Origin of the sequence: Levilactobacillus fujinensis (assembly GCF_003946335.1) — a bacterium.
Classification (GTDB): Bacteria; Bacillota; Bacilli; order Lactobacillales; family Lactobacillaceae; genus Levilactobacillus; species Levilactobacillus fujinensis.
The window spans coordinates 1-115343 of the sequence record NZ_RHNX01000006.1 but is presented as its reverse complement, the minus strand read 5'-3'; the positions used below and the strand labels follow the sequence as shown (position 1 = coordinate 115343).

The following is a 115343-nucleotide window of genomic DNA, read 5'->3' as shown; positions in this document are numbered from 1 at the left end:
GTTAGTTCGTCAATTGCACTATCCAGACAAGAGTTATCCTGTGCATGGTCCTAACGGTAAATGGTAAGCTACCCTTATCAGTAAAACACTTGCGACTACTAAGGGGGAGTACTAATGACTAAAGGATTAATTTTTGCGTTTCATGGGGGACCAACGTCATTTATTAATCGCGTCAATGATGTTGTTGACCAGCTTGATGATGTTGATCTGAGCTTACTGGAGCGGCTTTGCGAATGGTCTAAGGATAATGGATTCGTTATTCCAATGGGGAGTCTTGAACTGACAGTGGCGGATATTCAATTTCGACTAAAAAAGCTGGAGAGGCTAGAGTTAATCGATTTTGGTGTTCGCGTGTAGGCTAAGCAAAAGGGACCACCATTACAGGTGATCCCTTTATTTTTATCTAGGATTCACGTTCAACGTCTTCGGCTAACTCTAGCCAAATTGTCAGCGGTGAGGGGATGTAGTCGGGCCAGACTTCCATTTTTTTTGCGCACCGATCGAGCAGATGGCTCTGACCATCTTCCGCCAAGTCCGTGAAGATACTCAGTGCCTGCACATTGTCCTCCAAGTCGGTCATAAGTGTAGGCACATTGTGTTTCCATTCTTCAACCAAATCTTGGTAAATGACAATACGGCGGGCCTGCAGAATCGTGTAGTCAACGCCCTCGACGTGTAGTCGCTTGACGAAACGGTCGTATTCATTGAATACCGCCGTCTGGGCACGTTGCCAGTCTGTCTTCGTAAATTCCGCTTGTTTATCCTTCATGATGTTCGACCTCTTTATCTCGTACTTAATCTCTAAAAGTTTAATGAAAACTTTCCCTATTCTTTGAGAAATCGTATTCTTTATACCTTCATCAGTATAGCATTTTAAAGAATAATAGTAAGGTATCTTTACATGTTGTCCAGTTGGCTAGTCGTAACGGCGCAAATTGCTGGATGCAAAAAAACGGGGAACTGATTTGCTCCCCGTGGTTGATACTATTTTTCCCAACCGCATAGCTTGTAGTGGGTGTGTTTGGCCCATTTCAGCGTGACGTGCTTAAGCTTGCCGGCATTATTCAAGCCGCGGCAGTGCTTATCATAGTGGTACTTCTTCCCGTGGTTCGGCGCAATCCAAACTTTGGTAGCCTTTGCTTCAGCGGTCGGAGTTGGGACAGTCAGTGGTTCAACCATGCCCCCAAGTGTAAATGAGACTGCAACAAGCGCCATGGCACGGCGTATTTTTTTCATCAGTATCCTCCCTGGATATGTAGTGGTGTCAGCTTTTTTCGTCGTCAGCAATTGGACGATGGTTTAACTTGCTTGGCTGTAACCGGTAGTGTAGTCAATGGTGTAACCTGGTTCGACGTTAAAAATATAAACATTAAACCGGATTGCATTAGAACCAACGGATTGTGCGCGCATCTGAACGCCGCGGGCAACCAACTCGTGACCCTTAAAAATTGGCGTGACGGTATAGCGAACGTAGTGGCTCGAACTGGACCGCAGATAAGTGGCAACGTCCATTTCGTTGTGGAGCATACTGGGGTTATTTAAGGTCCGCGTCCCAGTCATCAAGTTCTTGGGATTGTTATTCTGGCCGGTGAATTGATAACCAATTAAGTGGCTACGATTGTACAGCCATCCGTGGTGTGTACGCTTGTTGTGCCAGCCAGTAGGGTCAAACGTCAAGGCTTCTCGTTTGGCACTAGGCATTAATGAACGATTAAGTAAAGCGGCTGCGCCAGTGACCCGGTTATTCCCGTCTAGATTGTAGTAGGTTTGCCATGGCCCCTTTTTTGTTGAAAGCTGGGCTTTGCTGAAATGGGGATTGTTGTGGTCAATGGTGACTTCTTGCTGCCCACTGTAGGTTAACGTGGCTAAATTCGTCTTAGCCTTAGAGGTAGTTGCGGATTTCTTCACGACCTTTTTAGCCTTTGTTTTGGCTGTCGCCCGCTTGTGGTCAAATGAGACTTGTTGTTGAGAAATATCCGCTTTTTGACTGGACAACCGTTTCTTTTCTGCAGCATTATCTTTTTCCAGCTTAGCGGCCTTTTTTTCCGGTGAGTGATCATAGACGATTTTAGTACTCGTGGTGGCCTTAGCCGATGACTTGGTGGGGGTACAACCACTGACGCCAATAGCGAAGGTACTAAACAATGTCAGCGTCAAAATTGTTATTTTTTTCATTAGCGTAGTGCCTTTCTATAGCCGGCAGCTTTGGCCTGCGCTTCCGTTTGGAAGTAGACCACATTACTACTATTCATGTGATAGCCTGCTTGGTCCGGCGTATGATAAATTTTGGAGTTTCGATTACCGATAATCTTACCGGCCTGCCGAGTATTGAGATCCCCCTTAGCGTGAGAAGATGCCTCATGATGACTGCTGCTGGTTGCTGCAGCGCGACTTGTTGATGTTGCCGCAGCGCGACTTGCTGCCATGGCGCGCTCCGATTCAACGCGACGACTGGAACGACGACTTGCTTGCTGACTGGACTGGACAGAGCTTGCCTTGGATGACGTAGCGGACGATGAACTTATTTTGTCGGCTAGGGCCATGCTGGCGGCATCTTGGCGACTGGCAATGGTCACTAACCGGTTAGATTCCGCCTTGGCCTTTGCTAAGCGTTGATTGCCAACGTGAACCGTTTTGGTGATCACAATGGTCTGCGGCTTAGTATTGGCAGCTCCAATTGCATAGAAACCGCCGGATAGAACTAAAATAATGCTAATAATGCCCAAAAGTAGATGACGTTTCTGATGCTGATGTGGTCGACGAAAGGCCCAGTAAGCAACGCCAGCCCAGACCAGTATCCACAGAATGCTCCAAATAATAAGATGACCCCCTTAATCAATAGTTTTTCAGCTTTAGCTGTGAATAATGAATGAAAAGTAATATATGCCCAACACTAATTTTATGGGGATTGTCGCGACTTTGCAATGCTTACTTGTTCTTTTTTGGTAAAGAATGGCTGATTTAAAAAAATTCGCATCATTTTTACGCACGGCTAACTTTGGCGGTAAATAAAAAGGTCGCCCGCCAGTCTGGATGACCAGTGGGCGACCTGCGAACGGCCGGTTTATTTTTTCTCTTTCAGTAGTTCTACAATTTCTTTGAGATATACTTCTTCTTGTGAGGGCGTGTCGTCCGCCTCTGGTTCTTCCGGTGTTTTCGGCACTAACTTATTGATAAATTTAATCAACAGGAAGACAACAAAGGCAATAATCAAAAAGTTAATGACGGAGTTGATGAAGGCGCCGTATTTAAAATGGGCGCTTCCAATCGTCAAGACGAGATTGGAAAAATCAATGTTTCCAATGAAGATACCTAGTAATGGATTGATCAGATTGTCAACCAGCGATTTGACGATGGCAGTGAAGGCCGCCCCAACGATTACACCAACGGCCAAGTCCATGACGTTACCACGAGCAATAAATTCCTTAAACTCTTTTAACACGTGTCGTTCCTCCTTTAACTATCGATAACGGTTATCTTCTATTTTTAACGATTACGTTATAAAAAGCAACCAAAACGCTGGCGAGAATTTCGCGAGAATCTTGGTTTTTTACTCAGAAACTGAAGGGGAGTGTGCTATAATTGTAAGTGGTTTCAAAGTAGTTAGGGATGTCTGAAATTCGTTACATTGGGGTTTAAAAAGTAAGCCTCGGCAAACGTTTTGCTTGCATTCCATTTCAAAATAAACTATTATCAATTATTGATACATTTTAACCCGTTTGGGACAACCGAAGTGGTTTTAAAATGTTTTGGGAACCGAGTAGATTGTCATTATAGGAGGTGATTACCATGCTGAGTCGAACCAAGGAGTTCCTGCGACAACATAACTATCGTTACGAAAAGTCGTATATTCGACCATTGATGGCGCCAGAGAGCGTTTATGTATTTAAATTCGGTCAGGATTCGCTCAATAATCGGGTAATCATTCGTTATGGTCATACGTGGACGGGCCGTCAGCGAATTAACGAGATTGATTTGCGACTGCACAAGCAAAAGCACCCACGAGTATTTCAAAACGAAGCGGATATGCTAGATTATTTAGAATCGCACATTTCCCGCGGGCAACGAGACACTGACCACACGACCGATGCCGAAAAAGTTTAAGGCCGTTCTATCAATTTTTTAATTTAGCGAAGAGCTAGTGACAATTTGGGTTGTCATTAGCTCTTTTTCTATAGAAAGAGTGTGTCAAAAGGTTAAAGCTAAAGGCTGAGGTTGGTGATTACCAAACACCACGGATGACTGTTGTCACAGCGTTGTCTAATTTTAGTCCCAGTATCGTTGTGACAACAATCATAATGAGTATTTTGGAACTTTCAACCTCAGCTTTCAACCTTTGCTAAAAACATAAACGGGGTGTGTTAGTTCTTTTTCTAGCGAAGCAGTTAAATCGGGCTGTGACTGTTGCACTCCCTGCGGTCGACCTTTAAACTGATAATTAAAGGTTGAGATTGGTGTAAGGTGGCTGAACCGTGGGTGCCAGAATCTCGCCAGATATGAGTTCAGATGCGTCGTTTTGCCCAGTTAGCGAGAATCGTTCACCGGCTTAGCAATGGAGACTCAGTGTTTTCAAGGCTTCAACTTATAGCGGCACTTTTTCCAGCCCATAGTTGCCAACTGGTAAAGTGGGAAAAATGAACCTATTTTCGTGTTGATTTAGTAAGTTAATTAAAAGAACAACATCTATAAGGAGGAAACAAGTCACATGCAATGGACAGAGATTAGCGTCATTACCACGAATGAAGCGGTAGAAGCTGTTAGCAATATCTTACAAGAAGCCGGAGCCAGCGGGGTTAAAATTGATGATGCCGCCGATTACGAGCATCTCAAGGCCGGTAAGTACGGTGAAATCGTTGATTTGAAGACTATTCCGCACCGGACTAGTGGGGCCGAGATCAGCGCCTACTATCCCGAAACTATTTTTGTTCCCGAAATTTTGCCGACCATCAAACAGCGGGTCAGTGATTTGACTAAATTTGGGTTAGATCCAACACCTGGAACCGTCACAACTCAGGCTGTCGACGATGTTAGTTGGGCGACTGCTTGGCAAAAGTATTACCATCCTGTTCGCGTCACGCGTTACCTGACCGTCAGCCCAAGTTGGGAAGACTATCACCCCGTTCAACCCGACGAGCACGTGATTCGCTTGGATCCGGGAATGGCATTCGGAACCGGAACACATCCCACCACACGGCTCTCAATGACGGCGTTAGAGATGGTTGTCCGCGGTGGCGAAACGATGTACGATGTCGGTACTGGCTCTGGCGTTTTGAGTATTGCCGCAAAATATTTAGGCGTAAAACAGATTACTGCCTTTGATCTAGACGACGTTGCCGTTCGTTCGGCTAAGACCAACTTGGACTTGAACCCCATAGCCAAGGACATTGTTGCGGAACCCAATGACTTGCTTAAAGGCATTCATCAGCCAGTTGACTTGGTTGTTGCCAATATTCTGGCCGAAATCATTTTGCCACTGATTCCCCAAGCCTGGGAGAATTTGAACGTTGGGGGGTACTTCCTGACGTCGGGCATTATTTCTGACAAATTGGCTGAGATTGTGGCAGCACAGGAAAAACAAGGCTTTGTTATTGATAATATTTTACAAATGAAAGATTGGCGGGGTGTGATTGCACACAAGCCAACGGAGGATGAATAGTCTATGCAACGGTATTTTCTAGAAACGGCGCATCAAACGGGTGATCGTGTGGCTTTGCCCGCATCGATTGCCCATCACTGGGTGACCGTCTTACGAGCCGAAACGGGCGCTGTAGCGGAGTTTGTGGATAGTACGGCCCACCTCTTTCGTGGGCAGCTCGAGGCGATAGAACCAGCAGTTGTTAGTCTAACGGCAGTGAACACGCCAACCGTAGAACTTCCCGTTGTGGTAACGATTGCATGTGGCCTGCCGAAACAAGAAAAGGCAGAATGGATCACCCAAAAGGCGACCGAGTTGGGTGTCGACCACATCATTTTTTACGCTGCGGATTGGTCCGTGGCCAAGTGGCAGCCTAATAAAGTTGTTAAAAAGTTAGCGCGCCTAACTAAGATCGCCTATGGTGCTGCTGAACAAGCACATCGGTTGCGGCGGCCCGAAGTCAGTTACGCAAAGAGTTTCGCAGAAGTCGTGCAACAGTCGGCCGATGTAAAGGTATTGGCGTACGAAGAATCGGCCAAACAGGGCGAGCAAAGTGCCTTAAACCAGCAACTTCAGGCCATTCAGTCGGGACAAAGTCTTCTAGCCATTTTTGGCCCTGAAGGTGGCATTAGTCCTGCTGAGGTGCAAGCGGCACAGGCTGCTCAAGCCGTTTTAGTGGGGTTAGGACCTCGCATCTTACGGACAGAAACAGCTCCGTTATTTCTCTTGTCAGCGGTTTCAACGGTCTTAGAACTACAACAACCGAGATAACAGGGTGAAATCTCACCTGAAACATGCTAAAATAATTGCAATATAAAGAGAGATAGGTGAGAGATAGATGGCAGTTTTAAATAAATTGGGGTGGCGGTATTGGATTGTTGGTATCGTTATGGGCCTATTACTCCCGGCAGTCGCAACTTGGTTGAATATTAGCCCAGTTATGCGGTTTGGTGGTCTGCTTCTGTTAGTGAATGGTGGTTTAGCCATTTGGTTGGGGAAACTCATCTATCGGCATACGCAGCCCGGCTGGTGGCTCTTGATTTGGCCACTGGTCTATTTGATAGGCTCCTACTGGTTCTTACCAAAATACACGCGGTACTTTGCCGTGGTTTACCTGTGCCTGTCTTACTTAGGCTATGGCTTAACGCAAACGAAAGTTGAAGTAAAATCATAATATAAATCTAAGGGTGGTGGCGTCCAATATGACCAAAGAACGTGTCTGGACGGCTGAAGAAGTAATTGCCAGAGTCGGTAAATATATGAATGCGCAACACGTCGAAATGGTGGTCAAAGCCTGTCATTTCGCAACGGTTGCGCACAAAGACCAAACGCGACAATCTGGTGAACCCTACATCATGCATCCCATTCAGGTGGCAGGAATTTTAGCTGACTTGAACATGGATCCCGAAACGGTTTCGGCTGGATTCTTACATGATATTGTGGAGGATACCGGCGTAACGTTAAGCGACGTGCAGGAGCTGTTTGGTGACGATGTGGCACTGATTGTGGACGGTGTGACCAAGTTAGGAAAAATTAAATATAAGTCCAACCGGGAACAATTGGCGGAAAATCACCGTAAACTTTTGTTAGCCATGTCCAAGGACATTCGGGTCATGATCGTCAAATTGGCCGATCGACTGCACAATATGCGGACGCTGGAGCACCTACGGCCGGATAAGCAGCGGCGAATTGCGAACGAAACACTCGAGATTTACGCACCGTTGGCCGACCGGTTGGGGATCAGTACCATCAAGTGGGAGTTGGAAGATATTTCCTTACGCTACTTGAATCCACAACAGTATTATCGAATCGTCCATTTGATGAATTCTCGGCGTGATCAACGGGAGCAGTACATTGCGGGCGCCATCAAGGATATTCAGGCGTCCATTCAAGATCTTAAGCTAACGCCTGATATTTATGGTCGGCCGAAGCACATCTACTCTGTTTACCGAAAAATGAAGGATCAACACAAGCAATTTAGTCAAATCTACGATCTACTCGCAATCCGAGTGATTGTTGATACCATTAAGGACTGTTACGCTGTTCTCGGGGCCATTCACTCACAGTGGAAGCCCATGCCTGGGCGCTTCAAAGATTACATTGCGATGCCGAAGGCCAACATGTATCAGTCGTTGCATACCACGGTCATCGGGCCAGAAGGTAAGCCACTCGAAGTCCAGATTCGGACCAAAGAGATGCATGCCGTGGCTGAATATGGGGTTGCTGCGCACTGGGCTTACAAGGAAGGTGTCAAGGACAAGGTTCAAGAGACTAACTCTGGTGACAAACTGAACTTGTTTAAGCACATCATTGAACTCCAAGAGGACACGGATGATGCATCAGATTTCATGGATAGTGTTAAAGGCGAACTCTTCGGCGATCACGTTTATGCGTTTACGCCTAAGGGGGATGTTTTGGAGTTGCCGAAAGGCGCTGGGCCATTGGATATGGCCTACGCTATTCACACAGAGGTCGGGCATCATACGACCGGGGCAACGATCAATGGTAAAATCGTACCGCTGAACTATGAGATTAAGAACGGGGATATCGTGGATATTCGGACGTCTTCTAGCTCCGCTGGGCCGAGTCGTGATTGGTTAAAATTAGTTTCAACGCGGCGGGCACGGAATAAGATCAAGCAATTCTTTCGGCAAACAGATCGGGAACAAAACATCGTTGCTGGGCAGGAATCTGTAGAACGAACGATTCGTGACTTGGGATATGATCCGAAACTGTTGATGACCAAGGAAAACTTGGATAAGGTCACGGCGAAGATGCACTATCAACACGCCGATGACCTCATGGCCGCCATTGGATTTGGTGATATGCAGCCGCGTGGTGTTGCTAATCGGTTGACGGAAGGCGTCCGGCAAGCTGCCGAGGATGAGCGTCGTCGCCGTGAAGAACGGGAGCTGTTGGAAGAACACCAGACCATCAAAAACGACAACGACAGCGATAAGAAGGATCGTAAGAACAAGGATTCCGATGGCGTGGTCATCGAAGGCGTTGACAACCTATTGATTCGACTGAGTCACTGTTGTTCACCGGTTCCTGGCGATGATATCGTCGGGTACATCACTAAGGGGCGCGGGGTCTCTGTTCACCGTAAAGATTGCCCGAATGTGCGGAACGCCGAAAACAATGGCGAACGAATCGTGGCGGTCCGTTGGGGCAACATGGCAGGCGATAAGACCAACTATAATGCCGATATCGAGGTGCAGGGCTACAATCGGAATGGCTTGCTCAACGATGTGTTGCGGACTATCAACAACAATACCAAGTACCTCACGTCCATTAATGGGAAGGTCGACCACAACAAGATGGCCACTATTTCTATCAGCCTGGGGACACGTAATCAATTAGAACTACAAAGAATCTTGGATAATATTAAGAACATTGCGGACGTCTATGTCGTTAAGCGGGCGTTCCATTAACTAGTCAGAAGGGTGAGTTTAGCATGCGAGTCTTGCTTCAACGAGTCAGTCGGGCCAGTGTGGCCATCGACAGTCAAGTGCACGGCGCCATCGACCAAGGTTTTCTCTTGTTGGTGGCTGCCGAGGATAGCGATACCAGTGAACAGGTCGACTATCTGGTGCATAAGATCAGTAAGCTACGGGTCTTTCAAGATGCTGCGGATAAGATGAATCTGAGCCTAGCCGACGTTCACGGTAGTGTGCTATCAGTCTCCCAATTCACGCTGTACGCCAACACAAAAAAGGGCAACCGACCGAGCTTCGTGGCGGCCGGTGAACCTACGCACGCCAAAGCTCTTTATGAAGAGTTCAATGAAAAATTAGCGGCAACTGGACTCACGGTCGCCACGGGTGTCTTCGGGGCCGATATGCAGGTCGACTTGGTCAATGACGGGCCAGTGACGATTTGGTTCGATACGGATGCCAAATAAGATTAAAAATAGCGGGTAGCTTCTGTGAAGGAAACTAGCCGCTTTTTAGGAGGGAAACTATGCGTTATCAGCAATATTTTTGGGATTTTGACGGGACGCTAGTGAATACGTATCCGGGAATGGTGGCGGCTTTTGGCGAGGCGCTCGTGGCCTCTGGGGTCAATGACTTGGAAATCGACAGTGAAGAAATTTACAAAACGATGCGGCAACACAGCCTGGGCACGGCCTTGCAGCGATTTTCGGCGGAGTACCAACTTGACCGGGAGCGTTTGGAAAAAATTTACCGGCAACAAGCGGCGCCTAGATTAAAGGATGCGCAGGCTTTTCAAGGCATCGGCGACCTGTTGACACAGATTACGGGGGTCGGTGGGCGGAACTTTTTGCTGACGCATAAGGATCATCGGGCAATGGATCGTTTGACACAGTTGGGATTAGCGCAGGCCTTTACCGGTGCCGTAACGGCGGATGATAATTACCCTCGTAAGCCCGATCCAACGAGTTTGTTAGCATTGTGCCGACAATATCAGGTTGCTCCCCAAACGGCGATTATGATCGGTGACCGGAATTTGGACATCACAGCCGGGCATAGAGCGGGGATGGCTGGAGCGTTGTTCGATCCCGAACGGCTAATCGTTGACGAAAGCCAACCGGAGATTCGTGTGATTGATTACACTGAACTACGGGATTGGTTGCTGATGGATTAACAAAAAAGTCTCATGACAAGTCACCCACACGTTAGGGCAGCTTGTCATGAGACTTTTAATATTAGCCACGGGATAAGATTTCATCAACGGCGCCACCATAAGTTTCGCCGAAAAGGTTGAGGTGGGCTAATAAATAATAAAGTTGATACTGTGGCAGTCGTTCGGCATAGCCCATGTCAAAGGGATAGCTGTCCTGATAACCTTTGTAGAAGTCGGCGCTAAAGCCACCAAAGATAGTGGTCATGGCAATGTCGAATTCGCGGTCGCCATAGAGTACATCAGGATCAATCAGGGTCGGCGTACCATCGTCAGTGAATAGGTAGTTGCCGGACCAGAGATCGCCGTGGAGTAGCGACGGGACGATGTGCCGGCCATCATTTTCGTTCAAAATATTTTGCCGAACACGGTCGTAAGCAGTTTGACGTTGCTCATTCCACAAGCTGTGTTGACGGGCCCGTTGAACCAGCGGGTCGAGTCGTTGCTGCAAATAAAAGGTCGACCAATCATCCTGCCAGTCGTTATGCTTAGGCAGCTTGCCAACCAGGTTGTCCTGATCAAAGCCAAACTGTGGGGCCGTGATGCGGTGGACTCGGGCAACTGCTTGGCCGAGGTCGTATTGGCTGCCATGGCCGGTTTCTAGAAATTCCAAAACCAGGTAAGCATCGCCATCGATATTGCCAGTCCCAAGGACCTCGGGAACGTTGACTGCCTGACCTAAGGCCTTGAGCCCGGCGACCTCGTGACTGTAAAAATTGGCTGGCGTCTGTGGTTGGACCAGCAAGAAAGCCGGCCCTTCCGCAGTCGTTAAACGAAAGGCTAAGTTGATGTCGCCACCGGACACGGGGGTTGCCGCCGTCACCTGTGGGAGCGGGAGTTGTGCTAACCATGCCGCTTTGAGTTCCATATATTGTCGCACTTCTTTCTAAAAATTAAGATGCTGACTTGAAGTATTGGCTGAGACCGGCAACGACGCGAGTAGCCACGTGTTGCTGGTAGGTGCTGTTGCGAATTTCAGTGAAATCCTTCTTGGTATTGATGTAGCCCATTTCCAGCAGCAATGATGGCCGACTGTTGTCGCGAATGACCTCAAAGTTGCCAAATTCAACGCCCCGGTTGGTGAGCGGGAGATCGTTCATTTGGGAATTGACGTCCTTGGCCAATTCGTAGGATGTTTTACGGTGATAGTAGTAGGTCGTGGTTCCAGAGCCTAAGTTGTCACTAGGAGCCGAGTCAAAGTGAAAACTGATAAAAGCACTGGCCTGATTGGTGTTGGCGAGTGCCGGTCGGTCTGCCAGACTGACGGTTTTGTCGCTTGAACGGGTCATGATGACGTGTGCACCGCGAGCCCGTAAGAGTTTTTCCACCTTGGTTGCTAATTGCAGTGTGTAGGTCTTCTCGTCGTGTTTCTGGTCGATCGACAGGGCGCCTGAGTCGCTGCCCCCATGGCCGGGATCCAAGACAATTGTGGCTTCTGATAGGTTCGTAGCCCGTTTGAGATTGCCCGGGTGATCAACTAACCAACTGGCGACCCAGCCAAAATGGTTATGGCTATCGCGCACATGATACCAATTATTCTTTTCGCTTAAAATGGTTAAGCGGCTATTCTTTTTAACTTTATGGGTCACTTGATAGGTCAGTCCTGGGCCATCACGCAAGTTCAAATTGCTAACGGTGGCGGTGACGGCGTTGTGCTGAGTAAAGGCAAAGAGCAGACCGCCAGCTACTAAGAGAATGGCGAGGCTGGTGACCAAGCCCACCCAGTTTTGAGGTTTAAAGTGCATACTGTGTCTCCTTCGTCAAATTAGAATCAATTATACCACGAAAGAAATTGCGACTTGGTTAAATTATGGTGGTAAGGCAGGTTAAAATAATTGTAGTGTGGGCAGTGGTAACTGTGACTAAAATGCTTATAGAGATATTTTAGACAGCAAGGATGTTAATTTTTGCTAGGGGGGGTTCCATGAGCAAAACTGATTATGCAGTAACACTTTAATCTCAGTAGTTAAGGTGGTCGAACGTTCTAAAATAGTGATTATGGCCGTTGTAACGACGATTATGAGACCAAGATTAACGACGTGATTCCAGCTGGCAGATATGAGCTAGAAAAACAGTGCGAGCACAGCTTGAAACCTTAAAATTTTCGAGTCGTACCCTTGGAGTTTCTCCTAAACTAGTGGGAAATGTGCTAGTTGGCTATCTCAGATGAGTGGCGTGCGAGTGTTCAAGATCTATCTCACAGCCGACATATCTTTAAACAGTCCCGCATATTTTTTAGGACGCCTTGACTTTTCAAGCCATTTTCAGTATTCTTAGGAAGAATAAAATAGATTGCCGATGAGAGAGAACAGTAAAAGAAAGCCCGCTTTTAGAGAGGTCGCGTAGCTGAGAGCGACTAACGGTGTGACTTTGAAGACACTTTTGAGGCTAATGGCGCTTGTCGTCATTCGTTTGCAACGTTATCCTGCAGAGAACTTTATTAAAGGTGGTACCGTGCATACCTGCGCCCTTGTCAATTGACAGGGGCGTTTTTTGTTTTCTGCAAACGAAGAGAGGAAGAATGCTCATGCGTTATCAACGACCAAAGGGAACGGCTGACATTTTACCAGGGACTTCCGAGACCTGGCAATTCGTTGAAGCCACCGCCCGTCAGTTGTTCGCTAACTACCGCTTTAAAGAGATTCGGACGCCAATGTTTGAAAACTTTGAAGTCTTTTCACGGACCTCGGGGGATACCTCCGACATCGTGACCAAGGAAATGTATGACTTTAAGGACAAGGGGGATCGACACTTATCCCTTCGCCCTGAAGGGACTGCCGGGGTCGTCCGGGCCTTCGTCGAAAATAAGCTATATGGTCCAGAAACCACTAAGCCTTATAAGGTCTACTACATGGGGCCCATGTTTCGTTACGAACGGCCACAATCCGGTCGGCAACGGGAGTTCCACCAAATTGGGGTCGAAGCCTTCGGGAGTGACGCGCCTGAATTAGACGTGGAAGTCATTGCCTTAGGGATGAACCTATTGCGTCAATTGGGCTTGAAACACTTGCGCTTAGCGTTGAACACGTTAGGTGATCAAGACACGCGGGCGGCTTACCGTCAGGCTCTAATCGACTTCTTGGAACCCCACTTCGATGAGTTGAGTGATGACTCTAAGGTCCGGCTACACAAGAACCCATTGCGGGTCTTGGATAGCAAGGATAAGCATGACCAAGAACTGGTTGCTGATGCCCCATCGATTCTGGATTTCTTGACGCCAGAAGCCACGGTGCACTTTGACCGGGTTAAGGCTAGCCTGGATACACTAGGCATTGACTATGACGTTGATGCCACCATGGTTCGGGGATTGGACTACTACAATCACACGATTTTTGAAATCATGGCGGATTCACCAGCATTGGGTGAAGGCTACACGACCGTTCTGGCCGGTGGTCGTTACAACGGCTTGGTTGAAGAACTGGGTGGTCCCGAAATGTCCGGTGTTGGTTTTGGTTTAGGGGTTGAACGTCTGGTCTTACTGATGGAAGCTGAAAAGGTTGTCGTTCCCAATGACCATCCGTTGGATGTTTACGTTGTGGGAATCGGCGATGACACCTCACTGGAAACGTTAAAACTTGTCCAAGCCATTCGGACGGCCGGGTTAACGGCTGACCGGGATTACCTGGGTCGCAAGCCTAAGGCCCAGTTCAAGACGGCTAATCGGTTAGACGCCGCTTACACTTTGACCATTGGGGACCAAGAATTGGCCAACCAAACGGCTAATTTGAAGTCAATGGCCAGTGGTGAAGAGGTCAGCGTGCCATTGGCTGACATTTATCAAGATTTCCAAAACGTCGTGGCAACCAAGTTTACGGCAAAATAAGAGGGGAAAATAAATGGAAAAGAATTTGAAACGGACCACTTACGCTGGTTTGGTTGACGAACACTATCTTGACCAAACTATCGTCTTAAAGGGTTGGGTGCAAAAGCGCCGGAACCTGGGTGGCTTGATCTTTATCGACTTACGTGACCGCGAAGGCATCGTTCAATTAGTCTTCAGTGAAGAATATGGTAAGACAGCTTTAGACGTCGCTGAACATTTACGTAGCGAATACGTCATCGAAGTGCAAGGACAAGTCGTTGCACGGGCACCCAAAGAAGTTAATCCAGATATGAAGACTGGAAAGGTTGAAGTCCGGGTCTCTGGAATCAATCTACTGAACAAGGCGAAGGAATTACCATTTGAAATTAAAGATGGCGTGAACGCTTCTGATGACTTGCGGCTCCAGTACCGGTACCTAGATTTACGCCGGCCAGAAATGCAAAAGTCACTGTTATTGCGGAATCGGATCGTCCAATCCGTCCACAGTTACTTTGATAAGAACGGCTTTATCGACATCGAAACTCCAGACTTAACGAAATCAACGCCTGAAGGGGCTAGAGATTACCTGGTCCCTTCTCGGATCTACAAGGGACACTTCTATGCGTTGCCACAATCGCCACAGCTGTTCAAACAACTGTTGATGGGTGCTGGTTTTGACCGGTATTACCAAATTGCCCGTTGCTTCCGTGACGAGGACTTGCGTGGTGACCGTCAACCTGAATTTACACAGATCGACTTGGAAACATCCTTCTTAACGGCTGAAGAAATTCAGGACCTGACTGAAGGCTTGATTGCTAAGGTCATGAAGGATACCTTGAACGTTGATGTTAAGTTGCCATTCGACCGAATGGATTGGGATGATTCCATGGCCCGCTTTGGGACCGACCAACCCGACGTGCGTTTCGGAATGGAATTGAAGGATTTGTCGGCTGTCATGGCACATACTGACTTTAAGGTCTTCTCTGGTGCGGTTGCTGACGGCGGCCAAGTTAAAGCTATCGCTGTTCCTGGAGGTGCTGACAAGTACAGCCGCAAGGACATTGATAAGTATGGCCAATACATCGAACGTTTCGGTGCTAAGGGCTTAGCCTGGATGAAGATTACCGACGATGGCTTCAGCGGTCCTATTGCGAAGTTCTTCAAGGAAGGCGATTGGTTCAAACAGATCACCGAAGTTACTGGTGCCAAGAGTGGTGACTTGTTGCTGTTTGCTGCCGATTCCAAACGGGTCGTTGCCCAAACGTTAGGTTATCTGCGGGTTGCCATTGCCAAGGAGCAAGACATGATCGACCAAAACAAGTGGGCTTTTCTATGGATCATCAACTGGCCGCTATTCGATTACGATGTCGACCTGAAGCGGTGGGTTCCTGCCCATCACCCATTCACGATGCCAGCCGAAGGGGATGCCCATTTCTTAAACGATGGCGAAGACCCACACAAGGCGTACGCGCAAAGCTACGACATCATCTTGAACGGTTTGGAATTAGGTGGGGGATCTATTCGGATTCATACCCGCGAACTCCAAATGAAGATGTTGAAGGCCTTAGGATTTACACCTGAACGGGCTGAAAAGCAGTTTGGGTTCCTCTTAAAGGCTTTGGATTACGGGTTCCCGCCTCATGGTGGTCTGGCTATTGGACTGGATCGGTTTGCCCGCTTGTTAGCTAAGCGCGACAACATTCGCGATGTGATTGCCTTCCCTAAGAACTCGAAGGCTACGGAACCAATGACTGAAGCCCCATCGACAGTTGCCGACAAGCAGTTGCTTGATCTCGACCTACTAATTGCGGACGAAGACAAGCCTGAGGCTTAATTAAACGAATTTGAAAGATAATTGGAGGTAGTCGTAGTCGGTCAATTTTGACTGATTGTGGCTATCTCTTTTTATTAAAAGAATCTGAAAGATCGCCAACACCACCTAGTCTAGTTATCGCTTTATGGGCTGGCAGATATGGGCCAAAACGGGGTGAGTTCAACTTGAAGTCTTGAAAATGCTGAATCTACGAGCTAAGTTTTCTACTAAGTCAGTGGGGACTTGACGGTCACCTTAAAAAGTCGTGTAATGAATACATTAGAAAATGGAGTGATTATATGGATGAGATTGAAACTGCAACGTTTGCTGGCGGTTGCTTTTGGTGTATGGTGCGACCGTTTGATGAATTTCCCGGCATTAAAAAAGTGTTGTCCGGTTATACGGGTGGTTTTGTCACGAATCCGACCTACGAGCAGGTTAAAGCGCAGTGGACGGGACACACGGAAGCCGTCAAAATTTGGTTTGATCCGCAGCGAGTTAGTTATAAGCAGCTTGTTGATCTCTATTGGCAGCAAACGGATCCGACCGACGATGCTGGTCAGTTTCAGGACCGTGGGAGCAACTACCGGCCAATTATCTTCGTGAACAGTCTGGTACAGGCCCAAATGGCGCTGGCATCTAAGGCCGCTTTACAGGAACGCGAACAGTTTGACCAGCCCATCGTAACTAAGGTTCAGATTGTTCAGCCGTTTTTTCCAGCCGAGGAACGGCATCAACAATTTTACAAGAAGAATCCGGAACGGTTTGCGACTGAGGAAGCCGGCGGCCGCGAAGACTTTGTCAAAAGTCACTGGCAGAAAGGTTAGAAGTCGTTAAAACCCGGTATTTGTCGTGGCCGTGACGGCGATTAAATGCTATACTAAGCCGAGCATAGTATAAAGGATAATTAACGATATAAGCGAGGTCGGTATTTAAATCATGGATGATGTGCAGCAGTTGTTAAAACGGCATACCTATACGGCGAAATTCTCCGTTGCCTTTTTCTACGGAGTCCTAGTGTCAATTGCGGTGAACTTTTTCTGGACGCCTGGTCATATTTATTCTTCCGGAGTTACTGGGTTAGCCCAATTGGTTAATAGTTTGACGGCTGGGTTGGGGACGTTTCATATTACAACGGCCCTGGGTCTGTTTTTGATCAACATTCCTATGTTCTTCCTAGCCTGGAAGCAGATTGGAAAGTCTTTCACGGTCTTCACCTTTATTTGTGTTCTGTTTGCGTCGGTGATGATTCGTGTGATTCAACCGGTTCACTTAACCAGTGACCCTATTATCTGTGCGATTTTTGGGGGTGCGGTCAATGGATTTGGGACGGGATTTGCGTTGAAAAATGGAATCTCGACCGGTGGGTTGGATATCATTGGTATCGTGTTGCGGCGAAAAACGGGTCGGAGCATGGGGACCATTAACATTGCCTTTAACAGTTTGATCGTCATTAGTGCCGGATTTGTTTACGGCTGGCCATACGCCCTATATTCTGCACTGGGTTTGTTTGTCAACGCCAAGGTAATCGATATGACCTTTACGCGACAACAGCGGATGCAGGTCATGGTCATCACCGATCGGCCCAAGACGGTGATTGATAGCATTCAAAACCACATGCGGCGGGGAATTACCATTGTCCACGGGGCAGAAGGGGCTTATCGGCATGACGAAAAGACGATTCTATTTACCGTGATTACGCGTTACGAAATGGATGCTTTAGAGACAGCTATGGAAGAAGCTGATCCAAAAGCCTTTGTCAGCATTTCTGATACGGTTAAGGTTCTCGGTCACTTTTATGAGCCAAAATGGTAGTTACAATGGGTTAGTACGCAACGAGAGTGGGACAAAAGGCGATTAGCTGGCGAGTATTAAGACTGATAACCGAATAATCTCGGGCTTGGATTGTTTGGTTATCAGTTTTAAGCGGAGTCAGCTGCCTTTTGTCCCACGTTTCAGCAATATAAATTCGGAGATATCAAAGGAGTCTGGGTTTTTTCCCAGACTCGTTTCTTTTCGAGAGCATTTCGAGTGTGTTTCTTAAAGCTTCTTAAAAATCTCTAGGTTCTTTAAGGAGATGTGGTATAATTCTCGGTGTTATGGACAGCGAAAAATAAGTGATATTGGTGATTAACGTGAAAGAGATTTATTTATGGTTAGTACGACTAATGTCGCTACTGTGTGCGGGTCGTCGCCAGCGTAACGTGGTCTACCTGATGAGTTTTGGAGACAATTTGCCCTTCATTAAGGCTTTAGCTGCGGCGATACCAGCCGATCGATCGTTGGTGGTTTTCTATCGGCCAGCATACGAAGTGGCCGCTAAACAGCTAGCCGCGGCCGGAATTAGCGTTCATCCGTTTCGAGATGATCTTCAATTTGTCTTTAAAGGCATCCCGACCATTATGCGGGCGCGCGTGTTATTTTGCGATAACTACTATGCTTTCTTGGGCGGATTGCACCATCCAAAACGAATGCGTATCGTGCAAATGTGGCATGCGGCGGGCGCAATCAAACGTTTCGGCTGGGACGATCCCACAACGGGGCAACGCTCACAGAGTGATCAGCGGCGTTTTCAAGCTGTGTATGATCAGTTTGATGATTACGTTGTGGGAGCTGCGGCGATGGGAGCGGTTTTTTCGAAGAGTTATCGCGTCCCTGCAGACCGGATGTACGTGTTGGGGTATCCGCGGTCAGATCGACTAAACGATACCGATTGGGTGGCACAAGCCCAGGCTAAAGTTGCCCGGCTCGCTCCGGAATTAACGGGACACCGGGTTATCTTGTATGCGCCTACTTATCGTGATGGTGCGATGTTTACACCACCGACCGGACTGGCCCAAGCATTACGCGCGGATTCTGAGGCACGGGTGGTCGTCAAGTTACATCCTGTGTTAGCGGACCAAGCGACAAACTTACAGTCACAGCTGGGTGAACAGGTTGTAGTGGCTCAGCAATTAAGCACGGCCGAATTATTGACGGTGGCGGAGACCGTGGTGACGGACTATTCTTCCGTTGCCTTCGATTACAGTCTCTTGCCAAATGCGCACAGCTTACTGTTTTATCTGTTCGACCTGCCGACGTACTCGCAAGATCCTGGGGTGCAGGACGATTTATACGATTGGCTGCCGAGTCGGGCACTAGTCGACAGTCAGCACTTGGCGGCAGCAATCGCTGCGGATGCGCCAACTGACTTTACACAATTCAATCAACATTGGAATAGTGCCAACGACGGCCAAGCTACGACCCGTGTCGTAGCGCGGTACGTGGCGCTATTAACTGATTAATTAAAGGAGTGCAGTGCCTTGAAAGAGGTCATGACCTTATTCAAAGAACAAATTTCGAGTATCGGCATTATTTTTCGGATTTCCCGGTATGAGGATCAAGCAAGTTATCAGAGTCATTACTTAGGATTGGCGTGGGAATATTTATATCCGCTGATTCAAATCGCAATTTACTGGTTAGTCTTCGGTGTTGGGTTAAAACATGGTCAACCCTTAAATGGTGTCGGTTACCTGCCATGGATGGTTATCGGAATTACGCCTTGGTTCTTCATGAACCGAGCAACGTTGGATGCATCTAAGAGTATTTACCAACGGGTCAACATGGTTGCCAAAATGAAGTTCCCAGTATCGGCATTACCAACGATTAAAGTGGTCAGCAATTTGAGCTCTTTTTGGACGATGATGGTCTTCTCCATTTTTATTGGTCTGCTGAACGGCGTATATCCTAAGGTGTCTTGGTTTCAGTGGATCTACTACTTCTTTGCGATGATCTGTTTATTGGTGGCCCTAGGCGTCTTAAACTCATGTATCAGTGTCTTGGTTCGGGATTACCACATTTTGTTGCAGTCCGTGATGCGGATGTTATTTTATGTGTCTGGCGTGCTGTTTAACTTTGTCACCACGTCGTTCCCAGCACCATTTGTCCATTTGCTCGAATTGAATCCTTACTATTACATCGTTAATGGATTCCGGGAGTCCTTCATTGGGACTGGTTGGTTCTGGCAACACCCAATGCTAACGTTGGAGTTCTGGATGTTCGTGTTCTTCGTGTTGCTGATTGGTTCACATCTACATTACAAGTTCCGGTCACGCTTCGTTGATTTAATCTAATTGAAAGGAGCAACCTCAAATGGCGAATGGTTCAAGTCACATTATTCAGTCATTGAAGCTCGTTGCTCGCTATGGGCTCATCGTGTTGAACGATGGGCTTATTTGTTTACCCATAAAGCGACGGCTCGTGATATTTGAAAGTTTTAACGGTAAGGATGTCAATGACAATCCGGCAGCCATCTACCGTGAATTGGTGGCAGCTCACCCGGAGTATGCGCAGACGGCGTACTTTAGCGTAAAACCCAGGGAGTATTCGGCGTTACAGATAAAATACCCGCAGATCAAATTGGTCAAGCGCTTCACGCCGCGGTGGGTCGGCCTGATGGCCCGTGCCGAGTTCTGGGTCTTAAACTCGCGACTCCCCAATTGGTGGCGCAAGAACCGGCGGACACAAATAATTCAGACTTGGCATGGCACACCACTTAAAAAGTTAGGTGCTGATATCGAACATGTTGCGATTCCGGGAACCACAACGGCCGACTATCACCAGCAGTTCGTCACAGCCGCTAATCGCTGGAACTACTTGATTGCACCGAACCAGTATTCACAGGATATTTTTAAGTCGGCGTTTGGCTTTCGTAATCGGTTCTTATCGGTTGGATATCCCCGCAACGATGTGTTGTATACGACTAGTAACGATCAGATTCAGCAGCTGAAACAGAAGCTGTTGGGTTCGGTGGCGGGACCAGTCGTGACGTATGCCCCAACCTGGCGAGACGACATGGCGGTTCGGCCGGGAGTTTATCGGTTTGACCTGCCATTTGACCTCGGTGAGTTCTTCAAGCACGTGCCAGCTAAGACACGGTTGATTATTCGGCCACACTACTTGGTCAAAGATGCCATTGATATTCATGGCTTTGAGGACCGGGTCACAGTGTTGGCCGATACAGATATTGCTGAACTCTATCTGATTTCAGATCTGCTGATTACGGACTATTCTTCAGTCATGTTTGACTTTGCTAATCTAAAACGACCAGAGCTATTTTTTGCCTATGATTTGGCCCACTACCGCGATCAACTGCGCGGGTTTTACTTCGACTACGAACGGGAGATTCCAGGACCACTGGTGACGACGGCTACGGCCTTTTACCAGCAGCTTGACGTTTGGCAAACTGTTGGTGAATTTATCGACTATCGTGACCAGCAAGCGGCGTTCTACCACAAATTTTGTGAGTGGGAAGACGGGACGGCGAGTCACCAAGTTGTCCAAGTGATTCTTAGTGGAAAGGAAGATTAAGATGGCAGAATTTTTAATCGGCTCACACGTTAGTATGAAGGGGAAGGACATGCTGCTGGGTTCGGCGCAAGAAGCTGCCGGCTTTGGCGAAAATGTTTTTATGATCTATACTGGGGCGCCACAAAATACACGCCGTAAACCCATTGAAGAGTTGAACATTGAAGCGGGTAAGGCCTTCATGGCCGCTCACGACCAACGTGCCGTCGTGGTTCATGCCCCGTACGTGGTTAATTTAGGGAATACAGTAAAACCGCAAAATTATGGGTTTGCGGTTGGATTTTTAACGGCTGAGGTTCAGCGTGCAGCGGCCTTGGGAGCGACACAAATTGTTCTCCATCCGGGAGCACATGTTGGTGCTGGCGCACCGGCGGCCATTGCACAAATTGCGAAGGGCCTTGACGAAATTTTGAGTGCGGGCCAGGAGCCGGTTCAGATTGCCCTAGAGACGATGGCAGGCAAGGGAACCGAGGTTGGACGGACGTTTGAAGAATTGGCCGCGATTATGGCTGCCACGGCGACTAATGACCGCTTGTCCGTTTGTTTCGACACCTGTCATACGAGTGATGCAGGGTATGCAATTGCTGATGACTTTGATGGGGTGCTCAATGAGTTCGATCATGTCATTGGGATTGATAAACTGAAAGTTATTCACCTGAACGATTCGAAAAATCCCCAGGGTAGTCATAAAGATCGGCACACCAATATTGGTCTGGGGACGTTGGGTTTTGACGTTTTGAACGCCGTAGCGCATCATCCCCAACTCACTGCGGTGCCTAAAATTATGGAGACACCTGTGATGGGGCCCGACCGGAAACATGGGGTCAACCCACATGGCTATGAAGTGGCCATGCTGAAGGCCCAGCGGTTTAATCCAGATTTAGAGGCCGATGTATTGGCCGAGAAACCGGTCGATGAATTTTTAACACGCTAATTAAAGACAAGAAAGTTGAAAGGCCTAAAATGCCATCATGACTGTTGTCACAACGATATTGAGACTAAAATTGGGCAACTTAGTCCAGACATCGCCTTACTGGCTGGCAGATATGGGCTGACGTAATTGGTCTGAGGCAACATGGACCATGCCGCCAGAAACGCTGTTGAATTATGTTTAAACTTTAGCAACCACTTGGGGTTCAGTGATCGGAATTGACGGGCACAATCAGAGCCGGAGTGCGACCAGTACCACTAATTTAGTGGTGATAATTCATACGGCCGCAAGAGTAAGGGAAACGTTTTGACTTTCTTTAGACGATAGCTAAAAAGGAGATGAGCATGTGACCAAATTTAGTCACATGCTCATCTCCTTTTTAGTTTGGTGGTTAATCAGCTAAAGGATGGGGAATCAAATCATAATCCACGCTTTCCATAATCAATGTTGCCGTTTCTTCAATTGACTTGTTGGAAACATCGATGACTAAACAACCAATTTTTTTATAAAGTTTTGTCGCATAGTCGAGTTCTTCCGTAATTTTTTGTGTGTCGGAATAAGCACTGTCGGCGGGCAATCCGTAAGAAATCATCCGCTCTTGCCGTATCTTACGTAAAATCTCTGGCCGGTTGGTCAAGCCAAAGATTCGCTTGGGGTCAACCTGCCAAAGCTCCTGGGGTAATTGTGTCTGCGGTGACAGCGGTAGGTTGGCGACTCGGAGATTCCGGTTGGCCAAGAACAAGGATAAGGGGGTCTTAGAGGTCCGTGAGACGCCTAAAATGACGATGTCAGCCTTTAGAAGGCCGGCGGGGTCCTTGCCATCATCATATGTCACAGCGAACTCCATGGCGGCGATACGGTCAAAATACGTGTCATTTAAGTTGTGGACCAGTCCAGGCACGCCCACGGGGTCTAATCCCGTTGCATTGTGGAGAACGGCCATAGCTGGTTGGATACAGTCAAATTGCTGTAATTGATTAGCGGTAGCAAATTCGCGAACGTGTTGACTTAATTTTGCATTAACTAAAGTATGAAAAATCATAGCTCGTTGCTTCTTGGCTAGATTTAAGATTCCTTCTAGGATGGAATCGGTTTGAATGAAAGGAAACCGTTGATAACTTGCCTTGACGCTAGGAAACTGGGAAACAGCAGTCTGGGCAACGGTTAGCGCAGTCTCACCAGATGAATCAGATATGACGAAAATATTGATTTGCGGCATGTGGGCAACTCCTCTGACGTTTTCTTCTAGTTTAACCCGTAGACGAAAACGGTTCAAATTTTATTTGCTGGCATTATTGACGTACTTTGGGTGTTTATGTATAATAGTTAAGAACCGTTACGCCGGTGGACAAATTCCAACCGACGTTATTACTTGTGCTCGGAGGGAGGGAATTTTATATGGCAAAGACAGTCGTTCGCAAAAACGAGTCTTTTGACGACGCTCTTCGGCGCTTCAAACGTACGGTTTCCCGTAGCGGTACTTTACAAGAATACCGTAAACGTGAATTTTACGAAAAACCAAGTGTGAAGAAAAAGTTAAAATCAGAAGCTGCGCGTAAGCGTAAAGCTAAGAAGAAGCGTTTCTAAGCTCTTTTTGCAATTTAACTAAAAAAACTCAGGACATTTACGTGTCCTGAGTTTTTTTATACGCTATTTTTCATTGGTTATGACGACTTTTCCAATCATCCGGTTGGATTCGACCAACGCGTGGGCTGCACGAAGATTGTCAGGACTAATGGGCGTAAAAGTTTTGGTCAACGTCGACTTTAATTTATCAGCGTCCAATAACTCACGAATCCGTTCAAGAATTTGGTGTTGCGTTATCATGTCAGGTGTCTCGAAGAAGGACTTGGTATACATCCACTCCCAGGAGAAAGTTGCCCGCTTTTGTTTCAGAGCACGTAAGTCAATGGGGGTATCATTACCGGTGACGGAGACGATGGTTCCGCTGGGCGCAATCAACGAGACAATCTCGTTCCAGTGCTGGTTGAGATTGCTGAGCTCTAAAATATAATCGATTGTGGGATAGCCGAGTGCCTTGACCTGGGAAACCAGGTCCTCGCGGTGATTAACAACGGCATCTGCACCGTGGTCCCTTGTCCAGGCGATGGTCTCTGGTCGGGAAGCCGTGGCAATGACCGTCAATCCAGCGAGATGAGCCAACTGGGTTGCCATGGACCCGACACCGCCAGCACCGTTGATGACTAGGAGGGTCTTGCCGGCATTAGCAGCGGAATCGTCAATCGACAGATGCATTTGCTCAAATAGGGCTTCCCACGCCGTCAAAGAAGTTAGCGGCACTGCAGCAATTTGAGCGGCCGTTAAGCTAGTAGGCGCGTGGCCTACAATCCGTTCGTCGACCAGATGATACTCGCTGTCCGTTCCTGGGCGTTTAAAGGAGCCGGCGTAAAAGACTCGGTCGCCGGGATGAAATAGTGTCACAGCATCTCCTACGGCCTCTATCGAGCCATAAGCATCCCAGCCAATTACTTTGGGTGTCTTTAGTGGGGGTTGTGTGCCTCGTCGTACTCCTGTGTCAACGGGATTAACCGAGGTGGCAATTACCTTGACTAAAATATCGTGACCCGTTGGCGTAGGCTTGGGTTCAAAGAATTCAATGAAACTTTTTTCGTCTGTAAGTGGTAAATTCTGAGTAAAGCCGATGGCCCGCATATCGGTCATAACAAGACTTCCTTTCTTGATTAGGGCTAGCGTAACCGATTCGCACGAAAATAACAATTATGTCCTATTTGTGAGCTATTATCCTAACTGATTTGTTAATGTTAGTTAATAAGTGAAGGGTTAAGTGAAACTGTTGCTTTATCGCCGTGGTACAGGCACAAACGACACGTCTGAGGGGACCCCTTTAAGGTAACTTTACCTGACGAGTGGCAAGATAAGGTGTAGACTTAGTAATAACTATAGATTTTAGGAGGAAATGAAATGAGTTTAGAAACCCAACTCAATACTGATTTAAAGACGGCCATGAAGGCGCACGACAAGTTATCACTGAACGTCATCCGGATGATGAAGGCAGCTTTGACTAACGAAAAGGTCAAGCAAGGTCATGAATTGACCCCTGACGAAGAGTTAACGGTGGTTTCTCGTGAAATGAAACAACGTAAGGAATCCATGGAAGAATTTGCGAAGGGTAACCGCGATGATTTGGTTGAAGGCGTTAAGGCTGAAATTGCCATCGTTGAAAAATATGCGCCTAAGCAAATGAGCGAAGATGAAGTTGCTAAAATCGTTGCGGACAGCATTGCTAAGGTCTCCGCAAGTGGCATGGGTGACTTCGGTAAGGTCATGGGCGTTGTGATGCCTCAGGTTAAGGGCAAGGCCGATGGTGCCATTGTCAACAAGACCGTTAAGGCTCAGTTGAACAAGTAAGCCGAAAGTCGCTGCGAATTTATCGTGGCGATTTTTTTGGTGAAATGGAGGAACGACTATATGGTATTGACCTATCTAAAGGTGACGACACCAACTATCGAATAAAATCAGCTCTTACTGTTAGCGGATTCCAACCAGCAAATGATTGCGACGTATTTACCACTCAACACGATTTACGCGTGGCCGGTATTGTGTTCCCAGTCTAAGGTCATGAACATTGCGGTCGTTCCAGAAAAGCAACGGCATGGCTACGGCCACCAGCTGCTGGAGTTTTCTCGGCAGTGGGCGGTCGATCATGGTTATCGGACCATTCGGATTGTGACGGGAACGACTAGTCTGAGGCAGCTTTGTTTGCATCAGCAAGCCGGATTCCGCGTGGTCGCAGTCGAACCAGATTACTTTACGAAAAACTATCAGCAAATCATCATTGAAAAGGACCTGACGTTGCGTGACCGACTCGTTTTGGAGTTACCGATTAGGTTGACTAACTGACCTGGCAACTAAGCGCTGACTGCCAGTCGTGGGAGAAAAAGGTGGCATAGAGTGGCTTTTCGCGTCGAATCCTTTTACAATCCGCGGCAGTATGCTAAAATTTGACTATCAGTATACCTAAATAAAAATAAAGGAGCCACCGTATTTGACTGAAAACACAACGATTGAAAAAGAATATATCTTGGAACGACCAGAAGATGAAATTGGTCTGCTGGGCGCACAGGATCAATTTGTGACCATCCTCGAAGAGGGACAACAGGTGACCATTAAGCCTTTCGGCAATTCAATCAAAGTCTCTGGGGCCGCAGATGCGGTTGACCACACGTTGGCCATTTTACGGAACATGAGCGACTTACTTGCTAAGGGGATCAAACTGAACAGCGCCGACGTCATCAGTGCCATGAAAATGGCCGATAAGGGGACGTTGACGTATTTTAAAGACTTCTACACGGAAACTTTGATCAAGGATGCCAAGGGCCGTGCTGTACGGGTTAAAAACTTTGGTCAACGCCAATACATCGATGCTATCAAACATAACGACATTACTTTTGGGATTGGCCCGGCCGGTACCGGGAAAACGTATTTGGCGGTTGTTATGGCGGTTGCGGCGCTGAAGCACGGGGACGTTGAAAAGCTGATTATTACCCGACCAGCCGTTGAAGCCGGTGAAAGTCTCGGGTTCTTGCCCGGGGACTTGAAGGAAAAGGTTGATCCTTACCTGCGGCCGATCTATGATGCGTTATACGCCATTTTAGGGGCGGAACACACGACGCGGTTGATGGACCGGGGAGTCATTGAAATTGCACCGTTAGCCTACATGCGTGGTCGGACATTAGAGTCTGCCTTTGTCATTTTGGATGAGGCGCAGAACACGACGAATATGCAGATGAAGATGTTCCTGACGCGTTTGGGCTTTGGCTCAAAGATGATTGTTAACGGGGATATCTCCCAAATTGACTTGCCGCACAACGCCAAGTCTGGGTTGATTCAGGCCCAACACATTTTGCAAAATGTCCAGCACATCAGCTTTGTAACCTTCAATTCAGACGATGTGGTCCGGCATCCAGTTGTGGCCAGCATCATCAATGCCTACGAAGCCAACGATACTAAACCAAATGGAGCTAAAAAATAATGGATTTAGAGATCTACGATAAGACAAAAGATGGCGTGCCAACGAAGCATGTTGACATGATCAAAGATGTTTTAGAATATGCCGGCAAGTATCTAGAGTTGGCTGAGAACACGGAAATGTCCGTGACCTTAATGAATAATGAGGACATTCACCAAATCAACAAGCAATATCGTGGTGTCGACCGGGCGACCGATGTTATCAGTTTTGCCATCGAAGATGATGAAGATGCCGACGATGACTTTCCATTGGTAATGGACGAAGAAATGACTGCCGAGATTCCCGAAAATATCGGTGACATCTTTGTTTCCATGGATAAGGTTGAAGAACAAGCGGAATACTTGGGCCATTCCTACGAACGGGAATTAGGTTTTCTCGTGGTCCACGGCTTTCTGCATCTAAACGGCTATGACCATATGAAGCCTGAGGACGAAAAAGTCATGTTCAAACTTCAGGCCGACATTTTGGATGCCTATGGCCTTAAGCGATAAGTCGAAACAAACCGGGAAGAATCGCGCCTTTCGTCAGTCATTAGGTCACGCGTGGGATGGCCTGCGGGCGCTATTTCGTTATGAACGTAATTTCCGTAAGCACTTAGTCGTGGGAACTGTGGCGGTAATTGCTGGAGCCATCTTGCGACTAACATTAAATGAATGGCTGTGGCTAGTGCTGGCTATTTTCTTAGTACTGATTGCTGAAACGTTGAATACCATCGTGGAGGCAGTCGTGGACCTGATTGTGGGGGAAACCTATCATGATCTAGCGAAACGAGCTAAGGATATCGCGGCTGGTGGTGTCTTAATGGCGGCGATTTTTGCCGTAATCGTCGGGGCGTTGGTGATGTTGCCAGCCCTCGGTCGTTGGTTCTAGGAGGAAAAAATGGATAATCCAAATTATAAATCAGGGTTCGTGGCCATCGTTGGTCGCCCTAACGTTGGAAAATCAACGTTTTTAAACCGGGTGATTGGTCAAAAAATTGCCATCATGTCGGATACGGCACAGACGACTCGAAACAAGATTCAGGGAATTTACACGACGGATGAAGCCCAAATTGTGTTTATTGACACACCGGGAGTCCACAAACCAAAGAGTAAGTTGGGCGACTACATGGTGCAGTCGGCCATGTCCGCGTTAAACGAAGTCGACGCGGTCTTATTCATGATCAATGCAGCTGAAAAGCGTGGGGCCGGTGATAACTTTATCATCGACCGATTGAAGGGAATCAAGGCACCGGTTTACTTACTGATCAATAAGATCGATCAAGTTAAGCCGGATGACATGTTGCCAATCATGGAGCAGTACAAAACGGCATTGCCATGGAAGGCCGTTTATCCAATTTCTGCATTGGAAGGTAATAACGTCGATGAACTGCTCTCGGGGTTGATCGCTGAAATGCCGCATGGACCACAGTATTATCCGGAAGATCAAGTGACCGATCATCCAGAGCGTTTCGTAGTCAGTGAACTGATTCGAGAAAAAATCTTCATGTTGACGCGGGAGGAAGTTCCCCATTCTGTTGCCGTTGAGATTGAAAGCATGAAACAAAAGGATGAAGATCATGTCCACATTGAAGCGACGATCATTGTGGAACGACCGACACAAAAAGGCATTATGATCGGTAAGGGCGGAAGCATGCTCAAGAAGATTGGAACGATGGCTCGCCGCGACATTGAACACCTGCTTGGTAGCAAAGTCTACTTGCAATTGTGGGTCAAGGTCCAACCAAACTGGCGTGACAAGTCAACCTTGTTGAAATCTTATGGCTACCGAAAAGACGACTTATAAACAACAAGAGAGGGTAGGGATGAGCCGTGGCACGTAATGTGACTGATTTTCACGGCATCCTCCTTTTTCGTCGGGACTATGCCGAACGCGATTTCTTGATTAAGTTTTTAACGGCGGAGTTCGGGAAAAAAATGTTTCTGGTACGGGGCGCTAAGAAGCGCGGGTTTAAAATGGTGGCGGACATTTTGCCGTTTACCATGGGAAGCTACGTGGGCGACATTGCGGATGACGGCTTATCTTACATTCGAACAGCGCGTGAGACGAGTCAATTTCAAAATATCAGTACGGATATCTTTAAGAACGCCTACGCGACGTATATTATGAGCCTCGTTGATCAGGCATTTCCGGATAGTCAACCGTTGCCAGACTGGTATCATCGGGTGGAACGGGCACTGACATTGATCGATGATGCGGTCAATCCGGCCATCGTGACGAATATCATGGAGATTCAGCTGATGCCGGCCTTTGGGGTGGCGCCCCAGCTGCAAGGGTGTGCCGTATGTGGTCGAACAGACTTACCGTTTGATTATTCGGAAAGTTATGGTGGCCTGTTGTGCCAGCAGCATTGGCAGTTAGATCCCCGGCGGTTACATGTGAATCAACGGACGATTTATTATTTGCGGCAGTTCTCCGTGCTGGATTTAGATCGGTTACACACGATCAACGTCAAACCACAAACGGAGCACGCTTTGCGCCAGTTGATGGATGAAATCTATAGCAGTCAGATTGGTGTGCATCCTAAGAGTAAACGTTTTTTGGATCAGATGCAGTCCTGGTCGGCGCGGTTGATGACGCCACCAACTGATGACTCGCCAGAATAATAGTGACATTGAAAAAATGCAGTTCAGACTGACTCGTTGTGAGTCGTCTGAACTGCATTTTTTGGGCAAGAAATATGCTGAGTCCTTGTCCGAAAGAAAAAATTGGGTAGTGTTAAAGACGTCCGGTGGTTAGTTTGTTTTGATGTCGCCCCACCAGTTCGGAAGGAGTGACCCAAGTGCGACTGTTTGACGCGTGTCGTAATCGACCATGATTTCTGTATGACGATTGCTGGTGGAAAACTGTAGGAGTGTTTCACGACAGACGCCACAGGGCATACCGCTGATACCCGTTGGTGGTGCGTCGCGAAAGGCGATGAGGCGTTTGACTTCGGTTTCACCGCTAGTCGTGTACATGTTAAGCAGGGCGACCCGTTCGGCGCAGAGGTTGATCGTGCCGGATAGACCTTCAATGCAAAATCCCGTGTAGATTTTTCCAGACTTACTTTGCAATGCACAGACGACGTTGTGTGCGTAAAGAAAATCGTTAACGGCTTCTGGGTGATAGAGCGGCTTAGCTGCTTGGTAGAGCTGTTCCCAAATATCCAAAAAGGTCACCTCCAAGTAAAGTTAAAGCTAAGTCTAGCACACAACTGCTCAGTGTGGTGGAATAGTTCAAATTTAAAAATAGACGGCGTTACTAAATCTGGACTATAACGGGGGAGCACTAGTGTAGTGAAAACAATATAGGCAGTTAGAGCATGATTCTGCTGGATGGGGAGTCATTTTTTTGAAAAATTAGAAAATGAAAAGTCCAGTCTGTCACCAGTTATTGCATCTGCTTTCAAACGATGATCAAAACAGAAAATCAGTCAGAAACTTTTAAATCTACACAGCTAGCTGTATAATTAGGCTTAGAGGTGAGAAAGATGAACAGTGATCAACTGGTTTCCTGGAAACTTGTTTTGCTGGGACGACAGATTCGTCATCAACGAAATCTATTCGTGCGGCACTTGGACTTAACTAGTGAACAAGCCGATGCGTTACGGTACTTCGCAGATCATCCGCAAAGTACCATTACGGATTTTAAGGCACGCCAACAGATTACCCATCAAACGGCTCGTTTAATTGTTAAGCGGCTAGTCGACCGACAGCTGTTGGAACTAACTTCCAATCCAAATGATGGGCGATCGAAGTTCGTGGGATTTACGCCTGCGGGATTAGAAAAGTGCCAACAGCTAGACACACACATTAAGCATACCAGTCAGAAGCTATTTACCGGCTTCACGCTCACCGAGCAGCAACAATTATTAGCGATGCTCGCACGAATTGGTCAGAATTTGGAAAGGAACTGAGGTTGTGTGAAGACACGCTTATATACAAAGGACGTTAAGTTGGTTTTAGCCGCTAGCTTTTTCTTCTTGATGAGTCCCATGTTGGTCAACCCAATTATTGCAGGATTCTCAAATAATGTTGGGGCAAACAGTGTTTTAGCGGGAATCGTTGCTGGAATGATGAATCTAACGTCGTTAATTTTACGACCGTTGGCAGGAAATTTAACCGATCGTTTTTCGAAGTATCGGTTGAGTTCGATCGGTTGGGTGGCGACCGGATTTATTATCCTTCTGTTGATCACGATTCAGTTTGTAGGAGATAAAAGTGTGCCCCATCCCGATTATCGAAAAAATAGGACAGTGCACCCTAAGATGCGGTTAGTGCAGCCTAAAGTTGTCCCAGTCGCGGCCATTCTGCTCCTCTTTTCGTTGCCCTACTTCGCGACACAAACCTACATCGTCAACTACGTCTTTCATCGCGGGTTTGCGATTCCGGCAGGGGCGTTTTTCCCGGTTTACGCGTTGGTTTTGCTAGCGATGCGGTTGATCTTGCGTGATGCCTTTGACCGAGTACCGTTTAAAAGATTTTTTTGGATCTGCCTTGGCTGTAATCTGATTGGAATCATCGGTTTAACTGACATGGACAACTGGGTGATGCTGATTGTCGGTGCGGTTGGACTCGCCGCCGGATATGGTCTGATGTTTTCTATTTGCCAGGCCAAGTCATTAACCTTGGTGCCTAAGGCCGACCGGGGCCTGGCAAATAGTACCTTCTATATTGGTATTGATCTGGGAATGACCTTGGGCCCCATGCTAGCAGGGGTGATTACGACGTATCTGCCATGGGCGTGGTTGTATCCGGTTATGGCAGTCACGCTTCCGGTAATTGTTGTGGTCTACTGGGAGAATCACCGTGGCCTTGCTTAAAAAAACTTGAAAAGAGTCCGTACAATCAAAGAAGACCCGGTTTGACTGAATAATTGGCCCAACGATACTAGTCGTGGTAAACTAACTTCATATCATTTTCTAATTGAATTCTTATTGTTTTACAATGAATAGGGGCGACTACATATGAAGTATCGACAGTTAGGCCGGTCAGGGTTAAGGGTTAGCGAATTAGCATTAGGTAGCTGGTTAACGGATGTCAGTGATACCACTAAACAGGAGCTAGCAGCGCAGAGCGTCCAGCTAGCCTATGAGAATGGCATTAACTATTTCGACTGCGCGGACGTTTACAGTGGCGGCGGTGCCGAACGGTTCTTGGGTAATGCCCTACAACAATTTTCGCGTAAAGAGCTGGTCATCTCAAGCAAAGTCTATTTTCCGTCTGGCAAAGGTGTTAATGACCGCGGATTATCGCGGAAACACATCACGGAATCCATTGACCAATCGTTGATCAATTTACAAGTAGATTATTTGGACCTGTACTTTTGTCATCGATTCGACACCCAGACGCCATTAGCGGAAACACTAACGACATTGAGTGGCCTGGTCGATCAAGGAAAAATCTTGTATTACGGGGTCAGTGAGTGGACGCCGGTGCAGATTTTGAAGGCGGAATTGATTATTCAGGAACGGGGACTCCATCCAATCACGGTCGTTCAACCAGAGTACAACATGTTTGACCGCTACATTGAACACGAACTGATTGATTTGTGTGGTGAAATGGGCTTGGGAATCGTGCCATTTTCACCGTTGGCACAAGGCCTATTGACCGGAAAATATCGGCAAGGGCAACCCGCGCCGGCTGGATCCCGGGGAACGTTCCAACCCGATTTGCAAGCACAATTGGTTCCGGAAAACTTTGCAAAGATTGCGGAATTAACCAAAATGGCTGCAGAACTGGACACAGATTTGGCGACCTTTGCTTTGGCGTGGGACAAGCGGGATCCGCGTATCTCCAGTTTGATCGTTGGGGCCAGCAAGCCGGCGCAGCTCAAGAACAATTTGAAGGCGGTTGATTTGAAGATTCCCACAGCGTATGAAGAACGTATCAACAAGTTGTTTGGGTTTAAGAAATTTTTCCGTGAAATTTAACTGTTGATAAAGTACATTTGGCCGCTCAGATTGAGCCGTTGGATGTGCTTTTTTATAAATTGCGAAGGAAGATTTACCGGAGCTAATCGGTCCTGACGTCAGATAATTACCGGACCTTGCGTGAGTCAAATCGACCGTGCTAAGTAATAAGTTAATTGAACTTAAACCGCTTTCCAAAGAAGTTCGAGCAATAGAGTAAATAGTGAAAAGCTGCATTCAAACATTTAGGTTGGGACGCTTGAATGTATTTATCTTCTGGTGTAGAAAAGGATTTGTAAAGTCTTCGAAAAACTTATGTATCAAGATTGTAAATCCCATTGACCGGGGTCTGGTCTACTGTTACCTTTGAAATTACGTAAGAGGAGGCTGGGATAATGGCCGGATTAGATTTTTCACTGATAATTGGCAAAGCTCAGGATATGGTAAAAATGGCTGATCCGGGATGTCTAGTAACTATTCCGGCTCCAACGGGAACGGGGAAAACGTATGGCATTATTCACTATATCAGTCAACAAGTTGTGAATACCATCGATGCACGTTTTTTCTTCGTCACCATGAAGAAAAACAATTTAAACATTAATGATTTTAGAAATACAATTGCCTGTGAATATGAACAGCAGAACGGAAAATTTAAGACTAGTGGGGCTCGTGAAGCGTATCTCCATCGGACAATTGCCGTATTACGTTCGCTGGATGAAGCGACGGGCGAAGTCATTGCAAGTCAATTACCACCAGAGCTGTCCGCAGCAGAAGATATCAATCGTGCGGTAGCCGAATTAAGAATTTACCAAGAGCGTTATCGTCAACAACCAGAGAAACAGTCAGTGACGGGACGCAATGATTTTCAAAATCTAAATCGGGCATATACGAAGTTTAAACAGGCGTTAATCAAGGTGATGGCACAAGTGTTAAACCTGAGTAGCCCCCTGACCAAGGAGAACCAGGTTGCACTAGAAAATTATGTTACTACGGACAAAAGCGAATTGGCACACTATCTTAATCGGTACTTTCCGGAAATCAATTTGAAGAAGTATCGATTAGTCCTAACGACGTGGGCGAAGTTCATGCGGACCGTACCATCATTTTACGATCAGAGGCCGATTTTAGTGACTGGAGCCAGATGTTTGGGAAATGCGACATTGATCTTAGATGAAGTAGATGAAATGAAGACGCAAATGGTTGAAAAAATTATTGACGACGCGATGAAAGTACCAGTTGACTTTCTATCATTGTTTCGTGAAATCAGTAGTGGGGTCAACAACGTACAGAAGAAACGTCCAGAAAGTGTGATGTCCGTTTTACGGCAGAACCATAAGTTTAGTCGCTTAAAGCAGCAGGTTAATCGTCTGGCTGCACAGTATGAATTGATAGAAGACTATAAGACAACCGATGCCGTATCGGCAACTAATTTTATATTTAACTTGGATAGTCTAACGGTTAGTAGTAGCCACCCTTGGTGGAGCCGACGGGATGTACAAGGTAAGCGGGTTGTTTTGTCACAGAAATATGTTGCGGAAGATGATTTGAAATTTTACCACATGATTCAAAGTATGAGCCAGTTTTTTAGCAGCTTTATTCAGCTGCTAGTTGAATGGGCAGATACATATAGCCAGCGGGTGAACCAACAACGAGTGGATATTGAAAATCAGTTAGAACTAGAAGATGCCGTTTACACAATTTGTGATTGCTTATGGTTGTCCGCCGATTCGAAGAGATTGGTTATTGGATTGTACCGTCAGGCAACTCTGGGTTTTCGTAAAACAGTGAAGCTCACCACAGATGGTCAGAGCGGTCATTACCTACAGCAGAATGGTCTCCAGTTGATTTCATTAACGGATAGTGATGCCCATTTGAATCGAACGCAGATAAGTGCGGCTTTGGTGCAGGAAACCCCTGAAAAATTTCTTATTCGGTTGGCTCGCCGCGGAATCGTTGTTGGCATGTCGGCGACCGTTAAGATTGATACGGTTATTAAAAACTTTGATTTTAAATTTATTCGAGAACAGCTAGGCCCCCGGCTTATAGATGGCTTGGATGAGCTACCCATGAGTGTTCAAAATCAATTTGATATAAGCCGTCGTTGTCGAGAAAAAGGCGTTAAAGTGGCAGTTGTTGAGGTTCCTCAAAAGAGCCCAGCCTACGAGAACGGCGACTGCATGTGTAAGTTGATTCAAGAATGTTGGCCGACATTTAAAATTGGACCTAAGCAAAGTCAAACGCTATGGATGCTTGAAAGACTGGTTAAACAGGAAATGGCGGATATTCGGTCAACATATCCTGATCGCAATGATCGTGGCTTAGTGGCCTTCGTTCAGAAGCGTTACTTGGATCTGTTTATGAGCTTCGTCCTTTTCCTGGGTGATTCAGAGAAGACAACCTTTTTAGGCCTGCAGGGTGTCTTGACCAAATCAGCGGGGGAAAAGGACGAAATTCAAATGTCACAGGAATTCGTAACCCAGGTCTTTACTCTGTTATCACAATTGCTGTGTGCTAATGAAAAGAATCAACCGCAATTATGTCTAATTGCGAAGAAACTGTCAGTAGAAAAGTTATCTGTTCCTAACCAGATTTCAGCTGCACTAAATTTGCCGGCCGAAGAAGAAACACGAATCTACCTGCTGAGCGCCTACGCCACTTTAGGCGTCGGTCAAAATCTACAACACAAGATTGGTACCCTCGAAATCGGAAAAACCATCGACGTGGCGTCGAATGATGCTGATCCGAATGATCCTCGCTGTCAGACTGTCGACCTTGCGGGAATTTATTTGGGACAGGTCACAAATGTTTTTACGCAATTTCCTCAAACGACAACTGAGAAGAATAAGTCGCAGTGGATTCGTGCTTTTTATGAATTGCTAAGTTTGGTGGATAATCGGGAAGTTTCGCTATTGGACATCGATCAATACGCCAACAAACAAAGCCGGGGTATCCCGGCAAAGCAATTCCGGCAGACGATTAGTTATGTGGGTGCACACACGCAAATTATTTTGCAGGCGCTGGGTCGTATGGATCGTTCATTTAATAAGTTATCAGAAATCACAGTCATTTTAGGCACAGATGTGCGCAACTATTTTAACGTCTCAACGATGGCAGATTATCAGTTAGGACCCGAAGCACAGGCTATCCGCAATCTGCAACGCGCTGAGGCTGATCCTGTGCTAACGTCTGAGAGAATTCGGCGTGAACGATGGCACAATCGAACCTGTGAAACGCAGCACGAAGTTAATAAAATGATTGGTAAACTACAAACTGATAGCGTGGTCGCCAAAAAGTTTCAGACGTATAGACAGAGTGTATTGAGGTATCCCACACCAACTTTTCAACAATACCATCGCCTGGAGAAGAAGCCAGAGGGGGCTTACTTAGACTGTGTGACAACAGCGTATCGGGTTAATCGTTCTGGTGAGACATTCACTTTTTATGGGGATGATCGCGACACACAGGAAATATCTGCAGAGGTAGCCGGTTTATTGATCTTACTCAAGTATCCGGGGATGCAGGCGTATTTTGAAAAAAATGGTTGGGCAATGACTTGGGTGCAAACGGGGTATGTGGTAAACCCGGTGCAATTTGACAGTTATTTAGGCATCCTGGGTGAGGTTGCAGGTCAGTTTATTCTTGAAAATCGTTGGTCAGTTAAGTTAAGTGCGCTCGTGGCGAGGGAAAATGAACTCTTCGATTTTCAAACGGCCAATCATGTTTATGTTGACTTTAAAAATTGGCGTCATCCGCATAGCGGAAACGCATTAGCGGAACGCAGACACGTGCAAGGTAAGCTTGACTGCATTGCTGATTCTGAGAGGGATGGCAGGAAAAGAGTTCTAATTGTGAACTTAATTGAATCAGCAGGTGACCAAGATTTTGTACCGCGGCAGACCCGTAATGGTCAAATTATGGAAATTCCATGGCTGTTAGACGAGCAGGGAAAATTCGCTTTAACACTGGAACAAGAAAGAAATGTGGGGGAGTTTTTAAATGGCAGATAGAGCACCGATTACATTTACGAACACAGTCGACTACGCATTCGATGAGGTTGGGTTTGACCAGCGGCTGCGGTTGATTTTAGTCGAGACAAAAATTCCTAACAAGTTGACAGCCTGGTTTGATGCATGCCCGGTCTTAGCCATTCATCAACTGGCACGGCAGTCTGATTCTCAACCGCATAGATCAATTAGACCCTGGCGTTATTTGGCATTAATGACTCAGAGTCAACCGATTCCGCAAGATGATCCGGACATTCACCAAACGGTTATTAATTTTCAACAAGCGGAGAAACAGGAAATTTCGACGGACACACTGGTTTTACTCATGATCAAAGCTTTGAAGCAGGGGCGTTTGGATTCCGAGAGGGTGTTCAGAAATTGGCACGCAACGGATCGGTTACTTTTAGTTAGCAGTCAAATGAAGAATACGGTGATTGCGGTCGAGGTCGACTTGAAAGAAAACATTTTAACATTGAAAACGCGGACCTTTAAGGCGGTACAGCCTTCACAAGAAAATGGCTTTGTTATCAATAACGATTGCCTAAAGAGGACCACTTCGTCTAAAGAAAAGCTTTGGAATCAATACAATCTTCACGGCGAGAAGAACTCTATTGCATTCTTCGCATTGAATACGTTGGATGACTTCATGAAAACGAGATTGGGACTTCAGAACGACCTGTTAAGAGAGCTTAAACAAGTGTATGGGGACTGTTTTCGTCAGCAACCACATTTTCGTGCGAGTGAAGTGATTGATTACCTGCCCAAAGCCAAGGTCACAGTAATTGAGCAAGCTATCGCGCTACTGAAAGGTCAGCAATTGCACTTTGTTAGCGACCCAGATGAACCCAATGTTAGTGCGTTAGTCGCGTATCTGACCACTAAGATGCGAACCAGTCCACGATTATTACAGGCCGGGGTAACCGTCTCGGTCAGTGATAAGGCTATTCCTGGCTTTAATATCCAGGTGGTCCTGAATCAGCGGGATCCGCACTATCAAGTAAGCAATAATGAGCAGATTATTCAACATTTAACCTTTGAGAGGTTCGGTGTCTTTGACGATGCTACTCAACAGTATCAGTGGCAGGGCGAAAAGCAGGCTGATTTAATGAATGACACGCAATTTTTCATGACGGTGGTGCAATTGCTAATTAAGCGTGACGTTCTTACTGGGAAATTGTGTCTACCAACAGCGATTGAAGCTGAGTTTGCGAGTCATTTTAGGTATCTTTACTTTGAAAAACAAAGTAAGAATTCAGAGTCCCTGCAACTCAGCGTGACCCGGTTAACGATTGCGTCGGATGGCGGCTTGCAATTTGAAGATACTTGTATTCAAGGTATTCCCTCTACCTCTGAAGCAAGTGAGTTTCAACGAGTGGCTAGACGTGTCTGGGAAGCATCGGGGAAAAGTCAAAGTCAGTTATTAGGTGCTATTCAAAGCGAGGAGGGAGTCTTTGCAATCTACCGGTCAGATTTGACCACGGTTCCGGACGCAGAAAAAATTAAAACTCAGATGATTGCGGCCAATGAAGATAATCGGGTTAGCCGCCAGAAATTATTGACGGTGGCTAATGGGTTGACCCTCAACGGGAAATATCTAGGACAACAGCAGCAATTGGTTGAAGAACTCACACAGTTGAATATGACTGATTTGACAGTTCGAGACCTTCGGAAGCAGTTCAAAATGTCCTGGAGAAACAAAGTGATGACAACGCTTAACGATGATTTTTACAAATCACAGAATCAGTGGCTACATTTGCCCATTCGTCAGAATTTGTATGCGTCATATTGGACGGGAACATACGGAATGGGACTGCTCGAATTGAATGGGGACTTTTACTACTTTATTGGTCGAAACAGTTCACTGGAACTCCAGCAGAAACGGGCAGTTCCTTTGAAGAGGCTTGTGGCAATTGACAGTGAACAGCCCAACGAAGATATTCGCCCGATTTTTCACGAGTTAGAATCGCTGATGCAGGTCGGTTTTGTCAGACTGAATCAATCCACGGTGATACCATTTCCTTTTAAGTACTTACGAGAGTACAAGGAGTTGCAGCAGCATCGCGAGAAGCAAGCTAAGGCGGAAGTGGCTAGTGAATCGGGTGAGCATTCCCCTAAATCCAGTTGACAACCCCACCCCAGACGACTATCATAAAACACAGTTAAATAAGTCGATTATGATGAATGAAAAACGCAGTGACCATTGACAGCGAGTCCGGAAGAGTGTGAGCCGGGTAATGGGTGTTGTGAGTTGGCACATTCGGAGTCGTTTCCAAGTAAGCTGCTAGTCCATTGTGACTAGAAGTAGGGTGGAACCGCGAAATTAAAACTTCGTCCCTACGTGAATTTACCTCGGTGAATTCTCGTAGGGATTTTTTTGCGCGCTTATTTGTTTAATCGGTCGATTAGCTGGTGAATTAGCCACTAACGACCATACAAGGAGGAAACAGCACCCATGACAGAAAAACTGTCCATGCAAGCAATCATTTTAAAGTTACAACAGTACTGGTCCGCACAGGGCTGCATGCTGATGCAAGCTTACGATACGGAAAAAGGGGCCGGGACCATGAGTCCTTACACCTTCTTACGGGCGATCGGACCAGAACCTTGGAACGCCGCTTATGTTGAACCTTCCCGCCGACCAGCTGATGGCCGTTACGGGGAGAACCCTAACCGGTTGTACCAACATCATCAATTCCAAGTCATCATGAAGCCCTCACCCGACAACATTCAGGAACTTTATCTGAACAGCTTGAAGGAACTCGGCATCAATCCTCTGGAACATGATATTCGGTTCGTCGAAGATAACTGGGAAAACCCATCCATGGGTTGTGCCGGTGTTGGTTGGGAAGTTTGGTTGGACGGGATGGAAATCACCCAGTTCACTTACTTCCAAGTCGTTGGGGGGATGGAAGTTGATCCCGTCACTTCTGAAGTGACCTATGGTTTGGAACGGTTGGCTTCCTACGTGCAAGACGTCAACTCCGTCTTCGACCTGGAATGGGCCGACGGTGTCAAGTATGGCGATATCTTCAAGGAACCTGAATACGAACACTCCAAGTACAGCTTCGAAGAAAGCAATCAAGACATGTTGCTTCGCCACTTCGACGAATACGAAGACGAAGCCAAGAAGCAGATTGCTAACGGCCTGGTTCACCCAGCTTACGATTACATCTTGAAGTGTAGCCACACCTTTAACTTGCTCGATGCGCGTGGTGCCGTTTCCGTTACCGAACGGGCTGGCTATCTGTCTCGCATCCGGAACATGGCACGGGCCGTCGCGCGGGCCTTCGTTGCTGAACGGAAGAAGCGTGGGTTCCCATTGATCAAGGACGAGACCTTACGTGCAAAACTATTAGCAGACGATGAGGAGGCCAAAAAATAATGGCACACACATTTTTACTTGAAATTGGACTAGAAGAAATGCCAGCCCACGTGGTGACGCCAGCTATCAAGCAACTGGTCAAGCGTACGGCTGATTACTTGAAAGAACAACGGGTCGATTATGACGTGATCAAGCCATTTTCAACCCCGCGTCGGTTGGCCATCTTAATCAGTGGCTTGGCCGACAAACAAGAAGACGTGAGTGAATCCGTCAAAGGCCCAGCCAAGAAGATTGCCCAGGACGCCGATGGCAACTGGAGCAAGGCCGCCATTGGATTTACCCGTGGTCAAGGCCTGACACCCGATGACATTACCTTCAAAGAAATCAAGGGGACCGAATACGTCTACGTCGACAAGTTTATTGCTGGTGAACCCGTAGCGACCGTCTTGGCTGGCTTGAAGGACATTATCACCGCCATGACTTTCCCGACCATGATGAAGTGGGGTACCCATCACTTTGAATACGTCCGGCCGATTCGCTGGATGGTGGCTTTGTTAGATGCTGACGTGATTCCATTTAGTATCTTAAACGTGACGACGGGTCGCAATACTCGCGGTCACCGGTTCCTCGGTTCAGATGTGGATATTGCCACAGCAGCCGACTATGAAGCCGACCTGACTGCTCAATGTGTCATTGCAGATGCCGACAAGCGGAAGGCTTTGATTAAGCAGCAGATTGAAAAAATCGCTGCCGATCACAGCTGGACGGTCAACATTGACGCTGGCTTGCTGGAAGAAGTCAATAACCTGGTTGAATGGCCAACTGCCTTTGAAGGCAGCTTTGATGAAAAATACCTGACCATCCCCGAAGAAGTCCTGATCACCTCCATGCGTGATCACCAACGTTTCTTCTACGCACGGGATGCCAGCGGCAAGCTCTTGCCTAACTTCATCTCCGTTCGTAACGGGAACGACCATGACTTACAAAACGTGGTTGCTGGGAACGAAAAAGTTCTGACGGCCCGTTTGGAAGACGCCATGTTCTTCTACACGGAAGACCAAAAGAAGACCATTGCTGATTACGTAGAACGGCTCAAGTCCGTAAGTTTCCACGATAAGATCAGTACAATGGCTGAAAAAATGGCCCGCGTAACTGCCATCGTGAGTGTCCTGGCTAAGCATTTTGACTTAAACGATGCTCAAACTAAGGCAGCCTTACGTGCTAGCGAAATCTACAAGTTTGACCTGGTGACCGGAATGGTCGGTGAATTCGCAGAACTCCAAGGCGTCATGGGTGAGAAATACGCCTTACTGCAAGGCGAAGACCCAGCCGTTGCCCAAGCCGTTCGCGAACACTACGAACCAATTTCGGCCGACGGTGCCTTACCAGAATCCGTACCAGGTGCCGTCTTGGCCTTAGCTGACAAGTTTGACAGTATCTTGACGTTCTTCGCTGCTGGCATGATTCCTAGCGGTTCCAATGACCCTTACGCTTTGCGGCGTCAGGCAACCGGAATCGTGCGAATTGCGCGTGACCAACAATGGTCCTTACCAGTTGCCGAATTGGCGAGTGATTTTATCACCGCTGAAGGCGCTGCTAATGTGGCACCAAATCTTGATCAAACAAGTCAAATCGACGCCATGGTGACCTTCATCAAGGATCGGATCCGTAAAATCTTGCGTTCTGCTAAGCAACGGCATGACATCATCGATGCCGTGACCGCTGGTTCCAGTAGTGACGTTCTGCGGATCTTCACGGCCGCTGATATCTTGGCTAGCCATGCTGATGACGATAACTTCAAGGCCGTCATCGAATCCCTAACGCGAGTGATTCGGCTGGCCCAAAAGGCCCCAGCCGAATTGGCAACGGCCACGGTTGACGCCAAGCTGTTTGAAAATGACAGTGAAGGCGAACTGGATAAGGGTGTCGCCGAAGTTGCTGCCGCAGCCGGCAAGGGCTTAGACGCTTTGTATGCTAGTCTGGCTGATATCCAGCCTGCCATTGCAGCTTACTTTGAAGCTACGATGGTCATGGATAAAAATGATGCCGTTCGGAACAACCGGTTGACGGAACTAAGCCACTTGGCAGCCTTAGCGTTGACATTGGGTGACTTGGATCAATTGATTGTTAAATAGGTAAAGCGTTGTGCTACTGACGGTGCAATGTGAAGGAATCGCTCTACGGAGGGGTTCCTTTTTTTACGTTACTTGCTTTATTCTTGATGCTAATAACGGTACTATTGAGATAGACAAAATGGTGGTAGCGAGGGAATTTCTTACGGGGCCTGAATATTATGTTCGAGATGCTCATCGTTTGCTGGCCATCTCCCAGACATTAGGGACGGCTTTGATTAATCTAGTCGGATCTGCTGACTGCCCCCACCCACGGCTTGTCTGCTGGTAGCGTACATGTGCCACCAGCCCTACAGAAAAACTATAAGCTATTGGGGCCATTTTTTTGCTGAGCACCAGTGGCGGACGTCTCTTGTTAGAATTGGTTTACTAGCGAGGTATAAAAGTTGACACCCGTCGTAATAGGAGTAATATGTATAGTGTATTTTTGCGCACGAATTCCAATTAAAGAGTCGCACTTTTCGGGTTTCCGGGGTGCGACTTTTCAAGGCTACGGGCGCGCAGGTGAGGGAGTGATGGCTTGGCAAAGATACCCGAAGAAGTAATTGAAACTGTTCGGACAGCGACTAACATTGCAGATGTGGTTGGTCAGTACGTACAACTCAAAAAATCCGGGAAAAATTTGTTTGGCCTATGTCCTTTCCATGAGGAAAAGACCCCGTCATTTTCCGTGACGGAAGACAAACAGATTTTCCATTGCTTCAGTTGTGGCCGCGGGGGTAACGTGTTCAAGTTTTTAATGGAGCTGGAGCATATTAGCTTTCCTGAGGCTGTGGTGAAGGTGGCTGATTTTAGTCACGTTGATTTGGCCAGCGAATATCGGCAGGATGCGTCGGCACCGGCCGTGGATTCCAAGACGGGTCAGTTGATTGCGCTTCATGAACAAGCGGCGAAGCTTTATCACCACATTTTGGTCAACACCGAGGTGGGACAACCTGCCTTGGATTACCTGCATGACCGGGGGCTCACGGACGACACAATTGAAACTTATCAATTGGGGTTTGCGCCGGGTCAACGCCTGTTGAAGCCATTCTTCGACCAGCGTCAGAGTGATTACCAACTGTTACGGCAGTCGGGGTTGTTCATTGAAAATGCGGATGGGGAATTACGTGATCGGTTTACTGAACGGGTCATGTTTCCCCTGCGTAATGCCAGCGGTCACGTGGCGGCGTTTTCTGGGCGGTTATTAAAGAAGGCGGACGACCAACCGAAATACCTGAACAGTCCGGAAACAGCGCTGTTTACCAAGAGTCGGTTGTTGTTTAACTTTGACTTAGCACGTCCCGCAATTCGCCAAGCTGGTGAGGTCACCTTGTTTGAAGGCTATATGGATGTTATTTCGGCGACCCAAGCAGGGGTGCTGAACGGGATTGCCTCCATGGGAACCAGTTTGACGACCGAGCAAATTTATGCGATCGAACGCACGACGGATAAGCTCAACGTGTGTTACGATGGTGATGAACCCGGTCAACGCGCGATTGAGCGGGCCTTGTCGTTATTGGGGCAACACAGCCACCTGCAACTTAGTGTGATCCAATTGCCGGAGGGACAAGATCCTGATGAATATCGCAAGGCCCATGGCAACGATGCCTTCAAGCAAATGCTGACGACGGCAAAGGAAACGCCAATCAGATTTCACCTGCGGTATTTGCGGCGTAATCGTGCTTTAGACACGGATAGTGAGCGGCTAGACTACTTAAATCAAGCCATGCCACTCCTAGCCCAAGTTCAAGAACCCGTGGAACTTGACATGTATCTCAACCAGCTGGCTGCAGAGTTTCAGCTTGATAAGGATGCGTTGACGGCTCAATTGAAGCAGGTGCAGCGCGACACGGCGGCCCAACAGGAACGTCAACGGCCTCGTCAACAGCAGGCCACACCGGTTTCTACTGCGAGTCCAACAGTCACCATGCATCAGCAGCAGCGACCCCTTACCCGTTTGGAACGGGCTGAGCAAGGGTTATTGTACCGGTTGTTGCACGACCGCAACGTCTGGGCACAAGTCACGGCCATGCCAGACTTTAGTTTTGTTCACGACGATTATCAAATTATTTATACCTTGGCCCAAGGTTATTTCCAAACGCATCAAACGTATCAGACGGCTCAGTTCACGGACTTTATTCAAGAAGATCGGCTACAACAGCTTGTCATTACGCTAGAGACCAAGTCTTACGCGGCGGTTACCCCGCGAGAGATCGATGACTATTTAGCAGTCATTATGGATGAAGCTCCAATCGAGGAACAACTCCGATTAAAGAAAAATCAATTGACGGAGGCTTCTCGGTTGGGGGATGCCGATCAACAGCGGCAACTCGTCGTTGAGATTGTTCAACTAGAACGTCAGCGACAAGCGAACAAGCAAGTTTAATAGGGGGTATTTTAATGGCAAAAAAGACCACAGATCAACCAATGTTTGACCAAAAAGCATACAACAAAACGGTGCGTGCCTTAATTAAAGATAACAAAAAGGCCGGTAGCATCACCTACGATGACCTGTCTGATAAGGTTGCAACCCCTTACACGTTGGATGCCAAGCAAATGGATAAGTTACTGGAAACAATCTCCGATGCCGGAATCAGCGTGGTTGATGCGAAGGGTGAGCCAGACCCACGGGCCGTTAAAGCCCAAAAGGCCGTTTCGAAGAAGGAGTTAAAGGATGCTTCGACCACAAGTGGCGTAAAGATTAATGATCCTGTCCGGATGTACCTGAAGGAAATTGGACGGGTCAATCTGTTAACGGCGGACGAAGAAGTTGCCTTGGCTTTACGGATTGAAAAAGGTGAAGAAGCAGCAAAACAAGAATTAGCCGAAGCCAACTTACGGCTGGTTGTTTCCATTGCTAAGCGTTATGTGGGTCGGGGGATGCAATTCCTGGACTTGATTCAAGAAGGGAACATGGGGCTCATGAAGGCTGTCGAAAAGTTCGACTACCGGAAGGGGTTCAAGTTCTCCACGTATGCCACTTGGTGGATTCGGCAAGCCATTACACGGGCCATCGCTGACCAAGCACGGACGATTCGGATTCCCGTGCACATGGTAGAAACCATTAATAAATTAATCCGGATTCAACGGCAACTCCTCCAAGACTTAGGGCGAGAACCAACGCCTGAAGAAATTGGGGCTGAAATGGACATGCCAACGGAAAAGGTTCGTGAGATCTTGAAGATTGCGCAAGAACCAGTTTCTTTGGAAACACCAATTGGTGAAGAGGATGACTCGCACTTAGGTGACTTCATTGAAGACCAAGACGCCACAAGTCCTGCCGATCACGCCGCTTACGAATTACTGAAGGAACAGTTGGAGAGTGTCTTGGACACCTTGACTGATCGTGAAGAAAACGTGTTGCGGTTGCGGTTTGGCTTGGACGATGGTCGAACGCGGACTTTGGAAGAAGTTGGTAAGGTCTTTGGTGTAACTCGTGAACGGATTCGTCAAATCGAAGCCAAGGCGCTGCGGAAACTACGGCACCCATCACGGAGCAAGCAATTAAAAGACTTCTTGGAATAATAGCAAATTAAAAAAATCCTCGTTGCCACTAGATGTTAGTCTGGTGGTTGCGGGGATTTTTTATTTAGAGCTTAAATTGTGGTTTAGTCGAGAAAGGTACGGCTTCAAAAATGATCGCAAATTGTATAGTCTTGAGAAGCGTGGCTGCTGAAAAAGTCAGAAATTCAAGATTTTTAAAAATCAATTCCCAGAATATGTAGTTAAATAGCCAGTAAATGTGGAAGAGCTTATCCGCTTTGCTGGCTATTTTGAAGCTTGAGTGGGGTATTTTTAAATGGCAATTTAGTTTTTCAGCGGTCCTACTTTTTGGCATAGCCTGTCATTTGACGAGGCGTGAAGGGATACTTGGCATGTTTATTACGAAGCAGTCGAACGGGCCCCAACCATAAAATAAAGACGGATGCCCAAGCTCCAATAAAACCAATAATCAAATCTGGTGTGGTGGTAAGGTGGTTCGTGATGACGACGTAAATGTAGTAAATACCAAGTGGCCAATGTAAAAATAAGACGGATGCCTCGCCGGGATTGTACCAGCTTTTGAGCTTATAATTATTATAAAATCCATGGTTGACGAGTTGCACCATTCCCTGACCGACTTGAATGAGACCATACCAAATTGCCCCGGGAAAAAGGATTGCTAAAATGTAAAAGGGATAGGCCATGAAGACGTTGTTAATCATTACCTGATTAGCATTCAACGGATAGCGGTCCGGAACTGTCTTTTCATTGGAGACTGCAATGTTAAAAATGCTAGGGAAACCACCAGGAATACCATATTCTTCAAATTGGTGAACTAGTAAAGCCATGAAGCTATAAATCATAATCACCCGCAAACGGTCAATATGTTGCCCCCAAAAAGCCATGTAATAGGCTAACGCGACGAAGAGAACGGCGCCAATAAAGTACCAATTTTATCGATAGAATTTCATCTAAACCGACTCCTTTCAAAAAAACAATTAGGCAACACGTGTTGTATAATTAAATCCTAACAGCGTGATGAGTGACCATCAACCAACAATCAGCACATGTGTGTTGGAAAGTAGAGGTACCTAATGAAAAAGAATGCTGTACTAACGGCGGTGACTCGGCAGAATTTGATTGATGCTTTCTGTCAATTGTGTCCAGCCAAGCCCGTCGCACAAATAACTGTGCGTGAATTGACAAAGTGTGCAGGCTACAATCGAAGTACGTTCTATCAGTATTTTCAAGATATCTACGATCTTTTGCGAACCATTGAGGATAGTGTGATCAATCAAATTATGGCAAATTTGACAAGTAACCTGCAGCAGGCAGCTCTGACTGAAAGTTTCATCACTGCCTTTGTTCACCTACACGAACACATGACAGCTTATTATAATGTGGTATTCGATGCTGGTAATAATGCTGAGTTTACGCAACGGTTAAAGATGGCAATTGCGTCTAAGTTGCGTGAGCTGTATCAAGTGTCTCCAGATACGCAATATGTGGATTATGTGACAGATTTTTATTTGTCCGGCGTGCTCTCAGTTCTTTATCGGTGGATTGCAAATGACAGAGACTTGCCTGTGGCAGAGCTGGCAGACTTGATTCGGCAAATGATCAATACTGGTGTGACGCCCCAGTTAAGCGGAAAATTTTCGAAAAAATGACTTAAGAAATGGCTGGTTGAAGCAATGAATCGTTTTTTGGTGTCAAGAGTCATAGCGTAAAAATTCCAAGAACTGAGGATCAAAAATTAGGAGTAATCGTGGCTTTGTGGTTTTAACTGGGAACTGGTTTCATGAGAACCTGGGTTCCAACGGTTACCAACTGTGTACGTTACGTAACCGTTTATATAAGAGAATGGTCGAATCAGTTTTGATTTATTGGGTTAAAAGTCTTGAAATACGAGTCAAAGGAGATATAATGTATCTCGTTTAATAATTAAGCTTTTTCAAAGCATTTAGCTTAAAGGAGATGTCGCATGAAAACAAAGCCTAGCCTAGAACAGGCGCTGTGTATCGTTGCCTTATTAGGAATTCAGGATCGGAACGTCCCATTACATAGCCGCTTAGTTGCGGAACATCTGGGAATTTCCACAAGTTATCTGAAAAAAATTGTTCAAAAATTAGCCGGTGCCAAAATCGTTAAGACCATTTCCGGTCGTGATGGGGGAATCGTTTTGACTAAGGACCCCAATCAAATCACACTACTCGATGTTTTTGATGCAATTGAGGGAACCGTGCCATTTGTCAAGAATACCGGGATCGTCAAAAAAATCTTTGGTTTTGATCAGAAATTAAAGTTCATGAAGATGTATGATTTACCCGACCTGCATGACCAACAACCGATTGCCAATGCACTAGCCGTCTTTGGTGACGCAGAACAACGCTATCGCCAGGAGTTAGCCACCCTCTCTATCGGTCAGATTTCACCACTTTCAGCCGGTCAACCGCTCCAACTCGATTGGACCGCATGGATTAAGCAGCACGCAGCAGAATAGAAAATTAAAACAATCTGAAGGTTGAAAGTGCCAAACCACACATTATGACTGTTGCCACAACGATACTGGGTCTAAAATTAGGCAACGTTGTCCAACCATCGCCTTACCGGCCGGCAGATATGGGTTGGAACGGTGCGAACACAACTTGAAGCCTCGAAAGTACCGAGTCTCCAAGCTTGGTTTTCTACTAAGTCAGTGGGAAAAGTCACCCACTGACTTAGTAGAACGACGCGCCTGAGCCCATATCTGCCGACCTCTCGGCTGACGTAGTTGATCTGAGGTAACATAGATCATACCGCTTGAAACGCTATTGAATTATGTTTAAACTTTAGCAGCCACTTGGGGTTCAGTGTTTGGAATTGACGCGCGCAATCAAAGCCGGAGGCGGCCAGGGATCGAGCTAGCCGTGTCGACGATGTTAGTCGGTGTTTTTTCTGGCTTACATCGTGGGACAACCTGGAAGCCCGTCCTTTGTCTGAAGGCGTTCCCCACAGCAAGCGGAATCCCTGGCGGCCGGAGTGCGGCTGTTTTCACTAATTTAGCCGTGACAATTCCTACTGTCGCAAGAGTAATGCAAACATTTTGGCTTTCAACCTTTAGAACAATAAATAATCCGGAGGAGGACTTCACCGTGCGTTGGATGAATAAACATTATATTTGGAACGTCTTAGGATGGCTAGTAATTGTTATGCTAGCCGTCCTAACGATACCTAACATGAGCAAACTGGTAGCTGATAAGGGGCAGATTACTGTGCCTAGTAGCTATCAAAGTACGCGGGCAACTAACATGCAAAAACAGTGGGGTCGTTCGCAGCGGGGAACCACTGCAGTCGTCGTGGTCTTTAATAATGGCGATTCGGCTCTGACCTCGAGTCAAAATGATCAGATTGATAAAACCATTAATCGAATCAAAAATCACGAGGACCAATATGAGATCCGATCAATTACGGCAGCCAGTGATAGTTCAACGGCTGCTTCACAGCTGATTTCCAAGGACAAGAGTACCCAGCTGTTACAGCTGAACGTGCATAAGAGTTCCAGCCATTCCATTTCGTCGATTCGCTCACAGATTACAAAGCTCGCGAAGACTAGTGGTGTGAAGACTTACGTGACCGGCGCCGATGTGTTGAACCAAGACTTTTCGGATGCCACGCAAGCTGGGGTGCAGAAGACCGAAATTATCGCGGCCATCTTTATTTTCTTGGTTCTCTGGCTAGTCTTCCGTTCACCAGTGACCCCGCTTTTCTCCCTGTTGACCGTTGGGGTGTCCGTTATCACGTCGATTTCTGTGGTGGCAAACCTGGTCGACCGTTTCAACTTTCCGTTCTCTAACTTTACCCAGGTCTTCATCGTTATCGTCCTGTTTGGGATTGGGACCGACTATAATATTTTGCTCTATAACGAGTTTCGAGAGCGGCTTGCTAGGGGAAAAGACCGATACACGGCGACTAAGGAGGCCATTAAAATTGGTGGTCGAACGGTTCTTTATTCCGGCCTGTCCGTTTTAATTGGGATGAGTGTCCTAGGTTTTGCCAACTTCTCCTTGTATCGTTCGGCTGTCGGCATTGCCGTGGGAGTCGTGGTCTTACTAGCCGTTCTCTTGACACTAAATCCATTCTTCATGGCGATCTGTGGACCGCACATGTTTTGGCCTATCAAGAAGTTCCAAGGGGAAGGCGACAGTCATCTCTGGCATGGTATGGCCAAACACGCGATGATTCGTCCAGTGATCACGTTGATCGTTACCGGTATTGTATTCGTTCCGCTGGCTCTTTCGTCACACGGAACCTTGGACTACGATAACTTAGTTGAAATTGGCGACAGCGTGCCAGCTAAGCAAGGATTTAAGATCGTTCAGAGTCACTTCTCCAAGGGGACTGCTGAACCAACGACCATTTACATTCAGAGTAATCACAAGTTAGACAACGAGAAATCATTACTATTGATTGATCGGTTAACTAAGCAATTGCAAGGGTCAACTGGTGTTAAGACAGTGGCTTCCGCGACCCAGCCCGGGGGTAAGGCCATTAAGGCACTCTACGTCCGGAATCAAATGAGTACGGTCACGAGTGGCTTAGTTAAGGCTCAAAAAGGTGTTAACAAGGTCAATAAGGGTCTAAAGTCGGCCAATAGCCAATTGAGTAAGCAAAATGTTGCTAGTTCCGTGAAGTCTGCCAAGACGCTGGCTTCTGGTGCACAACAGGTCAGCACCGGGACGAGTCAATTACAATCGGCCATCGCGCAAGTTTCTACCGGGGTCAACTCATTAAACAGTCAGGTCTCCTCGGCATCTGGTGGCAAACAGGCCGCCCAACTAGCTGAGCTTGAGGCCGCCTTGCCACAACTGAACGCGGCAATTCAACAGTTGAATACGCAAGTTTCCTCTAGCTCTACGAGTACCAGTGGTGTTACGAGCTCATTAACGACCATTGGGACACAGACCAAGGATATTGCCACCCAACTGCAGAATATCAAGAGCAGTGTGGGTAATTTGCCAAGTGTCAGTGCCAGCACGGTCGCTGCGGCCTTTAGTGCCAAGGGTGTCCCACTGTCCGCTGCACAGAAACAGGTCTTAGCGGGTGTCTTGGAACAGCAGACTGCCGCACAAAACCAATTAAAGGCTTCATTGAGCAGTTCCTTGACAAAAATCGGTAGTGACGCAAGTGCCATCGGTGCTGCTGATCAGAGCGTCGCTAGTCAATTACAATCCTTACAAAGCGCAACGGCAACGCTGCAAAGTGCTGTGGCAACGTTGGCGCAAAAGTCGAACATCGTTTTACCGGGAGCAGCGACTGCCTTGCAGACGGCTAGTTCACAAAGTAGTCAGTTGGCCAGCGCCACGAGCCAGTTGTCGAGTGCCATGTTTACCATTAATGGCAAGATGCCAAGTCTGGTCTCTGGGGCGAGCCAAGTTGCTGCCGGTAATCAGACCATGGCGGAAAAGCTAGCCGCAATGAGTAAGCAATTGACGGCTCTGCGTAAGGGCCTGACGTCGGCATCAAGTGGCTTAACACAAGTTTCCAGTGGGGTCGGTACGGCCAATAGTTACTTGAAGGGCCTACAAAAGTCTGCGGCTGCCGAGACCTTCTACATTCCAAGCAAGCAATTGCACGGGAGTACGTTTAAGGAGTCTTTGAACACGTATATGTCGCCAAGTCGTAAGATTACGAAGTTGACGGTCGTCTTAAAGGATGATCCAAGCTCGGCCGCTGCGATGGCTCGACTACCGAAACTAGAGAAGGTCGTCACGGGGTCACTCAAGGGAACCAGTCTCAGCGGTGCCAAGGTCGCCTTTGGTGGGAATACCTCGCAGACCAATGACATCAACGAAATGGCCTCTGGTGACTTTACACGGACTGTCATTATCATGTTGGCCGGGATCTTTATCGCCCTGATGGTGGTGACCCGATCTCTAGTTCAACCGATCGTGATCGAAGGAATTTTAGTTGTCGCGTACTCAGGGGCGTTAACCATCGTACACTGGTTGGTCAAACCAGTCTTGGGCGCAGATATGCTGACATGGAACACACCATTCTTTACGTTTGTCATGCTGATTTCCTTAGGGGTCGACTACTCGATTTTCCTGATGCGGAAGTACCGTGAATTCTTACACGAGCCGGGCGCAACGAGCGATAAGATGCTTCGTGCCGCGACCGTGATTGGGACGGTCGTCATCTCCGCCGGAATCATTTTAAGTGGGACATTTGCCGCACTGATTCCATCCGGGGTCATGACGTTGATTCAAATTGCGTTAGCCGTCATCATTGGGATTGTCTTATTGATTATCCTGTTGCCAATCGTGATGCCAGCCGTCATGAAGATTACGTACCCGTATCCCTATTCTAAAATGGGTGAGGCACCGGTCAATGACGAAGATGGTGATCAACCACAAACACGGCGGAATCGAAAAGATTAGCGTTTATGTGAAATAGGTGCGGCTAAATGACCGTACAACGGTTCTGATTGTGTGTTGTATAAACGTTGCATTTTAAATAATCATCAGATTTAGTAAAAATAGGTGTTAGGCCCGTTCACATTGTGAGGTGAACGGGTCTAACACCTATTTGTTGTGAAAAATTTGTTGCTATCCAATTCTGCTGTGGTAGCTTATACTTGGAGTTGGTAAGTACAGCCGGGGCAGAAATCAGTTAAGCAGTCGTTGGGTCTCTTTGAAGAAGTCCGTTAAGCACAGAGCATGGCTATTTAACGGATTAACTTTTGGTTCTCACAACGTTTAATGAAATCATGCGGTAGATCTTATACGATTGTGTAGAGTTATCCGCAGCTAGAGGCATTTACAGAGGACGAAATTCCTCCCTATGGTGCGCAGTTACGCCCACCATAGGGAGGCAACAATCCTTACTAGCACAAGAGTAACGTGAATAATTTAGCTTACAAATTTTAGCGCATTAAACAAAATCTCAAAAACGAGTTTCAGAAAGGAAGATTTATTCATGGATGCAGACCATCTTTCACAACGCTTGGCCGCTGTCGCGGATTATGTGCCACAGGGGGCACGGTTGGCCGATATTGGAACCGATCATGCCTATTTACCCGTGAATTTAGCGAAGAATGGCGTCATTGTCAGCGGTATTGCTGGCGAAGTCGTTTCTGGCCCATTCAAGAATGCCGAGCACGAAATTAAACGCGAGGGGGTAAGTGATCAGGTTACCGCACGTTTAGCCAACGGGCTCCAAGCCATCGCGCCTGACGACCGTATTGACACGGTTGCTATCGCTGGGATGGGCGGTGCGCTCATTACCCAGATTTTAACGCAGGACTTTGACCGCTTGGCGGGGGTGTCTCGGTTAGTTTTACAGCCAAATGTGGGTGAAATGACCGTGCGACGCTTCCTCATGACTCACGGTTTTCAGCTAGTGGCGGAGCGGATTGTGGCTGAAGATGGCCACACCTACGAAATTTTGGTGGCTGACCGCAAATCTGATCCCGAACAGTATGACGAAGAGACATTGCGATTTGGCCCGTACCTGTTAGCCGAGCACAATGAAATTTTTATCGCAAAGTGGCAGCGAGAATTGGCACGGACGGGCGCCGTTCTTCAACAGGTCGAGTCGGCACATGAGGTACCGGCGGCAAAGGTCACAGAGTTACAGACAAAGATGCAGCAGATCAAGGAGGTCTTGCAACGTGTTGGTGCGTGAGTTAGTTGATCGATTTGAATATTTTGCCCCAAAGACTTGGGCAGAACCTGGCGATCCAGTAGGACTGCAGCTGGGCAGTTTGGACGCTGAGGTCCACAAGGTCTTGGTCACGTTGGATGTTCGACCAGAGGTGGTTGCAGAAGCCATTGCAGTCGGCGCAGATTTTATTTTCGCCCATCACCCAATGATGTTTCACCCGGCGAAGAACCTTGACTTGGCGGTTCCCCAGAATCAAATGTACGCCACGCTTTTGCGGCATGGCATCACCGTTTATGGGGCGCATACGAATCTAGACAGCGCGCCTGGTGGCATGAATGACTGGTTGGCCGCTGCACTGGACTTACATGATGTGATTGGTTTAGTTCCCAGTAATGGGACGACAGCAACACCGGAAATCACGATGGGCCGAATCGGCACGCTGGCACAGGCGACGACCGTTATGACATTTGCCCAACGGTGTAAGACCATCTTCAATGTTAAGGGTCTACGATTGATCAGTCATACGCCGGATGCCGTAGTCAAGCGTGTTGCCGTCCTGGGGGGCTCCGGTGGATCATTTTACCAAACGGCCTTGTCTAAGGGGGCCGATGTTTACGTGACGGGTGATATTTCCTATCATCCCGGTCACGACATGATTGCGGCTGGTCTCAGCGTGATTGATCCCGGTCACCACATTGAGAGCATCTGCAAGCCCCACTTAACGCAACTTTTCCGGCAGTGGGCACAGGAAAATGACTGGTCAATTACCGTGGTGGCTTCCACGTTGAATACTGACCCGTTTACTTTTCTTTAATCGCGAAAACGCGTACACTAAATTTGTAAGTTAATTTAATTGAGGAGTGATTTGTTTTGGCAAAGTATGAAAATTTGATTCCCCGGTTTTTAAAATACGTGAAGGTCAATACCCGTTCGACACCAAATTCAACGACCGTTCCATCTAACGAACGGTTGACGAAATTCGCTGCGGGCTTGGTCGAGGACTTGAAGGCCATTGGTCTGGATAATGTCCACATCAACGCGCAGTCAAGTTACGTTTATGCGACTCTGCCGGCTAATACGACGAAGCAGGTCCAAAAGATCGGATTCATTTCCCACTTTGACACGGCTGATTTTAACAGCGAGAATATTACCCCGAAGTTTGTTGAAAACTATGACGGTCAATCCGTCATCAAGCTCGACGCTGCTGGTAAGTACACGCTGGATCCAGCCATTTTCCCTAATTTAAAAAATTACAAGGGTGATACCTTGATCACCACGGATGGTAGCACGCTATTAGGTGCCGATGACAAGTCTGGGGTAGCTGAAATCATGGCGGCTAGCGAATACTTATTGGCTCATCCAGAAATCAAGCATGGCGAAATCGAAATTGGACTGGGCCCCGATGAAGAGATTGGAACTGGTGCCGACCATTTTGACGTCAAGGATTTTGGCGCCGACATTGCCTACACGGTCGATGGTGGTCCACTGGGCCAGTTGGAATACGAAACCTTTAATGCCGCTGACGCTCAGGTCGAGGTGACGGGGACTAACGTTCACCCCGCAGAAGCCAAGGGAGTCATGGTCAACGCATCGCAAGTTGCTATGGACTTCCACGCCGCTTTGCCGGAACATGACCGTCCAGAAAATACTGAAGGGCGGGAAGGTTTCTTCCACCTGTATAGCATGGCCGGCACGGTCGACTCGGCTCACCTGAGCTACATTATTCGGGATCACGATCGTCAGATTTTTGAAGACCGCAAGAAGTTGTTTCAAGGTGTCGCTGACCAATTGAACAAGCAATACGGTTCTGAACGGGTCCAAGTTACCATCAAGGACCAGTATTACAACATGCGTGAAGTCATCGAGAAGGACATGACGGTCGTTGACTTGGCTAAACAAGCTCTAGAAGAACTCGACATCAAACCATTGATTTTCCCTGTTCGTGGGGGAACTGATGGGTCCAAAATTTCCTTCATGGGCTTACCAACGCCGAACTTATTTGCCGGTGGGGAAAACATGCATGGCCGGTTCGAATACGTGTCCGAACAGACTATGGAGAAGGCGACCGATGTCGTCATTAAGATTGCTCAACTTGCCGAACAACAGGCATAAATTAATTGGTCAAAATAGGTCAAATTATTTTGACTTTGGCCTAAAATCAGTTAGAATATGAGTGAAAAATGGAGGTTAACCTAAGGGTTGCCTCTTTTTTTGAAGCGTGTGATCAAAGGTGATTAGCTAGTGATCATTAAAAGTGATGACCGAATAATCCGGGAGCTTGAATGGTTTGATCATCAGGTCTAAGCAGAGCCAGCCGTCTTTAGTCACACGTTTCAGCAATCTAATCTCGGCGATATGACTTGAGCTAGTAACAGTACGTAAAGCCTGTCTTTAAAACGAGACTAAGTAACCAATTAGTTTAAGGGGGACACAACATGAATCCAGAAAAAATGACCCAGGCGTTGACCGACGCCTTAACCGAAGCACAACACATTGCAATGACCAGAAAGCACCAAGCCGTCACAGTCGCCCATCTCTTTAAGTTCTTAATCCAGCCCGGTGAGTTGGGCAGAGAGATTTTGGCCGACGCGGGGGCTAACATTTCCGACCTCGATAGCGAACTTGACCGGGAACTGGATGCCATCAGTACCGTTTCCGGTAGTGGTGTTCAGTATGGCCAAGAATTTTCCCGTAACTTAACGGAACTACTGCAAAAGGCGGATGCCGTTAAGGATGGCTATCGCGACGAGTTTATGGCCGTGGACACGGTCCTGATCGCCGTTATGCAACTTAATGGGGAGAATCTGACGGATTATCTGAAGAGTCAGGGAATGACGGAACAACTGGTCCGTAACGCCGTTGACAAGGTTCGGGGTGGTGAGCGCGTTACCTCGAAGAATCAAGAGGACCAATACAAGGCGCTGGAAAAGTACGGGATCGATCTGGTCAAGGCCATGCGTAGTGGGAAAATTGATCCCATTATTGGTCGGGATGACGAGATCTTGTCGGTAATCCGTATTCTGTCGCGGAAGACTAAGAACAATCCCGTCTTGATTGGAGAAGCCGGTGTGGGGAAGACCGCCATTGTTGAAGGGCTTGCCCAACGGATTGTACGTGGGGATGTTCCGGATAATTTGAAAGATAAGACCATTTTCTCACTGGACATGGGGTCCTTGATTGCCGGTGCCAAGTACCGCGGTGAATTTGAAGAGCGGTTAAAGGCCGTCTTGAAGGAAGTCACCAAGAGCGACGGGCAGATCATCATGTTCATCGATGAAATCCACAACATTGTCGGCGCTGGTAAGGCAGAGGGCAGTATGGATGCTGGTAACCTACTCAAGCCGATGTTGGCTCGAGGCGAGCTCCACTTGATAGGAGCCACCACACTCGACGAATACCGGGAATACTTGGAAAAAGACAAGGCCTTAGCGCGGCGGTTCCAACGGGTACTGGTTAACGAGCCCAGCATCGAGGATACCGTTACCATTTTACGGGGGTTGCGCGAACGGTTTGAAATCCATCACGGGGTCAAGATTCATGACAACGCGCTGATTGCGGCGGCAAAATTGTCTGATCGCTATTTAACCGACCGTTTCCTACCTGACAAGGCCATTGACCTTGTCGATGAGGCATCGGCTTCCATCAGAGTTGAAATGAACTCGGCACCAACCGAACTGGATCAGGCCCGGCGGCAGATGATGCGGATGCAGGTTGAACAAACGGCGCTCAAACAAGAGACCGACGAAGCCTCGCAAAAGCGGCTGACGGAGTTAAACAAGGAGCTCGCCGACATCAAGGAAAAGGTCGACAAGTTAAGCGCGCAGTGGAACCAAGAAAAGTCGGCCATCAAGAGCGTTGGTGACAAGAAGACCGAACTCGACAAGGCTAAGCGCGACTTGGAAAATGCCGAATCTGTCTACGATCTGAATAAGGCGGCTGAACTCCAACACGGTACAATTCCGCGGTTGCAACGTGAATTGGCCGAGTTGGAGAAGCAGGATCAGAATCAAAATTGGTTGGTCTCCGAATCGGTCACCGAAAACGAAATTGCGGCGGTCGTCAGTCGTATGACCGGTATTCCCGTGACTAAGCTGGTTCAGGGTGAACGTGAAAAATTATTGAAGCTTGCCGACCGATTACATGACCGTGTCATTGGGCAAGACCAAGCTGTCTCGGCGGTTGCTGATGCGGTACTCCGTTCGCGAGCGGGTCTTCAAGACCCCACAAAACCCTTAGGTTCATTTCTGTTCTTAGGACCAACCGGGGTCGGGAAGACGGAATTGGCCAAGGCGTTGGCTGAGAACCTCTTTGATAGTGAAGACCACATGGTTCGCATCGACATGTCCGAGTACATGGAAAAAGAATCTGTGTCACGGCTAGTTGGGGCGGCGCCGGGATACGTGGGCTACGAAGAAGGTGGCCAGCTGACCGAAGCTGTACGGCGGAATCCGTATACCATCGTATTATTTGATGAAGTTGAAAAGGCCCATCCGGACGTTTTTAATCTATTGTTACAAGTCCTAGACGACGGGCGGTTAACGGATAGTCAGGGACGAACGGTCGACTTTAAGAACACCATTTTGATCATGACATCGAACCTGGGGTCGGAACTCCTACTGCAGGGAACGGATGATCAGGGCCATATCAGTGCAGACGCACAAAAGCAAGTCGCTCAACTACTTCAGACGCATTTTCGGCCAGAGTTCTTGAACCGAATCGACGAAACGATCATGTTCACGCCGCTGTCCTTGGATGACGTTCAACAAATCGTGGTTAAATTAGTGGCCCATTTGGCCGTCCGGTTACACGAACAGCAGTTAGACCTGACGATTACGCCGGCAGCTCAGGCGTGGATCGCGAAGTCCGGTTACTTACCGGCATACGGTGCGCGGCCATTACAACGGTTCATTACGACCCACGTAGAAACGCCGCTGGCTAAGCAATTGATTGCGGGCGAGATTCCAGCCAACAGTCTGATTACGATCGACGTGGCCGATGACCAGTTACAATTTACCCATGCTCCGATGGCAGTTAAGGATTAGTGTCAGGGTGTATACGAGGAGGCTCCTGGTTGTGATGGCTGGGGGCTTTTTTTCTGGCTTGAGATGCGGATTCGTCAATCGCTTGATTGTTATGCGTTTGGCAGAGGCCAGTTGCCAAGTTAAGTCGTTTCAGAACGCTTGTTCGTAGTCTGAGCCTTACAGCATATTTTCTGGTATACTAATGACAAACTAACTGAGAGAAAGGAGTGCTGACCATGTTTGTCCCGTTACAGGTCACGAGTACGTATAGTTTGCTACAGAGTAATAGTCGAATCGATGACCTCGTGCAAACGGCCAAGGAACGAGGATATCAGGTCTTGGCCCTTACGGATAAGAATGTCATGTATGGCATCGTGGCATTTTATAATGCCTGTCAAAAAGCTGGTATTAAGCCGTTACTAGGACTAACTCTGTCGACTCAGGGGCTGATCGATGCGACCCAAGAACAGGAATGGCTCTTTATCGCGAGTGACTTTACGGGTTACCAGCAGCTCATGCAACTATCAACGGCCTATCAGGTGGCCGCCGCCCCTGTCAATTTACAGGAACAAGCCGCACACCTGAGCCATTTAAAGATGATTGCACCGTTAAATAGTGAGATTCACCAAATGCTAGCCATCGGGGATGTCCCGGCGGCGGGGCGCGCGTTGACTCAAGCGCGGGCGTTGCTCGGTACAGATAGTCTGTTCGTTGGCACGAGCCCAGAGCTTACAACCGAGACACAACAGCAAGTTCAAGTGGTTGCGGATCAAACTCAGGCGACGGTGGTAGCATTGGCACCGATCGACTATCTTAACCGTGAGGATCACTTTGCCGTGACAGTCCTACGAGCAATTGGAGCCGGGACGACCTTAACCGATACGGCCGCCGCACAGCAAACGTTGGGAACTCACTGGTTGCGTCCCGCGGCCGAGCAAGCGGAGCTATTCAATGCAGCGGGGTTGTCGGTGGCAGTATCTGCCGGCGAGCAACTTGCAGCTAGCACGGCGGTCACCTTGAAATTTCAGCAACCGCAATTGCCCCAATTTCCAACGCCTGATCAGCAGGACTCACGGAGCTACTTAAAAGAGCTGTGCCAGCGTGGCCTACAAGCGCGGCTACAACAGAATCAGGTGACTGATGATGCGCCGTATCGGCAACGCTTAGAACGGGAACTAGGGGTTATTCACCGGATGGGATTTGACGATTACTTTTTGATCGTCTGGGATGTCATGAACTACGCCCACCGCGCGCACATTCAGACGGGACCGGGCCGGGGATCGGCCGCCGGTTCACTGGTCGCCTACGTTTTGGCGATTACGGAAGTGGATCCGTTAGCTTATGATTTGTTGTTTGAACGGTTTTTGAACGAAGAACGTGCGCAGATGCCCGATATCGACTTGGATATTCCGGACGATAAACGCGAGCAAGTCTTGCAGTACGTTCACGATAAATATGGACATGCCCGAGTCGCCCAGATCATTACGTTTGGAACTTTAGCAGCCAAAGCGGCGTTACGTGACGTAGGTCGGGTGCTGGGGATGGCCCCGTACGAAATGAGCGAGTGGCGTGCAGCGATTCCAAGTCAATTGCATATCACATTGCAAGCGGCATATGATCAGTCACAAAAATTACGAAATTTAGTGGCCGACGGTGATCAGAACAAATTACTCTTTGATACAGCACAACGTTTGGAGGGTTTACCACGGAATTATTCCACTCATGCGGCCGGAATCGTCTTGAGTCAAGGGCCACTGCTTGACTTGGTGCCCTTACAACCAGGGGGAACAGACCTGCTGATGACCCAGTACCCTAAGGATACCGTCGAAGCGGTCGGTCTGCTGAAGATGGATTTTTTGGGACTCCGGAATTTAAGCATTTTGGCAAACACGTTGGCATTGGTAAAGAAACAGACGGGGCGGGCCTTAGACTTGAATCGAATCGACCTCAATGATACGGCGACCCTGAAGCTATTTGCACAGGGTGAGACGAACGGGGTCTTTCAATTTGAATCAACCGGTATCAAACGGGTCTTGCGTCAGCTACAACCGGATAGCTTTGAGTTGGTCGCTGCCGTCAATGCCCTATACCGACCGGGGCCCATGGAAAACATTGACACTTTCATTCGGCGAAAACACGGTCAAGAACAGGTCGATTTCGCGGCACCGGCTTTGAAACCAATCTTAGGGCCCACGTATGGCGTGCTGGTCTATCAGGAACAAGTCATGCAGGTGGCCGCCGTCATGGGAGGCTTTACGTTAGGGCAAGCCGATCTGTTACGACGGGCCATGAGTAAGAAAAAGAAGCAGACGATGGATGCCATGCAAAAGCAATTCGTAAGTGGTGCTCAAAAATTAGGTTATGCGCCAGCAGTGGCTGAACAGGTCTTTGCCTATATGGACAGATTTGCTAATTACGGGTTCAACCGGTCTCACGCGGTCGCCTATAGTAAGCTGGCTTTTCAGCTGGCTTATTTGAAGGCTCACTACCCGGGACCCTTTTACGCGGCGCTACTGAACTCGGTGATCAATGTGCCGGTCAAGACTAAGATGTATTTGACGGAGGCCAAGCGACATGGCGTTGCCGTCTTACCTCCGGACATTAATCAGTCCAGTGCTTACTTTAATCTGCGCGACAACGCGGTTATCTTTGGTCTAAGCTCGATCAAGGGGGTTCGGCGTGACTTCCTTAGGGAACTCTTGGCCGACCGCCATGCCAACGGACCGTTTCGTGATTTGCATCAATTCTTGCAGCGCATCGACGCTAAGTACCGGAAGGCCGATCTTTTAAATGCACTGGTCTATGCTGGTGCGTTTGACCACTTTGGTTATAATCGAGCGGAGTTGATTGCGGCGCTTCCCGAGTTTTTGAGTACGGTCGAATTGTCTGGAGACAACGTGGAACTTTTCGCGGCGTTGGCGCCGAAAGTCACCCCCAAACCAGATTTGGACTTGATGACGAAGCTGACCCAAGAAGAAGCGGTTTTAGGTGCATATTTATCGGGACACCCAGTCGAACAGTACCGGTCACTTGCCAAGAAGATTCACGCTCAGCCAGTCAGTGACCTCACTGTCGATACCCGTGTCAGCGTCATTGTCTATGTGACCAAGATTCGAACAATTCGGACGAAGCGTGGGGAACCCATGGCGTTTGTGACTGGGAGCGATGAGACGGCCGAAATTAGCCTCACGATTTTTCCAAACCAATATCGGCAGGCCAGCGCGTGGCTAGCGACGGACCAAGTTATCGTGGCGCAGGGGAAGGTCGAACAGCAACGGGGGCTTCAGATCGTGGTTGATCGCGTGACACTAGCAACTCAGATGCAACCTAGCGCTAGTGCGTCACAGACATTGCCGCAGGGCGCCCGTTGGTTTATTCGGGTCGATGCAACGCATGATGAGCGAGAAATTGCGGCTAAATTAGCGCATTTTCTGGCGGACCACAGCGGCCCCGTTCCCGTTATCGTGTATCAACCCCAGACCGATCAGAAACGGGTCCTGCCAAAGTCTCAGTGGTTACGGGGGGATGCGCAACTACTGACAGCTCTGGAGAACCTAATGGGGAGCAGCAATATTGTTTTCCAAAATGGATAGACCAATTTAATTAAAAATACTTCTAGACTATTTATACTGGCATTGTTATGATTATACCAATGCTTAAATATAACGACTTTGGAGGTATTTTTTAATGCAATTAACTGTGAAGATTTATTCCGATGGTGCGGAATTATCCGCCATGAAAGATGTTGCGGCAAAGGGATTGGTCGAAGGGTTTACCACTAATCCCAGCCTGATGAAGGCGGCCGGGATCACCGATTACTTAGCCTTTGCTAAGGAGGCTGTTGCTACGTTCCCTGACCGGTCGATCAGTTTTGAGGTCTTTGGCAATACGCCCGCCCGAATGCTAGCCGAAGCAAAGGTTTTAGCAGCCTTGGGTCCTAACGTTGCCGTTAAGGTTCCCGTTATTCGGGCCAACGGTGAAGACAATGCAGAAGTGATCCATCAGCTCTCAATGGCCGGGGTCAGGGTCAACGTGACGGCCATCACGACGCTGACGCAGGTCAAGCTCGCCGTAGACGCTTTAAATCCTAAAGTAGGGGGCATCGTGTCAGTCTTTGCGGGCCGCATTGCGGATACCGGGGTCAATCCATTACCTGTGATGACGCAGGCAGCGACTCTGTGTCACACTAAGCCCAACGTTGAATTACTCTGGGCCAGCACTCGGGAGGTCTTCAACATCGTTCAAGCCGACCAAACGGGTTGTGATATTATTACCGTGCCGCCGAAGATCCTAGGAAAATTAAGCAAATTCGATACGCCAGCGCTTCAAGTATCGGTGGATACGGTCAAGACGTTTGATCATGATATTGCCGAACTAGGATTTACAATTCCAGTCGATCCGGTTGCAACCAAGTAGAATATTTTTATTCTAAACATAACCTGCTAGTTATCAAACTAGTAGGTTTTGACTTCCCACGAGCCCCCGTGCGTGTAAGAAAACGCTTACTTTGATAATTTGTCCACAAAGTAACGAAAAAGAGGGAAACATAGCAGACATAAATTTTTAAAAGTGATAGAATAATTCTGGAATCAAATTTGTGCCGAAACTTTTCGCTTGTCAATTTTTAGTTAAATTGATGAACAGTTCGTGCCAATTCTAAAGGAGAGATTTTTCTAATGAAGAAAACCAAGATCGTAAGTACCCTTGGTCCTGCAAGTACTGACGTTGATACGATTGTTAAGCTGATCGAATCTGGCGCCAACATCTTCCGGTTCAACTTTTCACATGGTGACCATGAAGAACACTTAGGCCGGTTGGAAAATGTCCACAAGGCTGAAAAGATTACTGGTAAGACCGTTGGTATCATGTTGGATACTAAGGGTGCCGAAATTCGGACCACTGTTGAACAGGGCGGTAAGCTCAACTTCAAGACTGGTGACGTTTTCCGGATTTCCATGGACGACTCACTCGAAGGAACCAAGGAAAAGATTGCTGTTACTTACCCTGGCTTGTTTGATGACGTTCACGAAGGCGGCCACGTCTTATTCGATGATGGTTTGTTAGATACTGTTGTTGAAAGCAAAGATGACGCAGCTAAGGAATTAGTTGTTACTGTTCAAAACGACGGTGTATTGGGTTCTCGTAAGGGTGTTAACGCACCTGGTGTTTCCATCAACTTACCTGGGATCACTGAAAAGGACTCCGATGACATTCGCTTTGGTTTGGACCACGAAATCAACTTCATCGCTGCCTCATTCGTTCGGAAGCCACAAGATGTCATGGACATCCGTGAACTCCTTGAAGAAAAGCACATGGAACACGTTCAAATCTTCCCTAAGATCGAATCTCAAGAAGGTATCAACAACTTTGATGACATCATCAAAGTTTCCGATGGTTTAATGGTTGCTCGTGGCGACATGGGTGTCGAAATTCCAACAGAAAACGTACCTTTGGTTCAAAAGGCTTTGATCAAGAAGTGTAACTTCTTAGGCAAGCCAGTTATCACGGCTACTCAAATGTTGGACTCCATGCAAGAAAACCCACGTCCTACTCGTGCCGAAGCATCTGACGTTGCCAACGCTGTCTTTGACGGTACTGACGCAACCATGCTTTCTGGTGAAAGTGCTAACGGTGAATACCCAGTAGAATCCGTTGCTACGATGAACCGGATCGACATCAAGGCTGAAAATGCTTTGAAGGACTTTGGTCGTGACAACTTAAACTTTGATAACGGTGACGTTACGGAATCTATCGGTGCTTCCGTTGCCCGTGTTGCCAACGAATTGGGCGTTAAGACCATCGTTGCCGCAACGGAAAGTGGCTACACCGCTAAGATGATTTCTAAGTACCGGCCAGATGCTGATATCTTAGCTGTTACCTTTGACGACCGGACCCGTCGTGGTTTGATGGTCAACTGGGGTGTTTACCCAATCGTTACCGAAAAGCCTTCAAACACTGATGAAATGTTTGATTTAGCAGCTGCTAAGGCTGTTGAAACTGGTTTAGCCAAGGAAGGCGATCTGATCTTGATCACCGCTGGTGTGCCAGTTGGCGAACGTGGGACGACTAACTTGATGAAGATCCAGTTAATCGGCTCAAAGTTAGTTCAAGGCCAAGGCGTCGGTGACGACACCGTTATCGGAAAGGCAATTATTGCCAACACCGCTGCCGAAGCTAACGCTAAAGTCGTTGAAGGTGGCATCTTGATTGCCAAGAACACCGACAAAGACTACTTGCCAGCTATCGAAAAGTCTAGCGCCGTTATCGTTGAAAACGGTGGGTTGACTTCTCATGCTGCTGTTGTTGGGATTTCCATGGGGATTCCTGTTATCGTTGGTGCCGTTGGCGCTAGCGATAAGATCTCCGATGGCGAACTGATTACTGTTGACTCACGTCGTGGTATCGTTTACCACGGTGCTTCCAACGCGCTTTAATAAGAGATAAACCTGTTATGAAAAACGGACCCTCTGTCGGGGGTCCGTTTTTTGCTGTATCTTGGTTGTATTGGCGTTACGGGGTGCTGTGGAGTTGGACTCGTCACCCTTGGTGTGTGGAAGAAACTAAACTACAATGTTAACGGCTAGTCCGAAGAACGGAAATGGGGGGTAGAAGTAAGTGACAAATAACGTGAGCACGTTGATGATAAACGAAAGGTTTTCCGTGTGAACCAGGTTGGTTATGTTGGCAATGCGGTTGACCTTAATAACTTGACGCCTCAGAATTGCCGTAACAATGTTAAAACAAATAACGTTGATGACGTAGAGCATGGAAGATAGGCGAGCGTTAATGTCGGATCCAAGCCAGGCGGTTGTTGCTGGTAATGCGGGGCCGTTTCCGTCAGGGCGGACCAGGAGTGATCGTTGTCCGGCAAGCGAATTTCTAAAACTAGAATTGTTAAAATGATGGCAATGACAGCATCGGTAAATGCCTCAAAGCGCTCTTTTTTCATCATAAGCTTATGCTCTCTGGAGTTGTTAAAAGATAAAGCAAGTATAGCATTGTGGGACTAAAATAAATTGAATTATTGAGACTGCCAGCTTGTTGTGTTGATGTAGGCCAGACCTTAACCTTTAAACGGTTATTAAATTCACACTGAGCGACGTTCGAGAGCTTGCCACCATAAGAAATCTGCGACTTAGGCTAGAACATGGCAATTTAACTGGGCTTGCCAATGACTTTAACCAATGGGGCCGACCAAAATCTTTTTTATCTTTCAAACTTTACGCGGATTTAAGCTCGCTAGTTGGGACATTTCCGTGTAAAATACAAACTAGACACTTTTGGACGGTAAACTGGGAGACCAGTAGAATTGAGGAGATTATGGAAGAACTATTAGGCCGCATCATCGCGGGAAAAGTTACCGATGAAAATGAACAGGATTACTTCGTACAAGTTGACGGGACGACCTTTCGATTAGATAAAGCTGAAATTGAAAAGCCACTGAAACTGGGTTCGGTGTTTAAAGGATTTGCGTATGAAAATGAAGGCCATGATTTGCAGATGACGCGGAATGCGCCACAGGTTCAGGTCGACCATTACGGTTTTGGGACCGTTGTTCGTACGCAACGGACGCTGGGGGTCTTTGTGAACATTGGTCTACCTAACAAGGATGTCGTGGTGTCACTTGACGATTTACCTGACATGATGGAACTCTGGCCCCAACAAGGAGACCGGCTCTTGATTGCCTTACGTGAAGACGCCAAACAACGGTTGTGGGGGGTTCTAGCCGATGGTGAGGTCTATCAGGCCATCGCCCAACCCGCGAAGAAGCATATGCAAAATGCCAACGTCATTGCAACGGCTTACCAATTGAAGTTAGTCGGCACACGAGTTATGACGGATCATTACGAACTCGGCTTCATTCACCCGTCCGAACGGGAAACGGAGCCACGTTTGGGCGAAGAGCTACATGCGCGGGTAATCGGTGTACGGGAAGACGGCACACTGAACCTGTCTTTGCGTCCCCGGACTTACGAGGCTATTGACGACGATGCCGCTATGTTATATGCGGCGTTACAACACTCTGAAGACGGTCATTTGGACTTTAGTGATAAATCCGATCCAGAAGCTATCAAAGCTTACTTCGGCATTAGCAAGGGACAATTCAAACGGGCCATTGGTCACTTATTGAAGGACCGGCAGATTACCCAACATGATGGTCAACTCTGGTTGGTCAGTGCTGAAGCCAAGACAGATACACCGTCGACCGAAGACTAGGAGGCCTGATCTTGACCGTTTTAGAAGATCAAACGGCGGACTTTGCTCACTACCTGACCGTGGAGCAGGGATTAGCTACTAATTCGGTCACGAGCTATACCCAAGAGCTACACAACTTTATCCAGTATCTGACGGGTAAGGGCGTCACGGATTTTAAGCAGGTGGACCGACTTCAGCTGATGGCTTACCTAAGTGAGCTGACCGCGGTGGGAAAGTCGCGCAATTCGGTGATTCATGCCGTTTCTGCTCTACGGAAGTTTTATCGTTACTTGGTACAGACACATCAGCTAACAGTCAATCCCATGGCAAACATTGCGGCACCTAAGCATGCAGAACACCTCCCTGCTGTTTTGACGGTTGCGGAAGTGGATCGCTTACTCGCAACACCGGATACGACCAACAAGTATGGTCTCAGAGATCGCGCCATTTTAGAAGTGATGTACGCAACGGGATTACGGGTCAGTGAACTGGTCCACCTTAAACTAGCAGACCTGCACTTGGAGATGGGCTTGATCCAGACGCTGGGTAAGGGTGATAAAGAACGTATCATTCCAATTGGTGACGTCGCTACCGACTGGATCAACCAGTATCTGCAGACGAGTCGGCCAGTTTTATTGAAACAACGGACGAGCCCGTATCTATTCCTGAATGGTCATGGCGGTGGATTGAGTCGCCAAGCGATTTGGCAAAAAATCAAAAAGTACGTGGCATTGACCGGCATTCAAAAGGATGTGACGCCGCATACGCTGCGACACTCATTTGCGACCCACATTTTAGAGAATGGGGCCGACTTGCGGGTGGTGCAGGAACTCTTGGGACACGCCGATATTACCACAACACAAATTTACACGCATATTTCAAAGAAACGCTTAAAAAATGTTTATGATCAGTACCATCCTCGTGCCTAGAGTGGGTTAAGGGGATGGTGAACGGAGGCAGACGCATGTTATTAAAATACCGATCAGATTATCAAAAGATCGCGATGGGCTTGTTGAGCCTACTTCCGAGCTTCAAAGACTGGGATCGGCTTCAACGTGAGCTGGCCTGGTATCAGGGCGGGGAAGATCGGACCCTGTACCTATGGAAGGATGAACACGATGATTTCGCTGGTGCAGTAGGGACTGAGACCCAGGGTGATTACTTAATCGTTCGGTTGATTACGTTGATGCCAGACAAGCAGTCGCCCTTGAACAATTGGCGGATGCTGGACCAACTGGCCACGGCGGCGTCTAAGAAACGGTTGATGGGCACCTTAAATACGGCGAAAACGATTGCGGACTGGGAGTATCATCATGGACAAGAACAAAACAACGACTGATGGCCAACCGCTGATTCAGGTCAGTGATTTTGAAGGTCCTTTGGATCTGTTGCTACACTTGATTAAAACAAATGAAATGGATATCTATGACATTCGGATCACGACGATCACGAGCCAGTACCTGACGTATCTGCATCAGATGCAGACGTTACGGCTGGATGTTGCCGGCGAATATTTCGTGATGGCGGCAACGCTCATGGCGATCAAGGCAAAACTGCTATTACCTAAACCCCAGACGGTTGAACCACAAGACGATACTGAAATGGGTGATCCCCGAGAAGAACTTGTCAATCAACTTTTGGAATACCAACGTTATAAGCAGGCTGCTCAGGCCTTAAAGGCGTTGGCGGTTGCGCGCCAGCATCACTTTACGCGTCCGGCTATGGCGGTTCCAGAGGACGCAACGCTGACTGTGGCTCCGGGCCTGCAGACCAGTGACTTGCAGGCGGCGCTGGTCCGGCTAATGCAACAAACGACCCGGGCAAAACCCGTGACACAGAGTATTCAGGAAGAGCATTTTACGATCAAAGATCAGATGGCGACGGTGCTAGTTCGTTTGGAACATACCCACGGGCCAATCGCCTTTGATCATTTATTGGGACATGTTCCTGTTATGGAGGAAGTCGTCACGACCTTTCTCGCTGTCCTAGAGCTTGCTCGTCAACGACAGGTAGCTTTGACTCAAGTGAGCCGCTTGTTACCGTTACAGGTCAATTTTTTAAAGTTGAAAGGAAGGTATGCCACCGATGTCACCTCTAGCACAGATTGAAAGTTTATTGTTCGTGAGTGGAGATGAGGGCATCACCGTGGCAGATCTAGCTGCAGCGACGGGGTTACTGCGACCGGCGATCCTGGCGACGCTGGAACGGTTGGCACAAAAGTACGCAACCGATTCCGACTCGGCTCTCGAACTGATGGTCAACGATACGACTTACCGGCTAGTCACCAAGGCGGCGGCGGGGGAAGTAATCAAGCATTATTTTGAGAACCCGCTGAGTACCAGTCTATCGCCAGCATCCTTAGAAGTGCTGGCAATCATTGCTTATCGGCAGCCCATCACCCGAATTGAAGTTGATGAGATTCGCGGTGTTCAGAGTTCATCGACAGTCCAAAAGCTTGTTTTGCGGCGGTTGATCGAAGCCACGGGACGTTTAGATGAGCCTGGTCGGCCAAAAGTTTATCGAACCAGCGATTATTTTTTAGATTACTTTGGTTTAAAACAGCTCAGTAATTTGCCACCCTTGCCTGCCGCCGCAACAACTAGTGAGGCGTCCAGTGATGGGGGCGACTTGTTCTTACAGGCGTTCAACCAGCAACTTAACCAATCAGAATCAGGAGATGAATCTTAAAAATGGAACGTTTACAAAAAGTTTTAGCCCACGATGGGGTCGCTTCACGGCGACAATCAGAAAAGCTGATCATGAGTGGCCGTGTGAAGGTCAATGGCACTGTCGTCACTGAATTAGGGACCAAGGTGGGCGTGCACGACCAAATCATGGTCGATGGTGTTCAGGTGACCAGTGAAGCACCAACCTACGTGTTACTGTATAAGCCGCGGGGGGTTATTTCTACGGCCAATGATGAGAAGGGTCGAAAGACGGTAGTTGATCTGGTCGCTGAAGTGAGCCAACGCATCTATCCAGTTGGTCGTTTGGACTATGACACGTCGGGCCTACTCTTACTGACAAATGATGGCGAACTGGCTAACCGCTTGACCCATCCTAAATATGAAGTGGAAAAGACTTATGTGGCGCGGGTCAAAGGAATTCCTAACAATGATGCCATGCGGAAATTACGGCAAGGAATTACTGTTGATGGGGAAACTTACGCACCGGCTAAGTCTAAAGTGCTAAGTCACGATGACAAACGTAAGACGGCAATCATCGAGGTCATTATTCACGAAGGTAAGAATCATCAGGTCAAGAAGATGCTAGAGGCCGTGGGGTATCCGGTTGAGAAGCTTAAGCGTGAGCAGTACGGCTTCTTAACTTTGAAGGGATTAAACGCTGGTGAAGCGCGAAACTTAAAGCCTGAAGAAGTTAAGGAACTTAAACGTCTGACGGGGTTGGCCTAAGCTAAGCGGTTGACACGGTTCGGGAATGTTAGTATATTTAACATGTAATAAAATTTAGGTCCATCTTCAAGGCAGGGTGTAATTCCCGACCGGCGGTAAAGTCCGCAACCCGTGAGAACGGTTGATTCGGTGAAACTCCGAAACCGACAGTATAGTCTGGTATGCAGAAGATGAGATGTTGCTTTTTGCGTAGGTGTTCTTTTAAAGTGCGTAAATTCCAAGGTCTTGCCCTTCTGTGGCGAGGCCTTTTTTCATGGGGCCGCGCTACGTGAGATGGCCGCAAGGAGGAACAGTGTTATGGAAAATAGTCGACGTGGGTTAAGTGTACGAGCAATGGTCGAGATGGCGTTATTTGCGGGGGTGGCATACGTCTTAATGTTTGTCTCGCTGCCCATTATTCCGATTGTGCCCTATATGAAGCTCGATCTGAGTGATTTGGTAGTCTTACTGGGGATGAGTTTGTTTGGCCCAGCGGGGGCGGTCTTGATTGCGGCCGTAAAAGAGTTGCTGTACTTTGTTACGACCGGTTTAGACATTGTCAACTTCATTGGGGTCTTAACGGCGTTTATTGCCGACCTTGCGTTGGTCTTGCCAATCAGTGCGGTTTTGAAACATCGGCACACCCCAACACTGAAACGGCAGATTATCGCTGTTATTGTGGGGACGTTGACGTTGACCTTAGTCCTGTCCCTAGCCAACTGGTGGGTGATTACTCCCTTATACTTAAAGGTATGGGGGATGTCCCTAGGCTTACCCGTTAATAAGCTTATCTTGTTGGGGGTGATTCCATTTAACCTAATCAAGGGCATCGTGTTGGGCATTCTATTTATTCTGTTGAGTCGGCGGATGGCACCATGGCTGTCTAAGCATACGCTGTCATAAGGCAGAAAATTTTTAAATGCTAAAAGGTGGGGCTGACGAGTCGTTGGCCCCTTTTGTGTATGGTAAACTAGGAACAGACTTTACAAGGAGGGGTGTAGATGGAGGCAATGGATCTTTTGCAGGTGTTGGATCACCAGCAACCCCGGCGACTACGGGTCATTGAAAATCTCCTACGGGGACGGCGAACCGTTTCGACATTGTATTGGGGTCAACGTTACCATCTCTTGCCCCTGCTGGATGCGGATAAACACCTAGACCGAGGTGCGTTAACGGTACCGGCACAGCAATTGGTCGCCGCCAATCTCGTGACCCTGGATAGTGAAGAAGACCAGCTGTTACTCACACCAGCCGGTCAGCAGCGTCAGAGTCAGGTAGCGACTTACTATCGCCCACAGACGAGTGGGGATTGGCTCAGCCTAGATTTGGGGGCGGTACGACAACGCACCCTACTGGCAGTTCAGGTCACGTCACAATACGCACATTCAACCAGTCGCTATTACCCCTTGACGACGGATCTGGCGACACGGCGGATCATTCGGCAATGGTTTCATCGATTAAAGGGTCCACAACTGGCGGAAACACTGTCAGTAGCCTTGATTCAAAGCCTACAACAGTTACCGGTGCAGACGGCGGAGGCCATGACGGACCTGCTGACGGGATATCAACATCCCGGTTTGACCGTTGATCAAGTGGCTAGTAAACAACAGCAGACGGCTTGGGAAATTCGTTTGCGGCAACGAGACGGCCTTACCCAAATTGCCCGGGATGCACGGCGGGCTGACCATCCATTTCATAGCTTGTTGCAGTCCCTGTGGCGCTCGCCAGTGACGCGCAGTGCGCAGGCAACCTTGTATGCGGTGGAACAAGGTGGTAGCTTAGAGCAGGTTGCAGCGCAACGACATGTGAAGACCAATACGGTGAAGGAACATCTTCTAGAGGCGGCCATTCTGTCACCAGTGGCGGTCTTTCCTTATGATCAGTTATTACCTGAATCTGTTCGGGCAGACTTTGCGACCGTTTTGAACGCAGATATCGATTCTTGGCAGTTTGCGCAGTTGCCGGAAGCCTTACGGGCGCGGTATGATTTCTTTTATTTTCGACTTTATGCGATTTGGCGAGGACGGGGGATGATGGCTGATGGAACCACTCACAACTAGCTTGCAGCATGTGTTTGGGTTCAATACCTTTCGAACGGGTCAGGCTGCGGCGTTGACAGCGTTGGAACAAGGGAAAGATACCCTCGCCATTCTACCGACGGGGGCTGGGAAAACATTGATCTATCAGTTGTACGGTTACCGCCATCCCGGCTGTGTCCTAGTGATTTCACCGCTACTTTCCTTGATGAATGATCAGGTCGATCGGATGCGAATCAATGGTTTCCGGCGTTCAGCTGCCATTACGTCGCTGACGAGCTACGCAGAACGGCAGGAGATTCTACGTCACTTAGGGGATTACCAATTTTTGTTCTTGTCGCCAGAGATGCTGGCACAACCGCAGATGCTGGCACAGATTCAACGGTTACAACTCAGCTTGTTGGTAATTGATGAGGCGCACTGTATCGTGCAGTGGGGACCGGATTTTCGGCCAGAGTATCTGTTGCTGGGGGCGATTCGGACAAAGCTGCAACAGCCACTAACACTGATGCTGACGGCGACTGCGGGAGAAACGACACGACAGGAAATAGCGAAACAGCTCCGAACAAGACCGGAGATCGTTTCCGAGTCGGTGAATCGGCCCAATATTTTTTTAGATGTAGAAAATGTGGCTGACGAGCTGGAGAAACAGGCCCGGCTAAAACGCTTGATCAATCAGTTACAGCGACCAGGAGTCGTGTATTTTTCTAGCAAGCAGCAGGCAACGGATACGGCATTATGGTTGCATCAGGAGACGGGCATACGAGCGGCGGCCTATCATGCCGGTCTGGCTAGTGAAGATCGCTTTAAGATTCAGCAGCAATTTATGATGGGACAGTTGGATGTCATTTGTGCGACCAGTGCATTTGGAATGGGGATTGACAAAAACAATGTGCGTTACGTGATTCACTATCATCTACCCGCTGACCTAGAGAGCTATGCACAAGAAATTGGTCGAGCGGGTAGAGATGGTAAGCCCAGTGTGGCGATATTACTCTATGCACCTGGAGATGAACAATTACCATTGGCTTTAGGACAGTCTAATCGGCCGGATGATGAGACGATTCAACGCTACTATGCGCGTCCACAACAATTTTCTGAGGATGATCCGGTGATTCAGTTATTGGCATTTTATCGGCAACACGGTATCAGTCAAGTTGCAGTGACACAGATGTTTACAGGCCGTGAACGGGAACGTAACCGAGCTTTGGCCCAAATGATGGCGTATGCCCGCGAAAATCATTGCTTGCGGGAACGTTGGCTAGCTGCCTTTGATGAGCAGAGTCCGGAACACGTGGCGACGTGTTGCTCACCGGGGAATACACCTTTAGATTTAAGTGCATTGGGACTGATACGCCAGCAGTCAGCAGTGACCGTGGCTCCTGAGCGTGAGGACTGGGTCGTACGACTACGACGCTTATTTTAAACAGCTTATTAGGTTGAAACATTAATTTAGTTGGCTAGCAACTCAAAAAAGCCTTTCATAGCCATATCTTAAAGAAATATGGGTATCGCAAAATCTGTAATAATGATACAATTACAGTCGAAGATTTTTCAGGGAGGTTAGATGATGAGTCAAAAGCGTGACGATCAAACGTCGAAGGAGCAAGAATCCCATCCTTGGGATCAATCGTTTGCCGATGATCGAGACGATCAGGGAAACCTGTCGCGAACGAAAATGCGGCGACAAAATCATAGCAATACTATGGTGACGGTTATTTTAGTTGCCATTATCGTTGTGATTGCGGCGGCCTCGTTGGTCTACGGTCTGGCACGCCAGAGCGCAGTTAACCGGCCTCAAAACACAGAAAATGTGGCGGCAGGTTCATCGAGTTCTTCAGACAAGGATAAGGCAGCTAAGAGTTCTAAAAGTAGTAAAGCGGCCAAGACGTCGACAAAGTCCAGTAGCAAAAAGAAATCAACAACATCAACCACAACTGCTAGTTCGGCTTCGAGCGCTAGCAGTTCTTCTGCTACCACCGATGAGTCAACAACGTCTCAGTCAAGTAGCTCAAGCAGTTCTGTATCAGGTGCTAAGTACGCAACGGTTGAATCGGGCCAGGGCGTCTATCGGGTCGCAACTAATGCGGGTATCTCTGTGCAGAAGTTATTGGAATTAAACGGGCTTTCTTCCGGGTCATCACTACAACCAGGACAGAGATTACGAGTTCGTTAAACTTTATTTGATAAGGGGTTTGGCTTTATGGAGAAACAAGGGTTACAAGTCGCGATTGACGGCCCCGCATCGGCCGGCAAGAGTACAGTCGCTAAGATCGTTGCACAACGGTTCCACTATATTTATTGTGACACCGGTGCCATGTACCGAGCAATTACCTGGAAAGTCTTACAGGCCGGTGTGGCCTTGGATGACGAACCAGCTGTTAAGCAACTGCTGGATCAGATCACGATTCGTTTTGAACCGGGAACACCGGTACAGAAGGTATTTGTTGATGATACAGAAGTGACCTTAGCGATTCGGCAACCAGATGTGACAAATTCGGTGTCAGCCGTTTCAGCATTACCGTCGATTCGACAGGAACTGACCGAACGGCAACGACAAATTGCCGAGGCCGGTGGAATCGTGATGGATGGTCGTGATATTGGCTCGACCGTGTTACCACGTGCCCAAGTCAAAATCTTCTTGGTTGCCAGTGTAGACGAGCGGGCGCAACGTCGTTTGAAGGACAATGCCGCTAAGGGCATCGACACGCCGTTGGCAACGTTGAAGCACGAAATTGAGGAACGTGATCGAAAAGATTCGACCCGAAAGGTTTCTCCATTGACGCAAGCGGCCGATGCGATTCGCTTAGATACAACGTCTATGAGCATCGAACAGGTGGCTGATAAAATCGCTGAAACCATTCAGGAAAAAGAATCCCTATAGAAATGGGCTTTTTACTAGCTTTTACGGACACAATCGGCTAGAATAGTATATAGAGTTGTCGCAAGGAGGAAAAATTCGCATGAGTGAAAATGGCACGAGTCAAAACAATGAAAATAACGATCTGTTAGATGCTTTAAACAGCATCGACACCGTTAAGGTTGGTGACGTTGTTAAGGGTGAAGTCTTAGCAATCGATGATGACCAACAAGCAATCGTTGGTATTGCTGATACTGGCGTTGAAGGGGTTGTTCCAAAGAAGGAACTTTCCACGAAACCAGTAGATGATATTAATTCCGTAATTAAAGTCGGGGACGTTATGGACCTCGTCGTAATTTCTCGCATTGGTACCGATAAGGAAGGTGGCAGTTACTTACTGTCACAACGTCGTTTGGAAGCCCGTAAGGTTTGGGACGACATCCAAAAGGAATTCGAAGCAGGTCATACGTTAACTGCCCCTGTTACCCAAGTGGTTAAGGGTGGGTTAGTCGTTGATGCCGGTGTGCGTGGATTCGTTCCTGCATCCATGGTATCTGACCACTTCGTTGAAGATCTTTCTCAATTCAAGGGTCAGACGCTTGAATTCAAGATCGTTGAAATCGAACCTAGCGAAAACCGTCTGATTTTGTCTCACCGTGCCCTCGTTGAAAAAGAACGTGCTGCACAAAAGGCTGAAATCATGGCTAAGTTAACTGCTGGCGATATTGTCGAAGGTAAAGTTGCTCGTTTGACTAACTTTGGTGCCTTCGTTGATCTTGGTGGTGTTGATGGTTTGGTCCACGTTTCAGAAATCGCCTTCGAACGGGTTGAAAAGCCTAGTGATGTCTTGAAGGTGGGTCAAGAAGTTAAGGTTAAGGTCTTGTCTGTAGACCCAGACCGTGACCGAATCTCTCTTTCCATCAAGCAAACCTTACCAGAACCTTGGGACGGTATTGAAGACAAAGCTCCTCAAGGCAGTGTCTTAGATGGGACAGTTAAGCGTCTGACTAGCTTCGGTGCCTTTGTGGAAGTCTTCCCTGGTGTTGAAGGTTTAGTTCACATTTCCCAGATTTCTCATCAACACATTGCAACGCCTGCTGACGTTTTGAAGGTTGGTCAAGAAATCAAGGTTAAGGTCTTGGATGTTCGTCCTGACGACCACCGGTTAGCATTGTCCATCAAGGCCTTGGAAGAAAAGCCACAATCTGGTGACGAAGCTTCTGAAAGCCACAGTAACAGTAATAACAACCGGAGCCGGAGCAACAATGGCGGTAACAACAACCGTCGTCGTAACAACCGGAATTCTGCTGAAACTTCAACGGCTAACGCCCCAGAAGAAAGTACCGGTTTCTCTTTAGGTGACCTCATTGGAGACAGCTTGAAGAAAGATATGGAAGATAACGAAAACAACTAATACGTTTGGTTGAAGAGGGTTTAGAGCGGAACTTTGTTGGTTTCGTTCTGAACCCTTTTGATGTCAACAGACGTTTTGCTTAAAAGTTAAAGGAGGGATTTGTAGTGGCATTTCCAGTAGTTGCCATTGTCGGCCGACCTAACGTTGGGAAATCGACCCTGTTCAACCGGATCGCCGGCGAACGGATCTCCATCGTGGAAGATACCCCGGGAGTTACCCGGGACCGAATTTATACCCGTGCCGAATGGTTGGGAACTGAATTTCGGATGATTGATACCGGGGGAATTGACCTCGGTGACGAACCATTTTTGACGCAAATTACGCAACAGGCCGAAATTGCGATTGAAGAGGCCGACGTTATTGTCTTCATCGTTAGTGCGCCCGAGGGTGTTACCGATGCCGACGAAAAGGTTGCCAAGATTTTATACCGTGCTGACAAGCCAGTCTTACTGGCCGTGAACAAGGCCGACAATCCAGACGTCAGAGAGTCTATCTATGACTTCTATTCGCTCGGTTTTGGTGATCCCTATCCAGTTTCTGGGGTTCATGGCTTAGGCTTAGGTGACTTATTAGACGCCGTCGTCAAGGAATTTCCTGACGATGATGGTGCCCCTAAAGATGACACGATTCGTTTCAGTCTGATTGGTCGCCCAAATGTTGGGAAGTCTTCGTTGGTTAATGCCATTCTTGGTGAAGACCGCGTGATTGTTTCCAATATTGCCGGTACTACCCGTGATGCTGTCGATACTAAATTCACAGCAGACGATACGAAGTTTACGATGGTTGATACGGCCGGAATTCGTAAACGGGGTAAGGTCTACGAAAATACGGAACGTTATAGTGTTATGCGTGCGATGCGAGCCATTGATGACTCGGACGTCGTCTTGGTTGTCTTGAATGCCGAAGAAGGAATTCGGGAACAAGATAAACGAGTCGCTGGCTATGCCCACGAGGCTGGTCGGGGAATCATTATCTTGGTGAACAAGTGGGATACCTTGAAGAAGGATAACCACACGTTGACGGACTTCCAAAATCTGATTCGACTGGAGTTCCAATACCTGAGTTACGCGCCAATCATCTTCGTGTCGGCGAAAACGGGCCAACGGTTGGAACAATTGCCTGAGATGATCAAGCGGGTATCTGAGAACCATAACAAGCGGGTACAATCTGCAACCTTAAACGACGTCATCATGGACGCGATTGCACTGAACCCAACGCCATCCGATAATGGAAAACGGCTGCGTGTTTACTACGCGACTCAAGTGGCCGTGGCACCACCAACCTTCGTCGTTTTTGTCAACGATCCGAAGATGATGCACTTCTCTTACGAACGTTTCTTGGAGAACCAAATTCGAGAACACTTTGATTTTGAGGGAACACCAATTCATTTGATTGAGCGTGCACGAAAGTAATTTAGGTGCGTGAGACCAGCTTTGAGACCGATTTTAGGTGTTTTTTCGCTAAAATTGACGATTCTTTCAGGATAATTGCTAAAAAGTACCGTTATCCCTTGTCATATAAGGCTTCCTGTGCTATCTTTGATAAAGAAATGATGCGGTTGACCGTATTTGTTTCATCATTTTTGGACCACTCAAAAATGATCACTAGATGGCATTCATCTAATCTTCTGTTCAGGAGGTGAATTCAAACATGGCAAACAAAGCACAATTGGTTAGCGACGTTGCAACTGCAACTGGTTTAACTAAAAAGGACGCAACGGCTGCAGTTGATGCAGTCTTCGATTCTGTCCAAGCAACGTTAGCTAAAGGCGAAAAGGTTCAACTGATCGGCTTTGGTAACTTTGAAGTACGTGAACGTGCAGCTCGTAAGGGCCGTAACCCACAAACTGGACAAGAAATCCAAATTCCTGCAAGCAAAGTACCTGCATTCAAGCCAGGTAAAGCTTTAAAGGATGCTGTTAAATAAGCAATTATTTAACGCGAAAAGAGCCAGTACGGTATAATGCCGGGCTGGCTTTTTGTTACCTTCTTAACTGATGTCTGAAGGTTGAAAGTCAAAATGCTTATTCTACTCTTGCAACCGTAGGAATTGTCACCGCTAAATTAGTGGTACTGGTCGCACTCCGGCTGCCAGGGATTCCGCCGGCTGTGGGGAACGCTTCCAGCCAAAGGACGGGCTTCCGGCTCGCCTGAAAGCCGCCAAGTTCGGTCGTCTCCCAGGTCGTCCCACGATGTAAGCCGGAAAGACGCCGACTAACATCGTCGACACGGCTAGCTGCATCCCTGGCCTCCTCCGGTTTTGATTGTGCGCGTCAAGTCCAATCACTGAATCCCAAGTGGCTGGTAAAGTCTAAGCATAATTCAGCAGTGGTCCTAGCGGCATGATCCATGTTGCCTCAGACCAACTACGTCGGCCGAGAGGTCGGCAGATATGGGCTCAGGCGCGCACCGATCCAGCCCATATCTGCCGGCCGGTAAGGCGATGGTTGGACAACGTTGCCTAATTTTAGTCCCGTATCGTTGCAACAACAGTCATGATTGGCATTTCAGATCTTTCAACCCTTAGCTGATGTCTAAAGACATGTCCCCACGACGGCTGTCGTGCCACCGGTTCACACTACCCGTCTTTGAATTCAAGTGGGACAATTCATGATGAGTAGTTAAAAATAAGTCAAAATAGCAGTATTTAGACTAAAAATCTTGTAAACTGGAATGGTTGCGCAATAAGTCGTAATTAAAAATTGACCGTAAGTAGCATGTAGTGGCCAGTTGTACTCGGAAAATTATAATTGGAGGCGGGTTATGAGTTACGCAGAAACGGCATTGGACCTATTAGAGAAAGGCCAACTTGAAGAATTTAAGAAGCAGTACGCCTTGTCTTTACGGCACGACGACGATGATACTTTGTTTAGTTTGGCCGAAGAACTGTACTCATTAGGTTTTTTGAATCAATCCCGGCGAATTTATGAAAAATTACTGAAGAAGTATCCAACTGAAGATGAATTAAGAACGAATTTAGCTGATATTGCCATTGACGAAGATAAAAATGATGAAGCACTGGAATATCTGAATGAGGTCAGTCCTGATTCGTCGGCATATGTCCAGGCACTGATGGTAGCGGCGGATCTCTATCAAACACAGGAGCTCTTTGAAGTCAGTGAACAGAAATTGCTGACGGCCAAGAAATTGGCCCCTGACGAGTCGGTCATCACGTTTGCCTTGGCTGAGCTCTACTTCACCATGCGTGAGTTTAGAAAGGCTATTCCGTTGTATTTAGAGCTGATTACGGCCGGTACTACAGAACTCTCACGGGTCAACTTGGTCGAACGCCTGGGTGTCGCTTATGCTAACGCGGGTCGCTTCGAACAGGCCATCGGTTATCTGAAACAGATTCATACTGGTGACATGACTCCGGATGTGAAGTTTGAAACGGCTTTTACCTACCTTCAGCTGAAGGATCGGCCGACGGCTATTCGCTTATTTGGCGAATTGAAGGACAGCGATGCCCATTATACATCCCTTTATCCTTATCTGGGTCAGGCTTTAGAAGAAGAAAATCGGTTAGCCGAGGCTCTGACGACCTTACAAGAAGGATTAGGCGTCGATCAGTACAATGAGAAGCTTTGGTTACAGGCAGCTCACGTGGCCACTAAGCTCGATGATGAGGATTTAGCAGAGAAGTACCTGAAGAAGGGACATGAGCTCGACAGCGACGATCTAGGGGCCGTTATTCAGCTCAGTAACTTATACGTCAAGCAGGAGCGTTGGGACGAAAACGAGGACTTAGTGAAGCCATACGTGAAGGCTGAGGACGCAGATCCACAACTCTACTGGAATCTGGCAGTGACCGCTGAGCATCAGGAAGCGTACGATTTAGCACGCAAGTATTACGACGCTGCTCAGCCATTCTTTATGGATCAGGCGGACTTTTTGAAGCCAGCCATTTACTTTTACCGTGAAGAAGGAGCGAGTGAGACCGTCGTAAAATTATTACAGGCCTATTTACAAGTAGTTCCTGACGATGCAGAAATGGCTTTAATGTTGGAAGGGTACCAGGACTAATAAAGGGCAGGAGCGACTCTCTATGGAGTGGCTCTTTTTATATAGTTTCAACACAAAAATTACTTTAACTTATGCCTACCAAAAAAAGCAACCGCCAACCCCGCGGTTGCAAACCCAGTCACTAACGCTTAAACTTTCCCCGCCATCCTTTTTTAGGAACAGCAAACGTAAATCCTTCACCAAGTGCTTCATTTACATTGATCACCGAGACAAATGCACGTGGATCATTGCGTTGAATAATCTGCCGTAAACGGTGAAGTTCACTTGGTGCTACAACCACATAGATCATTTTACGCTGCTGATGAGAGTAGCCGCCTTCACCGTCGATCAGGCTCACACCACGGCCTAATTCGTCCATGATACTGTCCGTAATTTCTTGATGGTGATCCGACACAACAATGATTCCCCGTGCAGCGTAGGCACCTTCCTGCGTAAAGTTGACAATTCGGGCGAAGATGTAGGAGTAGATCAGCGTATAGGCCATGTGTTGAATATCAATGTAGACCAGTGAGAATAGAAGAACGACCACGTCCAAATAGAGGAGTGTTCGACCCATTGGTACGCCACGGAAGCGTTCAAAAATTCGGGCGATAATATCCGTCCCACCGGTTGTGCCACCATACCGGTAGAGTAATCCAGAGCCGAATCCACCGATAACCCCGGCGCCCAACGCAGAAAGCAAAAGGTCGCGATGCAGCTGAATAACGATGGGCACTCGTTGCCAGATCCATAGGAATAGGGATAGCATAATCGTCCCATAAATCGTATAGATCAACGATTGCCGACCCAGAAAACGCCACCCAATTAGAATTAGGGGAACGTTGATCAAAATCGTTGAATAGGCGGGGTCAATACCAAATAAAGCCCGTAGAATCAACGTTACCCCTGAAATACCGCCATCCGCTAAATGATTGGCAATGTTAAAAAAAACCAGTCCAAAAGCAAACATGGCGCATCCAATTCCAATCATAACTAAATCTAGCACATGAATTGACTCATCCTTTTGTGTCATCTGCATCTCTCCCAACAAAAATACTCATTTTATGATAGCACAGCCAATGTAGAAACTGCTGAGAAACTGATTAGCGAATCGTGGTTTGAATTCAATTCTTGTGGGGAATCTGTTAGACTGGCATATAGAACCTTGTGTCCACTCATTAGTTGAGCGTGACTCGAGCACTGACAGAATTTAGCTGGCAGAAGGGTGAAGGATAATGAAGTTAGAACACTTACCAAATGAATTTGAGGCTGCACGACCGGTACTTCAGACCATCGAAGCGGCTGGATACGAGGCCTACTTTGTGGGTGGCAGTGTCCGCGATACCATCTTAGGGAAGACCATCCATGACGTTGATATTGCGACCAGTGCTTATCCCAACGAAATTAAAGGCCTGTTCAAGCGGACGGTCGATACGGGTATTGATCACGGTACCGTCATGATTCTCGATCATGGAACTGGCTATGAAACCACGACTTTTCGTTCCGAATCGACCTATACCGATTTTCGGCGTCCCGACCAGGTCACCTTCGTTCGTTCCTTACAAGAAGATTTAAAGCGCCGCGATTTCACGATTAATGCGTTGGCAATGCGTGAAGACGGCGAGATCATTGACCTCTTTGATGGCTTAACTGATCTTCAGAACCATCATATTCGGGCCGTGGGTGATCCTCAGGAGCGGTTTCACGAAGATGCATTACGGATGATGCGGGCCGTGCGTTTCGCCAGTCAACTCGACTTTGACATTATTCCCGAAACTGAAACGGCCATTGCTGATCATGCCCAATTGTTAGCTAAAATTGCCGTAGAACGGACGCAGGTGGAGTTACAAAAGCTATTCACCGGTAAAGCCCCACAACGCGGGCTAACGGTCTTTATGCGAACAGGCTTGTGGCAATACTGTCCCGATTTTGCGGCCCATGAAGACGACCTACAAGCCTTGAGCATGCAGTTACGTCAAGGGACTTCCAATGATACGGCAACCTGGACACTTCTGACGACAAAATTTGGTCTAGATTACGCAGGAATCACGCCATTTCTTAAGCACTGGAAGGCGGCTAATCAAATGATTACAGCCGTTCAGACCGCTAGTCGGTTGGCACAAACGTTACTGACCACTACGCCTAATACTTGGCAACTGTATCAATGCGGCGCTGATTTGACTCCCGTGGCCAATGAAGTCGCCTTTACCTTAGGCGCCCCTGACCGTGCTGCCGAGTTGACACAGCAGCTTTACGAGTTACCCATCCAGCAGAAGAAGGAACTCGCAGTTACGGGTAAAGACCTAATGCGAGCAGGCGTTCAGCCCGGACCACAACTTGGGGCTTTACTGGGTGATTTAGAATACCAGGTCGTTACGGGACAACTGCCAAATGAACAAGCAGCATTAGTCGCCTACGCAACGGTCTAATCGAATTTGAAATAAGAGAGTGAGACATTATGCAAACCTTACGCGCAGAAAATTTACACCGAACTTACGGTGAAAAAACACTATTTGATAATCTGAATTTTATTATCAATGAACACGACCGTATTGGGCTAATTGGGGTCAATGGGAGCGGGAAAACATCACTACTCAACACCCTAGCTGGCATCAGTACCGAACAGTCTGGAGAGATCAACACCCCTAAAGACTACACCATCGGTTACTTGACGCAAAAACCCGAACTGGATGAAAATCTGACCGTTATGGATGCCGTCTTTTCAGGCGATCAAAAGGTCTTCGTGACGATTCGCCGTTACGAGGCCGCCCTGGAAATCTATGGGAAGCACCCAGAAGACGCCAAGGCTCAGCAACGATATCTGGACGCCGAAGCGCAGATGAACGAAGAGGATGCCTGGACCGCCGAGAGTGACGTTAAAACAATTTTGACACAGCTGAAGATTACTGATCTGTCACAGTCCATCAAGACCATGTCCGGGGGACAAATCAAGCGGGTCGGCCTAGCACAAGTCCTGATTCAATCGCCAGATCTGCTACTGTTAGACGAACCGACCAACCACTTGGACTTTGACTCCATTGCCTGGCTTCAACAGTATCTAAGCTCTTATAAAGGGGCATTACTGATTGTGACCCATGACCGGTACTTCTTGGACCAAATTGCCAATCAAATTTGGGAATTGGACTTTGGCAAGCTTTATCAATATCCGGGTAATTATCAAGCCTATGTTCAAGAGAAGGCCGAACGCGTCACCCAAGAGGCCGAAGCCGACCAAAAGCAACAGCAGCTTTATAAAAAGGAATTAGCTTGGATGAAGGCAGGGGCCAAAGCCCGATCGACCAAGCAACAGGCTCGGATCAACCGGTTCAACGACATTGCCAGTAATGTAGGTACCCGTCAAGTCCAAAACAATGTGTCGATTTCACTGGGCCAACAGCGTCTAGGTAAAAAGGTTATCGAGCTAAAGGACGCAAGCCTTAAATTGGGCGATCACGTGATCCTGGACCATTTCAGCGACCTGATTCAAGGGAACGAACGCATTGGGATCAGTGGCGAAAACGGCGCTGGTAAATCGAGCCTACTAAATGTTATTGCCCAACGGTTACCGTTGGATTCCGGAATCGTCACGATTGGGGAAACGGTTAAGATAGCGTATTATACGCAACAAATCGAACCCATTCCAGAAGACAAACGGATGATCAGCTACCTTTCCGAAGTAGGTCAAAATGTGACTAACAACCAAGGAGATTCCGTCAGCGTGGCTGAATTGCTAGAACAATTTTTATTCCCACGATTCATGCATGGTACCTTGATTCGTAAGCTCTCCGGTGGTGAAAAACGACGCTTGTATCTATTGAAACTACTGATGGAACAACCCAATGTTTTATTGCTTGACGAACCGACTAACGATTTGGATATTGGAACGCTGACCGTCTTGGAAGATTATATTAGTCAATTTGCGGGTACCGTCATAACGGTATCCCATGATCGATACTTTCTGGATAAAGTGGCTGACCGGCTTCTTATCTTTACGGGGAACGGCAACATTGAGCGCTATTCCGGACAATTTAGCACATACCTCGATATGGCACAGCAGCAGGCCCACGCGGCAAAGAGTAAGCCTAAGGCGACAGAAAAACCGGTGCAGCCAGCCGCCGCCACACCTAAGAAAAAGGTTAAGCTGACTTATGCTGAACAAAAGGAATGGGACGGTATTGAAGGTGTCATCGACGACCTTGAAGATCAAAAATCCCAAGTCCAAACGGACATGAATGCCAATGGTGACAATTATGATAAGTTAGCTGACTTACAAGCCAAACTAGATGACCTTGACCATCAATTAGATGATAAAATGGCCCGGTGGGAATACCTGAGCGAATACGCCGAATAGGAGATGACGGGTGTGTTAGAAGATGCTTACCTTGATTTAGCAAAAACCGTTCTGACAACGGGACATCAAAAAACGGACCGTACTGGGACTGGAACGATTAGTTTATTTGGGTATCAAATGCGATTCAACCTACAAGAGGGTTTTCCCTTGCTGACAACGAAAAAAGTACCATTTGGACTTATCAAATCCGAACTATTGTGGTTCTTGCGTGGTGACACGAATATTCGTTTTCTGCTCCAACATCACAATCACATTTGGGACGAATGGGCTTTCCAACGATATATTGACAGTCCCGACTATCATGGGCCAGACATGACCGATTTTGGTCGCCGATCCTTGGTCGATGCCGAATTTAACGTCGCTTATCAGGCCGAAAAGAAAGCCTTTTGCAATCGAATCGTTAATGATCAGGCTTTCGGTGACCACTATGGTGATCTGGGCCTGGTTTATGGCAGCCAATGGCGCGCTTGGCAAGGCCACAATGGTGAAACCATTGATCAACTCCAAAACGTGATCGATACACTGAAAACCCATCCAGACTCTCGACGAATGATTGTTTCTGCTTGGAATCCGGCTGATGTTCCATCTATGGCCTTGCCGCCTTGCCACACGTTATTTCAATTCTACGTCAATGACGGTAAGCTGAGTTGTCAGCTCTACCAACGGAGCGCTGACATCTTCCTAGGCGTACCATTTAACATTGCGAGTTATGCGCTATTAACGTCGCTCATTGCTAAGGAAGTTGGCCTAGAAGTCGGAGATTTTGTCCATACACTAGGTGATGCCCACATTTACCTGAACCACATTGACCAAATTAAGACACAGCTGGCACGGACACCTCATGAGGCACCGCAGCTTTGGCTTAATCCAGATAAATCCAGCATTTTTGACTATGACATGCACGATATCAAGGTTACGGGTTACGATCCAGAACCAGCAATTAAGGCCCCTGTGGCTGTCTAGGAGGGAACACTGATGTTGATCTTTCTATGGGCCGAGAGTCAGGGACACGTGATTGGTTTGAATGGCCATCTTCCGTGGCATTTACCAGCGGATATGCATTTTTTCAAGACCGTCACAACTGGCAATACCATCATCGCCGGCTCCAAAACGTTTGCGTCGTTTCCACATGCCCTGCCTAATCGAAAAAACGTGGTTGTGACCCATCAGGCCGCAACAAATTTTCCAGCAGGCGTGACGGTGCTGAACTCATTTGACGCTGTTCGAGAGTATGCTATCCAACGGCCAAATGAGAAACTCTTCGTTGTGGGGGGCGCTCAACTCTTTGAGGGGTTGCAAGACGACGTAGACTTCCTTTACCGAACGACCATTGACGCCGGTTTTGACGGCGACACGTGGATGCCTGCTCTCGATTACAGTAAATTCCAGCGCATCAACTGGCAACCAGGTGTGCGCAACGAAAAGAACCCTTACGACTATGCATTTGAACAATTTCAACGGGTTGCACAGTAACTGATAGGTGAACTGATCTGAACAGTGGTTGCCACTAATTCATCTCGTTTTAACACCAAATTATTCACTACAAAAAGGCTCTGACATTGTCTGAAAATCAGATAACGTCAGAGCCTTTCATATGATATAAGCAGGAGATTGAAAGGTCTAAAATGCCCATCATGGCTGTTGTCACAACGATACTGAGGCAACATAGATCCATGCCGTTAGAGACGTTGTTGAATTATGTTTAAACTTTAGCAACCACCTTGGGATTCAGTGATTGGAATTGGCATGCACACTCAGAGCCGGAGGAGGTCAGGGACGCAGCTAGCCGTGTCGACAATATCAACTGGCATTCCCTCACAGCAAGCGGAGTCCCTGGCAGCCGGCGTGCGACCAGTACCGCAAATTTAGTGGTGACAATTCCCCCGGTCGCAAGAGTAAAGTAAATATTTTGACTTTCTTAATTTATAGACAGTAACTGTCAGGCATAGGAGATTTCACTAGAGGTACAGCTGTAACCCGCAGTAGGCAGAATCTCTGGCACCCACGGCACGACTCTTTGACATCAGCCCAATAGCTTAAGCATAAAACAAAATTGAGAAGTACATGAGCCCAGTCCCCAGCATGACGAACAGGTGCCAGATGACATGACCGAACGGAATACCCTTGAAGCTGTAAATCACAGCGCCCAAAGTGAAGGCGACCCCGCCACAAAAAAGTAAAGCAAAACCAACTGGGCCTAAACCGTTGTACAGGGGTTTAATCCCCATTAGGCACATCCAGCCCATGACCACGTAGATTACGGTCGATAATTTCTGATATTTACCCAACCAGATGGCCTTGTACACGATACCTAGAATGGCCATTGCCCAGATGATACCAAACATCGTCCAACCCAATGCACCACCAACGACTAATAGACTAAATGGCGTATAAGTTCCAGCAATCAATAAGTAGATGGCACAATGGTCGAATATTTGAAAAACATGACGACCACGGGTAAAGTACAAACTATGAAAAAGTGTGGACGCGAGGTAGAAAAGCACCAGAATGGCCCCATAGATGGCGAACGTGGTCATCCGCAAAGAACCACCCTTACCGTGTGCCTGCAATAATAAGATAACGAGACCCGCGATGCTCAGGGCGGCGCCAATTCCATGTGTTGCCGCATTTAAGACCTCATTGACAATTTGATAGGTGTGGCTACGTTCTTTTTCCAAACAAATCCCTCCTTATATTTTTGTAAATAACTTTTGCGAAAACCAGTGGGGGAGTTCCGAACAACTACTGAAAAAAATTGGCAACTCTGCTATACTATTACCGTATGTTTCATTACGCATATTGTAGCATAAACCAAAATCTCTGGTCAGAAAGAGTGGAATAGCATGGCTAAAATTAAAATTGTTACGGACTCATCTGCCGGCATTAGCGAGCAGGACATCCAAGACTACAACATTACCATTATTCCGTTGACGGTCATGATCGATGATACGATTTACGTTGAACGGGAATCCATTACAAATAAAGAGTTTATTGAAAAAATGAAAACGGCAAAGACGCTGCCTAAGACCAGTCAGCCACCGTTAGGATCATTTGTGGAGACCTTTGATAAATTAGGTGCAGATGGTAGCAGTGTAATCTGTTTCAACATGTTGGCCGCTATCAGTGGCACGGTTCATACCGCCGAACAGGCTGCAAAATTGTCCAAAACTGATGTGACGGTCGTGGACAGTCAAACGACCGACCAGGCCTTAGGATTCCAGGTTGTCGAGGCCGCCAAGTTGGCTACTACCGGTGCCACGAAAGATGAAATCGTTGCCCGAGCCGCTGCTGTCCGTGATCATACTAAGCTGTTCATGGGGATTGTGACCCTCGAAAATATTTTAAAGGGTGGTCGTCTCAGTCGTGCTGCTGGTATGCTAACGTCACTTTTGAACATTAAAATTGTTTTGCAGGTTACTGGTGGTGAACTGAAGATTCGGGCCAAGGGCCGGGGTATGAAGACCATCGACCGTTATTTTGACAAAGTTTATGAGCAAATCAAGCAAACGCCTGACATTGTCGCCATTGGGATTTCGCACGTCGAAGCCTTTGAATCTGTGGATAAGATTCAGGGACATCTTCACGAAATTTTACCAGACAAAGAAGTCTTAGTTAGAGAGACGGTTCCCATTATCGCTACCCACGGGGGACCCGGTGCTTTTGCTTTGATGTACTACACGGACCCAACTAAATAATAAATAATTCACTTAGGAAAAGGGGTGGCCACGTCACCGCTTTTTCTTTATCCCGAGGGGGGATTAAGATGAAATTTAAAAATATCAGTAAGATCATTGGGGTGACCTTACTACTCGTCGTGGTCGTTGTGGCTGCGCTGACGTATTGGCACCCTGGTGCGCGCACAACTTCAAACACGTCGTCCACGACCAATCACCGGAAGACCGTCCGTATTGTGGCTCTGGGTGATTCTTTGACGCAAGGTGTCGGTGACCAACAAAATGACGGTGGCTATACTGGGCGGCTAAAAACCATGATTCATCGTAAAGATCACGTGAAAGTTGTCATGCACAACTATGGCAAATCAGGTGACCGCAGCGATCAGATTGAAAAGCGACTACTCAACAGTAAGGACATGCAAAATCAGGTCAGCAAAGCGCAAGCCATCGTAATGACCGTTGGTGGAAATGATTTGTTGCAGACTTTGGAAAAGAACGTAACGATCAACAAGCAATCTCGCCTTGACGCGCAATTAGATACAGCAGAAACGGCCTATCAAACGAAGTTGCACCGCTTGTTGACCACCGTTCGGAGTTACAATGATCGTGCGCCGATTTATTTGTACTCCATTTACAATCCTATCTACGTCTACTTCGCCAACATTGACCAAATCACCAATGCCGTTGACGATTGGAATACAACGACGACCAAAACTGCTGCCAAGACGGATAATTTATACATGATTGACATTAATCGCGCTTTGTCCGTGGGTCAATTTAAGTCGGTAACCCAGCAGGCACGGTTGAAACGTCAATCACAAAAGTCAAATAACGGGAAATTATCCACTCAAAGTTTCCAAGAAATGGCTCTGGCTAGTGACAGTGAAAAAGAGCTCAACAATTACCTGTCATCGGTAGATCACTTCCATCCAAACGCTAAAGGGTATCGGCTTATGACTCGCTATGCATTCCAGCAGATGCAGGCCCACCAACAGTGGTTATTAAAGTAATTCAGAAGGAGGAACCGCAGTCATGCAACGACAAACAGAAAGCCCAGAACGGACACGTAACTGGTGGAAATGGGGCTTCATTGCCCTGGTCGCTGTCCTAGTGATCACAACCGTTACTGTGGGTGTCAAGGCCTTTTCACCAGTTAAAATCGATTCGACGGCCAAGGTCACGAAGAACACCACGAACCTTGATGTAACCTTGAATAAGGCTCAAGTCAACGCGCTCGCCGATTACTATGTGAATAAGTCACTCAAAAATTCAGCATTAAAATACAGCTTTCAAGTAACCAATCATGCGATGCTGACGGGATCGACACAAGTTTTGGGCGCCAACGTCAACTTTGTTTTACTCTTTAAGCCGACCGTGTTATCCTCGGGTGATGTTCAATTAAAGGCCCAAAAGCTGTCGATTGGCTCCTTGCCAGTTCCCGTTAGCTTCGTCATGAATTACATTGCCAAGAATTATCCGCTGCCAAAATGGGTCGCTATGGATACCAAGGCGGAGACGATGACACTCCATCTGACGGCCATCGGCAATGGTAACAAGCTATCGTACGCAGCTAAAGAGATCGACCTCTCCGGCGCTGGTAAATTTGTCTTTCAGGCCCGGATTCCTAAAAATTAAGGAGACCACTAATGCCCAAAACGTTTTATCAATTTTTAATGACGCAACGCAACACTGAAAGCTATGATCCCGTGGCAACATTTGCGAACAATGCCTTTCTAGATAGCTCCTTTCCGAAGCAAGAAACTCAGTTTGATCCGCTCTCTAAGTACCTCGAGGAGAATGCACCCTATTTACCGTCCATGACGATTTTTGACGATGCCTGGCAACTATACCTAGCAGCGCTCGCCTGATACTGAATCTTTTTTCAAGAGCCCTGTGTCATTAGGGGCTTTTTTTGTTGGATCGTTTTACATTCGCTCTAACAGTTCGTAAAAAGGTTAATGGTAAAGCAAAGAGGTAAACTCTGTTTAAGCTATAACATAGTCCAAAAGTGAATTTCAAAACATATTTACTAACAAAAAAACTACCAATGCGTTAAAAAATCAGCGCTTGGTAGTTTTTTGGGACCCTTAAGACATCTGTATTATTTGGAGCTCCAATTAAGGCTTCTGAATCGACTTTGTCAATGATTAATAATTCAAAGTACAGGTATTAGTGATTGTGGGTTATCTCGTTGGCCCGTTCAATCAGTGAAACAAACTGTAGGATGCTTTCAACTTGCTCATCGGTTAACCCCCCCATCTTAAAAGGTAAGTTATCTGACACACCTAATAAATAGTCCGCAGAAGTATCTAAAATAACACAAATTTTAGAGAAAGTTTCCAATGAAGGATACGATAAACCTTGCTCATAAGCGGAAATTGTCCCTTTGCTTACTTCTAGTCGCTGAGATAGATCAAGTTGGGTTAGACGTTTGGATTTACGAACAGCCTTTAGTCTTTCACCGAAGAAATCAGTATTCATATGTTCACCCTCGATACAGAATAGCAGAGGAGTGTACCAGAAATACCAGTATTAAGTAAATACTCTATTGACACTTTGAACGATTTTTACTAATATTAGCTGTATATAGTGTCAGTATTAATAGTATAACTCGAAAATTGCTAAGGAGATGATGTTTTGCTGAGGCATACTTTTTACCCGCGGAAAGATTTTTAACCAGTGTCACAATTGACCGCTAGTCAGCAACATTCCAGGTTTAAGCGATGTTGATAATGCGGCCAAAAAAGTGATAAGCACAAATATATTTTTATAGGAGTAAGCAAATGAGTACATTTAAAGACGCAAACAGGAAGTTTAAGAAAAATTGGCTAATTGGTGGTGTGATTGTTGCCATAATCATCATTGTCATTGCCGTCATTGCGCTTTCCCCCAAACACCTTGACGGTAAATATTCCCACACCACCACGCTACTGTTTGTCTCTTCAAAAGACACGATGGACTTTAAAGGTGACAAGGTCACGGAACTTGTAGATGGTAAAAAAACCAATTCCGGAACCTATAAGATTTCTGGAGATCAACTAACCATGACTATCAATGATTATCAGATGAAGGCAACGTTGAGTAAAGACAAAAAGTCGTTTGTAATTGATTCAGCAACCGGCGCAGCCAATATGGCAAAAGGCTTTAAATATACTAAAAGCACTAACTAAGTTTACTGGAAGGAAATAGAGCATGATTAAATTAACTAAGCAGTTCTTAACTGCATTGAGCATAGCCACTTTATTTGTTGGAGTGGGTGGTACAACAACACAAGCTAAAACAAAATGGCATAAAGGAACACCTAAAACATTACGTGGAAAGTACAAGACAAAACAGGATTCGGCTGGGCTTATGGCTATTTACAAGATTCGAGCTAAATCTACTTGGTACTGGGCTTCAGGAATGTCGGTCCAGAAGGGGTATAACGTCCACTATGAATCGCTTGGCAACAAACATTACATCATTCGCTATGACGCTCACAAAATTGGGAACTTCAATGGGGGAAAGAAGCTAGAGTTTTCAGTGACCAAGGTTGGTAAAAACATCAAGGTTAATGGCTATAATCAGAAGTACTATAAATACTAAAATGAAAGATTGCATAAATTGCTAGTCTCTACATAAACTTTGTCTAACCGGGCTGGTATGCGCAATCTCGCGACTTTTGCGGGATACATTTTTACTTTGAGTCCCGCACACGTTCAGTAGGGAATACCTCTGAACTTAGACCCTTTTGAATATTTAATTAACCACGAATTATTTAATTTATCAAAACGATTTTTCAGATTTGTTTGTTAAAAAGTGTTTATTTTCAACCCTGTATTTCGTTTGTAAAGTAATGGCTAATTTAACCACTCAAAAGTAACGATTAACTATAAAAGGAGTATTTACAAGATGAAAGAACCTCAAAATAAAGCTCTACTAGCAGCGGCAGCAACAATGATGACTACAGGTATTTTAGTCGCCACAAATAACTTTACAGCCCAAGCAGATACAATCACACCTACTACAGCAGCAACGACAAAATCAACACCCACACAAGATTTGAATCAGGCTAAAGAAGAGGCCAAAGAACAACAACAGCAGGCAGAGAGTACTCAGGCTCAAGCCAATCAGGCCAAAGTCACTGCGGATGCCTCTTCGACTGAGGCAAGCAAGGCACAAAACACTGCTAAACAGGCCAAAGAGGCGTTAGACGTGGCCAAAGAGAATCAGACCACAGCTCAAGTAACTGCTGATGAAGCGACACCCACATCAATTAAACAAGCACAAGAAGACGTTGTAACACAGCAAACAGTTAATCAAAAGGACGCACAACAAGTTGCTGTCGACCAATCCAAGGTCAATACGGCACAAACTACTGTCAATGACGCTGATGCGCAAGTTGATTCTGCAAAACGAGCTGACCAAACTGCCACCAAAGCAGTAACTAACGCTCAAGCTGATGTTAGTGCGGCACAAAAAATTGTCGATGGTGTTGGTAACACCAGTCAAGCATTAAGCAACCTGACACAAGCGCAAGCTGCTGCAGAGAAAGCTAAAGATAATGTAGCTAAAACACAGAACACAGTTACTCAGACGACATCTGCCGTGTCCTCAAACACGACTAAGGTCAACAATGCTCAAGCAAATGCCACGCAAACTCAAACCGATTTGAATATTGCAACCAATGCAGTTACGCAGACAAAAACAGCTGTAGCAAACGCACAGGCAAAACTCGAGAATGCGCAAAATCAAGTTGGTGACACCAATATAATCACAGTAACGCCAGACTACGTTAGTGCCTTGAATAAAACGCTCACAGATATTTCTGATAACACTCAACAAGCAGTCTCAGCAGCTGCTACTACGGCCCTAGCTGCAAACACCTATCAGGACAATATGGCTGACCAAGCCATCAAGATTAATAATGCTACAGATTTGACAGATCCTGTACGAACAGAATTATCAACTTTTGCTGTTAATTTAATCAATGATATTCGGCAACAGTTTGGTTTAGAGAACTTGTCTGTAACTGTTGGTTCGCAAAAATTAGCAAATGAAATTGCTCAAGGATACGAAGCCGATAACTGGATGATTGCCGAAAAAATGGCCCATGACGTAACACTGCTATCAACAGCTGCTCATAATAATGGCTTTACAGGTATCGGTGAAAATGCTGGAACTATTTTTGACGGTTCTCTTGGTAGTCCTAATTGGAACCTTTCTGTGAATGATTTTAAAAAGATGATTTATAATGACATGCTCAGCTTGGCATTTAACGATAGTACAAGTTCATGGGGACACGCGACTAACTTTATTCGGGACTACAGTTATGCCGGTGTTTCAATTAGCACTTTCAAACTATCAGAAGGCCTCTATGGCACTCCTCTATTGGATAACCAGCATCTTATTGACGCACACTATGTGTTTGCACCAGCAGTTAATTTGGTTGATTCTTCAAAATTTGATGCTACTACTATTGTTACCCCAACAGCTTTGACTCCGGCAGAAATTGCCACCTTAGCTCAGAAGTTAGAAGTTGCAAAAACACAGGCAACTGCTGCCAATACAGCACTGCTGAACGCACAAGCTGCCGCAACAGCAGCTAAGTCAGCGTTGATATCCGCTCAATCGAGTTTAGCCACATCTAAACAGGCTCAAACTCAAGCACAGATTGCTGCTAATCAAGCACAAACACAGCTTAAGTCCACAACCCAAGCTGCGGATTCAGCTCAGGCCATTGTTAATAGTCTGACGGCTGATGCACAAACTAAACAAGCAACTTTGACAGTCGCCAAGCAAGCTCTGGCAGAAGCTCAAGCTAATCAGGTAGCTAAGCAAACCGTAGTGGCCGCTAAACAAGCACTTTTATCAGCCGCCCAAGTTAATTTAGATGAAGCCCGAGCGAAACTTACTAAAGATACTAATACGTTGCAAGCTGGCCAGACTAGTTTAAAGTTGAAACAGGCCAAGGTACTGAAGTTACAGCATGCCAAAGACTCACTTGCTGAGGCTAAATCCGCAATGACTCAAGCACAAGCAAAATATGAAGTATTAGCCAAACAAGCAGAGACAGCTAAAAACGTTGCTAACCATGATCAAATTACTTATCAAAACTTGCTAGTTGAAGCAGACAAAGCACAAGCTAAGTTAGCTGACGCTCAAGCTTTAGTTACTAGGCTACAGAATTTAGATGCCGTTAATAACCAGCTTAATGTCGTTAGCCCCGCAGTAAAAACATCCGTGAAACCTACTACTAATTCAAAGGTGAAAAATACAGCGAAGACTAATGTGCCAAAAAAACTCACATCCCGGATGACTAAACATTCTGAAAAGAATGTATCTGAGAAAAAGGCGTCTATGCCTACAGAACCTACAAGAAATTTAGCCGATGAAGTAACGTATAAAGGTACCCCAACAAACAAGGTGACCCAAACTGCGCATACTTTGCCACAAACTAACGCATCTTCTGAAAATTTCTTAACAGTTGCAGGAGTAATTTTAGCGACACTACTGGGCCTATTTGGCTGGAAAACTTTAAATGAGCGAAAGCGTCGGTTCTAAGAACGGTCAGGTGAAAGGATACGTATCTGCTGCATACGTTTGAAACCAATGGGGATATGGTAAATATAGCGTTGCTGTTTAGAAAAAAGCGGTAGCATGGATCAATCGTGATCGGATTAAAGCAGGGTTACACCCATTAAAGGAATCTACCAAACCGGACCAAATTGCACAAAAAATAGTAATCGCATGTTCAAAAATGGTAAATAGTTTCGTCCAAACGTTGAAAACACGTCACATGCTGGCTGGATTATTGACGACTACCTTGCGCCTAAATCTAATCCGATTGTCCATTATGAAAACGGAACCCAATGGGGCCAAGACTCTGTGGATTCCTGGATGCGTCGCTCTGATTTAAATCGAGACATTTTTGCTAAACCCTATCTGTTTAGCAAAAACTACACCGAGATTGGATTAGGCAGACCCCAACATGGTGAGGGAATCTATATGTTCGTCCTCCTATCACATCATTAACTTACAATTACACTGAAGTAGCTTTACATCACTATTTTGCGAATGTACTTAACATCGGTATCTAAAATAGCTTAGAAAATGGTAAAATGGGATTTGTTCATCAAAATTCTGTTTTACCTTTTTGTAGTAATCTTAAAATGAGACAGGTATTTCTCACCATTACCAAAAGGCAAGTAAAGTTCAGTGACATGTCTCTTGATAAAATTGACAACTAACTTCAAGTGTCTATTTTCACGGTTACATAACCACTTCTGGGCACTTTTTTTAAAATTATGATCAACAAGATGCTAGAAGCATTGATATATCAAAGGAGAGAACATTATGAGTACCATTCAATGGTTCCCCGGCCACATGGCCAAGGCGATTCGCCAAATGGAAGAAAATATTCACCTCGTCGACATCGTATTTGAATTAGTCGACGCCCGCATCCCTGCAGCTTCCCGTAACCCGGAGATCGCCCGCATTGCACAACACAAGCCTCATTTGATTATCTTGACTAAAAAAGATCTTGCCGACCCCCAACAAACGGCCGCTTGGATGACCTATTACCGGTCCCAAGGCTTGGCTGCAATTGCCATCGACTCCCGGGCCAATGTGACCCCCAAGCAGATCACGAAGATCGCCAGTAGCGTTCTGGCCGACAAATTGGCTAACGAACGTGAAAAGGGACTGAAAGAACGGCCAATGCGAGCCATGACCGTTGGCGTGCCGAACGTTGGGAAGTCGACTTTGTTAAATCACCTGGTTAACCGTAAGGCCACCGTCACGGGAGATACGCCCGGTGTCACCAAGGGCCAACAATGGTTGCGTTCCAGCAAGCATTTGGAATTACTTGATACGCCCGGCATCTTGTGGCCCAAGTTCAAGGACCAAACGACTGCCCAAGAGTTAGCACTAACCGGTGCCATCAAAGAGAAACTGTATGCTAAGGACGATGTCGCCCTGTATGGCCTGAGTTTCTTTCGGCAGTACTATGCACCGGCTTTGACCGAGCGCTATCACTTAGCACCGGCTGATCTGGAGCTTAGCGATGTTGACCTGCTCTTGAAGATCACCGAAAAAGTCGGTATGCGTGACGACTATGAACGGGCCAGCGAACGCTTCATCTTAGACGCCCGTCACCGCAAGCTCGGTGGCTTCACCCTCGACCGCGCCCCTAAAGGCGATGAGTCCGATGAGTGATCGTCCCAGCTTAAGTGACTTAAAACAGGCGTTAAAGGACGTTGTCAACCCGGCTGACCCGCGACTAGACTCGTTAGCCGCAGATTCCCGCAAAGGGGCTCAGCAGCTTCTAGGACAGATTAAACGGCGGCTGACTAAAGCAGCGGCAGCCGAAACAGCTTTTCAACACCGGTTGCACTACGAGCGGCCATTCTGGCAGCAGGGCCAGCTCGTGGCCGGTATCGATGAAGTTGGTCGCGGCCCACTCGCTGGACCGGTCGTGACGAGTGCAGTAATTCTGCCGTCAGACTTCGATATTCCACTGGTCAATGATTCTAAGCAGCTCACACCTAAGGAACGGGAGCGTCTTTACCCACTGATTCTGGCCCAAGCACAGGCCGTCAGCATTGGTATCGGAAGTCCCCAACTCATTGACCAAATCAACATCTATCAGGCCACCCGGGTTGCCATGCAACGAGCTGTCCTCGGTTTAGGCTTAGCACCCCAGCATCTCATCGTGGATGCCATGCAGATTCCAGTGGACTTGCCCCAGACGCGACTGATCAAGGGGGACGCCAAAAGCGCCAGTGTCGCCGCAGCCAGCATCGTGGCCAAGGTCTACCGGGACCATTTAATGGCAACTTATGATCAGCTTTATCCCGGCTATGGCTTCGCGCAGAACGCCGGCTATGGCACGGCCGAACATCTAGCTGGACTGGCCGATCGGGGCGTTACACCAATTCATCGCAAAACTTTTTCACCCGTACAAAAAATAATCGCGAATAAATCACGGAGTTAACCCTAAAAGGGAAAAGGAGGTTGCCTTATGCAACTAACACTTCGTGATTTTTTCATGCGCTTACCACTCATCCCCGGAATTGGCCACGGGACAACCACAGCCTGCTGGCACTGGACCTTAGATCATCCGCAGCTGACGTACATCAACGCTCGGACCTTAATGACCATGCTGACGGGTCTCGATTTATCCGAAAAACGGACCACAGCTATTACCCAACATCTCTTCTCAGCCGAACTAGATGCCATCATCGCGACTAATCTTGCACATAGTGGCTGTTTAACCATCGCCGACGCAGCATATCCAGAACAACTGAAGGAAACCTACGCCCCTCCGGTAGCTCTATTCTTTCTGGGGGATATCCGCTTGCTGCATGCGCCACAACTAGCCGTGGTGGGGACCCGCCACCCCACGCCGTATGCCATTCGGGCGATGCGACTCTTGTTGCCAGCAGTTGTTGAAAGGGGAATCTGTTTAGTGTCTGGGCTGGCTCAGGGGGTCGACACAATGACCCATCAGGTCGCGCTCGCCCATTGTGGCAAGACCATCGCCGTCATCGGTACGGGGTTGGATCGTTGCTATCCCGCAGCAAACCGCGATTTAATGACTATCCTGACGCACCAGCAACTTATTTTTTCAGAATATCCGTGGGGAACGCAGGGCGCGCGCCACCATTTTCCGGAACGCAACCGCATTATTGCCGGTCTTTCACAAAGTGTCTTGGTGATTGAAGCTGCACATCACTCCGGAAGCCTGATTACCGCTAACATTGCCCTGCAAGAAAATCGAAATGTACTGGCCGTTCCGGGGACTATCGATGGAAAAAATTCGGTTGGAACCAACGAATTAATCTTGGCCGGAGCGAAACCCATCTTGAATTCAGAACATATAATGGAAGAAGTTTTAGTTGACAAGTGGCCCTGACTTGAAATATCATGTGTGGGATTATAGTGAATAAATTAGCGAACTCTAAGTTCGTCGTAAAAACAAATCAAATAGAGGTGACGGTCCGCACCAAATGGGCCTTTATCGTCTATCATTCGAGGGAGTAATGTGATTTGCCGACTAAGTCTAAACCAACAGCAAGCACCAAGAAACGGCGAAAAACGCAAAAAAAATTAGTTATCGTTGAATCACCAGCAAAAGCGAAAACGATCGAAAAATATTTAGGTCGCACCTACAAGGTCATGCCAAGTCTGGGACATGTGCGTGATTTACCAAAGAGTTCGATGGGGGTCGACACCGAAAATAACTATGATCCACACTACATTTCCATTCGTGGTAAGGGTGACGTCATCAAGGGACTACGGTCGGAAGCTAAAAAGGCCAAAGCCGTCTACCTTGCATCTGACCCTGACCGTGAAGGGGAATCCATCGCGTGGCATTTGGCCCACGTCTTAAACCTAGATGTAACCGATAAGAACCGTGTTACGTTTAACGAAATCACGAAAGACGCCGTCAAAGAGGCCTTCAAGACACCCCGAACCATTGACATGGATCTGGTCAATGCCCAACAAGCACGGCGAATTCTTGACCGCTTAGTGGGTTATTCAATTTCACCTCTGCTCTGGAAAAAGGTGAAGAAGGGACTTAGTGCTGGGCGAGTTCAGTCCATCGCTCTGTCACTGATCATCGAGCGAGAAAAGGAAATCAAGGCCTTTGTTCCTGAAGAATATTGGACGATCGACGGTGAGTTCAAGAAGGCACGGCATGCATTTGACGCAAGCTTCTACGGACTTAACGGCAAGAAAGCTAGTTTGAAGGACAATACGGCCGTTCAGGAAGTTTTGGGCAAGCTCGACAAAAAGGGCAAGTTTGACATCGTGAACGTTGTCCGGAAGGAACGGAAGCGTTCACCCCAACCACCATTTACGACCAGTTCCATGCAACAAGACGCTAACCGGAAGCTTAATTTTCGGACGCGAAAGACCATGATGGCTGCCCAACAGCTTTACGAAGGAATCAACCTGGGTAAGGAAGGCACACAGGGGCTCATTACCTATATGCGGACCGACTCCACGCGAATCTCAAGCATTGCCAAGCACGAGGCTTCAACCTTCCTGCACGAAAAATACGGTGCCGAATATGCTGCAACTAAACCCATCAAGGGAAAGTTACCAGAAGGTGCTCAAGACGCCCATGAAGCGATTCGGCCAACCTCTGTCTTCCGGACACCGGCTAGTCTGAAGGAGCGCCTCAACAAGGACCAATTTCGGCTTTATCAACTGATTTGGAACCGATTCGTGGCCAGTCAAATGACGAATGCTGTCATGGATACCATGGCCGTCACGTTGGAACAAAACGGTGTGACGTTCCGGGCCAATGGATCAAAAATGAAGTTTGAAGGGTTCTTAAAGATCTATAAGGATAATAAAGAAAAGGATAATCTATTACCTGATCTTGAGATCGGTGACCAAGTCAACTTGGCCAAAACCGATCCGGCCCAACACTTTACCCAGCCGCCTGCACGTTATTCTGAAGCCAACCTGATTAAGGCGCTGGAAGAAAACGGCGTCGGCCGACCATCAACTTACGCACCAACGTTGGACACGATTCAACGACGGTATTACGTCAAATTAGTCGGTCGGCGTTTTGAGCCAACCGAACTGGGCGAAATCGTCGATGGCATCATCAACGAGTACTTCCCAGACGTGGTCAACGTTGACTTCACGGCCAATTTGGAACATGAATTAGATGGCATCGAAGAGGGCCACCAGGACTGGGTCAAGGTCATTGACACCTTCTATAAACCATTCTCAACGGAAGTCGCTCATGCCGAGGATGCTATCGAAAAGATTCAGATTCGTGATGAACCCGCTGGTTTTGACTGTGACATCTGTGGTGCACCGATGGTCATCAAGATGGGGCGCTACGGGAAATTCTACGCTTGCTCACGTTTTCCTGATTGTCGTAACACCAAACCAATTGTTAAGGAGATTGGTGTCGTTTGTCCCGTTTGTCATAAGGGACAAGTCATCGAACGGAAGTCTAAGAAGAACCGGATCTTCTACGGTTGTTCACGCTATCCCGACTGTGACTTTGTCTCATGGGACAAGCCAGTCGGTCGTGATTGCCCGAAGGATGGTCACTACTTAGTTGCCAAGAAGATTCGTGGCGGCGTGCAAATCGTCTGTCCGAACGGCGACTACGAAGAAGCCCCGCAAAAGTAAGCAAGACTAAAATTAAAATAGGCGTTGGCAGTTTCCCTCGTGGAGGGACTGCCAATGCCTATTTGTATGGGACTACGAATAGCGGATTTTACTGGATGCACCGCGGCTACCAGATATGGGGCCGTCAACCGGCGATTCGGGATTCCGGATTGAAAACCACGCGGCTCTTAGACTGGCCCTATGGCGTAACCGGCCGGCAAGGCGGCTGAACTCACCACATGGCCAGTCGACAGACCGCCATTTTGATGAGTTAGTTGTGTTTTTCAAGGCTGTTTGCTAGCATTAACACGTACAGGAGGTGTTTTTCGTGGATGAATCGGTCTCTCAGTTCATGACGTATCTTAGCGGTGAACGGCAATACTCACCGGAAACGGTTAAGGCCTACCGCGAAGACATCGAAGAGTTTACGCAGTTTTTAACCGATAATGGTGGGGTCAAACCGTGGTCAAAAATTGATCAGCTGGACGTTGAGGTCTACCTGAGCGATCTATATGACCACCATTACGCCCGCACGACTATTGCCCGTAAGCTTTCCACGTTGCGATCGCTTTACAGTTTTCTGATGAGTAATGAGTTGGCCGAAGACGACCCGTTCGCCTACGTCCAACTCAAACACCATCAGAATCATTTGCCCCGGTTCTTCTATGAACGGGAAATGACCGCGCTGTTTACGGCCGCAGCCGCTAATCCGAATACGCAATTAGCAACGCGTGATTCGGCCGTACTTGAGGTTCTGTACGGCACCGGTATTCGGGTCAGTGAGTGCGTTAACCTCACGTTGCCTGACATTGATTTCGATAATCGTATCATGTTGATTCATGGGAAAGGTAACAAGGAACGCTACGTCCCGTTTGGTAATTACGCTAGTGATGCCGTGAAGTGCTACTTCACAGCCGCGCGTACGCCGCTGATGACAAAGTTCAACCGTACCCATCCGTACGTCTTTATCAATGCGCGAGGGGAACAGTTGACGCCAGCTGGGGTGACTTACCTGTTGAATCAGGTTATCAAACGTAGCAGTCTCACTACGGATATTCATCCCCACATGTTGCGGCACACATTTGCCACGCACCTGCTTAACCGGGGCGCAGATCTACGGTCGGTCCAAGAGCTGTTGGGCCATAGCAGCTTGTCGACCACCCAGATCTACACCCATGTGACCCGGGAACACCTACAGCGTGATTACCGCCAGTTCTTCCCACGGGCCACTGAAGAAAAGTCTGATCACACAAAACAATCGTAAGGAGATTGATGAAACTATGCCAGTAAAATTTGAAGCAACCACCATCTGCGCAGTTCGGCATAACGGCCATAATGCCATGGCCGGCGACGGACAAGTGACAATGGGTGAAAAGGTTATCATGAAGGGGACCGCCCACAAGATTCGGCGCATTTATAACAACCAAGTCGTTGTTGGCTTTGCCGGCAGTGTTGCCGACGCCTTCAACCTCGAGGAAAAATTTGAGAGCCAACTCAACGAATACAGCGGTAACCTCCAACGAGCAGCTGTCGAACTCGCTAAATTGTGGCGTTCCGACCAAGCCTTACAAAAATTGGAGGCCTTACTGATCGTCATGGATAAGGATGAAATGTTGTTGGTTTCTGGTTCCGGTGAAGTCATTGCGCCCGATGATGACATCTTAGCCATCGGTTCTGGTGGGAACTTCGCCTTAGCCGCTGCCACCGCCTTACACCACCACGCCAAAGATATGAGCGCCAAGGAAATTGCTGAAAGCGCCATTCATATCGCTGGTGGCATCGATATCTTTACCAACGAAAATGTTATTTCTGAAGAACTTTAATCGAAACGGAGGAATCCATTGTGGACGCCATTAATAAAACACCTAAAGAAGTCGTTGCCTTACTCGATCAATACGTTATTGGCCAGGACGAAGCCAAGCGGGCGATTGCGATTGCTCTACGTAACCGCTACCGTCGCATGCAACTAGACACCGCCATGCAAGAAGAAATTTCACCTAAGAACATGTTGATGATCGGACCGACCGGGGTTGGGAAAACTGAAATTGCCCGTCGGTTAGCTAAGATCGTTCACGCCCCATTTACCAAGGTCGAAGCCAGCAAGTTTACCGAAGTTGGGTACGTTGGTCGCGATGTAGAGTCTATGGTCCGTGATTTGGTCGAAGTTTCCGTTGCCATGGAAAAGCAAGATCAGTTCAAGAATGTTCGTGCTGATGCCATTCAAGCCGCTAACAAGCGACTGGTAAAGTTGCTGGCACCCGCTAAGAAGAAGGAAAATAAGAACAACAATGAGTTTGCCAACATGATGAATATGTTCTCCCAGATGCAGAATGGTCAGACGCCAACTGCACCAAGTGAAGACGAAGAAGTCACCGATGACATTCGTAACGAACGCTTGTCCTTATCTGAACAACTCGACAAGGGTCTGCTCGAAACGCATATGGTCGAAATCGAAATGGATGATCCCCAACAAGCCAACGCGGGTGACAACAACATGCTAGGCCAAATGGGTGTGGACCTCAATGATACGTTGGGCGCTATTATGCCTAAAAAGCGTATCAAGCGGACAGTTACGGTCGCCGAAGCACGGGAAATTTTGGTTGCTGAAGAGTCCGAAAAACTGGTCAACAACGCCGATATCAATCATGACGCTATCAAACGAGCTGAAAATACTGGCATTATCTTCCTCGATGAAATTGATAAAATTGCTAAGGGCAGTGGCCAAAATAGTGGCGACGTTTCCCGTGAGGGGGTTCAACGCGATATCTTACCAATCGTTGAAGGAACACAGGTTAAGACCAAGTACGGGACGATTGACACCGATCACATTCTGTTCATCGCAGCCGGGGCATTCGCTGAATCCAAGCCAAGCGATCTGATTGCTGAGCTACAAGGTCGTTTCCCAATTCGAGTCGAATTGAACGACCTGAGTAAAGACGATTTCGTTAAAATTTTGACGGAGCCTAATAACGCTTTGATCAAGCAATATATTGCATTGATCGGCACGGACAACGTTAAGGTCACATTCACCATGGAAGCGATTGAGCGGATTGCCGACCTGGCCTTTGAACTGAACCATGAAAACCAAAATATTGGCGCACGTCGTCTACAAACTGTTCTGGAAAAGCTGTTGGAAGACCTGCTGTTTGAAGGCCCCGACATGGGTACCGGTGATGTAACGATTACTGAAAGCTACGTCAATGATAAGATTGGTGACATTGTGCAGAACAAGGACCTGTCGCGTTACATCCTGTAAATAATTTGTGGGGCTGAGACGGTTGTCTTGGCCCTTTTTTCGTCAATCAGGTATGATGATGCGTATAAGGCCGCACCCTGGCTAAGCTTGTTGGCCACTATAGAAAATGGTAGCTGCCACTAAATGACTGACCCATTTATCCCTAAAAGTATCAGTTAGGCTTACGTTTCACAGACCATGGGAAAGGCTCTGTCTGAACAATGGGCCAGATAGCTATGCCGCTTTCAGATCCCTTTTAACCGCTTATTTAGGTCATTTAATCTTCGTCATAAAAAAGTACTATGGGAGGAACTTACAATGCTAACGTTAAAGAACACGTATTTAACGGTTAAGATTAATCCCTTGGGCGCCGAGTTAACCAGCGTTCAGGATAACAACAGTCACTTGGAATACATGTGGCAGGCAGATAAGGCTTACTGGGGCCGCCACGCGCCATTCCTATTTCCCATCGTGGGCCGCCTACAAGATAATCGGTATCAACTTGCCGGCAAGACCTATCAGATGACACAGCACGGATTCGCCCGTGACCGTAAATTTCAAGTGGTTGCGCAAACGGATACAGCACTGAGCTTACAGTTGATTGCCGACGAACAGAGTCATCAGCTATTTCCTAGCGACTTCACCCTGACGATTACCTATACACTGATCGATCACCAACTAAAGGTGGCCGCAGAGGTTGTTAATCCGGCCGATACGCCGCTGGTCTTTTCATTTGGCGCTCATCCCGGATTCAACGTTCCCTTGGGTGAGGCGACTGCCGACTTTACTGATTACCAAATCACGGTCTCTCCCAAACAAACATATCAGCGGGTGCCACTTGTCGGACCATATAGTGATACTGGGCACACGGTACCATTCGACTTAACGCAGCCATTACAATTGGCTCATAAGTTATTTGATCACGATGCACAGGTTCTCGCGCTGGACAATCAGGAGACAACCCTCATGCTGAGCAGTGCAGTCAATGATCACGGCATTGCCTTGACGGTTGCGTCACCCTATGTGGGTATCTGGTCACCGTACCCGAAACAGGCCCCATTTATTTGTATCGAGCCATGGTGGGGCTTAGCGGACGACGTTCAAGCCACAGGGAACCTGGAAACAAAGGTTGCCATCAATCGGCTTGCCGCTCACCAGAGTTTCCAGGCGGCTTATCAAATCACGTATTTCTAAAGGGAATCGTGCAACTTGTCATGTTACCATCTCGAGCTTAATGTTCGCCGACTAATCGCCTTTGGACGCGTTTGTCGAAAAAAAGGAGGCCAGGACACAATGTCCAGGTCTCCTTACGTCTCTAATGCGTTTTAGATTTCTGCTGATTGCGATAGCCCCGGCCAAAGGGAACCATCGATTCTGTGCCTTCACGGATACGCCGAATATTGGTTCGGTGACGATAAAAAACAAAGATAGTCAGGACCAACGCAATTCCGGTGAGGTACCAATCCTGAAACGCCAGCGAAATCAACGTAATCAGGCTAAAGGCAATCATACTGGCTAGACTAACCATACTGGTCCAGTAGATCAGGCTGACCCACAACCCGGCGGCAATTACAAACATCAAGGGATTATAAGCCAGCAACATCCCCGCAGACGTAGCGACGGCCTTGCCACCTTTGAAGTGATCAAAGATCGATACCGTATGGCCCAAAATAGCAAATAACCCGAACAGCAAGGGGGTCGCCGTTCCTAAAAAGGTCGTTACATGTCCCAAGGTCGGCAGTAGTGTGGCAACGCTTCCCTTAGCAATATCGAGGACCATGACGGCCGTTCCAGCGTACGGACCTAAGACCCGATACGTATTGGTCGTCCCAATGTTACCAGACCCCGATTGGCGAATATCTGTTCCAAAGAAGGCTTTACCAACCCAGACACCGTTAGGAATAGCGCCTAGTAGGTAAGCCAAAATAAGTAACCCAATTAATTTCACGACTCGATTCCTCCGCTCTTTCTCCCAATGTAGTCCTCATGACCGCACTGCAAATAAGCTGCTCTATATTTTAGCATGTTTTCAACGCCACGCCAATTATCTCAGGAGAACTAGCCAGTTTTTAACTTCCTGTGGTATGATAATGTGGTTATTGCTTACCAAGCTGTGGGCGTTTAACCGTTTTATTTGAACATACGTTCGCATTGCGGTAAACTAGGTAAGTATCGCAACACACCAATTAAAACGAATAAAAATGTAAAGGGGATTTACGCATGGCGAAAGCAAAACCAAAGTATGATGATTCCTCCATTCAGGTCTTGGAGGGATTGGAAGCTGTTCGTAAACGTCCTGGGATGTATATCGGTTCAACCGACGGCCGTGGGCTGCACCACTTGGTCTACGAAATCGTAGATAACGCCGTTGATGAAGCCTTAGCGGGCTACGGTAAAGAAATTAACGTAACCATTCACCAGGATAACAGTATCACGGTGGTCGACCATGGACGGGGTATGCCAGTAGGTATGCACGCCTCAGGGATTCCGACACCCGAGGTCATCTTAACGGTCCTCCACGCCGGGGGTAAATTTGGCCAGGGTGGTTACAAGACTTCTGGAGGCCTTCACGGGGTCGGCGCGTCCGTCGTGAATGCTTTGTCTAGCAAGTTGACCGTTACTATTGTGCGAGATGGCGTTCGTTACCAAGAAAAGTTTGCTGATGGTGGGAAACCACAAGGCACACTGAAAAAGCTAGGTAATACCCGTGCGCATAACGGAACCACAATCGACTTTAAACCAGATAGCAGTATCTTTACCACCACGGTCTATAACTTCGGGACATTGTCCGAACGACTACGCGAATCGGCCTTTCTGTTGAAGGGCGTTAAGATTACGTTGACTGACGAACGTGAGGGTCAAGAAAAAGCTGAAGAATACCATTTTGAAGACGGCATCAAAGAGTTCGTTGGCTACTTAAACGAAGATAAGGATACATTGGGCAACGTCATGTACTTTGATGGCAAAAAAGACGGTATCGAAGTTGAGGTTGCCGCACAGTACAATGATGGCTATACCGAAAATTTACTGTCCTTCGTCAATAACGTCCGTACTAAGGATGGGGGAACCCATGAAGTCGGTATGCGAAGCGGCTGGACTAAAGCATTCAACGAATATGCGCGTAAGGTCGGCCTGTTAAAGGACCGCGATAAGAACCTGGAGGGTTCCGACGTGCGTGAAGGACTCTCCGCGGTGATTTCACTGCGGGTTCCCGAAAACCTGCTGCAATTTGAAGGGCAAACCAAAGAAAAGCTTGGGACACCTGAAGCCCGGACCATCGTTGATAGCGTTATCAGTGAACAGCTCGGTTACTATCTCATGGAAAATGGGGACTTCGGGAAGATGCTGATCAAGAAGTCTACGCAAGCTCGTCAAGCCCGGGAAGCCGCTCGTAAGGCACGTGACGAAAGTCGGAATGGCAAACGGCATAAGAAACATGAACGGTTGTTATCTGGTAAGCTCACGCCAGCGCAGTCCAAAGATGCGTCAAAGAACGAATTATTCTTAGTCGAAGGAGACTCCGCCGGTGGCTCGGCTAAGCAAGGTCGTAACCGGAAGTTCCAAGCCATCCTGCCTTTACGGGGAAAGGTTTTGAACACGGAACGGGCTAAGCTTCCAGATATTATGAAAAATGAAGAAATCAGTACCATGATCTACACGATTGGGGCGGGTGTCGGGACCGAATTTAATATTGAGGATGCCAACTATGACAAAATCATTATTATGACCGATGCCGATGATGATGGTGCTCACATCCAAATTTTACTGCTGACCTTCTTTTATAAGTACATGCGGCCAATGATCGACGCAGGACGTGTTTATATTGCCTTACCGCCGTTATATCGAATCAAACGAACCGGTAAGCGTCAAGATATCGAATATGCTTGGACTAACGACGAATTGACCGAAAAGACTCAGAAAATTCCGAACCACGGTTACAACCTCCAACGTTTTAAAGGGTTAGGGGAAATGGATGCCGAACAACTATGGGAAACGACCATGGATCCCGATAACCGAACGTTGATTCGTGTCCAAATCGACGATGCCGCCTTGGCTGAACGCCGCGTCACAACATTGATGGGTGACAAGGTTGAACCCCGTCGGAAATGGATTGAAAATAACGTTCAATTTACACTGGAAGATGACAATACCAGTTTATTAGAAAATGATACTACGTCGACCAGTGATTAATCGACCGGTGAAAGGAGCAAACATGTCGTGAGTGAAGGACAAAAGATTCAAGAAATAACTCTGGAAGAAGTCATGGGCGACCGGTTCGGCCGTTATTCCAAATCCATCATCCAAGAACGGGCTTTACCTGACGTAAGAGACGGTTTAAAGCCCGTCCAGCGCCGGATTTTGTTTGCCATGAATAAGGATGGTAATACCTATGATAAGGGCTTCCGGAAGTCTGCAAAGTCCGTCGGAAATGTCATGGGGAACTTTCACCCCCATGGTGATAGCTCTATCTACGAAGCGCTGACCCGGATGAGCCAAGATTGGAAGGTTCGCGAACCCCTGATCGAGATGCACGGAAACAATGGATCCATGGACGGTGATCCGGCTGCTGCCATGCGGTATACCGAGGCTCGTTTAAGTAAATTGGCCGGTGAAATGTTACGGGATATCGATAAAGACACGGTCGAAATGGTCTTAAACTTTGATGACACCGAGTACGAACCAACCGTTCTACCAGCTCGGTTTCCAAATCTGTTGGTCAACGGGGCAACTGGAATTTCTGCCGGATATGCAACGGACATTCCGCCGCACAACCTGGGCGAGGTCGTTGACGCTTGTATTTATCTATTGCGTCATCCTCAGGCCAACCTGGAAGAACTGATGGGTTTCGTTCAGGGACCGGATTTCCCAACGGGTGGAATCATCCAAGGGAAAGACGGTATTGTAAAGGCGTACGAAACCGGTCGTGGACGAATCGTTGTCCGTTCTAAAACGACTATTGAAGCCTTACGGGGTAACAAAAGTCAGATTACGGTCACTGAGATTCCATACGAGGTCAACAAGGCCCAACTGGTCAAGAAGATCGATGAGATTCGCTTGAACAAAAAGGTTGAAGGCCTAGCTGAAGTCCGTGATGAAACCGATCGGGACGGTCTACGAATCGCCATTGAACTGAAGCGAGATGCCGATGCACAAGGGGTACTCAACTACCTATTCAAAAATACTGAATTACAGATCGCCTATAATTTCAATATGGTCGCCATTAATCACAAACGCCCCGAACACGTGGGTTTAAAGACCATTTTGACGGCTTATCTGGAACACCAGCGACAGGTCATTACGAAGCGAACGGAATATGACTTACAAAAAGCCTTGGACCGACAACACATCGTCACTGGGCTGATCAAGGCACTGTCCATACTGGATCAAGTGATCAAGACCATTCGTGCCAGCAAGAACCGACGGGATGCACGTGACAACCTGGTCAGCACTTACGATTTCTCCGAAAAGCAGGCTGACGCCATTGTTGCCTTACAGCTGTACCGGTTGACGAATACCGATGTGACCCAATTGGAAGCCGAGTCCGAAAAACTATCTGCTGCCATTGCGGAAGACCACAAAATTTTAGCTGAACCTAAGACTTTGAACGCCGTTTTACGGAAAGAACTCAAGGCAGTTGGCAAAGAATACCGGAACCCACGGCGTACCGAGATTCAAGCCGAGATTGAGGACTTGAAGATCAATACCGAGGTTACGGTTGCCGACGAAGAAGTTGTTGTTTTAGTGAGCCATGACGGTTATCTGAAACGTTCTGGTGTGCGATCATATACCGCATCTGATCCTAACGATAACGGGCTGAAGGATGAGGATTACCCAATCTTCATGCAAAAGCTCAGTACGCTAGACCACTTAATGATGTTTACCAACAAGGGCAATCTCATTTATCGACCCGTCCATGAGATCAGCGACGTTAAGTGGAAGGAAACCGGTGAACACATTTCGCAGACCACTGGCTTAGCCGCGGATGAGGAAATCGTTGCCACGTTTGCCTTCAAGACGCTCAAGGAACCTGGTCGTTTCCTAATTGCCACCAGTGATGGCTACATCAAGCAAACAGCCTTCAGTGACTTAACACCAGGGCGAACATATAAGAGTCGCGCTGCCATTTACGAAAAGCTCAAACATCCCGAAGCACGCGTCGTGCAGGTTAAGTATCTGACCGAACCTATCGACCAGGGTATCCTATTAGTTTCCAAAAATGGTTATGCTTTGCGCTACAGCATTGACGAAGTCTCAATCAACGGTGCTCGAACAACCGGTGTGCGGTCGATGGATCTTCGCGATGATGACGAGGTCGTTAACTTGGCTCTTGTCACCGATAGCGATACGATTGCCATGATTACCCAGCGAGGAGCCTTTAAGCGCTTAGCCATGAAGGAATTATCGATAACTAGCCGGGCTCGCCGGGGGGTCATCATCCTGCGTGAGTTGAAACGTGATCCGCATCGCATTGTTGACTTTATGTCGATTCCTGTGGGGAATCCGCCACTGGAAATTTTGACCAGTCGCGAGCGAACCCACGATGTCTTGCCAACGGAACATCCGTTAAGCGGTCGGTACTCCAACGGTTCCTTTGTGGTTGACACGGATGTCGAGGGAATTCCAACGCAACTACGCGTTAAACCAACGGCACTCGTTTTAGACTAGTTAGTTGCTAGCAATGATTTTATAAGCAGAAATCGTTGCGCTTTTAGGCCAAACAGCCTATCATAGTGATTAATAGTAACCATTAGGTTGGCCTGGCATCAGACTAATCATAAGGAGTAAAAGCGGATGAAGACGAAACAGGAAAGTATCTTTTCTTCAAAGACCTTGACGTATTTCCTACAGCTAGCGGAAACTATGAATTACACCCAAGCTGCTCAGATTCTAGGAATTACGCAACCGGCATTGACGCAACAGATCAAGAAGCTTGAACGAACTGTGGGGGCACCGCTCTTCTATTCGGTCGGCAAAAAGTTGCGGTTATCTGACGCTGGTTACACGATGTTGGACGCTACGCACAAAATTTATGGCATCTTGAATCAAGCTACTGACGAGATTCAACAGTCGACCAGCGCAACTCAAGGAGAAATCAACATTGGGTTACTGGCCTCCATGGAAGACGCTGTCTTTGAGGACTTTGCTATCTTGTCCTACCAGAACAATCCCGACTTAAAGATTTCTTTTCACATGTTAACGCGTAAGGAAATTTGGGAACGACTGGAAAACAACAAGATTGACCTGGCTATCATGTATTTGCCGGATGACTCGATTAAGAACTGGAAACCTTATGAGTCTAAGAAAATCATTTCGGACGACCTTTTGTTCATTCACCACGACGAACAACTGTCAAAGAAACGCCGAATCAAGTTCAAGGACACTACGGCTGATGTTTGGGCAATGTATCCAGAGGGTTACTACCTTAATCAAACGTTGCATGAAGCCTATAAGAACCAATTAGCTGATTTTCCTAAGAGTGTCGCTAACTTTACGACGCCAACTCAGCTGTTGCACTTCTCCATGCAGACGCAGGCTTCCACGGCACTGCCGAACTCGTTCATGATTGGTCAGGATGATTTGCCACAAACTTGGACGGCGCATTTCGATCCTAACATCCGCTTTGACTTAGCCTTTGTGTTCCGCAAGGGTAAAGCCGAAATTCCGCGAATCAGCCATTTCTTGGCACAATTCGATCGTTATCTACACACAGACGATTATATTTCGCGGCTCAAGCAATTGCGTAACAAGTAACACTAAAACTATTCTGTTAAAGGAGTTCTACTCATGAGTAAGTCATTAATTTTCGGTCACCAGAATCCAGATACGGACGCCATTGTTGCTGCTAAGGCGTTTGCCTACTTTCAAACCCAAAAGGGCTACGACGTTGAAGCCGTTGCTTTGGGCGAACCTAACATGGAAACCACTTACGTTTTAAACCACTTCGATGAACCCGCACCACGGGTCGTTAAGACAGTTTCAAACGAAGTCGATGATGTTATGCTAGTCGACCATAACGAAGCGCAACAAAGTGTTAGTGACCTTGATAAGGTGCAGGTCAGCTTCGTCATTGACCATCACCGCATCGCCAACTTCGAGACGACTTCACCTCTGTACTACCGGGCAGAACCTGTTGGCTGCACGAGCACAATCTTGACCGAAATGTTTAACGAAGAAAAAATGGAAATTCCCGTTAAATTAGCTGGTTTGATGTTATCTGCGATTATCTCTGATACGTTGCTGCTCCAATCACCAACCACGACCGACGCTGACCGCGAAGCCGTTCGCATGTTAGCCGAAATCGCTGATATTGACGTTCAAAGCTACGGTATTGCGATGTTAAAGGCAGGGACTAACTTGGCTGCCAAGAGTGATAAGGAGCTCATCGATGGCGATGCAAAATCCTTTGATATGGCTGGCCACAGTGTTCGTATCGGTCAAATCAACACGGTTGACTTAGCTGACGTACTGGACCGTCAAGCCGGCTTGGAAAAAGAAATGCAAGCCGAAATGGCCGCTGATGGTTATGATTTGTTCATTACCTTAGCAACCAATGTCTTGAACAGTGACTCCGAATTAATCGTTGCTGGTGAACCTAAGGAAATTGTCGAAAAGGCCTTCAACACTAAGCTTGCCAACAACCGTGCTAGTTTACCAGGCGTTGTTTCCCGGAAGAAGCAAGTTGTGCCACCATTGACGGCTGCTTTCGAAGCTTAATTCGCTCAATTTACAATCCAAATGAACGCTCCATGGCAATTTAACGATTGTCATGAAGCGTTTTAATTCGCTTTAAAGTCGGTGCCTGCTATAATAACGCCGATGGTAGCCGTTAGGCATCTTCCTTCGCGAAGAGAGGGATTATGCATGACAAGAAGCTTTTGGTCCCGGGGGATTACCCTTGCGGTTGTTACTGTTGGTCTTTTTGTCACCCCAGTGGGCGGGAGTGCTGTTGCTGTGGCTGCAGCCGGCACAACACCTTTTGGTCCGGAGCGGTTTGCCCACAATCACGCGACCTACGTAATCACCACCAAATCGGCTTACTATCGGCAAGTTTGGCAATCTGCCATTAACGCTTGGAATAAAACCGGTGCGTTTCATTTTAAATTAAGTACTACCAATGCACAGATTACCCTCAAAACAGCTTCAAAAACACAGGCTGCGGCTCTGGGAGAAGACGTCGGCTTAACTGATTATTGGTCTAAGAACGACCTGCTACTCGACGTCACGGCAACACTCAATCCACCACTCCTGAAATCGTACGCGTATTCACGAGCTGACGATGTTCACGTAGCGGAACATGAATTAGGTCACACCATGGGATTAGCACACAACCCAGCGAAAGAAAGTGTGATGTACTATCGCAATCGCTCCGTTGGAATCAAGCAAGTTGACGTAAATGGCGTTAAACTGCGTTACCAAACTCCGGCTGGTCAATCCAGCTAACATTAAGCCGCTAGTTGACGATGAGTCGACTGGCGGCTTTTTTAATCTTCTCGGCAGCCAGTATGGAACTAGAAAGATCTGAGGCAAGGCCGGTACAAGAGCAATTTCAGGAGTGCAATCCGAGTGTACATGCACGAAACAAATTAGTTGCGTTTTAACCTAGAAGTCTTAAACTAGAGCCTATAGATGATTAATTGTGCACAATTAATTGGAGGGGATTATTATGGGTAAACAAGATTCAAAAGATGATTTAAAGCAACGACTCACCGCTGAAGAATTTGCTGTTACGCAGGAAGCAGCCACAGAAGCAGCGTTCACCGGAAAGTATGACCATTTCTACGAACCCGGTATCTACGTGGACATCGTCAGTGGTCAACCGCTATTTAGTTCAACCGACAAGTATGATGCGGGTTGTGGCTGGCCATCTTTTACCAAGCCAATTGACGCGACTAACGTAAAAGAAAACACCGATCACTCATTTGGCATGGTACGTCAGGAAGTTCGTAGTACGGATGCGGGCTCACACTTAGGTCATGTCTTTAACGATGGGCCGGCAGACCAGGGCGGCTTGCGCTACTGTATCAATTCAGCAGCACTTAAATTCATTCCAGTTGATAAACTAGAAGCAAACGGCTATCACGATTTTGGTCAACTGTTCAACTAACAAAGGAGGGAATTTTGCATGGCTCAAATTGAAACGGCAATCTTCGCTGGCGGCTGCTTTTGGTGTATGGTGAAACCTTTTGACACGCAGCCGGGGATTCAATCCGTTATTTCCGGTTACACTGGTGGCTATACGGTTAATCCCACTTATGCCGATGTTGCCAGTCACACAACCGGCCATACCGAGGCCGTTAAGATCACCTTCGATCCTGCGATAATCAGTTATGCCAGGCTTGTTGAAATTTATTGGCAGCAAACTGATCCGACCGATGCTAGTGGTCAATTTCAAGACCGCGGCGATAGTTACCGGCCAGTCATCTATGTAGCTAACGATAAACAACGACAGACTGCCCAAAAATCCAAAGCTGATTTAGCGGCTAGCGCACAGTTTGATGCCCCAATCGTCACTCGAATTGAAGATGCCCAGCCATTTTATCCCGCCGAAGAAGCGCATCAGGACTTCTACCGGAAGAATCCCTTACGCTACCAAATCGAAGAAATGGGTGGTCGGGAAGCCTTTATCCAGAAAAATTGGCACTAGCAAGTCTCCATTTGCATGTTACAATTAGGTAAAGGACGGGGATTTTACGTATGGGCTATGTACTAGATTTACGGCAAAAAGTAGGTCAGCAACCATTAATTGTCGTTGGTTCGGCTGCCATTGTCCGCCAACAGCAGCAACTCTTACTGGTTGAACGTCGAGATAATCATCTCTGGGGCTTGCCAGCTGGGTCAAAAGAATTAAATGAAGAGACGACTGTGACCGCCGAGCGTGAGTTACACGAAGAAACTGGCTTACAAGGAACCGTTCAGAAACTGTTGGCAGTGGTCAGCGGTCAAAATATGCAGTACACGTATCCAAATGGTGACCAAATTGATTCGGTGACCGTGGTCTACGAGGTATCTGCAACTGGTAACTTGGCAGCCACGACGGATGAAACCAGTAACGCTAATTTTTTTGATTTAAATAAATTACCGGATCAGCTGACACCGTTGACCAAAAAGATATTGATCACGCTCAAATTAATTTAAGGGCGAATTTTATAATCAAGTTAGCCACTTAGAATTTAGGACAAAATAAATACACCAAGACGTAAATCTCAGGTATCATTGGAGTTCTCACACAAACAATGAAAGAGGTCTTCGTCTTGATGCAAGAACAGCTTACCATGAATCGTCCTAAGGGTCACCACTTAACTTTGAAAGAGCGCGGAAACATTGAGGTCTACTTCAATCACGACGAGTATTCTCGGCGTAAGATTGCCGAACTAATTGGCGTTAGCCCGCAGACCATAAA

At 47.4% G+C, this 115343-nt stretch carries 102 protein-coding genes and 1 riboswitch; of the genes, 86 read left to right on the top strand and 16 right to left on the bottom strand.

Translation table 11 applies throughout. The annotated features are described in order from the left end of the window. The first annotated feature begins 114 nt into the window (after window positions 1–114). A complete protein-coding gene (locus tag EKM89_RS03900) occupies window positions 115–357 on the top strand; it encodes a hypothetical protein (protein ID WP_125685864.1) in 243 nt (80 codons plus the stop codon). A 46-nt stretch (window positions 358–403) separates the two neighbouring features. Here the strand turns inward: EKM89_RS03900 and EKM89_RS03895 are convergent, their stop codons facing one another. The 5 genes from EKM89_RS03895 to mscL all read right to left on the bottom strand — a co-directional run bounded on the left by EKM89_RS03895 (window position 404) and on the right by mscL (window position 3442). Then, window positions 404–769, bottom strand: a complete 366-nt coding sequence (locus EKM89_RS03895) for a hypothetical protein (protein ID WP_125685862.1) — start codon at window positions 767–769, stop codon at window positions 404–406. A gap of 215 nt (window positions 770–984) precedes the next feature. Next, window positions 985–1236: a hypothetical protein gene (locus EKM89_RS03890; RefSeq protein WP_191988747.1), complete on the bottom strand. Its 252-nt coding sequence runs from the start codon at window positions 1234–1236 to the stop codon at window positions 985–987. Between the two features lie 63 nt (window positions 1237–1299). Further along, window positions 1300–2175, bottom strand: a complete 876-nt coding sequence (locus EKM89_RS03885) for a DNA/RNA non-specific endonuclease (RefSeq protein ID WP_125685860.1) — start codon at window positions 2173–2175, stop codon at window positions 1300–1302. Then, window positions 2175–2726 carry a sunset domain-containing protein gene (locus EKM89_RS03880; protein ID WP_225421804.1) on the bottom strand — a complete coding sequence of 184 codons (552 nt, stop codon included), beginning with the start codon at window positions 2724–2726 and terminating at the stop codon, window positions 2175–2177. Before EKM89_RS03880 ends, EKM89_RS03885 begins: the two co-directional genes overlap by 1 nt. A 338-nt stretch (window positions 2727–3064) precedes the next feature. Further along, entirely contained in the window at window positions 3065–3442 is a 378-nt protein-coding gene (gene mscL / locus EKM89_RS03875) for a large-conductance mechanosensitive channel protein MscL (RefSeq protein WP_125685858.1), read from the bottom strand. 347 nt (window positions 3443–3789) lie between these two features. Here mscL and EKM89_RS03870 point away from each other — a divergent pair, with 347 nt between their 5' ends. From EKM89_RS03870 to EKM89_RS03840, 7 genes are all read left to right on the top strand, one after another. Beyond that, window positions 3790–4104 carry a hypothetical protein gene (locus EKM89_RS03870; RefSeq protein WP_191988746.1) on the top strand — a complete coding sequence of 105 codons (315 nt, stop codon included), beginning with the start codon at window positions 3790–3792 and terminating at the stop codon, window positions 4102–4104. Between the two features lie 601 nt (window positions 4105–4705). Next, window positions 4706–5656, top strand: a complete 951-nt coding sequence (gene prmA / locus EKM89_RS03865; RefSeq protein ID WP_125685854.1) for a 50S ribosomal protein L11 methyltransferase — start codon at window positions 4706–4708, stop codon at window positions 5654–5656. 3 nt (window positions 5657–5659) lie between these two features. Continuing rightward, window positions 5660–6406 carry an RsmE family RNA methyltransferase gene (locus EKM89_RS03860; protein ID WP_125685852.1) on the top strand — a complete coding sequence of 249 codons (747 nt, stop codon included), beginning with the start codon at window positions 5660–5662 and terminating at the stop codon, window positions 6404–6406. A gap of 67 nt (window positions 6407–6473) precedes the next feature. Beyond that, window positions 6474–6809, top strand: a complete 336-nt coding sequence (locus EKM89_RS03855; RefSeq protein WP_125685850.1) for a hypothetical protein — start codon at window positions 6474–6476, stop codon at window positions 6807–6809. 28 nt (window positions 6810–6837) lie between these two features. Further along, the gene (locus tag EKM89_RS03850; protein ID WP_125685848.1) at window positions 6838–9069 is read left to right on the top strand and encodes a RelA/SpoT family protein; all 2232 of its coding nucleotides are present in this window, start codon (window positions 6838–6840) and stop codon (window positions 9067–9069) included. Window positions 9070–9092: 23 nt separating this feature from the next. Beyond that, window positions 9093–9539, top strand: a complete 447-nt coding sequence (gene dtd / locus EKM89_RS03845) for a D-aminoacyl-tRNA deacylase (RefSeq protein ID WP_125685846.1) — start codon at window positions 9093–9095, stop codon at window positions 9537–9539. A 59-nt stretch (window positions 9540–9598) separates the two neighbouring features. After that, window positions 9599–10243 carry an HAD-IA family hydrolase gene (locus tag EKM89_RS03840; protein ID WP_125685844.1) on the top strand — a complete coding sequence of 215 codons (645 nt, stop codon included), beginning with the start codon at window positions 9599–9601 and terminating at the stop codon, window positions 10241–10243. Between the two features lie 61 nt (window positions 10244–10304). Here EKM89_RS03840 and EKM89_RS03835 read toward each other — a convergent pair whose 3' ends face one another. Both EKM89_RS03835 and EKM89_RS03830 read right to left on the bottom strand, forming a co-directional pair. Beyond that, entirely contained in the window at window positions 10305–11147 is an 843-nt protein-coding gene (locus EKM89_RS03835; RefSeq protein WP_125685842.1) for a fructosamine kinase family protein, read from the bottom strand. A 25-nt stretch (window positions 11148–11172) separates the two neighbouring features. Continuing rightward, window positions 11173–12024: an N-acetylmuramoyl-L-alanine amidase gene (locus EKM89_RS03830; RefSeq protein ID WP_125685840.1), complete on the bottom strand. Its 852-nt coding sequence runs from the start codon at window positions 12022–12024 to the stop codon at window positions 11173–11175. A 782-nt stretch (window positions 12025–12806) separates the two neighbouring features. On the opposite strand from EKM89_RS03830, the gene hisS reads away from it, so the two are divergent. From hisS to EKM89_RS03790, 8 genes are all read left to right on the top strand, one after another. After that, window positions 12807–14102, top strand: a complete 1296-nt coding sequence (gene hisS, locus EKM89_RS03825; RefSeq protein ID WP_125685838.1) for a histidine--tRNA ligase — start codon at window positions 12807–12809, stop codon at window positions 14100–14102. 25 nt (window positions 14103–14127) lie between these two features. Further along, window positions 14128–15915 (top strand): aspartate--tRNA ligase, encoded by a 1788-nt coding sequence (gene aspS / locus EKM89_RS03820; protein WP_125685872.1) that lies wholly within the window; start codon window positions 14128–14130, stop codon window positions 15913–15915. 278 nt (window positions 15916–16193) lie between these two features. Next, complete coding sequence (gene msrA / locus EKM89_RS03815) at window positions 16194–16721, top strand: peptide-methionine (S)-S-oxide reductase MsrA (RefSeq protein ID WP_125685836.1); 528 nt, start codon at window positions 16194–16196, stop codon at window positions 16719–16721. A gap of 112 nt (window positions 16722–16833) precedes the next feature. Beyond that, window positions 16834–17709, top strand: a complete 876-nt coding sequence (locus EKM89_RS03810; RefSeq protein WP_125685834.1) for a YitT family protein — start codon at window positions 16834–16836, stop codon at window positions 17707–17709. Window positions 17710–18062: 353 nt separating this feature from the next. Next, window positions 18063–19178 (top strand): CDP-glycerol glycerophosphotransferase family protein, encoded by a 1116-nt coding sequence (locus EKM89_RS03805; protein ID WP_125685870.1) that lies wholly within the window; start codon window positions 18063–18065, stop codon window positions 19176–19178. Between the two features lie 18 nt (window positions 19179–19196). Further along, a complete protein-coding gene (locus EKM89_RS03800) occupies window positions 19197–20006 on the top strand; it encodes an ABC transporter permease (RefSeq protein ID WP_125685832.1) in 810 nt (269 codons plus the stop codon). A gap of 19 nt (window positions 20007–20025) precedes the next feature. Beyond that, window positions 20026–21243 carry a CDP-glycerol glycerophosphotransferase family protein gene (locus tag EKM89_RS03795; RefSeq protein ID WP_125685830.1) on the top strand — a complete coding sequence of 406 codons (1218 nt, stop codon included), beginning with the start codon at window positions 20026–20028 and terminating at the stop codon, window positions 21241–21243. Between the two features lies 1 nt (window position 21244). Beyond that, window positions 21245–22174: a deoxyribonuclease IV gene (locus EKM89_RS03790; RefSeq protein WP_125685829.1), complete on the top strand. Its 930-nt coding sequence runs from the start codon at window positions 21245–21247 to the stop codon at window positions 22172–22174. Window positions 22175–22562: 388 nt separating this feature from the next. Here the strand turns inward: EKM89_RS03790 and EKM89_RS03785 are convergent, their stop codons facing one another. After that, on the bottom strand, window positions 22563–23390 hold the full coding sequence (locus EKM89_RS03785) for a pyruvate, water dikinase regulatory protein (protein ID WP_125685828.1): 828 nt from the start codon (window positions 23388–23390) through the stop codon (window positions 22563–22565). A gap of 179 nt (window positions 23391–23569) precedes the next feature. Between EKM89_RS03785 and rpsU the strand changes: the two genes are divergently transcribed. Continuing rightward, window positions 23570–23758 (top strand): 30S ribosomal protein S21, encoded by a 189-nt coding sequence (gene rpsU / locus EKM89_RS03780; protein WP_011667518.1) that lies wholly within the window; start codon window positions 23570–23572, stop codon window positions 23756–23758. Between the two features lie 63 nt (window positions 23759–23821). Here the strand turns inward: rpsU and EKM89_RS03775 are convergent, their stop codons facing one another. After that, window positions 23822–24853: a zinc-binding alcohol dehydrogenase family protein gene (locus tag EKM89_RS03775; RefSeq protein WP_125685827.1), complete on the bottom strand. Its 1032-nt coding sequence runs from the start codon at window positions 24851–24853 to the stop codon at window positions 23822–23824. Between the two features lie 261 nt (window positions 24854–25114). Here EKM89_RS03775 and EKM89_RS03770 point away from each other — a divergent pair, with 261 nt between their 5' ends. The 7 genes from EKM89_RS03770 to recO all read left to right on the top strand — a co-directional run bounded on the left by EKM89_RS03770 (window position 25115) and on the right by recO (window position 29788). Next, entirely contained in the window at window positions 25115–25561 is a 447-nt protein-coding gene (locus EKM89_RS03770; protein ID WP_125685826.1) for a GatB/YqeY domain-containing protein, read from the top strand. Between the two features lie 141 nt (window positions 25562–25702). Next, window positions 25703–26053: a GNAT family N-acetyltransferase gene (locus EKM89_RS03765; RefSeq protein WP_125685825.1), complete on the top strand. Its 351-nt coding sequence runs from the start codon at window positions 25703–25705 to the stop codon at window positions 26051–26053. A 145-nt stretch (window positions 26054–26198) separates the two neighbouring features. Continuing rightward, on the top strand, window positions 26199–27185 hold the full coding sequence (locus EKM89_RS03760) for a PhoH family protein (protein WP_125685824.1): 987 nt from the start codon (window positions 26199–26201) through the stop codon (window positions 27183–27185). Continuing rightward, entirely contained in the window at window positions 27185–27673 is a 489-nt protein-coding gene (gene ybeY, locus EKM89_RS03755) for an rRNA maturation RNase YbeY (RefSeq protein WP_125685823.1), read from the top strand. Before EKM89_RS03760 ends, ybeY begins: the two co-directional genes overlap by 1 nt. Next, window positions 27651–28052 (top strand): diacylglycerol kinase family protein, encoded by a 402-nt coding sequence (locus tag EKM89_RS03750; protein WP_125685822.1) that lies wholly within the window; start codon window positions 27651–27653, stop codon window positions 28050–28052. Before ybeY ends, EKM89_RS03750 begins: the two co-directional genes overlap by 23 nt. Window positions 28053–28061: 9 nt before the next feature. Further along, window positions 28062–28967 (top strand): GTPase Era, encoded by a 906-nt coding sequence (era, locus tag EKM89_RS03745; protein ID WP_125685821.1) that lies wholly within the window; start codon window positions 28062–28064, stop codon window positions 28965–28967. Between the two features lie 26 nt (window positions 28968–28993). Beyond that, on the top strand, window positions 28994–29788 hold the full coding sequence (recO, locus tag EKM89_RS03740) for a DNA repair protein RecO (protein WP_125685820.1): 795 nt from the start codon (window positions 28994–28996) through the stop codon (window positions 29786–29788). Window positions 29789–29917: 129 nt separating this feature from the next. On the opposite strand, the gene EKM89_RS03735 is transcribed toward recO, so the two are convergent. Continuing rightward, complete coding sequence (locus EKM89_RS03735; protein WP_125685819.1) at window positions 29918–30334, bottom strand: cytidine deaminase family protein; 417 nt, start codon at window positions 30332–30334, stop codon at window positions 29918–29920. A gap of 320 nt (window positions 30335–30654) precedes the next feature. Between EKM89_RS03735 and EKM89_RS03730 the strand changes: the two genes are divergently transcribed. The 9 genes from EKM89_RS03730 to rpoD all read left to right on the top strand — a co-directional run bounded on the left by EKM89_RS03730 (window position 30655) and on the right by rpoD (window position 46040). Beyond that, window positions 30655–31080: a MarR family winged helix-turn-helix transcriptional regulator gene (locus EKM89_RS03730; RefSeq protein WP_125685818.1), complete on the top strand. Its 426-nt coding sequence runs from the start codon at window positions 30655–30657 to the stop codon at window positions 31078–31080. 6 nt (window positions 31081–31086) lie between these two features. Next, entirely contained in the window at window positions 31087–31986 is a 900-nt protein-coding gene (locus EKM89_RS03725; RefSeq protein ID WP_125685817.1) for an MFS transporter, read from the top strand. Window positions 31987–32130: 144 nt separating this feature from the next. Next, complete coding sequence (locus EKM89_RS03720) at window positions 32131–33096, top strand: aldo/keto reductase family protein (protein ID WP_125685816.1); 966 nt, start codon at window positions 32131–32133, stop codon at window positions 33094–33096. Window positions 33097–33470: 374 nt separating this feature from the next. Next, window positions 33471–37082 (top strand): hypothetical protein, encoded by a 3612-nt coding sequence (locus tag EKM89_RS03715; RefSeq protein ID WP_125685815.1) that lies wholly within the window; start codon window positions 33471–33473, stop codon window positions 37080–37082. Then, window positions 37072–39204 (top strand): hypothetical protein, encoded by a 2133-nt coding sequence (locus EKM89_RS03710; protein WP_125685814.1) that lies wholly within the window; start codon window positions 37072–37074, stop codon window positions 39202–39204. The genes EKM89_RS03715 and EKM89_RS03710 overlap by 11 nt, the downstream gene beginning before the upstream one ends. A 327-nt stretch (window positions 39205–39531) precedes the next feature. Further along, the gene (gene glyQ / locus EKM89_RS03705; protein ID WP_125685813.1) at window positions 39532–40461 is read left to right on the top strand and encodes a glycine--tRNA ligase subunit alpha; all 930 of its coding nucleotides are present in this window, start codon (window positions 39532–39534) and stop codon (window positions 40459–40461) included. Next, window positions 40461–42536, top strand: coding sequence for a glycine--tRNA ligase subunit beta (gene glyS / locus EKM89_RS03700; protein ID WP_125685812.1), 2076 nt, complete (start codon window positions 40461–40463; stop codon window positions 42534–42536). The genes glyQ and glyS overlap by 1 nt, the downstream gene beginning before the upstream one ends. Window positions 42537–43053: 517 nt before the next feature. Continuing rightward, window positions 43054–44901, top strand: a complete 1848-nt coding sequence (dnaG, locus tag EKM89_RS03695) for a DNA primase (protein WP_125685811.1) — start codon at window positions 43054–43056, stop codon at window positions 44899–44901. 8 nt (window positions 44902–44909) lie between these two features. Beyond that, window positions 44910–46040 carry an RNA polymerase sigma factor RpoD gene (gene rpoD, locus EKM89_RS03690; RefSeq protein ID WP_382333235.1) on the top strand — a complete coding sequence of 377 codons (1131 nt, stop codon included), beginning with the start codon at window positions 44910–44912 and terminating at the stop codon, window positions 46038–46040. 299 nt (window positions 46041–46339) lie between these two features. Here rpoD and EKM89_RS03685 read toward each other — a convergent pair whose 3' ends face one another. Beyond that, a complete protein-coding gene (locus EKM89_RS03685) occupies window positions 46340–46846 on the bottom strand; it encodes an HXXEE domain-containing protein (protein ID WP_164510494.1) in 507 nt (168 codons plus the stop codon). A 246-nt stretch (window positions 46847–47092) separates the two neighbouring features. Here EKM89_RS03685 and EKM89_RS03680 point away from each other — a divergent pair, with 246 nt between their 5' ends. From EKM89_RS03680 to pyk, 10 genes are all read left to right on the top strand, one after another. Next, complete coding sequence (locus EKM89_RS03680) at window positions 47093–47668, top strand: TetR/AcrR family transcriptional regulator (protein ID WP_125685809.1); 576 nt, start codon at window positions 47093–47095, stop codon at window positions 47666–47668. A 314-nt stretch (window positions 47669–47982) separates the two neighbouring features. Beyond that, entirely contained in the window at window positions 47983–48501 is a 519-nt protein-coding gene (locus EKM89_RS03675) for an RrF2 family transcriptional regulator (RefSeq protein ID WP_125685808.1), read from the top strand. Window positions 48502–49141: 640 nt separating this feature from the next. Beyond that, entirely contained in the window at window positions 49142–52417 is a 3276-nt protein-coding gene (locus EKM89_RS03670; RefSeq protein ID WP_225421806.1) for an MMPL family transporter, read from the top strand. Window positions 52418–52955: 538 nt separating this feature from the next. Continuing rightward, window positions 52956–53663: a tRNA (adenine(22)-N(1))-methyltransferase gene (locus EKM89_RS03665; protein ID WP_125685806.1), complete on the top strand. Its 708-nt coding sequence runs from the start codon at window positions 52956–52958 to the stop codon at window positions 53661–53663. Further along, the gene (locus EKM89_RS03660) at window positions 53650–54456 is read left to right on the top strand and encodes a Nif3-like dinuclear metal center hexameric protein (RefSeq protein WP_125685805.1); all 807 of its coding nucleotides are present in this window, start codon (window positions 53650–53652) and stop codon (window positions 54454–54456) included. The genes EKM89_RS03665 and EKM89_RS03660 overlap by 14 nt, the downstream gene beginning before the upstream one ends. Window positions 54457–54512: 56 nt before the next feature. Further along, entirely contained in the window at window positions 54513–55754 is a 1242-nt protein-coding gene (pepT, locus tag EKM89_RS03655) for a peptidase T (RefSeq protein ID WP_125685804.1), read from the top strand. 323 nt (window positions 55755–56077) lie between these two features. Then, window positions 56078–58684, top strand: a complete 2607-nt coding sequence (clpB, locus tag EKM89_RS03650; protein WP_125685803.1) for an ATP-dependent chaperone ClpB — start codon at window positions 56078–56080, stop codon at window positions 58682–58684. Window positions 58685–58899: 215 nt separating this feature from the next. Further along, a complete protein-coding gene (gene dnaE, locus EKM89_RS03645; protein ID WP_125685802.1) occupies window positions 58900–62256 on the top strand; it encodes a DNA polymerase III subunit alpha in 3357 nt (1118 codons plus the stop codon). Between the two features lie 94 nt (window positions 62257–62350). Beyond that, the gene (locus EKM89_RS03640) at window positions 62351–63079 is read left to right on the top strand and encodes a transaldolase (RefSeq protein WP_125685801.1); all 729 of its coding nucleotides are present in this window, start codon (window positions 62351–62353) and stop codon (window positions 63077–63079) included. Between the two features lie 260 nt (window positions 63080–63339). Beyond that, window positions 63340–65097, top strand: coding sequence for a pyruvate kinase (gene pyk, locus EKM89_RS03635; RefSeq protein WP_125685800.1), 1758 nt, complete (start codon window positions 63340–63342; stop codon window positions 65095–65097). 281 nt (window positions 65098–65378) lie between these two features. On the opposite strand, the gene EKM89_RS03630 is transcribed toward pyk, so the two are convergent. Then, the gene (locus EKM89_RS03630; protein ID WP_191988744.1) at window positions 65379–65615 is read right to left on the bottom strand and encodes a TMEM175 family protein; all 237 of its coding nucleotides are present in this window, start codon (window positions 65613–65615) and stop codon (window positions 65379–65381) included. A 368-nt stretch (window positions 65616–65983) separates the two neighbouring features. Between EKM89_RS03630 and EKM89_RS03625 the strand changes: the two genes are divergently transcribed. From EKM89_RS03625 to EKM89_RS03555, 15 genes are all read left to right on the top strand, one after another. Beyond that, a complete protein-coding gene (locus tag EKM89_RS03625) occupies window positions 65984–66880 on the top strand; it encodes a CvfB family protein (RefSeq protein WP_125685799.1) in 897 nt (298 codons plus the stop codon). 11 nt (window positions 66881–66891) lie between these two features. Then, window positions 66892–67788 carry a site-specific tyrosine recombinase XerD gene (gene xerD / locus EKM89_RS03620; protein WP_125685798.1) on the top strand — a complete coding sequence of 299 codons (897 nt, stop codon included), beginning with the start codon at window positions 66892–66894 and terminating at the stop codon, window positions 67786–67788. Between the two features lie 35 nt (window positions 67789–67823). Next, the gene (locus EKM89_RS03615) at window positions 67824–68198 is read left to right on the top strand and encodes an N-acetyltransferase (RefSeq protein WP_125685797.1); all 375 of its coding nucleotides are present in this window, start codon (window positions 67824–67826) and stop codon (window positions 68196–68198) included. Then, the gene (locus EKM89_RS03610; protein WP_125685796.1) at window positions 68173–68967 is read left to right on the top strand and encodes a segregation and condensation protein A; all 795 of its coding nucleotides are present in this window, start codon (window positions 68173–68175) and stop codon (window positions 68965–68967) included. The genes EKM89_RS03615 and EKM89_RS03610 overlap by 26 nt, the downstream gene beginning before the upstream one ends. Further along, the gene (scpB, locus tag EKM89_RS03605; protein ID WP_125685795.1) at window positions 68945–69547 is read left to right on the top strand and encodes an SMC-Scp complex subunit ScpB; all 603 of its coding nucleotides are present in this window, start codon (window positions 68945–68947) and stop codon (window positions 69545–69547) included. Before EKM89_RS03610 ends, scpB begins: the two co-directional genes overlap by 23 nt. A 2-nt stretch (window positions 69548–69549) precedes the next feature. Continuing rightward, window positions 69550–70272: a pseudouridine synthase gene (locus tag EKM89_RS03600; protein ID WP_125685794.1), complete on the top strand. Its 723-nt coding sequence runs from the start codon at window positions 69550–69552 to the stop codon at window positions 70270–70272. 58 nt (window positions 70273–70330) lie between these two features. Further along, window positions 70331–70448, top strand: a riboswitch (FMN riboswitch). 121 nt (window positions 70449–70569) lie between these two features. Continuing rightward, window positions 70570–71154: an ECF transporter S component gene (locus EKM89_RS03595; protein WP_125685793.1), complete on the top strand. Its 585-nt coding sequence runs from the start codon at window positions 70570–70572 to the stop codon at window positions 71152–71154. 98 nt (window positions 71155–71252) lie between these two features. After that, window positions 71253–72311, top strand: a complete 1059-nt coding sequence (locus tag EKM89_RS03590; RefSeq protein ID WP_125685792.1) for a helix-turn-helix domain-containing protein — start codon at window positions 71253–71255, stop codon at window positions 72309–72311. Further along, on the top strand, window positions 72292–73713 hold the full coding sequence (locus EKM89_RS03585) for a RecQ family ATP-dependent DNA helicase (RefSeq protein ID WP_125685791.1): 1422 nt from the start codon (window positions 72292–72294) through the stop codon (window positions 73711–73713). The genes EKM89_RS03590 and EKM89_RS03585 overlap by 20 nt, the downstream gene beginning before the upstream one ends. A 144-nt stretch (window positions 73714–73857) precedes the next feature. Further along, window positions 73858–74463, top strand: a complete 606-nt coding sequence (locus EKM89_RS03580; RefSeq protein WP_125685790.1) for a LysM peptidoglycan-binding domain-containing protein — start codon at window positions 73858–73860, stop codon at window positions 74461–74463. Window positions 74464–74490: 27 nt separating this feature from the next. Next, window positions 74491–75171 carry a (d)CMP kinase gene (gene cmk, locus EKM89_RS03575; RefSeq protein ID WP_125685789.1) on the top strand — a complete coding sequence of 227 codons (681 nt, stop codon included), beginning with the start codon at window positions 74491–74493 and terminating at the stop codon, window positions 75169–75171. A 79-nt stretch (window positions 75172–75250) separates the two neighbouring features. After that, a complete protein-coding gene (gene rpsA, locus EKM89_RS03570; RefSeq protein WP_125685788.1) occupies window positions 75251–76561 on the top strand; it encodes a 30S ribosomal protein S1 in 1311 nt (436 codons plus the stop codon). Window positions 76562–76665: 104 nt separating this feature from the next. Continuing rightward, window positions 76666–77973, top strand: a complete 1308-nt coding sequence (gene der / locus EKM89_RS03565; protein ID WP_048735999.1) for a ribosome biogenesis GTPase Der — start codon at window positions 76666–76668, stop codon at window positions 77971–77973. Window positions 77974–78199: 226 nt separating this feature from the next. Beyond that, a complete protein-coding gene (locus tag EKM89_RS03560) occupies window positions 78200–78487 on the top strand; it encodes an HU family DNA-binding protein (protein WP_225421803.1) in 288 nt (95 codons plus the stop codon). Window positions 78488–79290: 803 nt separating this feature from the next. Further along, window positions 79291–80583: a tetratricopeptide repeat protein gene (locus EKM89_RS03555; RefSeq protein WP_449811248.1), complete on the top strand. Its 1293-nt coding sequence runs from the start codon at window positions 79291–79293 to the stop codon at window positions 80581–80583. 121 nt (window positions 80584–80704) lie between these two features. Here EKM89_RS03555 and EKM89_RS03550 read toward each other — a convergent pair whose 3' ends face one another. Next, window positions 80705–81595 (bottom strand): YitT family protein, encoded by an 891-nt coding sequence (locus EKM89_RS03550; RefSeq protein ID WP_125685786.1) that lies wholly within the window; start codon window positions 81593–81595, stop codon window positions 80705–80707. 202 nt (window positions 81596–81797) lie between these two features. On the opposite strand from EKM89_RS03550, the gene EKM89_RS03545 reads away from it, so the two are divergent. From EKM89_RS03545 to EKM89_RS03530, 4 genes are read left to right on the top strand one after another with little or no spacing between them, the layout of a single operon-like run. Then, the gene (locus tag EKM89_RS03545; RefSeq protein WP_125685785.1) at window positions 81798–82991 is read left to right on the top strand and encodes a CCA tRNA nucleotidyltransferase; all 1194 of its coding nucleotides are present in this window, start codon (window positions 81798–81800) and stop codon (window positions 82989–82991) included. A 29-nt stretch (window positions 82992–83020) separates the two neighbouring features. Next, window positions 83021–84913, top strand: a complete 1893-nt coding sequence (locus EKM89_RS03540) for an ABC-F family ATP-binding cassette domain-containing protein (RefSeq protein WP_125685784.1) — start codon at window positions 83021–83023, stop codon at window positions 84911–84913. A gap of 12 nt (window positions 84914–84925) precedes the next feature. After that, window positions 84926–85876, top strand: a complete 951-nt coding sequence (locus EKM89_RS03535) for a thymidylate synthase (protein WP_125685783.1) — start codon at window positions 84926–84928, stop codon at window positions 85874–85876. A 12-nt stretch (window positions 85877–85888) separates the two neighbouring features. Continuing rightward, window positions 85889–86386 (top strand): dihydrofolate reductase, encoded by a 498-nt coding sequence (locus EKM89_RS03530; protein ID WP_125685782.1) that lies wholly within the window; start codon window positions 85889–85891, stop codon window positions 86384–86386. 563 nt (window positions 86387–86949) lie between these two features. Here EKM89_RS03530 and trhA read toward each other — a convergent pair. Beyond that, window positions 86950–87591 (bottom strand): PAQR family membrane homeostasis protein TrhA, encoded by a 642-nt coding sequence (trhA, locus tag EKM89_RS03525; RefSeq protein ID WP_125685781.1) that lies wholly within the window; start codon window positions 87589–87591, stop codon window positions 86950–86952. A gap of 165 nt (window positions 87592–87756) precedes the next feature. Here trhA and EKM89_RS03520 point away from each other — a divergent pair, with 165 nt between their 5' ends. From EKM89_RS03520 to EKM89_RS03505, 4 genes are all read left to right on the top strand, one after another. Continuing rightward, the gene (locus EKM89_RS03520) at window positions 87757–88608 is read left to right on the top strand and encodes a DegV family protein (RefSeq protein ID WP_125685780.1); all 852 of its coding nucleotides are present in this window, start codon (window positions 87757–87759) and stop codon (window positions 88606–88608) included. Between the two features lie 68 nt (window positions 88609–88676). Further along, window positions 88677–89597: a GDSL-type esterase/lipase family protein gene (locus tag EKM89_RS03515; RefSeq protein ID WP_125685779.1), complete on the top strand. Its 921-nt coding sequence runs from the start codon at window positions 88677–88679 to the stop codon at window positions 89595–89597. Between the two features lie 22 nt (window positions 89598–89619). After that, window positions 89620–90222 (top strand): YpmS family protein, encoded by a 603-nt coding sequence (locus EKM89_RS03510; protein WP_125685778.1) that lies wholly within the window; start codon window positions 89620–89622, stop codon window positions 90220–90222. Window positions 90223–90233: 11 nt separating this feature from the next. Next, a complete protein-coding gene (locus EKM89_RS03505) occupies window positions 90234–90455 on the top strand; it encodes a YozE family protein (RefSeq protein ID WP_048736010.1) in 222 nt (73 codons plus the stop codon). A gap of 301 nt (window positions 90456–90756) precedes the next feature. On the opposite strand, the gene EKM89_RS03500 is transcribed toward EKM89_RS03505, so the two are convergent. Beyond that, window positions 90757–91068: a helix-turn-helix domain-containing protein gene (locus EKM89_RS03500; RefSeq protein WP_125685777.1), complete on the bottom strand. Its 312-nt coding sequence runs from the start codon at window positions 91066–91068 to the stop codon at window positions 90757–90759. Window positions 91069–91370: 302 nt separating this feature from the next. Between EKM89_RS03500 and EKM89_RS03495 the strand changes: the two genes are divergently transcribed. The 11 genes from EKM89_RS03495 (at window position 91371) to EKM89_RS03445 (ending at window position 105136) form a co-directional block, all read left to right on the top strand. After that, a complete protein-coding gene (locus EKM89_RS03495) occupies window positions 91371–91757 on the top strand; it encodes a hypothetical protein (RefSeq protein ID WP_125685776.1) in 387 nt (128 codons plus the stop codon). A 22-nt stretch (window positions 91758–91779) separates the two neighbouring features. Further along, window positions 91780–92172 carry a hypothetical protein gene (locus EKM89_RS03490; RefSeq protein WP_125685775.1) on the top strand — a complete coding sequence of 131 codons (393 nt, stop codon included), beginning with the start codon at window positions 91780–91782 and terminating at the stop codon, window positions 92170–92172. Between the two features lie 306 nt (window positions 92173–92478). Further along, complete coding sequence (locus EKM89_RS03485) at window positions 92479–95130, top strand: SEC10/PgrA surface exclusion domain-containing protein (RefSeq protein ID WP_125685774.1); 2652 nt, start codon at window positions 92479–92481, stop codon at window positions 95128–95130. A gap of 792 nt (window positions 95131–95922) precedes the next feature. After that, window positions 95923–96783, top strand: coding sequence for a ribosome biogenesis GTPase YlqF (gene ylqF, locus EKM89_RS03480; RefSeq protein WP_125685773.1), 861 nt, complete (start codon window positions 95923–95925; stop codon window positions 96781–96783). Continuing rightward, the gene (locus EKM89_RS03475) at window positions 96776–97561 is read left to right on the top strand and encodes a ribonuclease HII (RefSeq protein ID WP_125685772.1); all 786 of its coding nucleotides are present in this window, start codon (window positions 96776–96778) and stop codon (window positions 97559–97561) included. The genes ylqF and EKM89_RS03475 overlap by 8 nt, the downstream gene beginning before the upstream one ends. 27 nt (window positions 97562–97588) lie before the next feature. Then, complete coding sequence (gene dprA, locus EKM89_RS03470) at window positions 97589–98482, top strand: DNA-processing protein DprA (RefSeq protein ID WP_125685771.1); 894 nt, start codon at window positions 97589–97591, stop codon at window positions 98480–98482. 134 nt (window positions 98483–98616) lie between these two features. Further along, a complete protein-coding gene (gene topA / locus EKM89_RS03465; RefSeq protein WP_125685770.1) occupies window positions 98617–100728 on the top strand; it encodes a type I DNA topoisomerase in 2112 nt (703 codons plus the stop codon). A 331-nt stretch (window positions 100729–101059) separates the two neighbouring features. Continuing rightward, window positions 101060–101971: a tyrosine recombinase XerC gene (xerC, locus tag EKM89_RS03460; protein WP_382333236.1), complete on the top strand. Its 912-nt coding sequence runs from the start codon at window positions 101060–101062 to the stop codon at window positions 101969–101971. 16 nt (window positions 101972–101987) lie between these two features. Then, window positions 101988–102530: an HslVU peptidase proteolytic subunit gene (gene hslV / locus EKM89_RS03455; protein ID WP_125685768.1), complete on the top strand. Its 543-nt coding sequence runs from the start codon at window positions 101988–101990 to the stop codon at window positions 102528–102530. Window positions 102531–102550: 20 nt separating this feature from the next. Next, on the top strand, window positions 102551–103963 hold the full coding sequence (gene hslU / locus EKM89_RS03450) for an ATP-dependent protease ATPase subunit HslU (RefSeq protein WP_125685767.1): 1413 nt from the start codon (window positions 102551–102553) through the stop codon (window positions 103961–103963). A 297-nt stretch (window positions 103964–104260) separates the two neighbouring features. Beyond that, window positions 104261–105136, top strand: coding sequence for an aldose 1-epimerase family protein (locus EKM89_RS03445; RefSeq protein ID WP_125685766.1), 876 nt, complete (start codon window positions 104261–104263; stop codon window positions 105134–105136). 121 nt (window positions 105137–105257) lie between these two features. Here EKM89_RS03445 and plsY read toward each other — a convergent pair whose 3' ends face one another. Beyond that, window positions 105258–105890: a glycerol-3-phosphate 1-O-acyltransferase PlsY gene (gene plsY / locus EKM89_RS03440; RefSeq protein WP_125685765.1), complete on the bottom strand. Its 633-nt coding sequence runs from the start codon at window positions 105888–105890 to the stop codon at window positions 105258–105260. 272 nt (window positions 105891–106162) lie between these two features. On the opposite strand from plsY, the gene parE reads away from it, so the two are divergent. The 9 genes from parE to EKM89_RS03395 form a co-directional block, all read left to right on the top strand. Beyond that, window positions 106163–108133, top strand: a complete 1971-nt coding sequence (parE, locus tag EKM89_RS03435; RefSeq protein WP_125685764.1) for a DNA topoisomerase IV subunit B — start codon at window positions 106163–106165, stop codon at window positions 108131–108133. Between the two features lie 27 nt (window positions 108134–108160). Then, on the top strand, window positions 108161–110608 hold the full coding sequence (gene parC, locus EKM89_RS03430) for a DNA topoisomerase IV subunit A (RefSeq protein ID WP_125685763.1): 2448 nt from the start codon (window positions 108161–108163) through the stop codon (window positions 110606–110608). Window positions 110609–110734: 126 nt separating this feature from the next. After that, entirely contained in the window at window positions 110735–111694 is a 960-nt protein-coding gene (locus tag EKM89_RS03425; RefSeq protein WP_048736020.1) for a LysR family transcriptional regulator, read from the top strand. 33 nt (window positions 111695–111727) lie between these two features. Continuing rightward, the gene (locus EKM89_RS03420; RefSeq protein ID WP_125685762.1) at window positions 111728–112657 is read left to right on the top strand and encodes a manganese-dependent inorganic pyrophosphatase; all 930 of its coding nucleotides are present in this window, start codon (window positions 111728–111730) and stop codon (window positions 112655–112657) included. 147 nt (window positions 112658–112804) lie between these two features. After that, on the top strand, window positions 112805–113383 hold the full coding sequence (locus EKM89_RS03415) for a matrixin family metalloprotease (protein ID WP_125685761.1): 579 nt from the start codon (window positions 112805–112807) through the stop codon (window positions 113381–113383). A 223-nt stretch (window positions 113384–113606) separates the two neighbouring features. After that, the gene (gene msrB, locus EKM89_RS03410) at window positions 113607–114047 is read left to right on the top strand and encodes a peptide-methionine (R)-S-oxide reductase MsrB (RefSeq protein WP_125685760.1); all 441 of its coding nucleotides are present in this window, start codon (window positions 113607–113609) and stop codon (window positions 114045–114047) included. An 18-nt stretch (window positions 114048–114065) separates the two neighbouring features. Next, window positions 114066–114587, top strand: a complete 522-nt coding sequence (msrA, locus tag EKM89_RS03405; RefSeq protein WP_125685759.1) for a peptide-methionine (S)-S-oxide reductase MsrA — start codon at window positions 114066–114068, stop codon at window positions 114585–114587. A gap of 50 nt (window positions 114588–114637) precedes the next feature. Further along, entirely contained in the window at window positions 114638–115078 is a 441-nt protein-coding gene (locus EKM89_RS03400; RefSeq protein ID WP_125685758.1) for an NUDIX hydrolase, read from the top strand. A gap of 98 nt (window positions 115079–115176) precedes the next feature. Beyond that, the coding region (locus tag EKM89_RS03395) for a helix-turn-helix domain-containing protein (RefSeq protein ID WP_164510493.1) at window positions 115177–115343 on the top strand (167 nt) is incomplete at its 3' end.

Excerpts from the sequence above, each read along its gene's own strand:
- EKM89_RS03715 (WP_125685815.1), top strand. The coding sequence starts at position 33,471 with ATGGCCGGATTAGATTTTTCACTGATAATTGGCAAAGCTCAGGATATG.
- EKM89_RS03400 (WP_125685758.1), top strand. The coding sequence starts at position 114,638 with ATGGGCTATGTACTAGATTTACGGCAAAAAGTAGGTCAGCAACCATTA.
- EKM89_RS03500 (WP_125685777.1), bottom strand. The coding sequence starts at position 91,068 with ATGAATACTGATTTCTTCGGTGAAAGACTAAAGGCTGTTCGTAAATCC.
- EKM89_RS03785 (WP_125685828.1), bottom strand. The coding sequence starts at position 23,390 with ATGCCGCAAATCAATATTTTCGTCATATCTGATTCATCTGGTGAGACT.
- EKM89_RS03510 (WP_125685778.1), top strand. The coding sequence starts at position 89,620 with ATGCAACGACAAACAGAAAGCCCAGAACGGACACGTAACTGGTGGAAA.
- dnaE (WP_125685802.1), top strand. The coding sequence starts at position 58,900 with ATGTTTGTCCCGTTACAGGTCACGAGTACGTATAGTTTGCTACAGAGT.
- ybeY (WP_125685823.1), top strand. The coding sequence starts at position 27,185 with ATGGATTTAGAGATCTACGATAAGACAAAAGATGGCGTGCCAACGAAG.
- EKM89_RS03515 (WP_125685779.1), top strand. The coding sequence starts at position 88,677 with ATGAAATTTAAAAATATCAGTAAGATCATTGGGGTGACCTTACTACTC.
- EKM89_RS03625 (WP_125685799.1), top strand. The coding sequence starts at position 65,984 with ATGGAAGAACTATTAGGCCGCATCATCGCGGGAAAAGTTACCGATGAA.
- EKM89_RS03630 (WP_191988744.1), bottom strand. The coding sequence starts at position 65,615 with ATGATGAAAAAAGAGCGCTTTGAGGCATTTACCGATGCTGTCATTGCC.
- EKM89_RS03445 (WP_125685766.1), top strand. The coding sequence starts at position 104,261 with ATGCTAACGTTAAAGAACACGTATTTAACGGTTAAGATTAATCCCTTG.
- xerC (WP_382333236.1), top strand. The coding sequence starts at position 101,060 with ATGACGTATCTTAGCGGTGAACGGCAATACTCACCGGAAACGGTTAAG.
- msrA (WP_125685759.1), top strand. The coding sequence starts at position 114,066 with ATGGCTCAAATTGAAACGGCAATCTTCGCTGGCGGCTGCTTTTGGTGT.
- EKM89_RS03475 (WP_125685772.1), top strand. The coding sequence starts at position 96,776 with ATGAGTGATCGTCCCAGCTTAAGTGACTTAAAACAGGCGTTAAAGGAC.
- EKM89_RS03670 (WP_225421806.1), top strand. The coding sequence starts at position 49,142 with ATGAATAAACATTATATTTGGAACGTCTTAGGATGGCTAGTAATTGTT.
- EKM89_RS03580 (WP_125685790.1), top strand. The coding sequence starts at position 73,858 with ATGAGTCAAAAGCGTGACGATCAAACGTCGAAGGAGCAAGAATCCCAT.
- EKM89_RS03790 (WP_125685829.1), top strand. The coding sequence starts at position 21,245 with ATGGCAGAATTTTTAATCGGCTCACACGTTAGTATGAAGGGGAAGGAC.
- EKM89_RS03750 (WP_125685822.1), top strand. The coding sequence starts at position 27,651 with ATGCCTATGGCCTTAAGCGATAAGTCGAAACAAACCGGGAAGAATCGC.
- EKM89_RS03495 (WP_125685776.1), top strand. The coding sequence starts at position 91,371 with ATGAGTACATTTAAAGACGCAAACAGGAAGTTTAAGAAAAATTGGCTA.
- EKM89_RS03530 (WP_125685782.1), top strand. The coding sequence starts at position 85,889 with ATGTTGATCTTTCTATGGGCCGAGAGTCAGGGACACGTGATTGGTTTG.
- dtd (WP_125685846.1), top strand. The coding sequence starts at position 9,093 with ATGCGAGTCTTGCTTCAACGAGTCAGTCGGGCCAGTGTGGCCATCGAC.
- EKM89_RS03765 (WP_125685825.1), top strand. The coding sequence starts at position 25,703 with ATGATTGCGACGTATTTACCACTCAACACGATTTACGCGTGGCCGGTA.
- pyk (WP_125685800.1), top strand. The coding sequence starts at position 63,340 with ATGAAGAAAACCAAGATCGTAAGTACCCTTGGTCCTGCAAGTACTGAC.
- EKM89_RS03590 (WP_125685792.1), top strand. The coding sequence starts at position 71,253 with ATGGAGGCAATGGATCTTTTGCAGGTGTTGGATCACCAGCAACCCCGG.
- clpB (WP_125685803.1), top strand. The coding sequence starts at position 56,078 with ATGAATCCAGAAAAAATGACCCAGGCGTTGACCGACGCCTTAACCGAA.
- rpsA (WP_125685788.1), top strand. The coding sequence starts at position 75,251 with ATGAGTGAAAATGGCACGAGTCAAAACAATGAAAATAACGATCTGTTA.
- EKM89_RS03685 (WP_164510494.1), bottom strand. The coding sequence starts at position 46,846 with ATGGCTTTACTAGTTCACCAATTTGAAGAATATGGTATTCCTGGTGGT.
- EKM89_RS03900 (WP_125685864.1), top strand. The coding sequence starts at position 115 with ATGACTAAAGGATTAATTTTTGCGTTTCATGGGGGACCAACGTCATTT.
- EKM89_RS03870 (WP_191988746.1), top strand. The coding sequence starts at position 3,790 with ATGCTGAGTCGAACCAAGGAGTTCCTGCGACAACATAACTATCGTTAC.
- rpsU (WP_011667518.1), top strand. The coding sequence starts at position 23,570 with ATGGCAAAGACAGTCGTTCGCAAAAACGAGTCTTTTGACGACGCTCTT.
- EKM89_RS03710 (WP_125685814.1), top strand. The coding sequence starts at position 37,072 with ATGGCAGATAGAGCACCGATTACATTTACGAACACAGTCGACTACGCA.
- EKM89_RS03730 (WP_125685818.1), top strand. The coding sequence starts at position 30,655 with ATGAACAGTGATCAACTGGTTTCCTGGAAACTTGTTTTGCTGGGACGA.
- EKM89_RS03585 (WP_125685791.1), top strand. The coding sequence starts at position 72,292 with ATGGAACCACTCACAACTAGCTTGCAGCATGTGTTTGGGTTCAATACC.
- era (WP_125685821.1), top strand. The coding sequence starts at position 28,062 with ATGGATAATCCAAATTATAAATCAGGGTTCGTGGCCATCGTTGGTCGC.
- hslV (WP_125685768.1), top strand. The coding sequence starts at position 101,988 with ATGCCAGTAAAATTTGAAGCAACCACCATCTGCGCAGTTCGGCATAAC.
- EKM89_RS03665 (WP_125685806.1), top strand. The coding sequence starts at position 52,956 with ATGGATGCAGACCATCTTTCACAACGCTTGGCCGCTGTCGCGGATTAT.
- msrB (WP_125685760.1), top strand. The coding sequence starts at position 113,607 with ATGGGTAAACAAGATTCAAAAGATGATTTAAAGCAACGACTCACCGCT.
- EKM89_RS03415 (WP_125685761.1), top strand. The coding sequence starts at position 112,805 with ATGACAAGAAGCTTTTGGTCCCGGGGGATTACCCTTGCGGTTGTTACT.
- EKM89_RS03425 (WP_048736020.1), top strand. The coding sequence starts at position 110,735 with ATGAAGACGAAACAGGAAAGTATCTTTTCTTCAAAGACCTTGACGTAT.
- EKM89_RS03895 (WP_125685862.1), bottom strand. The coding sequence starts at position 769 with ATGAAGGATAAACAAGCGGAATTTACGAAGACAGACTGGCAACGTGCC.
- EKM89_RS03840 (WP_125685844.1), top strand. The coding sequence starts at position 9,599 with ATGCGTTATCAGCAATATTTTTGGGATTTTGACGGGACGCTAGTGAAT.
- glyQ (WP_125685813.1), top strand. The coding sequence starts at position 39,532 with ATGACAGAAAAACTGTCCATGCAAGCAATCATTTTAAAGTTACAACAG.
- EKM89_RS03860 (WP_125685852.1), top strand. The coding sequence starts at position 5,660 with ATGCAACGGTATTTTCTAGAAACGGCGCATCAAACGGGTGATCGTGTG.
- EKM89_RS03810 (WP_125685834.1), top strand. The coding sequence starts at position 16,834 with ATGGATGATGTGCAGCAGTTGTTAAAACGGCATACCTATACGGCGAAA.
- EKM89_RS03420 (WP_125685762.1), top strand. The coding sequence starts at position 111,728 with ATGAGTAAGTCATTAATTTTCGGTCACCAGAATCCAGATACGGACGCC.
- EKM89_RS03680 (WP_125685809.1), top strand. The coding sequence starts at position 47,093 with ATGAAAAAGAATGCTGTACTAACGGCGGTGACTCGGCAGAATTTGATT.
- EKM89_RS03615 (WP_125685797.1), top strand. The coding sequence starts at position 67,824 with ATGTTATTAAAATACCGATCAGATTATCAAAAGATCGCGATGGGCTTG.
- msrA (WP_125685836.1), top strand. The coding sequence starts at position 16,194 with ATGGATGAGATTGAAACTGCAACGTTTGCTGGCGGTTGCTTTTGGTGT.
- prmA (WP_125685854.1), top strand. The coding sequence starts at position 4,706 with ATGCAATGGACAGAGATTAGCGTCATTACCACGAATGAAGCGGTAGAA.
- EKM89_RS03795 (WP_125685830.1), top strand. The coding sequence starts at position 20,026 with ATGGCGAATGGTTCAAGTCACATTATTCAGTCATTGAAGCTCGTTGCT.
- EKM89_RS03850 (WP_125685848.1), top strand. The coding sequence starts at position 6,838 with ATGACCAAAGAACGTGTCTGGACGGCTGAAGAAGTAATTGCCAGAGTC.
- EKM89_RS03720 (WP_125685816.1), top strand. The coding sequence starts at position 32,131 with ATGAAGTATCGACAGTTAGGCCGGTCAGGGTTAAGGGTTAGCGAATTA.
- EKM89_RS03775 (WP_125685827.1), bottom strand. The coding sequence starts at position 24,853 with ATGACCGATATGCGGGCCATCGGCTTTACTCAGAATTTACCACTTACA.
- cmk (WP_125685789.1), top strand. The coding sequence starts at position 74,491 with ATGGAGAAACAAGGGTTACAAGTCGCGATTGACGGCCCCGCATCGGCC.
- EKM89_RS03550 (WP_125685786.1), bottom strand. The coding sequence starts at position 81,595 with ATGACACAAAAGGATGAGTCAATTCATGTGCTAGATTTAGTTATGATT.
- EKM89_RS03520 (WP_125685780.1), top strand. The coding sequence starts at position 87,757 with ATGGCTAAAATTAAAATTGTTACGGACTCATCTGCCGGCATTAGCGAG.
- dprA (WP_125685771.1), top strand. The coding sequence starts at position 97,589 with ATGCAACTAACACTTCGTGATTTTTTCATGCGCTTACCACTCATCCCC.
- EKM89_RS03770 (WP_125685826.1), top strand. The coding sequence starts at position 25,115 with ATGAGTTTAGAAACCCAACTCAATACTGATTTAAAGACGGCCATGAAG.
- glyS (WP_125685812.1), top strand. The coding sequence starts at position 40,461 with ATGGCACACACATTTTTACTTGAAATTGGACTAGAAGAAATGCCAGCC.
- EKM89_RS03490 (WP_125685775.1), top strand. The coding sequence starts at position 91,780 with ATGATTAAATTAACTAAGCAGTTCTTAACTGCATTGAGCATAGCCACT.
- EKM89_RS03675 (WP_125685808.1), top strand. The coding sequence starts at position 47,983 with ATGAAAACAAAGCCTAGCCTAGAACAGGCGCTGTGTATCGTTGCCTTA.
- EKM89_RS03485 (WP_125685774.1), top strand. The coding sequence starts at position 92,479 with ATGAAAGAACCTCAAAATAAAGCTCTACTAGCAGCGGCAGCAACAATG.
- EKM89_RS03610 (WP_125685796.1), top strand. The coding sequence starts at position 68,173 with ATGGACAAGAACAAAACAACGACTGATGGCCAACCGCTGATTCAGGTC.
- EKM89_RS03640 (WP_125685801.1), top strand. The coding sequence starts at position 62,351 with ATGCAATTAACTGTGAAGATTTATTCCGATGGTGCGGAATTATCCGCC.
- EKM89_RS03830 (WP_125685840.1), bottom strand. The coding sequence starts at position 12,024 with ATGCACTTTAAACCTCAAAACTGGGTGGGCTTGGTCACCAGCCTCGCC.
- hisS (WP_125685838.1), top strand. The coding sequence starts at position 12,807 with ATGCGTTATCAACGACCAAAGGGAACGGCTGACATTTTACCAGGGACT.
- EKM89_RS03890 (WP_191988747.1), bottom strand. The coding sequence starts at position 1,236 with ATGAAAAAAATACGCCGTGCCATGGCGCTTGTTGCAGTCTCATTTACA.
- EKM89_RS03595 (WP_125685793.1), top strand. The coding sequence starts at position 70,570 with ATGGAAAATAGTCGACGTGGGTTAAGTGTACGAGCAATGGTCGAGATG.
- EKM89_RS03855 (WP_125685850.1), top strand. The coding sequence starts at position 6,474 with ATGGCAGTTTTAAATAAATTGGGGTGGCGGTATTGGATTGTTGGTATC.
- ylqF (WP_125685773.1), top strand. The coding sequence starts at position 95,923 with ATGAGTACCATTCAATGGTTCCCCGGCCACATGGCCAAGGCGATTCGC.
- EKM89_RS03600 (WP_125685794.1), top strand. The coding sequence starts at position 69,550 with ATGGAACGTTTACAAAAAGTTTTAGCCCACGATGGGGTCGCTTCACGG.
- EKM89_RS03505 (WP_048736010.1), top strand. The coding sequence starts at position 90,234 with ATGCCCAAAACGTTTTATCAATTTTTAATGACGCAACGCAACACTGAA.
- EKM89_RS03545 (WP_125685785.1), top strand. The coding sequence starts at position 81,798 with ATGAAGTTAGAACACTTACCAAATGAATTTGAGGCTGCACGACCGGTA.
- parE (WP_125685764.1), top strand. The coding sequence starts at position 106,163 with ATGGCGAAAGCAAAACCAAAGTATGATGATTCCTCCATTCAGGTCTTG.
- EKM89_RS03835 (WP_125685842.1), bottom strand. The coding sequence starts at position 11,147 with ATGGAACTCAAAGCGGCATGGTTAGCACAACTCCCGCTCCCACAGGTG.
- EKM89_RS03540 (WP_125685784.1), top strand. The coding sequence starts at position 83,021 with ATGCAAACCTTACGCGCAGAAAATTTACACCGAACTTACGGTGAAAAA.
- scpB (WP_125685795.1), top strand. The coding sequence starts at position 68,945 with ATGTCACCTCTAGCACAGATTGAAAGTTTATTGTTCGTGAGTGGAGAT.
- EKM89_RS03805 (WP_125685870.1), top strand. The coding sequence starts at position 18,063 with ATGTCGCTACTGTGTGCGGGTCGTCGCCAGCGTAACGTGGTCTACCTG.
- EKM89_RS03885 (WP_125685860.1), bottom strand. The coding sequence starts at position 2,175 with ATGAAAAAAATAACAATTTTGACGCTGACATTGTTTAGTACCTTCGCT.